At 72.1% G+C, this 106874-nt stretch carries 117 protein-coding genes, 1 tRNA gene and 1 other RNA gene (2 of these 119 running past the window's edge); 54 read left to right on the top strand and 65 right to left on the bottom strand.

Annotated features, from left to right (window positions below; all coding sequences use genetic code 11):
- The 3 genes from K3554_RS15460 to K3554_RS15450 form a co-directional block, all read right to left on the bottom strand.
- Nucleotides 1–558: the start of an 8-oxoguanine deaminase gene (locus tag K3554_RS15460; RefSeq protein WP_259941848.1), read on the bottom strand. 759 nt of this gene lie to the left of the window's left edge; the window shows 558 of its 1317 coding nt (coding positions 1–558); its start codon is at nt 556–558; its stop codon lies off the left edge, out of view.
- On the bottom strand, nt 551–1339 hold the full coding sequence (hisN, locus tag K3554_RS15455) for a histidinol-phosphatase (protein WP_259941846.1): 789 nt from the start codon (nt 1337–1339) through the stop codon (nt 551–553). Before hisN ends, K3554_RS15460 begins: the two co-directional genes overlap by 8 nt.
- A 108-nt stretch (nt 1340–1447) precedes the next feature.
- Complete coding sequence (locus K3554_RS15450) at nt 1448–1807, bottom strand: helix-turn-helix domain-containing protein (protein ID WP_259941845.1); 360 nt, start codon at nt 1805–1807, stop codon at nt 1448–1450.
- Between the two features lie 336 nt (nt 1808–2143).
- Between K3554_RS15450 and K3554_RS15445 the strand changes: the two genes are divergently transcribed.
- Complete coding sequence (locus K3554_RS15445; protein WP_259941844.1) at nt 2144–3103, top strand: NADPH:quinone oxidoreductase family protein; 960 nt, start codon at nt 2144–2146, stop codon at nt 3101–3103.
- Between the two features lie 141 nt (nt 3104–3244).
- Nucleotides 3245–4024 carry a Bax inhibitor-1/YccA family protein gene (locus K3554_RS15440; protein WP_259941842.1) on the top strand — a complete coding sequence of 260 codons (780 nt, stop codon included), beginning with the start codon at nt 3245–3247 and terminating at the stop codon, nt 4022–4024.
- A gap of 183 nt (nt 4025–4207) precedes the next feature.
- Here K3554_RS15440 and K3554_RS15435 read toward each other — a convergent pair whose 3' ends face one another.
- From K3554_RS15435 to K3554_RS15380, 12 genes are all read right to left on the bottom strand, one after another.
- Entirely contained in the window at nt 4208–4801 is a 594-nt protein-coding gene (locus K3554_RS15435; protein WP_259941840.1) for an alpha/beta hydrolase, read from the bottom strand.
- Nucleotides 4798–5712, bottom strand: a complete 915-nt coding sequence (locus K3554_RS15430) for a ring-cleaving dioxygenase (RefSeq protein ID WP_259941839.1) — start codon at nt 5710–5712, stop codon at nt 4798–4800. The genes K3554_RS15435 and K3554_RS15430 overlap by 4 nt, the downstream gene beginning before the upstream one ends.
- A 136-nt stretch (nt 5713–5848) precedes the next feature.
- Nucleotides 5849–6016, bottom strand: coding sequence for a 50S ribosomal protein L33 (gene rpmG / locus K3554_RS15425; RefSeq protein ID WP_259941837.1), 168 nt, complete (start codon nt 6014–6016; stop codon nt 5849–5851).
- A 97-nt stretch (nt 6017–6113) separates the two neighbouring features.
- Nucleotides 6114–6494 carry a PAS domain-containing protein gene (locus K3554_RS15420; RefSeq protein ID WP_259941835.1) on the bottom strand — a complete coding sequence of 127 codons (381 nt, stop codon included), beginning with the start codon at nt 6492–6494 and terminating at the stop codon, nt 6114–6116.
- 131 nt (nt 6495–6625) lie between these two features.
- Nucleotides 6626–6998: RNase P RNA component class A (rnpB, locus tag K3554_RS15415), an RNA gene on the bottom strand.
- An 11-nt stretch (nt 6999–7009) separates the two neighbouring features.
- Nucleotides 7010–7711, bottom strand: a complete 702-nt coding sequence (locus K3554_RS15410; protein ID WP_259941834.1) for an N-acetylmuramoyl-L-alanine amidase — start codon at nt 7709–7711, stop codon at nt 7010–7012.
- A 1-nt stretch (nt 7712) separates the two neighbouring features.
- Complete coding sequence (locus K3554_RS15405; protein WP_259941832.1) at nt 7713–8423, bottom strand: hypothetical protein; 711 nt, start codon at nt 8421–8423, stop codon at nt 7713–7715.
- A gap of 33 nt (nt 8424–8456) precedes the next feature.
- On the bottom strand, nt 8457–9941 hold the full coding sequence (gatA, locus tag K3554_RS15400; RefSeq protein WP_259941829.1) for an Asp-tRNA(Asn)/Glu-tRNA(Gln) amidotransferase subunit GatA: 1485 nt from the start codon (nt 9939–9941) through the stop codon (nt 8457–8459).
- Complete coding sequence (gene gatC, locus K3554_RS15395; RefSeq protein ID WP_259941827.1) at nt 9938–10225, bottom strand: Asp-tRNA(Asn)/Glu-tRNA(Gln) amidotransferase subunit GatC; 288 nt, start codon at nt 10223–10225, stop codon at nt 9938–9940. Before gatC ends, gatA begins: the two co-directional genes overlap by 4 nt.
- 266 nt (nt 10226–10491) lie before the next feature.
- Nucleotides 10492–10935: a MaoC family dehydratase gene (locus tag K3554_RS15390; protein ID WP_259941825.1), complete on the bottom strand. Its 444-nt coding sequence runs from the start codon at nt 10933–10935 to the stop codon at nt 10492–10494.
- Between the two features lie 101 nt (nt 10936–11036).
- Entirely contained in the window at nt 11037–11861 is an 825-nt protein-coding gene (locus K3554_RS15385) for an HAD family hydrolase (protein ID WP_259945990.1), read from the bottom strand.
- A gap of 44 nt (nt 11862–11905) precedes the next feature.
- Complete coding sequence (locus K3554_RS15380) at nt 11906–12826, bottom strand: manganese-dependent inorganic pyrophosphatase (protein WP_259941823.1); 921 nt, start codon at nt 12824–12826, stop codon at nt 11906–11908.
- Nucleotides 12827–12882: 56 nt separating this feature from the next.
- Between K3554_RS15380 and K3554_RS15375 the strand changes: the two genes are divergently transcribed.
- Together K3554_RS15375 and K3554_RS15370 are read left to right on the top strand one after the other, a co-directional pair.
- Entirely contained in the window at nt 12883–13581 is a 699-nt protein-coding gene (locus tag K3554_RS15375) for a DUF2161 domain-containing phosphodiesterase (protein ID WP_259941821.1), read from the top strand.
- Nucleotides 13582–13703: 122 nt separating this feature from the next.
- Nucleotides 13704–14543, top strand: a complete 840-nt coding sequence (locus K3554_RS15370) for a DMT family transporter (protein WP_259941819.1) — start codon at nt 13704–13706, stop codon at nt 14541–14543.
- On the opposite strand, the gene K3554_RS15365 is transcribed toward K3554_RS15370, so the two are convergent.
- Nucleotides 14513–14956: an NUDIX domain-containing protein gene (locus K3554_RS15365; protein WP_259941818.1), complete on the bottom strand. Its 444-nt coding sequence runs from the start codon at nt 14954–14956 to the stop codon at nt 14513–14515. The genes K3554_RS15370 and K3554_RS15365 overlap by 31 nt on opposite strands.
- A 45-nt stretch (nt 14957–15001) precedes the next feature.
- On the opposite strand from K3554_RS15365, the gene K3554_RS15360 reads away from it, so the two are divergent.
- On the top strand, nt 15002–15772 hold the full coding sequence (locus tag K3554_RS15360) for a triacylglycerol lipase (RefSeq protein WP_259941816.1): 771 nt from the start codon (nt 15002–15004) through the stop codon (nt 15770–15772).
- A 169-nt stretch (nt 15773–15941) separates the two neighbouring features.
- Here the strand turns inward: K3554_RS15360 and K3554_RS15355 are convergent, their stop codons facing one another.
- A complete protein-coding gene (locus K3554_RS15355) occupies nt 15942–17321 on the bottom strand; it encodes an FAD-binding oxidoreductase (protein ID WP_259941814.1) in 1380 nt (459 codons plus the stop codon).
- Nucleotides 17322–17410: 89 nt separating this feature from the next.
- On the opposite strand from K3554_RS15355, the gene K3554_RS15350 reads away from it, so the two are divergent.
- Nucleotides 17411–17487: transfer RNA gene (locus tag K3554_RS15350), tRNA-Met, on the top strand.
- On the opposite strand, the gene K3554_RS15345 is transcribed toward K3554_RS15350, so the two are convergent.
- From K3554_RS15345 to K3554_RS15300, 10 genes are all read right to left on the bottom strand, one after another.
- Nucleotides 17444–18178, bottom strand: a complete 735-nt coding sequence (locus K3554_RS15345) for a mechanosensitive ion channel family protein (protein WP_259945988.1) — start codon at nt 18176–18178, stop codon at nt 17444–17446. The two genes, K3554_RS15350 and K3554_RS15345, sit on opposite strands and share 44 nt — an antisense overlap.
- A 732-nt stretch (nt 18179–18910) precedes the next feature.
- The gene (locus tag K3554_RS15340) at nt 18911–20056 is read right to left on the bottom strand and encodes a glycosyltransferase (protein ID WP_259941812.1); all 1146 of its coding nucleotides are present in this window, start codon (nt 20054–20056) and stop codon (nt 18911–18913) included.
- Nucleotides 20053–21060, bottom strand: coding sequence for a glycosyltransferase family 2 protein (locus tag K3554_RS15335; protein ID WP_259941810.1), 1008 nt, complete (start codon nt 21058–21060; stop codon nt 20053–20055). The genes K3554_RS15340 and K3554_RS15335 overlap by 4 nt, the downstream gene beginning before the upstream one ends.
- Nucleotides 21057–22211, bottom strand: coding sequence for a hypothetical protein (locus K3554_RS16845; RefSeq protein WP_311200341.1), 1155 nt, complete (start codon nt 22209–22211; stop codon nt 21057–21059). Before K3554_RS16845 ends, K3554_RS15335 begins: the two co-directional genes overlap by 4 nt.
- Nucleotides 22208–24256, bottom strand: coding sequence for an HAD-IIB family hydrolase (locus tag K3554_RS15325; protein ID WP_259941809.1), 2049 nt, complete (start codon nt 24254–24256; stop codon nt 22208–22210). Before K3554_RS15325 ends, K3554_RS16845 begins: the two co-directional genes overlap by 4 nt.
- A gap of 216 nt (nt 24257–24472) precedes the next feature.
- Entirely contained in the window at nt 24473–25894 is a 1422-nt protein-coding gene (locus tag K3554_RS15320) for a trehalose-6-phosphate synthase (protein WP_259941807.1), read from the bottom strand.
- On the bottom strand, nt 25887–26660 hold the full coding sequence (otsB, locus tag K3554_RS15315) for a trehalose-phosphatase (RefSeq protein ID WP_259941806.1): 774 nt from the start codon (nt 26658–26660) through the stop codon (nt 25887–25889). Before otsB ends, K3554_RS15320 begins: the two co-directional genes overlap by 8 nt.
- 76 nt (nt 26661–26736) lie before the next feature.
- Nucleotides 26737–27594, bottom strand: a complete 858-nt coding sequence (locus K3554_RS15310) for a UTP--glucose-1-phosphate uridylyltransferase (protein WP_259941805.1) — start codon at nt 27592–27594, stop codon at nt 26737–26739.
- 151 nt (nt 27595–27745) lie between these two features.
- Nucleotides 27746–29227, bottom strand: coding sequence for a UdgX family uracil-DNA binding protein (locus K3554_RS15305; RefSeq protein WP_259941804.1), 1482 nt, complete (start codon nt 29225–29227; stop codon nt 27746–27748).
- 2 nt (nt 29228–29229) lie between these two features.
- Nucleotides 29230–30459, bottom strand: a complete 1230-nt coding sequence (locus K3554_RS15300; protein ID WP_259941802.1) for a putative DNA modification/repair radical SAM protein — start codon at nt 30457–30459, stop codon at nt 29230–29232.
- 352 nt (nt 30460–30811) lie between these two features.
- On the opposite strand from K3554_RS15300, the gene K3554_RS15295 reads away from it, so the two are divergent.
- The 3 genes from K3554_RS15295 to K3554_RS15285 are packed head-to-tail and all read left to right on the top strand — an operon-like array spanning nt 30812 to nt 33521.
- A complete protein-coding gene (locus tag K3554_RS15295; protein WP_259941800.1) occupies nt 30812–31624 on the top strand; it encodes a hypothetical protein in 813 nt (270 codons plus the stop codon).
- Nucleotides 31624–32034: a phage holin family protein gene (locus K3554_RS15290; RefSeq protein WP_259941798.1), complete on the top strand. Its 411-nt coding sequence runs from the start codon at nt 31624–31626 to the stop codon at nt 32032–32034. The genes K3554_RS15295 and K3554_RS15290 overlap by 1 nt, the downstream gene beginning before the upstream one ends.
- Nucleotides 32031–33521, top strand: a complete 1491-nt coding sequence (locus K3554_RS15285; RefSeq protein WP_259941796.1) for a DUF3618 domain-containing protein — start codon at nt 32031–32033, stop codon at nt 33519–33521. Before K3554_RS15290 ends, K3554_RS15285 begins: the two co-directional genes overlap by 4 nt.
- A 425-nt stretch (nt 33522–33946) precedes the next feature.
- Here K3554_RS15285 and K3554_RS15280 read toward each other — a convergent pair whose 3' ends face one another.
- Complete coding sequence (locus K3554_RS15280; protein ID WP_259941794.1) at nt 33947–34381, bottom strand: SRPBCC family protein; 435 nt, start codon at nt 34379–34381, stop codon at nt 33947–33949.
- 329 nt (nt 34382–34710) lie between these two features.
- Nucleotides 34711–35199, bottom strand: coding sequence for a DUF892 family protein (locus K3554_RS15275; RefSeq protein ID WP_259941792.1), 489 nt, complete (start codon nt 35197–35199; stop codon nt 34711–34713).
- 154 nt (nt 35200–35353) lie between these two features.
- Here K3554_RS15275 and K3554_RS15270 point away from each other — a divergent pair, with 154 nt between their 5' ends.
- Both K3554_RS15270 and K3554_RS15265 read left to right on the top strand, forming a co-directional pair.
- Nucleotides 35354–35794 carry a PA2169 family four-helix-bundle protein gene (locus tag K3554_RS15270; RefSeq protein ID WP_259941790.1) on the top strand — a complete coding sequence of 147 codons (441 nt, stop codon included), beginning with the start codon at nt 35354–35356 and terminating at the stop codon, nt 35792–35794.
- Between the two features lie 91 nt (nt 35795–35885).
- On the top strand, nt 35886–36965 hold the full coding sequence (locus K3554_RS15265) for an SDR family oxidoreductase (RefSeq protein WP_259941788.1): 1080 nt from the start codon (nt 35886–35888) through the stop codon (nt 36963–36965).
- A 37-nt stretch (nt 36966–37002) separates the two neighbouring features.
- Here the strand turns inward: K3554_RS15265 and K3554_RS15260 are convergent, their stop codons facing one another.
- Both K3554_RS15260 and K3554_RS15255 read right to left on the bottom strand, forming a co-directional pair.
- Complete coding sequence (locus tag K3554_RS15260) at nt 37003–38583, bottom strand: alpha-amylase family glycosyl hydrolase (protein WP_259941787.1); 1581 nt, start codon at nt 38581–38583, stop codon at nt 37003–37005.
- Between the two features lie 163 nt (nt 38584–38746).
- A complete protein-coding gene (locus K3554_RS15255) occupies nt 38747–39604 on the bottom strand; it encodes an SDR family oxidoreductase (RefSeq protein ID WP_259941784.1) in 858 nt (285 codons plus the stop codon).
- 174 nt (nt 39605–39778) lie between these two features.
- Here K3554_RS15255 and K3554_RS15250 point away from each other — a divergent pair, with 174 nt between their 5' ends.
- From K3554_RS15250 to K3554_RS15235, 4 genes are all read left to right on the top strand, one after another.
- A complete protein-coding gene (locus K3554_RS15250; protein ID WP_259941782.1) occupies nt 39779–40333 on the top strand; it encodes a hypothetical protein in 555 nt (184 codons plus the stop codon).
- Entirely contained in the window at nt 40326–42914 is a 2589-nt protein-coding gene (locus K3554_RS15245) for an HWE histidine kinase domain-containing protein (RefSeq protein ID WP_259941780.1), read from the top strand. The genes K3554_RS15250 and K3554_RS15245 overlap by 8 nt, the downstream gene beginning before the upstream one ends.
- A gap of 64 nt (nt 42915–42978) precedes the next feature.
- Nucleotides 42979–44391, top strand: a complete 1413-nt coding sequence (gene gndA / locus K3554_RS15240; protein ID WP_259941779.1) for an NADP-dependent phosphogluconate dehydrogenase — start codon at nt 42979–42981, stop codon at nt 44389–44391.
- The gene (locus K3554_RS15235; RefSeq protein WP_259941777.1) at nt 44388–44588 is read left to right on the top strand and encodes a hypothetical protein; all 201 of its coding nucleotides are present in this window, start codon (nt 44388–44390) and stop codon (nt 44586–44588) included. Before gndA ends, K3554_RS15235 begins: the two co-directional genes overlap by 4 nt.
- A gap of 136 nt (nt 44589–44724) precedes the next feature.
- Here the strand turns inward: K3554_RS15235 and K3554_RS15230 are convergent, their stop codons facing one another.
- The 8 genes from K3554_RS15230 to betI form a co-directional block, all read right to left on the bottom strand.
- Complete coding sequence (locus K3554_RS15230) at nt 44725–45168, bottom strand: DMT family transporter (protein WP_259941776.1); 444 nt, start codon at nt 45166–45168, stop codon at nt 44725–44727.
- 20 nt (nt 45169–45188) lie between these two features.
- Nucleotides 45189–45878 (bottom strand): alpha/beta fold hydrolase, encoded by a 690-nt coding sequence (locus K3554_RS15225; RefSeq protein ID WP_259941775.1) that lies wholly within the window; start codon nt 45876–45878, stop codon nt 45189–45191.
- Nucleotides 45875–46858: an ester cyclase gene (locus tag K3554_RS15220; RefSeq protein ID WP_259941773.1), complete on the bottom strand. Its 984-nt coding sequence runs from the start codon at nt 46856–46858 to the stop codon at nt 45875–45877. The genes K3554_RS15225 and K3554_RS15220 overlap by 4 nt, the downstream gene beginning before the upstream one ends.
- Nucleotides 46859–47070: 212 nt before the next feature.
- The gene (gene betA / locus K3554_RS15215) at nt 47071–48717 is read right to left on the bottom strand and encodes a choline dehydrogenase (RefSeq protein WP_259945984.1); all 1647 of its coding nucleotides are present in this window, start codon (nt 48715–48717) and stop codon (nt 47071–47073) included.
- Nucleotides 48718–48719: 2 nt separating this feature from the next.
- Complete coding sequence (locus K3554_RS15210) at nt 48720–48968, bottom strand: DUF6552 family protein (protein ID WP_259941772.1); 249 nt, start codon at nt 48966–48968, stop codon at nt 48720–48722.
- Nucleotides 48968–50425 carry a betaine-aldehyde dehydrogenase gene (gene betB, locus K3554_RS15205; RefSeq protein ID WP_259941770.1) on the bottom strand — a complete coding sequence of 486 codons (1458 nt, stop codon included), beginning with the start codon at nt 50423–50425 and terminating at the stop codon, nt 48968–48970. The genes K3554_RS15210 and betB overlap by 1 nt, the downstream gene beginning before the upstream one ends.
- Nucleotides 50426–50505: 80 nt before the next feature.
- Complete coding sequence (betC, locus tag K3554_RS15200) at nt 50506–52125, bottom strand: choline-sulfatase (protein WP_259945981.1); 1620 nt, start codon at nt 52123–52125, stop codon at nt 50506–50508.
- 14 nt (nt 52126–52139) lie between these two features.
- Nucleotides 52140–52694, bottom strand: coding sequence for a transcriptional regulator BetI (betI, locus tag K3554_RS15195; RefSeq protein WP_259941768.1), 555 nt, complete (start codon nt 52692–52694; stop codon nt 52140–52142).
- A 109-nt stretch (nt 52695–52803) separates the two neighbouring features.
- On the opposite strand from betI, the gene choX reads away from it, so the two are divergent.
- The 4 genes from choX (at nt 52804) to pncA (ending at nt 56357) form a co-directional block, all read left to right on the top strand.
- Nucleotides 52804–53736, top strand: a complete 933-nt coding sequence (gene choX, locus K3554_RS15190) for a choline ABC transporter substrate-binding protein (RefSeq protein WP_259941766.1) — start codon at nt 52804–52806, stop codon at nt 53734–53736.
- Between the two features lie 69 nt (nt 53737–53805).
- Nucleotides 53806–54642, top strand: a complete 837-nt coding sequence (gene choW, locus K3554_RS15185) for a choline ABC transporter permease subunit (protein ID WP_259941764.1) — start codon at nt 53806–53808, stop codon at nt 54640–54642.
- Nucleotides 54639–55685, top strand: a complete 1047-nt coding sequence (choV, locus tag K3554_RS15180) for a choline ABC transporter ATP-binding protein (protein ID WP_259941762.1) — start codon at nt 54639–54641, stop codon at nt 55683–55685. The genes choW and choV overlap by 4 nt, the downstream gene beginning before the upstream one ends.
- Nucleotides 55686–55760: 75 nt before the next feature.
- A complete protein-coding gene (pncA, locus tag K3554_RS15175) occupies nt 55761–56357 on the top strand; it encodes a bifunctional nicotinamidase/pyrazinamidase (protein ID WP_259941761.1) in 597 nt (198 codons plus the stop codon).
- Here pncA and K3554_RS15170 read toward each other — a convergent pair.
- Nucleotides 56354–56728 (bottom strand): hypothetical protein, encoded by a 375-nt coding sequence (locus tag K3554_RS15170; RefSeq protein WP_259941759.1) that lies wholly within the window; start codon nt 56726–56728, stop codon nt 56354–56356. The two genes, pncA and K3554_RS15170, sit on opposite strands and share 4 nt — an antisense overlap.
- A 131-nt stretch (nt 56729–56859) precedes the next feature.
- Between K3554_RS15170 and pncB the strand changes: the two genes are divergently transcribed.
- The gene (gene pncB, locus K3554_RS15165) at nt 56860–58149 is read left to right on the top strand and encodes a nicotinate phosphoribosyltransferase (RefSeq protein ID WP_259941757.1); all 1290 of its coding nucleotides are present in this window, start codon (nt 56860–56862) and stop codon (nt 58147–58149) included.
- Here the strand turns inward: pncB and K3554_RS15160 are convergent.
- The 7 genes from K3554_RS15160 to dapA form a co-directional block, all read right to left on the bottom strand.
- Nucleotides 58122–58745, bottom strand: a complete 624-nt coding sequence (locus tag K3554_RS15160) for a hypothetical protein (RefSeq protein ID WP_259941755.1) — start codon at nt 58743–58745, stop codon at nt 58122–58124. The two genes, pncB and K3554_RS15160, sit on opposite strands and share 28 nt — an antisense overlap.
- Complete coding sequence (locus K3554_RS15155) at nt 58726–59808, bottom strand: ParA family protein (RefSeq protein WP_259941753.1); 1083 nt, start codon at nt 59806–59808, stop codon at nt 58726–58728. Before K3554_RS15155 ends, K3554_RS15160 begins: the two co-directional genes overlap by 20 nt.
- A 560-nt stretch (nt 59809–60368) precedes the next feature.
- Nucleotides 60369–60968: a queuosine precursor transporter gene (locus tag K3554_RS15150; RefSeq protein WP_259941751.1), complete on the bottom strand. Its 600-nt coding sequence runs from the start codon at nt 60966–60968 to the stop codon at nt 60369–60371.
- Nucleotides 60969–61049: 81 nt separating this feature from the next.
- Nucleotides 61050–62231, bottom strand: coding sequence for an amino acid aminotransferase (locus K3554_RS15145; RefSeq protein WP_259941749.1), 1182 nt, complete (start codon nt 62229–62231; stop codon nt 61050–61052).
- Nucleotides 62228–63079, bottom strand: a complete 852-nt coding sequence (sseA, locus tag K3554_RS15140; RefSeq protein WP_259941747.1) for a 3-mercaptopyruvate sulfurtransferase — start codon at nt 63077–63079, stop codon at nt 62228–62230. The genes K3554_RS15145 and sseA overlap by 4 nt, the downstream gene beginning before the upstream one ends.
- A gap of 290 nt (nt 63080–63369) precedes the next feature.
- A complete protein-coding gene (gene smpB, locus K3554_RS15135; protein ID WP_259941746.1) occupies nt 63370–63855 on the bottom strand; it encodes an SsrA-binding protein SmpB in 486 nt (161 codons plus the stop codon).
- A 65-nt stretch (nt 63856–63920) separates the two neighbouring features.
- Nucleotides 63921–64793, bottom strand: a complete 873-nt coding sequence (dapA, locus tag K3554_RS15130; RefSeq protein WP_259941744.1) for a 4-hydroxy-tetrahydrodipicolinate synthase — start codon at nt 64791–64793, stop codon at nt 63921–63923.
- A gap of 236 nt (nt 64794–65029) precedes the next feature.
- Between dapA and K3554_RS15125 the strand changes: the two genes are divergently transcribed.
- Entirely contained in the window at nt 65030–67066 is a 2037-nt protein-coding gene (locus tag K3554_RS15125; protein WP_259941742.1) for a lytic transglycosylase domain-containing protein, read from the top strand.
- 36 nt (nt 67067–67102) lie between these two features.
- On the opposite strand, the gene K3554_RS15120 is transcribed toward K3554_RS15125, so the two are convergent.
- Both K3554_RS15120 and mnmD read right to left on the bottom strand, forming a co-directional pair.
- Nucleotides 67103–67939 carry a DMT family transporter gene (locus K3554_RS15120; protein WP_259945979.1) on the bottom strand — a complete coding sequence of 279 codons (837 nt, stop codon included), beginning with the start codon at nt 67937–67939 and terminating at the stop codon, nt 67103–67105.
- Nucleotides 67940–68007: 68 nt separating this feature from the next.
- Nucleotides 68008–68655, bottom strand: coding sequence for a tRNA (5-methylaminomethyl-2-thiouridine)(34)-methyltransferase MnmD (gene mnmD / locus K3554_RS15115; protein WP_259941740.1), 648 nt, complete (start codon nt 68653–68655; stop codon nt 68008–68010).
- A 67-nt stretch (nt 68656–68722) separates the two neighbouring features.
- Here mnmD and K3554_RS15110 point away from each other — a divergent pair, with 67 nt between their 5' ends.
- Complete coding sequence (locus K3554_RS15110; RefSeq protein ID WP_259941738.1) at nt 68723–69742, top strand: FAD-binding oxidoreductase; 1020 nt, start codon at nt 68723–68725, stop codon at nt 69740–69742.
- Between the two features lie 36 nt (nt 69743–69778).
- Here K3554_RS15110 and K3554_RS15105 read toward each other — a convergent pair whose 3' ends face one another.
- Nucleotides 69779–70552 (bottom strand): acyl dehydratase, encoded by a 774-nt coding sequence (locus K3554_RS15105; RefSeq protein WP_259941736.1) that lies wholly within the window; start codon nt 70550–70552, stop codon nt 69779–69781.
- A gap of 466 nt (nt 70553–71018) precedes the next feature.
- On the opposite strand from K3554_RS15105, the gene K3554_RS15100 reads away from it, so the two are divergent.
- The gene (locus tag K3554_RS15100) at nt 71019–72635 is read left to right on the top strand and encodes a thiamine pyrophosphate-binding protein (RefSeq protein ID WP_259941734.1); all 1617 of its coding nucleotides are present in this window, start codon (nt 71019–71021) and stop codon (nt 72633–72635) included.
- Here the strand turns inward: K3554_RS15100 and K3554_RS15095 are convergent.
- The 3 genes from K3554_RS15095 to K3554_RS15085 all read right to left on the bottom strand — a co-directional run bounded on the left by K3554_RS15095 (nt 72632) and on the right by K3554_RS15085 (nt 75899).
- Nucleotides 72632–73018 (bottom strand): META domain-containing protein, encoded by a 387-nt coding sequence (locus tag K3554_RS15095; RefSeq protein WP_259941733.1) that lies wholly within the window; start codon nt 73016–73018, stop codon nt 72632–72634. The genes K3554_RS15100 and K3554_RS15095 overlap by 4 nt on opposite strands.
- A complete protein-coding gene (locus K3554_RS15090) occupies nt 73015–73998 on the bottom strand; it encodes an NAD-dependent epimerase/dehydratase family protein (protein WP_259941731.1) in 984 nt (327 codons plus the stop codon). Before K3554_RS15090 ends, K3554_RS15095 begins: the two co-directional genes overlap by 4 nt.
- A 230-nt stretch (nt 73999–74228) precedes the next feature.
- Complete coding sequence (locus K3554_RS15085) at nt 74229–75899, bottom strand: acyl-CoA dehydrogenase family protein (RefSeq protein WP_259941729.1); 1671 nt, start codon at nt 75897–75899, stop codon at nt 74229–74231.
- 146 nt (nt 75900–76045) lie between these two features.
- Between K3554_RS15085 and K3554_RS15080 the strand changes: the two genes are divergently transcribed.
- Entirely contained in the window at nt 76046–76807 is a 762-nt protein-coding gene (locus K3554_RS15080; RefSeq protein ID WP_259941727.1) for a sulfite exporter TauE/SafE family protein, read from the top strand.
- 4 nt (nt 76808–76811) lie between these two features.
- Here K3554_RS15080 and K3554_RS15075 read toward each other — a convergent pair whose 3' ends face one another.
- Nucleotides 76812–77339, bottom strand: a complete 528-nt coding sequence (locus K3554_RS15075; protein WP_259941725.1) for a DUF3859 domain-containing protein — start codon at nt 77337–77339, stop codon at nt 76812–76814.
- Entirely contained in the window at nt 77324–78919 is a 1596-nt protein-coding gene (locus K3554_RS15070; protein ID WP_259945978.1) for a phosphoenolpyruvate carboxykinase, read from the bottom strand. Before K3554_RS15070 ends, K3554_RS15075 begins: the two co-directional genes overlap by 16 nt.
- A gap of 300 nt (nt 78920–79219) precedes the next feature.
- Between K3554_RS15070 and K3554_RS15065 the strand changes: the two genes are divergently transcribed.
- From K3554_RS15065 to K3554_RS15035, 7 genes are all read left to right on the top strand, one after another.
- Entirely contained in the window at nt 79220–79921 is a 702-nt protein-coding gene (locus K3554_RS15065; protein ID WP_259941723.1) for a response regulator transcription factor, read from the top strand.
- Between the two features lie 25 nt (nt 79922–79946).
- Nucleotides 79947–81644, top strand: a complete 1698-nt coding sequence (locus tag K3554_RS15060) for a sensor N-terminal transmembrane domain-containing protein (protein WP_409197323.1) — start codon at nt 79947–79949, stop codon at nt 81642–81644.
- Between the two features lie 487 nt (nt 81645–82131).
- Nucleotides 82132–82575 carry an HPr kinase/phosphorylase gene (locus K3554_RS15055; RefSeq protein WP_259941719.1) on the top strand — a complete coding sequence of 148 codons (444 nt, stop codon included), beginning with the start codon at nt 82132–82134 and terminating at the stop codon, nt 82573–82575.
- 109 nt (nt 82576–82684) lie between these two features.
- Nucleotides 82685–83581 (top strand): RNase adapter RapZ, encoded by an 897-nt coding sequence (gene rapZ / locus K3554_RS15050; protein WP_259941717.1) that lies wholly within the window; start codon nt 82685–82687, stop codon nt 83579–83581.
- Nucleotides 83578–83970, top strand: a complete 393-nt coding sequence (locus K3554_RS15045; RefSeq protein ID WP_259941715.1) for a PTS sugar transporter subunit IIA — start codon at nt 83578–83580, stop codon at nt 83968–83970. The genes rapZ and K3554_RS15045 overlap by 4 nt, the downstream gene beginning before the upstream one ends.
- Nucleotides 83971–83990: 20 nt before the next feature.
- On the top strand, nt 83991–84260 hold the full coding sequence (locus tag K3554_RS15040) for an HPr family phosphocarrier protein (RefSeq protein ID WP_259941713.1): 270 nt from the start codon (nt 83991–83993) through the stop codon (nt 84258–84260).
- A 29-nt stretch (nt 84261–84289) separates the two neighbouring features.
- The gene (locus K3554_RS15035) at nt 84290–85156 is read left to right on the top strand and encodes a lysophospholipid acyltransferase family protein (protein ID WP_259941712.1); all 867 of its coding nucleotides are present in this window, start codon (nt 84290–84292) and stop codon (nt 85154–85156) included.
- Here K3554_RS15035 and K3554_RS15030 read toward each other — a convergent pair.
- Nucleotides 85140–86018 (bottom strand): 3-hydroxybutyryl-CoA dehydrogenase, encoded by an 879-nt coding sequence (locus K3554_RS15030; RefSeq protein ID WP_259941709.1) that lies wholly within the window; start codon nt 86016–86018, stop codon nt 85140–85142. The two genes, K3554_RS15035 and K3554_RS15030, sit on opposite strands and share 17 nt — an antisense overlap.
- A 210-nt stretch (nt 86019–86228) precedes the next feature.
- Between K3554_RS15030 and K3554_RS15025 the strand changes: the two genes are divergently transcribed.
- Complete coding sequence (locus K3554_RS15025; protein ID WP_259941706.1) at nt 86229–87083, top strand: DUF6473 family protein; 855 nt, start codon at nt 86229–86231, stop codon at nt 87081–87083.
- A 70-nt stretch (nt 87084–87153) separates the two neighbouring features.
- On the opposite strand, the gene K3554_RS15020 is transcribed toward K3554_RS15025, so the two are convergent.
- The 7 genes from K3554_RS15020 to K3554_RS14990 all read right to left on the bottom strand — a co-directional run bounded on the left by K3554_RS15020 (nt 87154) and on the right by K3554_RS14990 (nt 92208).
- Nucleotides 87154–88080 carry an electron transfer flavoprotein subunit alpha/FixB family protein gene (locus tag K3554_RS15020; protein ID WP_259941702.1) on the bottom strand — a complete coding sequence of 309 codons (927 nt, stop codon included), beginning with the start codon at nt 88078–88080 and terminating at the stop codon, nt 87154–87156.
- Nucleotides 88080–88838 carry an electron transfer flavoprotein subunit beta/FixA family protein gene (locus K3554_RS15015; protein WP_259941699.1) on the bottom strand — a complete coding sequence of 253 codons (759 nt, stop codon included), beginning with the start codon at nt 88836–88838 and terminating at the stop codon, nt 88080–88082. The genes K3554_RS15020 and K3554_RS15015 overlap by 1 nt, the downstream gene beginning before the upstream one ends.
- 125 nt (nt 88839–88963) lie before the next feature.
- Nucleotides 88964–89782 (bottom strand): hypothetical protein, encoded by an 819-nt coding sequence (locus K3554_RS15010; protein WP_259941696.1) that lies wholly within the window; start codon nt 89780–89782, stop codon nt 88964–88966.
- A gap of 202 nt (nt 89783–89984) precedes the next feature.
- Nucleotides 89985–90557 carry a cob(I)yrinic acid a,c-diamide adenosyltransferase gene (locus K3554_RS15005; protein ID WP_259941693.1) on the bottom strand — a complete coding sequence of 191 codons (573 nt, stop codon included), beginning with the start codon at nt 90555–90557 and terminating at the stop codon, nt 89985–89987.
- 1 nt (nt 90558) lies between these two features.
- On the bottom strand, nt 90559–90768 hold the full coding sequence (locus K3554_RS15000) for a twin transmembrane helix small protein (protein WP_259941691.1): 210 nt from the start codon (nt 90766–90768) through the stop codon (nt 90559–90561).
- 8 nt (nt 90769–90776) lie between these two features.
- Nucleotides 90777–91595, bottom strand: a complete 819-nt coding sequence (locus K3554_RS14995) for an SDR family oxidoreductase (protein WP_259941689.1) — start codon at nt 91593–91595, stop codon at nt 90777–90779.
- Between the two features lie 73 nt (nt 91596–91668).
- Nucleotides 91669–92208 carry an SH3 domain-containing protein gene (locus K3554_RS14990; protein ID WP_259941686.1) on the bottom strand — a complete coding sequence of 180 codons (540 nt, stop codon included), beginning with the start codon at nt 92206–92208 and terminating at the stop codon, nt 91669–91671.
- A 149-nt stretch (nt 92209–92357) separates the two neighbouring features.
- Here K3554_RS14990 and K3554_RS14985 point away from each other — a divergent pair, with 149 nt between their 5' ends.
- The 7 genes from K3554_RS14985 to K3554_RS14955 all read left to right on the top strand — a co-directional run bounded on the left by K3554_RS14985 (nt 92358) and on the right by K3554_RS14955 (nt 99062).
- Nucleotides 92358–94709, top strand: a complete 2352-nt coding sequence (locus K3554_RS14985; protein ID WP_259941684.1) for a DNA topoisomerase IV subunit A — start codon at nt 92358–92360, stop codon at nt 94707–94709.
- A gap of 91 nt (nt 94710–94800) precedes the next feature.
- A complete protein-coding gene (gene tuf / locus K3554_RS14980) occupies nt 94801–95976 on the top strand; it encodes an elongation factor Tu (protein WP_259940969.1) in 1176 nt (391 codons plus the stop codon).
- Nucleotides 95977–96195: 219 nt separating this feature from the next.
- Nucleotides 96196–96786, top strand: coding sequence for a uracil-DNA glycosylase (locus K3554_RS14975; RefSeq protein ID WP_259941681.1), 591 nt, complete (start codon nt 96196–96198; stop codon nt 96784–96786).
- Nucleotides 96787–96965: 179 nt separating this feature from the next.
- Nucleotides 96966–97274: a 30S ribosomal protein S10 gene (rpsJ, locus tag K3554_RS14970; RefSeq protein ID WP_259941679.1), complete on the top strand. Its 309-nt coding sequence runs from the start codon at nt 96966–96968 to the stop codon at nt 97272–97274.
- A gap of 14 nt (nt 97275–97288) precedes the next feature.
- A complete protein-coding gene (gene rplC, locus K3554_RS14965) occupies nt 97289–98167 on the top strand; it encodes a 50S ribosomal protein L3 (protein ID WP_259941676.1) in 879 nt (292 codons plus the stop codon).
- Nucleotides 98164–98781, top strand: coding sequence for a 50S ribosomal protein L4 (gene rplD / locus K3554_RS14960; RefSeq protein WP_259941673.1), 618 nt, complete (start codon nt 98164–98166; stop codon nt 98779–98781). Before rplC ends, rplD begins: the two co-directional genes overlap by 4 nt.
- Nucleotides 98778–99062: a 50S ribosomal protein L23 gene (locus K3554_RS14955; protein WP_259941671.1), complete on the top strand. Its 285-nt coding sequence runs from the start codon at nt 98778–98780 to the stop codon at nt 99060–99062. Before rplD ends, K3554_RS14955 begins: the two co-directional genes overlap by 4 nt.
- A gap of 59 nt (nt 99063–99121) precedes the next feature.
- Here the strand turns inward: K3554_RS14955 and K3554_RS14950 are convergent, their stop codons facing one another.
- A complete protein-coding gene (locus K3554_RS14950; RefSeq protein ID WP_259941669.1) occupies nt 99122–99388 on the bottom strand; it encodes a Txe/YoeB family addiction module toxin in 267 nt (88 codons plus the stop codon).
- The gene (locus K3554_RS14945) at nt 99369–99638 is read right to left on the bottom strand and encodes a type II toxin-antitoxin system Phd/YefM family antitoxin (RefSeq protein ID WP_259941667.1); all 270 of its coding nucleotides are present in this window, start codon (nt 99636–99638) and stop codon (nt 99369–99371) included. The genes K3554_RS14950 and K3554_RS14945 overlap by 20 nt, the downstream gene beginning before the upstream one ends.
- Nucleotides 99639–99927: 289 nt before the next feature.
- Between K3554_RS14945 and rplB the strand changes: the two genes are divergently transcribed.
- The 15 genes from rplB to rplR all read left to right on the top strand — a co-directional run.
- Nucleotides 99928–100770 (top strand): 50S ribosomal protein L2, encoded by an 843-nt coding sequence (gene rplB / locus K3554_RS14940; RefSeq protein ID WP_259941665.1) that lies wholly within the window; start codon nt 99928–99930, stop codon nt 100768–100770.
- 2 nt (nt 100771–100772) lie between these two features.
- Nucleotides 100773–101051 carry a 30S ribosomal protein S19 gene (gene rpsS / locus K3554_RS14935; protein ID WP_259941662.1) on the top strand — a complete coding sequence of 93 codons (279 nt, stop codon included), beginning with the start codon at nt 100773–100775 and terminating at the stop codon, nt 101049–101051.
- Nucleotides 101052–101056: 5 nt separating this feature from the next.
- Nucleotides 101057–101437 carry a 50S ribosomal protein L22 gene (rplV, locus tag K3554_RS14930; RefSeq protein ID WP_259941659.1) on the top strand — a complete coding sequence of 127 codons (381 nt, stop codon included), beginning with the start codon at nt 101057–101059 and terminating at the stop codon, nt 101435–101437.
- A complete protein-coding gene (gene rpsC / locus K3554_RS14925; protein WP_259941657.1) occupies nt 101437–102174 on the top strand; it encodes a 30S ribosomal protein S3 in 738 nt (245 codons plus the stop codon). The genes rplV and rpsC overlap by 1 nt, the downstream gene beginning before the upstream one ends.
- A gap of 13 nt (nt 102175–102187) precedes the next feature.
- Nucleotides 102188–102613: a 50S ribosomal protein L16 gene (rplP, locus tag K3554_RS14920; RefSeq protein WP_259941655.1), complete on the top strand. Its 426-nt coding sequence runs from the start codon at nt 102188–102190 to the stop codon at nt 102611–102613.
- Nucleotides 102614–102709: 96 nt separating this feature from the next.
- A complete protein-coding gene (locus K3554_RS14915; RefSeq protein WP_259941653.1) occupies nt 102710–103327 on the top strand; it encodes a TIGR02466 family protein in 618 nt (205 codons plus the stop codon).
- Nucleotides 103328–103700: 373 nt separating this feature from the next.
- On the top strand, nt 103701–103907 hold the full coding sequence (gene rpmC, locus K3554_RS14910; protein WP_259941652.1) for a 50S ribosomal protein L29: 207 nt from the start codon (nt 103701–103703) through the stop codon (nt 103905–103907).
- Nucleotide 103908: 1 nt separating this feature from the next.
- Nucleotides 103909–104139, top strand: coding sequence for a 30S ribosomal protein S17 (rpsQ, locus tag K3554_RS14905; protein ID WP_259941651.1), 231 nt, complete (start codon nt 103909–103911; stop codon nt 104137–104139).
- A gap of 73 nt (nt 104140–104212) precedes the next feature.
- Nucleotides 104213–104581 (top strand): 50S ribosomal protein L14, encoded by a 369-nt coding sequence (rplN, locus tag K3554_RS14900; protein ID WP_007118848.1) that lies wholly within the window; start codon nt 104213–104215, stop codon nt 104579–104581.
- Complete coding sequence (gene rplX, locus K3554_RS14895) at nt 104581–104886, top strand: 50S ribosomal protein L24 (protein ID WP_259941649.1); 306 nt, start codon at nt 104581–104583, stop codon at nt 104884–104886. The genes rplN and rplX overlap by 1 nt, the downstream gene beginning before the upstream one ends.
- A complete protein-coding gene (gene rplE, locus K3554_RS14890; RefSeq protein WP_259941648.1) occupies nt 104886–105449 on the top strand; it encodes a 50S ribosomal protein L5 in 564 nt (187 codons plus the stop codon). The genes rplX and rplE overlap by 1 nt, the downstream gene beginning before the upstream one ends.
- 11 nt (nt 105450–105460) lie before the next feature.
- Complete coding sequence (rpsN, locus tag K3554_RS14885) at nt 105461–105766, top strand: 30S ribosomal protein S14 (protein WP_259941646.1); 306 nt, start codon at nt 105461–105463, stop codon at nt 105764–105766.
- A 12-nt stretch (nt 105767–105778) separates the two neighbouring features.
- On the top strand, nt 105779–106171 hold the full coding sequence (gene rpsH, locus K3554_RS14880; protein WP_259941644.1) for a 30S ribosomal protein S8: 393 nt from the start codon (nt 105779–105781) through the stop codon (nt 106169–106171).
- Nucleotides 106172–106181: 10 nt separating this feature from the next.
- Nucleotides 106182–106715: a 50S ribosomal protein L6 gene (rplF, locus tag K3554_RS14875; protein ID WP_259941642.1), complete on the top strand. Its 534-nt coding sequence runs from the start codon at nt 106182–106184 to the stop codon at nt 106713–106715.
- Nucleotides 106716–106726: 11 nt separating this feature from the next.
- A protein-coding gene (gene rplR, locus K3554_RS14870; protein WP_259941639.1) for a 50S ribosomal protein L18 crosses the window boundary here: on the top strand, nt 106727–106874 show its 5' end (the start). Its footprint extends 212 nt past the window's final position; only the first 148 of its 360 coding nucleotides appear in the window; its start codon is at nt 106727–106729; the stop codon falls past the right edge of the window.

Genomic DNA, 106874 nt, shown 5'->3' with positions numbered 1-106874 from the left:
CCCCTCCGCGGGGTCGTGGAACCGGTCCACCACGCGGATGCAGTCCTCGAGGATCGCCCCCTCGTCCTCCACGAGACTGTCGGGCGGCAGCCCCCCCGCCGAGCGCCCGATCGACATGGCGCCCCGCGTCGGGTGGAAGCGCAGGCCCACCTCGGCGGCGGCATGGATCGTGTCGTCCAGCGTCACGCCGTCCGGGTAGACGTAGTGGTGGTCCGACGACGTGGTGCAGCCCGACAGCGCCAACTCGGCCAGCCCGATCCGCACGGCGCAGGCCACGTGCTCGGGCCGCATCCGCGCCCAGACGGGGTAGAGCGCGTTCAGCCACCCGAACAGCGTTGCGTCCTGTCCCTCGGGCACGGCGCGCGTCAGCGTCTGGTAGAGGTGGTGGTGCGTGTTCACGAGGCCCGGCGTCACGAGGCAGCCCGCCGCCTCCAGCACCTCCGGCGCCTGCAGCCCGTCCCCGACGGCGGCAATCGCGCCGCCCCGCACCAGCACGTCCGCCCGCCGCGCGCCGTCCGGGGCGAGCACCGTGCCGCCCCGGATCAGCAGGTCAGCCACGAAGCAGCTCGAGGGCGGCGCGGTGCAGGGCCGGGGTGGCGGCGGCCACCGCCGTGCCGCCGTCCAGCGCCGGGCCGCCGCTCCAACTCGTCACGATGCCGCCCGCCGCCTCGACCACGGCGATGGGCGCGGCGATGTCGTAGGGTTGCAGCCCCGCCTCGACCACGAGGTCCACGTGCCCCGCCGCGAGCAGCGCGTAGGCGTAGCAGTCCAGCCCGTAGCGCACGAGGCGGCAGCGTTCGGCCACGCGCCGGAAGGCCGCGCCCTCGGCAGCGGTGCCGACCTCGGGGAAGGTGGTGAGGATCGTGGCGTCCTCGAGCCGCTCGGTGCCGCTCGCCCGCAGCGGCGTCTCGGCCCCGGCCCGCACCATGCGCGCGACGCCGCCCCCGCCCTCGAAGCGCTCGCCGGTCCAAGGCTGGTCGATCAGCCCCAAGAGCATGGCGTCCGCGTCGCGCAACCCCACCAGGACGCCCCAGGTGGGCGTGCCCGACACGAAGCCGCGGGTACCGTCGATCGGGTCGAGCACCCAGGTCAATCCGGACGTGCCCTTGGTCGCGGCCTCCTCCTCGCCCAGCACGGCGTCCTCGGGCCGGCGGCGGGACAGCACCGCGCGCATCGCGGCCTCGGCCTCGCGGTCGGCGATCGTCACGGGGTCGAAGTCCGCGCGCTTGCTCTCCACGGCCATGGGGCGGCGGAAGTGGCGCAGGGTGGCCGCGCGCGCGGCGTCGGCGGCCTCGTGGGCCACGGCGCGCAGGGTCTCGATGTCGGGGCGGGGTTCCATCGCGTCCGGCGTGGCACGCGGGGCGATGGCGGTCAACGGACCGCGGCGGGCGGCCGGGCGGACCGCGCCGCGGCCGGGCATGTGCCGGGCCATGGCGGGATCAGGCCGTCAGGCGGCGCTCTCGGAGAGGGCGCGCGCGAGGTCGTAGAGACGGCGGCGCTGGTTCTCGGGCATCGCGTAGTAGGCGCGGATCAGCTCCATCGCCTCCTTGTCCGACAGGAAGTCCTGGTCGGGCGTCTCGGCCCGCTCGCCGTCGATGCCCTCGAAGAAGTGCCCGATCGGCACCTCCAGCGTCTGGGCGATCTCCCAAAGGCGGGACGAGGAGACCCGGTTCATGCCGGTCTCGTACTTCTGGATCTGCTGGAACTTGATGCCGACCTTCTCGGCGAGCTGCTGCTGCGTCATGCCCACCATCCACCTGCGATGGCGGATGCGCTTGCCGACGTGAATGTCCACGGGATGCTTCATGTCCGACGCTCCTTTCGAGCGGTTGCGCCGCTCCAAGGGGAAAGAACGCCGCGGGGCGCGCATCGTTCACCCATAGCGGGAACGATCCGACAGCCGGAGCGTAGAGGCGGCGAGGCGGCCGGAGCAAGCACAGCGGCGGCCGGCGGGCGCAAACGTGCCTTCGCGCAAAGGGCGCCGCGCGGGCGCGCGCAGGCCCGAAGTCGCGCCGCCACGCGGTTTTCCCCTCTCGCGGAAGGCGTGTCAAGAAACGGCGAGCCGTTCGCCCCGCGCGATGGACAAGAATGCGCCGGGTCTGCATTCCGGGCCGCAAGGCCGGAAACCGGAGGATCGCTCCCCATGCGCGAATACGCCGTCGTCGAACTGGGGCGCCCCCCCGTGCTGCGCGAATCGCCCGATCCCCGCCCGGGACGGGGCGAGGTTCTGCTGCGGATCGAGGCCTGCGGCCTGAACTTCGCCGACACCCTGATGATCGCCGGCAATTACCAGGACACCCCCGAGCCGCCCTTCGTGCCCGGTCTCGAGGTCTGCGGCACCGTCGAGGCGCTGGGCGAGGGCGTGGACGCCCCCGCCGTCGGCACCCGCGTCGCGTGCTTCGCGGGGCAGGGGGGGCTGGCCGAGCGCGGCACCTTCCCGGCCGCGGCCTGCGTGGCCGTCCCCGAGGCGATGCCCTCCGAGATCGCCGCCGGCTTCACGGTCGCCTACTCCACCTCCCACGTCGCGCTGGAGTGGAAGGCCCGGCTGCAACCCGGCGAGCGGCTCGTCGTCCTCGGCGCGGCGGGCGGCGTCGGCCTCACGGCGGTGGAGCTGGGCGCGCGCATGGGCGCCGAGGTGGTCGCGGTCGCGCGCGGCGAGGCGAAGCTCGCGGTGGCGCGCGAGGCCGGCGCGCACCACGCGATCGACGCCGAGGCGCCCGACCTGCGCGAGCGCATCCGCGCCCTCGGCGGCGCCGACGTGGTCTACGACGCGGTGGGGGGCGAGGCGCACCGCGCCGCGTTTCGCGCCATGAATCCCGGCGGGCGCCTCCTGGCGATCGGCTTCGCGTCCGGCGACGTGCCGAGCGTGAAGCTCAACCACCTGCTGGTGAAGAACGTGGACGTGCTCGGCCTCTACTGGGGCGGCCTCCTGCGCTCGCACCCGCAGGTCGTCACCCGCAGCATCAAAGCGCTCTTCGCCATGTGGGAGGAGGGCGCGCTCAGCCCCCACGTCTCCCACGTGCTGCCCCTGGAGCGCGCGGACGAGGGGCTGGCGCTCCTGCGCGAGCGGCGTTCCACGGGCAAGGTCGTGATCACGCCCTGAGGGCGCGATCGTCGCGCGGGGGGAAACGCCCGTGCGAAAGGGGGGCGGGCCCGGCCTTCGGACCTTGAAAATCACGGCCCCGTTCCCGATATTCGGTGCAACGGGGCACCGCCCCACCCATCCCTACCCTGGAGGAGTTCCATGGCTCAATTCGACGCTCTCCGGTCCGGCGTCTCGGGCGCCCGCGCCGCCGAGATCGACCAGGGCCTGCGGGCCCACATGAACAAGGTCTACGGCACGATGTCCGTGGGCATGCTGATCACCTTTGCGGCGGCCTGGGCGATCTCGGGGCTCGCCGTGACCTCCGACCCGTCGCTGGCGGCCGGCCAGATCGGCCCCGACAGCTACCTGACGTCGCTCGGCGTCGCGCTCTACACCTCGCCGCTGAAATGGCTGGTGATGTTCGCGCCGTTGCTGTTCGTGTTCGGCTTCTCGGCCGGCTTGGGCCGCATGTCGGCGGCCACCGCGCAGATCGTGTTCTACACCTTCGCCGCGGTGATGGGCGTGTCGCTCTCGTCGATCTTCCTGGTCTTCACCGGCACCTCGATCGCCCAGACCTTCCTGGTCACCGCGATCGCCTTCGCCGGCCTGTCGCTCTACGGCTACACGACCAAAAAGGACCTGTCGGCGATGGGTACCTTCCTGATCATGGGCGTGATCGGCCTGATCGTGGCCTCGATCGTGAACATCTTCCTCGCCTCCTCGGCGCTGGCCTTCGCGATCTCGACCATCGGCGTGCTGATCTTCGCGGGCCTGACGGCCTACGACACCCAGCGCATCAAGACCGAGTACGTGGCCCACGCCGCCCACGGCGATGCCGAGTGGCTCGGCAAGGCCGCCATCATGGGCGCCCTCGCGCTCTACCTCGACTTCATCAACATGTTCATGTTCCTGCTCCAGTTCATGGGGAACCGGGAGTAGCCGACCGGACATGAGTGATCGGGCCGCCCCTCGGGGCGGCCCTTTTTCGTTTCACGGGAGCGGAGAACGCCCCGGCCCTGCGCCGGGGCCTCGACCCCCCGCTTGCGCTTCGCTCTGCAGCGTTGGCACAGGTGGCGGCCGGAGGCCCCGGCGCAAGGCCGGGGCGCGGGGCGCTCGGGAGGCCTACTCGGCCAGCAACGCCCGCGCCGCAGCCAGACCGTCCGGCATCGGCTGGTGCCCGGCCCCGGGATGCGCGACGAGGCGCACCGCCGCCCCCAGCCGCTCCAGCACCGCGGCGCTCTCCCGCGCCCGCGCGAGCGGGATGTGCGGGTCGCGCTCGTGGCATGTCACCAGCGCCGGGGCGCCCACGAGGTCGGTGCGGTAGTCGAACGCCTTGCCCCCGTATCCCCCGAGCGCCGCGTCCGGCCCGCCCGCATCCCCGGTGCCCACCAGCCCGCCCGAGAAGGCCACCACGCCGCCCGCGCCCCGGCGCGCCATGTACTCCAGCGCGAGGCAGGCGCCCTGGCTGAAGCCCAGCACGGCGACCTCCTCGCGGGGGAGGCCGAGGGAGTCCACCGCGTCCTCGACCGCCGCGATCCCGCGTTCCACCCACGGCTCCATCTCCGCCGAGGGCGCCAGGAACGAGGTCGGCCACCACGAATGCCCGTCCGCCTCGGGCGCGGCCACCGCCATGCCCTCGGCGCCGAGCAGGGGCACCAGCCCGCGCATGTCGGCCGCCGAGCCGCCGCGCCCGTGGAGCAGCACCAGCCCCCTCACGTGCGGATCTCCGGCAACACGGCCTCGATGCGGCTCCGGATCGGCTCGTACCGCTCGGGCAGCATCAGACGCTCGCCCAGGTGGTCCATGGGCTCGTCCACGGCGAAGCCCGGCGGGTCGGTGGCGATCTCGAACAGCACGCCGCCCGGCTCGCGGAAGTAGATGGCGTCGAAGTACTGCCGGTCGATCACCGGCGTCACGTCCATGCCCGCCGCCAGCAGCCGCTCGCGCCACTCGGCCTGCTCGGCCCCGTCGGCGGCGCGGAAGGCCACGTGGTGGATCGAGCCGCGCCCCTGCCGCCCCGCTCCGGCGCCGTCGCGGCGCAGGAGGTCCACCACGGCCCCCCGCGCCCCGCCGGGCGTGCGCAGGCGCAGGCGCTCGCCCCCGGCCTCGCGCGCGTGACCGGCATCCTCGTAGCCCATCACGTCCACGAGGAGGCGGCGCGTCGGCTCCGGGTCGCGCAGGAGGAGGGTCACGGAGTGGAAGCCGTCCTCGCCCACGCCGCCCGCGCCGGGGACAGTGGCCAGCTCCACCGGCGCGCCGTCGGGGTCGGTGACGGTCGCCACGCGGGCGCCGAAGCGCTCCTCGGGCTCCGACACGGCCGCGCCGCATCCCCGCAGGCCCTCCACCACGTCGTCCATCACCGCGTCCCCCACCGCGTAGGCGAAGGCCGAGGCCATGCCCGGACCCGCGCGCCCCGGCGCCGCGCCCGCGAAGGGGAACACCGTGAAGATCGAGCCGGGCTCGGCGGCGCGGTTGCCGTAGTAAAGGTGGTAGGTGCCGGGGTCGTCGAAGTTCACGGTACGCTTCACCAGCCGCTGGCCCAGCGCGCCGGCGTAGAAGTCGACGTGCGGCTGGGGCGGGCCGCTGATGGCGGTGACGTGGTGCAGGCCGGCGATGGCTCGGGTCATGGCGTGTCTCCTTTGCCCACCCACATCGGGGCGGGGGAGGCCGGCCGCCACCGCTCCGCGCGCACAAGCCCGGCGCGCGAATGCGAAAGGCCGCGCGGGTGCGCGGCCTTCGGACGGGATCGGGAAGGCGGGTGCCTTACTTGATCTTGCCTTCCTTGTACTCGACGTGCTTGCGCGCGACGGGGTCGTACTTCCGGGTGACCATCTTCTCGGTCATCGTGCGCGCGTTCTTCTTGGTCACGTAGAAGTGGCCGGTGCCGGCGCTCGAGTTCAGGCGGATCTTGATGGTGGTGGGCTTCGCCATGGGAAGTGCCTCGCGGATGGGGGGCGGCGCCCCTTGGGAAATTCAAGGCCCGCCGTGTAGCAGAGGCGCGGGCACTGTCAACGCCCCCCGCCGCGCGTCACGTCACGCTCAGCCGCGCCTCCACCAGCCCCGTGCCGAGCGGGCGCAGCACTATGCGGCACTGCCGCGCGGTCCCGGTGACGTAAGCGAGGTCGAGCGCCAGCTCCCGCTCCGCCCCGCCCCCCGCGTCGCGCAGGGCGCGGCTGACGTCTGCGCGCAGCTCGTGCGACCAGAAGGCCGCGAAGTGGAGACCGCGCAGGTCGTCCTCCGGGTCGAAGCCGAGCTGCTCCAGGAAGGCGGGGTTGAGCAGGCCGATCATGCCGTCGCCGCGCACCAGCGCCCGCGGCTCGTCCGCCTCGGCGGCGGCGCGGCGCGCCGGATCCGGCAGCACCACCCGCCAGCCCGGCAGCACACGGGTCCGCTCCACGGTGTGGGTCATCCGATCTCCTCTCGGGCTGCCCCCCCGTCCCACGGGGCGCCCTCGACCCATAGGTGCGCGATTCGTGCAAATGCGCAACAGGCCACCCTCCCCGCAAGGGCGTATCGCGGGTTCGCGCGGGTGCGGGGGAGGCGTGCGGGGGGCCTGTAAGCCGGATTCTGTGCCGGAGCCGAGGCCCCGGTGGCGACCATTCCTCTGGAGCGCGCGTCGCCGCGGCCCTCGAGCTGCCAACCCGGACCGCCGGGCGAAGCCCCCATCGCGGTCCCTATTTGGCATTGCTCCCGGTGGGGCTTGCCGTGCGGAGGACGTTGCCGCCCTCCCGGTGGGCTCTTGCCCCACCGTTTCACCCTTGCCGGGGGCGGACCCCCGGCGGTCTGTTCTCTGTGGCGCTTTCCGTCGGCTTCCCGGAGAACCGGTCGCCGCCCGGGCGTTACCCGGCACCGTCGCTTCGTGGAGTCCGGACTTTCCTCGGGGCTCGCGCCCCGCGGCCGCCCGGCCCCCCGCACGCCGCGGCGCTAGCCCGCCACCACCCGCAGGTCAACGGGCGCCGCGGTCTCCACGGGCCAGCGCGAGGCCAGCTCGCCCGCCACCGCCATGTCCTCGGCGTCCAGGGGGCCGAGGCCGCAGGGCCGCCAGCGCAGGCGGAACGTCTCGAGGAGCACCGCGTCGTCCACCTCCGCTGTATAGCCGAAGCGGCGCAGCGCGGCGCGGAAGGCCGGCCAGTTCGGCGCCCGCCACGCGCGGCCCTCGGGCCAGACGGCCAGGCCCCGCACCGCGAGGCGGCGCCAGTCGAAGCGGGGGCCCGGGTCCTGCTTGCGCCCCGGCGCGCTGTCGGAGTGGCCGATCACGGCCTCGGGCGGGATCGCGTGGCGCGCCATCACGTCCTCCAGCAGCCGCTCCAGCGCGTCCATCTGCCGGGCCGCGAAGGGGTGCGTGCCCGCGTTGCACAGCTCGATGCCGATCGAGAAGCTGTTCACGTCCGCGAACTCGCCCCAGCAGCCGATCCCGGCGTGCCAGGCGCGGCGGTCCTCGTCGACCATCTGCACGGTGCGCCCGTCCTCGCCCACGACGTAGTGGGCCGACAGCTGGGTCTCGGGGCGCTCGAAGTGGCGCAACACCGGGTCTATGCCCTGCATCGCCGTGTAGTGCACCACCACCAGCCGGGGCGTGCCGCCGAAGGTGCGCGGCCCGTGGTTGGGCGAGGGGATGTGCTCCACGTCAGCCCCCGCGCACGATGGCGCGGTAGCCGGCCGGGTCCCAGCCGCAGGCGTTGCCGTCGCCGTCCGGGTCGAGCCCGAGGCGGTCGCGCTCGGGGCCGCCGGCGCCGAGGAAGGCGGCCTGCGCCGCGTCGCCGTTCACGTAGCGCGCGCAGCGGCGCGCGGCGGCGTTGGCGCTCGCGAAGGGGCCGCGGCTCCAGCCCTGGTTGCCCACGGGGCGCGCGCCCCGCAGGGCGTAGGCGGCGACGTTGGGCGCGGTCGTCTCGGGGCGGGTCAGGTCGACGTCGGCCGCCGAGACCTCCATCTCGGCGCGGCGGGCGCGCAAGGCGGCCAGGCGGGCGGCGTCCTCCTCGATGGAGCGGGCGCCGGCCACGGCGCCGAAGTCCTGCTCGCGCGAGATGCCGGCGGCGCCGGTCGCACCGCTCGCGGGCGCGGCGGACGGCACGGGCAGCGGTGCGGGGGCGGCCACGGGGGCCGCGGACGCCACGTCGCGCTCCGGGGCGCCGAGGGCGGCGCGGGTGTCGGCGGCGAGGCGCGCGGCCTCGGCGTCCTCCTCGGCCACGGCGCGGGCGATCGGCCCCGAGGCGGGCGGCGGCACCGCGGTGACGGTCTCGGGGGGCGCGGCCCGGCGCGCGGACGCGCCGCTGTCGGGAATCGCGGGGGCGCAGGCGCCGGCCACGAGCGCGGCGGCGCAACACATCAGCAGTCTCATCAGCTCGGCCTCTGGCTCTTTATTGCCCCGAGCCTACCACCACCGTTCCGGCCGCGCCACGAATCCGGCGCGATCCTCCAGCGCCTGTGCCACATTCATCAACGCGCCCTCTTCCCAGGGCCGTCCGATCACCTGCAGCCCGAGCGGCAGCCCGGAGCCGTCCAGCCCCGCCGGCACCGAGATGCCCGGCAGCCCGGCGAGGTTCACCGTCACCGTGAACACGTCGTTGAGGTACATCGCGATCGGGTCGGCGTCCTCCATGGTGCCCAGCGGGAACGCCGCCGAGGGCGTGGCCGGGGTCAGGATCGCGTCGACGCCGTCCGCGAAGGCCTCCTCGAAGTCGCGTCGGATCAGCGTGCGGACCTTGCGGGCCCGGTTGTAGTAGGCGTCGTAGAACCCGGCCGAGAGCACGTAGGTTCCCACCATCACCCGCCGCTGCACCTCGTCGCCGAAGCCCTCGGCCCGCGTCTTCTCGTACATCTCGGTGATGCCGTCGCCCTGGGCGAGCGCCGCACGGCGGCCGTAGCGCACGCCGTCGTAGCGCGCGAGGTTACTGGATGCCTCCGCGGGCGCGATCACGTAGTAGGCGGGCAGGGCGTACCTGGTGTGGGGCAGAGAGATGTCGCGGGTCTCGGCGCCCGCGTCGCGCAGCATCTCGATGCCGCGGGTCCACAGCGCCTCGATCTCGCCCGGCATGCCGTCCATGCGGTACTCGCGCGGAATGCCGATGACCTGGCCCCGCACGTCGCCCGAGAGCATCGCCTCGAAGTCCGGCACCGCGCGGTCCGCGGAGGTGGAGTCCTTCGGGTCGTGCCCGGCCATGGCTCCCAGCATGATCGCCGCATCCCGCACCGTGCGCGTCATTGGCCCCGCCTGGTCAAGCGAGGAGGCGAATGCGACGATGCCCCAGCGGCTCACGCGCCCGTAGGTGGGCTTGAGGCCCACGATCCCGGTGAACGCCGCAGGCTGGCGGATCGAGCCGCCGGTGTCGGTGCCGAGCGCGGCGATGCAGGTGCGTGCCGCGACGGCCGCCGCCGAGCCGCCCGACGAGCCGCCGGGCGTGAGGGGGGCGTCGGATCCGTCCGCCCGCCACGGGTTCACCACGGGGCCGTAGACGGAGGTCTCGTTCGACGAGCCCATGGCGAACTCGTCCATGTTCAGCTTGCCCAGGGTGACGGCGCCGGCGCGCTGGAGGTGGTCCGTCACGGTGGACTCGTAGGGCGGCTCGAACCCCTCGAGGATGCGCGAGCCGGCCTGGCTGGCCACGCCCTCGGTGCAGAACAGGTCCTTTACGCCGATCGGTATGCCGCACATGGCGGGCGCGTCGCCGCGGCGCAGGCGCGCGTCGGCGGCCTCGGCCTGCCGGCGGGCGAGGTCCGGGGTGTGATGCACGAAGGCGTTGAGGGGCGCGGAGGCCTCGGCGGCCTCGATGTGCGCCTCCGCGAGCGCCTGCGCGGTGGTCTCGCCGCTGCGCAGCGCGTCGCGCGCGCCGGCGAGGGTCAGGTCGGTCAGGGTCATTCCACCACCTTCGGCACGGCGAAGAAGCCCTCGCGGGCGTCCGGGGCGTTGCGCAGCACGGCCTCCTGCTTCGACCCGTCGGTCACGACGTCCTCGCGGCGGCGCAGGCGCATGGGCGTCACCGAGGTCATCGGCTCCACGCCGTCCACGTCGACCTCGCCGAGCTGCTCGATGAAGCCGAGGATGGCATTGAACTCGCCGGCGAGCGCCGGCAGCCGGTCCTCGGGCACCGCGATGCGCGCGAGCTTCGCGACCTTGCGCGCGGTTTCCTCGTCGATGGACATGGGGCGGGCCTCCAGCAGATCGCGGCCCGTCTAGCGGGGGCGCGGGGCGGGTTCAACGGGAGGCGGGAGGCGATGACGACCCCGCCCCGGCCCTGCGCCGGGGCCTCCGGCGGAAGGAGAGGGAAGGCTGGGGCCCGCGCGCTATCCGTAAGGCAGCGCCGCGGCACCCCGAGGTCCCGGCTCAAGGCCGGGGCGACGTTGGGAGAGTAAAGATCGTCGGTGTTGAAGCGGCGCAAGTGGTGGGCCCGGATGCCCGCCCCGCCCCTTCAGTCGAACTTCCGCGACGGCGCCAGCACCACCGCCTCGCCGGCCAGCACCCGCTTGCCGCCGATCTCGCACCACGTCTCCATCGTGACGCGCCGCTTGCGCAGGTCCATGTCCGTCACGCGCACCACCGCCTCCACCATGTCGCCGGGGCGCACGGGGGCCAGGAACTTCAGCGTCTGGCCGAGGTACACCGTGCCGTGGCCCGGGAGCTGCTCGCCGATCACCGCCGAGATCAGGCCGGCGGTCAGCATCCCGTGGGCGATGCGGCCCTCGAAGATGGTGTCGCGGGCATATGCGTCGTCCAAATGCACCGGGTTGTGGTCGGTGGAGACCTCGGCGAACAGCTCGATGTCCCGGTCGGTCACGATCTTCGTGAGCGAGCGGGTCATCCCGATCTCGATGTCCTCGATGCAGATCGTTCCGCGCGGCGCGTTGTCGAGCATGGGGGCCTCCGGTGTCACCCGGACATGCTAGCGCGCGCGCCGCGACGCGGCAAGGGCTCGCGCAACATTCATGCGGCGGAGAGCCCGCAAAGGCAGCTTCGTTACCGAAGCGTGCCCATCGCGAAGCGCGGCTCCACCTGCTCGCGTGCCACCAGCGCGGCCAGCCGCTCGGGGTCCGGGTCGCCCCCCGGCACGGTCCCGGTTTCCTCGGCGGCCAGCCCGCCCGACAGGAACAGCATGTCGAGACCCTCGCCCATGGCGCCGCGCGCGTCCGTCAGCACGCCGTCGCCCACGCACAGGATCGCGTCGTCGCTCACGTCCGCGATCTGCGCGAGGCGCCGCCGGGCGAGGTCGTAGATCGGCGGGTGCGGCTTGCCGAAGTAGAGCGACTCGCCCCCCATCTCGGCATAGAGCTGGGCCACGGCGCCCGCACACCACTCGCGCACCTCGCCCCGGTCCACCACGATGTCGGGGTTGGCGCAGAGCAGCTTCAGCCCCCGCGTCTTCGCCGCCAAGAGCTGCGGCCGCAGCACGGCGAGGTCGGCGAGGGGGTCGAACGGGCCGGTGCAGGCGATGCCCTCGGCGGCGTTCAGCGAGACCAGCTCGATCGGCGCGGGATCGTCCAGGATGCGCGGCGGCTCGAAGAACGGCGCGTCATGGGGTGGGCCGAGGTGCCAGACCTTCGTGCCCACCGCGCCCCGGAACAGCGCCAGCCGCGCGGAGTCGCCCGACGTGGCGATGTCGTCCCAGGCGTCGCGGGCGACGCCGATGCGGCCCAGCTGCTCGGCCACGGAGTCGCGGGGCCGGGGCGCGTTGGTGACCAGGATCACCCGGCCGCCCCCCGCGCGATACGCCTGCAGCGCCTCGACGGCGCCGGGCAGGGGGCGCAGCCCGTCGTGGACGCAGCCCCACAGGTCCACGAACATCGCGTCGTAGGGGGCCGAGATCTCCGCCAAACTGCCGACGATCCTCACAGCTTGAGCGCCGGGATGATCTGCTTCTTGCGGCTCATGACGCCGGGCAGCACCACGCTGTCGCCGTCCACGGTGGCGCCGAACGAGGCCTCGGCCACGGCCTTCGTCAGCGTGTCGGGCACGAGGAGGGTGGCCTCCTCGCGCAGGATGTCGACCACGAACAGGAGCACGCCGGTCACGCCGTCCTCCTCGGCCACCTTGGGCATGGCGTCCATGATGGCCTGCTTGCGGTCGAGCACCACCTCGGGCGCGGTGGTCTCCAGCACCGAGACGCGGAACTTGGTGCCCTCGACCGCATACTCCTTGGAGTCCATCCGCAGGAGCTCCGCCTCCGAGAAGCGGCTCACGTCGGACTTCGCCTTGAACATTTCGGCGGCGAGGTCGGGGATCGAGACCCCGAGGCCGTCGGCCAGCCGCTCGGCCAGCGCGCGGTCGGTGTCGGTGGTGGTGGGCGAGCGGAACTCGAGGGTGTCCGACAGGATGCACGACAGCATCGCGCCGCGGATGTGCTCCGGGGCGCCGTCGACCGCTTCGTCGCCCATCAGCCCGGCCATCACCGTGGCGGTGCAGGCCAGCGGCTTGATGGTGATGTCGATGGGGCGCTTGGTCTCGATGCCGCCCGCCAGCTTGTGGTGGTCGATGATGGCGCAGACGTCGGCCTCGCCCAGCGACTTGGGCAGCTCGGCGGGGTTGTTCGTGTCCACGATCACGACGCGCTGGTCCGCCTCCACGTCGTCGATGATGCGCGGGCGGTCCAGCTTCCAGCGCTCCAGCACGAAGGCCGCCTCGGTGTTCGGCTCGCCCAAGAGCACCGCCTCGGCCTCCTCGCCTTGGGTCCCGAGGTACCAGGCCCAGGCGATCGGCGCGCCGGTGGAATCGGTGTCGGGGGCGCGGTGGCCGAATACGAGGGTGGTCATGGGGGGCGACTCCGTGGCAGGGCAAATTTCCGCTCCCCTAGTCCCCTGCCGACCGGATGTCACGCCCGCCCGAGACCGCGCTCTACCCCCCCGTCAAGGCGTTCCTGGAGGCGCAGGGCTACGCCGTGAAGGGCGAGATCGGCCCCGCCGACGTGGTGGCGGTGCGCGGGGACGAGCCGCCCGTGATCGTGGAGCTGAAGACGGGCTGGTCGCTCTCGCTGATCCAGCAGGGCGTGGCCCGGCAAGACGCGACGCCCCACGTCTACCTCGCCGTCCCCGCGCCCGAGGGCCGGCGCGGATACGCCGCGCTCAAGGCCAACCTGCGCCTCGCGCGGCGGCTGGGGCTGGGGGTGCTGACGGTGCGCGCCTCGAACGGGCTGGTCACCGTCCATTGCGACCCCGGCCCGTTCCGCCCCCGCCTTCTCCGGCGCCCGCGCGAGCGGCTCCTGCGCGAGTTCGCGGCCCGGCGGGGCGATCCTTCCGAAGGCGGCGCCACGCGGGCGGGGCTGGTCACGGCCTACCGGCAGGACTGCGAGGCCCTGGCCCGCCACCTCGCCGCCGGCCCCGCGAAGGGGGCGGCGGTGGCGAAGGCGACCGGGGTCGCGAAGGCCACGGCGATGATGCGGGACAATCATTATGGGTGGTTCGTGCGGGTGGAGGTGGGGGTCTACGCGCTGACCCCCGAGGGCGCGGCCGTGGCGATGGGGGAGGGGGGCTCTGCCCCCGGCCCTTCGGGCCTCCCCCGAGATATTTAGGGCCAGAGGAAGGGGGGATCCTCGTCTTCGTTTCCTAAATACCTCCGGGAGCGCGAGTGGCTGGCCCCTTGCAAACAACGGTCCAGCTTGCGCCCCGCCGCCGCCACGCCCAACAGACCCCCATGAGAACCCTCGCCCTCGCCGCCCTCGCCATGACCTTCATGGCCGGCAACTCGCTGCTGACCCGCGCCGGGGTGCTTGCCGGCACCGACCCGGTCGCCTTCGCCGCAATCCGCGTGGCCGCCGGCGCGGCTACCCTCGCGGTGCTGGCGCGCGGGCGGGTGCCGCTGGGCGGCGCGAAGCGGTGGGGCGCGGCCCTCGCGCTCGCGGTCTACCTCCTGGGCTTCTCCCTCGCCTACCGCAGCCTCGACGCCGGCCTCGGCGCGCTGATCCTCTTCGCCACCGTCCAGCTCGCGCTCCTCGCGGCGGGCCTCGCACGGGCCGAGGCCGTCTCGCCCCGGCGCCTCGCGGGCATGGCGCTCGCCCTCGGGGGCCTCGGCTGGCTGCTCTGGCCCTCGGCCGCGCCCCGCTTCGCCGCCCCCGACGCGGCGCTGATGGTGCTCGCCGGCCTCGGCTGGGCGGCCTACAGCGTCGCCGGCAAGTTCGAGCCGCGCCCGCTCCTCGGCAACGCCGGCAACTTCGCCGCCGCCGCCGCGCTCTTCGCGCTCCTCGCGCCGCTCTGGTGGGGGGCGGCGGTCACGCCCACCGGCCTCGCCCTCGCGCTGGTCTCCGGCGCGGTCACGTCCGGCGTCGGCTACGCGGTGCTCTACCGGGTGCTGCCGGGGCTCGGGCTGGCGGCGGCGGGCGTGGCGCAGCTCTCGGTGCCGGTGATCGCCATGGTCCTCGGGGCGCTCCTGCTGGCCGAGGTGCCGTCCGCGCGCAGCCTCCTCGCCGGCGCGCTCGTGCTCGCGGGGATCGCGCTGGCGACGGGTCAGGGCACGATCCGCTCCAGGGGGTCGTAGCGCAGCGGCGCGGCGTCGTCCCACGCCACGGCGGCCAGCGCGTCCGGCTTGTGGCGCACCCCCGCCAACTCCTCGCGCGCGACCCAGCGGCGGCGGGTCACGATCCCCTCGGGGTCGCGCCACGCCTCATTCAGCGCCCCGCGCCGCAGCCGGCAGCGGAAGAACACCTCCACCTGATGGAAGCCCCGCGCGGGGTCGTGGAACTCGTTCACGAGGCAGGGCGCGTCCACGCGCACCTCCAGCCCCGTCTCCTCCAGCACCTCGCGCCGGAGCGAGCCGGGCAGCCCCTCGTGCGGCTCGGCCCCGCCGCCGGGCAGGCACCACAGGTCGGAGCCGTGCGCAGGCCCGTAGGCGTTGACCATCAGCAGACGGCTCTGGTGCACGAGCACCGCGCGGACGGCGAGGCGGATCATCGCCGCCGACTAGCCGCACGGGGCGGCGGTGACTAGATGCAGGGGATGCGCGCGCTCCTCGCCCTCCTCATCGGTCTCGCCGCCCCGGCCGGGGCGCAGGAGAAGCCGTGCACCGTGCTGCTCCACGGCCTCGCCCGCTCCGACGCCTCGCTGCTGGTGCTGCAGGAGGCCCTGGAGATGGACGGCCGCCGGGTGGTGAACTCGGGCTACGACAGCGCCTCGGCGGGCGTCGAGAAGCTGGCCCGCCGCGCCGTGCCCGAGGCCATCGCCGCCTGCGGCGAGGCGGAGCGCATCGACTTCGTGACCCACTCCATGGGCGGCATCCTCCTGCGCGTCCATGCCCGCAACAACCCGATGCCGCCGGGCCGCACGGTGATGCTGGCCCCCCCGAACCACGGCTCGGAGCTGGTGGACCGCCTCGCCACGCTGCCGCCCTTCGACTGGATGAACGGCCCCGCCGGCGCGGAGCTGGGCACGGACGGCGTGACCACCAAGCTCGGCCCCGTGTGGGACGGCGTGGGCGTCGTCGCCGGCGACCGCTCGCTCTCGGCACTTTACTCGGCGCTGCTGCCGGGGCCCGATGACGGCAAGGTCACGGTGAAGTCCACGCGCGTCGCGGGCATGGCCGACCACGTGGTGCTGCCCGTGACCCACACGTTCATGATGAACGCCCCGGTGGTGATCGCGCAGGTGCTGGCGTTCCTGGAGACGGGGCGGTTCGTCGAGGGGCTCGACACGGCGGATGCGGTGGGCGGCGTGGTGGGCGAGGCGGTCGACGGCGCGCTGGGCGCGGTGGGGACGTTCTTCGCGGACTGAGGGGGCGGTGCGCTCCGCCACGCCCCGGCCTCGCGCCGGGGCCTCGGTCATCCACCTGCGCTTCGCTCCGATGCGTTAGCGCCTACGGCAGCCGGAGGCCCCGGACCAAGTCCGGGGTGCGTCGCGCCAAACCCCACCGGGCCCCGGATCGGGTCCGGGGCGGGCAAGGTCATTCCTCCGGAATGACCTTGCCCGGGTTCATCCGCCCCTCCGGGTCCAGCGCCCGCTTCACCGCACGCATCACGTCGAGCGCCACCGGGTCCTTGCGCCGCCGCATGGTCGAGAGCTTCGCCAGCCCCACCCCGTGCTCCGCCGAGATCGAGCCGCCGAGGCGCACCACCTCGTCCTCGACCATCTCGCGCAGGCCATCCAGATGCGCCTCGTCGTCCCGCGTGGGATACAGCGTCAGGTGCACGTTGCCGTCGCCCAGATGCGCCACCACGAGGTCCTCGGCGCCGGGGTCCATCTGGTCCAGCCGCGCGCGCATCTCCCCGAGGAACGCGCCCACGCGGTCGAGCGGCAGGGCCACGTCGCTGTCCACGATGGGCAGCCGCGTGAAGGTGATCTCTGCGGCGGCCTCGCGCATCTCCCAGATGCGCCGGCGCTGGGCCTCGGACTGGGCGACCACGGCGTCGAGCACCTCGCCCGCCTCCAGGGCCTCGCCCAACGCCGCCTCCAGCGCGTCGCCGAGGGGACGCGACAGGCCGCCCAGCTCGATCATCACCGCGTGGTCGGCCGCCTCCAGGGGGGGCTCCAGGTCGGGGCGGTGCGCGGCGAGCGCGCGGCGGTAGGAGCGGGGCATGTACTCGAACGCCTCTACGGCCCCGTCCGACGCCGCCTGGAGCCTGTGGAGGAGGCCGAGCGCGGCGTCGAGGCCCGACACGTTAGCGAGCGCCGTCGCGCGGTGGCGGGGCAGGGGCGCCAGCTTCAGCACCGCCGCGGTGATCAGCCCCAGCGTTCCTTCCGCCCCGATGAACAGGTCGCGCAGGTCCAGCCCCGAGTTGTCCTTGTGCAACTCGCTCATCAGGTCGAGCACGCGCCCGTCGGCCATCACCACCTCCAACCCCAGGCACAGCCCGCGCGTGGAGCCGTAGCGCACCACGTTCGAGCCGCCCGCGTTGGTGGCGAGGAACCCGCCCACCCGCGCCGAGCCGCGGGCGCCGAAGGTCAGCGGGAAGATCAGGCGTTCCGCCTCGGCGGCGTCGTGGAGGTCCGAAAGCACCACGCCCGCCTCGACCACGGCCACGCGGGAGTCCGCGCGGATCTCGCGGACGCGGTTCATGCGCTCGAGGGACACCATCAGCGCGCCTTCGTTGGCGGTGCCGCCCACCAGCCCGGTGTTGCCGCCCACGGGCACCACGGCGAGCCCGTGGCGCGCGGCGAGGCGCACGCAGTCCGCGACCTCGGCGGTGGAGGCGGGGCGCACCACGGCGAGGGGCGCGGCGCGCCACTTGCCGGTCCAGTCGCGGGCGAAGCGCGCCACGTCGGTGCCGGTGAGGACGTGGGCGGCGCCGAGAAGGGCGCGCAGGTCGTCGAGGGGATCGGTCATGGGCGAGTGGTGCCACGCCGCGGGGGCCGAGGAAAGCGGCGTGGCCGGGCTTGACGGCCCCCGCCCCCCGCCGTAACTGCCCGCCCGATGGCGCCGTAGCTCAGCTGGTTAGAGCGCTCGACTCATAATCGAGAGGTCGGTGGTTCAAGTCCACCCGGCGCCACCATCCCTCCCGTTCCCCATCCGCAGCCCGGCCGACCGCACCCGAGGATCCGCACCTCGCGCTGCGGCAGCGGGATGGTGATGCCCTCGGCCCGGAACGCCTTGAGCAGCGCCAGGAACACGGTGCCCCGCACGTTGGTCAGGCCCCGGTTCGGGTCGCTGATCCAGAACCGCAGCACGTACTCGATGGCCACCTCGCCGAAGGCCACGATGTGGCAGACGGGCGGGTGGTCGGCGAGCACCCGATCGCAGCTCAAGGCGGCGGCGACCGCCACCTCGCGCACCCGCTCGGCGTCGTCGCCGTAGGCGGTGCCGAACTCGATCTCGATGCGCACGAAGTGGTCGGAATGCGACCAGTTCACCACCTGCCCGGTGATGAGGTCCTCGTTGGGGATCAGGTACTCCTTGCCCGTGCGCGTGGTGATGGCGACGTAGCGCGCGGTGAGGGACTCGACCCAGCCGAAGGTGTCGCCGAGGCTGATCACGTCGCCGGGCTTGATCGACTTGTCGAGCAGGATGATGATCCCCGAGACGAGGTTCGAGACCACCTTCTGCAGCCCGAAGCCCACGCCGATGCCGATCGCGCCGGTCAGCACGGCCAGCCCCGTGAGGTCGAAGCCGGTGAGGTGGAGGCCCACCAGGAACGCTGCGCCGTAGAGCAGCACCTGCAGCACCTTGATCGACAGCACCTGCATCGACGGGCTGATGTCCGCGCTGCCCCGCACCCGCGCCCGCGCGAGGCCGATCACGAGGCGGGCGAAGGCGATGTAGACCGCGATCACCACCAGCGCCTGCACCACCGCCAGCGCGTTCAGCCGCGTGTCCCCGAGGTCGACCGCCAACCGCAGGAGGAACACGCGCACCGGGTTCACGAGGCGGAGGAAGTAGAGGATCACGTAGATCCAGAGCGCCCACTTCACGAGCCCGCGCAGGATGCGGTTGCCGACGAGGCGCGAGGCGATGCTGACCAGGAGCATCGCCGCCGCGATGGCGGCCACCCGCTCCACCACCACGGCGCCGAGGCTCGACCCCGAGAGGAGCTTGAGGACCTCGGCGAGGGCGAAGGCGTAGGCGACGAAGAACGCAAGGCCCGTGCGGCCCCGCAGGATGGCGAGCGCGGTGCGCCGCCAGCGGCTCGCGGGGCCGAGGGCCTCCATCCGCCGGTCGATGCGCGGCGCCGCCCAGCGGCGGACGAGGAGGGCCAGCACCGCGCCCGCCGCGAGGTAGGCCCACTGGATGCGCCGGCCCGGCAGGAACAGGCCGCGCAGCCGGAACTCGAACTGCAGGCGCAGGAAGTCGAGATGCTCGATCAGGGCCTGGTAGAGATCGCTCTCCATCCCCGATCGTCCCACGGGGGCGTCATTCCCCGCAAGCGCCCCGGCCCGGCGGGCGGCGGGCGGAAGGGGCGGCCGCGCCGCCCCCTCCCGTCACTCCGCGGCGATCGGCACCACGGCCGGGGCGACGTTCAGCTCGATCCGCGGGAAGTCGACCTCGGGCGCCTCGCGCTCCAGCCCGGCGATGCACTCGGCGTAGAGCGCCTCGTAGCGGTCCACCATCCGGTCCAGCGAGTAGCACGCCTCGACGCGCGCCCGCGGCACCGCGCGGTCGATGCGCGCGGCCTTCTTCATGGCGATGCCGAGGGCCGCCGGCTCGTTGGGCCGCGCGAAGCGGCCCGCGTCCGCGCCAACGATCTCGCGCACCGCGCCGTTGTCGATGGCCGCCACGGGCACGCCGCAGGCCATGGCCTCCACGGCCGCCAGGCCGAACGGCTCGTCCCAGAGCGGCGTGAACACGAAGACCGAGGCCCCGCCCACGGCGCGCGCGAGGGTCTTGGCGTCGACGTGGCCGTGGTAGCGGATCGTCTTCGACAGGTAGGGGCGGATCAGCGCGTTGAAGTACTGCTCGTCCTCGACCACGCCGAAGATGTCGAGCGGCATGTTCGCGAACTGGGCGGCCGTCACCGCGAAGTGCAGGCCCTTGTTGGGCAGGATGCGCCCGGCCCAGACCGCGCGGCCGTCGCCCTCGGGGCGGAACTCCCAGGCATCCAGGTCGATGCCGTTGTGGGCAACGTGGGCCGCCTCGGGCGCGCCCTCGGGCCACCACGAGCCGAGCTGCTTCTCGGAGGTCACCGCGAAGCGCGACCAAGGCGCGTCGGCCGAGTGCACGGCGCGGCGCAGCGCGTCGAAGGGCGGCACGTGCAGCGAGGTGAGCATGGGGACGCGGTGCTGGCGCGCGAGCCTCGGCGGGTAGCGGTGCACGGAGTTGTTGTGCACCACGTCGAAGTCGCCATCGAGCACGGTGCGCATGGCGCGCGAGAAGCCCGCGTCCACGTGGCGGTTCAGCGCCTCGGTGCCGTGGTGGTGATGCCACGGGAAGTCGCGGTCGTAGTGCACGGGCAGCACCGGCTCGATGCGGAAGCGCGGGTCGCTGTCGCCGCTGGCGAACAGCGTGACCTCATGGCCGCGCGCCTCCAGCGCGCGGCACAGGTGGAAGGAATGGGCCTCGAGGCCGCCCATGAAGGGCTCGGCGACGGGGTGGCGGACGTGGGAGACGACGGCGATGCGCATGCTCATTCCGCCGCCACCGGGGCCTGGCCCAGGAAGGCCCGCTGGGCCTGGCGCATCGCGCCCACCGCCTCGGCGTCGGCCAGCCTGCGGCCCGCGCGCCGCTCCTGGAGCTGGCGGATCACCCGCGTGGTGTTGGCGTAGGGCATGTGGCTCTGCTGGCGGCACAGGGCCTCGTCGGCGGCATTGGGGCGGCGCAGCACGATCACGTCCTCGGTGGGCCAGTGGCCGCGCTTCTCGATCAGGCCCATCAGCTCGAAGGCGTAGAGCCAGTGCTCCATGGTCCGGTAGCCCCACTTGTCGCGGAACCGCTCGGCGTTGGCGATCACGCTGTCCATGTGGTGGACGGGCGGCATCGCGTGGGGGTGGTACTGGTGGTACACCTTGGCGCCGCGCACCCAGGAGATCGGCAGGCCGACGTGGTCCAGCGTCTTGCCGAAGTCCGTGTCCTCGCCGCCGTAGCCCTGGTAGCGCTCGTCGAAGCCGCCGGAGCGGGCGAAGTCTTCGCGGTGAATGGCGAAGTTCAGCGACCAGAAGCAGCGGTAGTCGGTGCAGGGCGCGGTCTCGCCCTCGGGCGGGCCGGCGCGGTCCGAGTGCTTCTCGGCCACGGCGTCGAAGCCGCGGTAGGTCCAGCCGGGGGCGTTGGCGCCGCCGGGCAGGTACATGACCTCGCCCATGAAGCAGCCCGCGCCGGCGCGCGCCTGGCGGGCGTAGTCGGCCACGAGCGTGGGGGCGGGGATGCAGTCCACGTCCACGAAGGCCAGCACCTCGCCCCGGGCCTCGCGCGCCACGGCGTTGCGGGCGGCGGCGAGCGGCAGGGCATGGTCGCCGCCCACGCGGATCTGGCGGATGGGGAAGTCGGTCTCGGGCAGGTCGTAGAGGTCGTCCTGCATCACGCCGACGACCAGTTCCAAGGGGGCCTCGGTCTGGTTGCGAAGGCCGCGGACGACGTTGGCGAGGTGCTCGGCGCGGCCCGAGGCCAGGGTCAGCACGGAGGTGGCGGGGTGGGTCATGAGGGGTCTCCGGCGAGGGTCATGGGAGTGGATTCTTCGAGTCGTGTGGCGAGGCGGTGGAGCCAGCGGGCGGCGCCGCGGGCGGCGTCGGGGTCGACGCAGGCGCGCTGTCGTCCGGGGTCGTGGCGTCGGCGCGCCTCGGCGGCGGCGCGGCGCCAGCAGTCCGCGGAGGCGGGCAGGCCGGGCAGGGCATGGGCGAGGCCGGCCGCATCCAGCGCCTCGGCCTTGCGGACCTGCTCGTCGAAGTAGCGCCACTCGGGGACCGCGAGGTAGGGCACGCCCGCGGCCATCACCTGCTGCACGGTGGTGTTGCCGGTGGAGGCGACCACGAGGTCGGCCGCGGCGATCCAGTCGGCGGCGTTCTCGACCCAGCCGAGGTGCTGGAGGTTGGCCGGCTCGGTGGCGTGCCAGTCGCGGCGCACCTGTCCGATGGTAACCCAGCGGGCCTGCGGCGTGGCGCGGGCACCGACGCCGAGGGGCGCGGCCGCGAAGCCGTCGCCACCGCCGCCGGAGACGACGAGCACCAGCTCCTCGCCCTCCGCGACGCCGAGGCGGGCGCGGGCCGCGGCGCGGTCCGGCATGGCGCCATCGAGGCCGAGGCCGCCGGCGTAGTGGATCCGGTCCGCGTAGGCGTCCCACTCGGGCTGGGCCATGGCCTCGGCGCAGGGCGCGAGCAATCCGGCGGCACCGTCGTAGGCGGCCCGGTGGCCCGCGTCGCCGCGGGTGCCGTGCTGCAGGACGTGGACGTGGGGCACCGAGAAGAGGCGCGCCGCCTGGGCGACCTCGGCGGAGACGTCGACCACCATCAACGCAGGCCGCGCGTCGCGCCACCAGTCGGCCATGGCCGTCATGGCCTCGGTGATCGCGGGCCAGCCCACGGGGGCGCAGTGGGCGGTCTCGGGGTGGGGCAGGTGGTCGAGGGCGGCCTCGTCGCCGCGCGCCTCGAAGAGCGAGGGGATCGGCTGCACCACGGCATGAGCCGGCAGGCCCCGGAAGTGGTCGGGCCGGGCGCAGAAGATGCGCAAGGGGCGCGAGGCGGGCAAGGCGCGCGCGATCGCGGCGCAGCGCTCGGCGTGGCCCCGGCCCTGGTGGTGGACGAAGTAGCCGATGGGGCGCTGCGGGGGCTGCGCGGGTTCGAAGCGGACGTTCATCGGGCGCGCGCCTCCGTGCGGACGGGCGCGCGCGTCCGGGTGGGAGCGAGGCCGAGACGGGCCAGCCCCTCCAGCACGCCGGCGGCGTGGGCCGCGCGGGCGCGGATCGCGGTGGACTCGCGCAGGAGGCCGCCCAGCTCGGGCAGCGCGTTGCTGGGCAGGATCGCGGCGCCCGCGGCGCGCAGCATGTCGAGGTCGTTGCCGCTGTCGCCGGCGGCCACGCAGGCCTCAGCCCCGAGGCCCATCAGTCCGGCCACGTGGCGCATCGCGGCGGCCTTGCCGGCGCGCGCGGGCAGCACGTCGATCAGGCGCCCGTGGGAGTGGACCAGGCGGACCCGGAGGCCGGCGGCGAGGAGCACGCTGCGCAGACGCTCCGCCTCCGCGGCGTCGCCGAGGAAGGAGCGCTTGAACTCGCGCTGCTCCACGGCGGCCTGGGGACGGGCGCCCGCGGCATCCAGCGCGGCGGAGACAGCCTCGGCGTCCCAGCCCGGCGCGATCGAGGCGGCGAAGGCGCTGTCGGCCTCGGCGCGGCCGGCGGCGTCGGCGTACCAGATCTCGGAGCCCACGGAGGTGATCATGGCGTGGGGCTCGGGCAGCGCCCACTCGGCCAGCACGCGCCGCGCCTCGGTGACGGAGCGGCCCGTGGCGATCGCGAAGGGCGCGTGGCCCGCGCGCACCCAGTCCGCGAAGCGCAGCGCCGCGTCCCGGTCGCCGGTCAGCGTGCCGTCGATGTCGCAGACCACGAGGGCGCGCGCGCCGCGCTGGAGGCGCAGGGCGGGGGCGTCCATGCCTCGGGCGAGGCGGTCGTAGAGCGCGACCGAGCGCTCCGCGTAGGCGGTCCAGGTGTAGCGGCCCCGGTTCCGGCGCGCGGCCTCGGCGCGGCGGCGGCGCTCGGCGGGGTCGGTGACGAGGCGCAGGCAGGCGGCGCCGATGGCGGCCGCATCCGTGGGCTCCACGGCGATGCCGTGGCCGATCGTGGCGAGGATGTCGCGCGGGCCGCCGTGGCGGGTGGCGACCACCGGCAGGCCGGCCTGCGCGGCCTCGATCAGGGTCAGGCCGAAGGGCTCGTGCAGGGCGGGGTTCACGAAGGCGCCGCCGGAGCGCGCGGCGAGGCGGTAGAGCTGCGCGACCTCGGTGCCGTCGTGGGAGGGGGGCAGGGCGACGCGGCCCTCCAGTCCGTGCCGGGCGACCAGCGCGCGCAGTTCGGCGCGTACCGGCTCGCCGGAGCGGTCCGAGGCCTGCCCGGCGAGGATCGCGAGGTTGGCGCGGTCCGCGAGCCCGGGGGTCTCGGCGAAGGCGCGCAGGAGGGTGTGGAGGTTCTTCTTGGCCACGGGCCGCGCGATGGCGAGCAGCAGGGGGCGCGAGGGGTCGCGGAGGTGCGGGGCCAAGAGGGCCGCGGCGCGGTCGAGCCCGCGGCGGTCGCCCGGCAGGTGCACGCCCGGGTCGAGCCGGTGGGTGCGGCCCGCCGCGTTCATGCCGTAGGCCTCGATCTGTCCCTCGGCCTCGTCGCGCGAGGAGACCACGATGGCGTCGGCCCGCTCGATGGCCGCGCGCTCGCGCCGGATGCGGCGCATGAGGCCCGCATCGGCGCCGAGGCAGCCGCGCTTGTCGAGCCCGAGGCTGTGGGGGGTGTAGACGACCGGCACCCCCCAGCGCGCGCGAGCGGCCAGGGCCAGCGCGGCGGCGTCCGCGAAGTGGGCGTGGATCACATCGGGGCGGCCCTCGCGCTCCAGCAGCGCCAGGAAGGCGGCCTCCAGGGCGGGCAGCTCGGCCTCCAGCGCCTCCTTGGCGAGGTAGCCGCGGTTCGCGGTGGCGAGGCGCAGCACCGTGGTCTTGCGGTCCACGCGCTCCCGCGGGCGGGCGTGGGCGGGGTCGAGCGCGGGCTCCGCGAACAGGCGGGTCACGAGGGTGATGCGGTCGACGTCCGCGCGGGCGGCCTGCGCCGCGGCGGCGCCCAGCAGGTAGGCGATGTGCCCCCCGGTGTCCTCGGTCACGCCATAGGCGACAGGGGGGGCCTTCAGGCACCCGCCGAGTGCCATGTGCATGATATTCATGGAGGATCGTTCCCGTTCGTGTCGCAGGAAAAACCCCCCCCTCCCCCCCCGGTTCCGGAAGGGCAGGTGAATCTTTTCGCTTGAAGGGGACGCAGAGAGGCCTAGCGCGCCGGGGCCGGCGGCCCGCGCCGTGCCCTTGGACGCGCGGGCGCGGCGATGGTTCCGGATATTTCTGCAAGCGCGGCGTTGCGGCGCCGCGACGCGGCGTCAGATCGAGCGCATGATCTGATCGAGCGCGCGCGGCGCGCGGGCGAGGCGGGCGAGGAAGGCGTCGGTCCACCAGCCGATGGTCTCGGTGAACACGTTCTCGCGCAGCGCGGCATGGCGCTCGCGGCGCTCCTCCAGCGGCATCCTGAGGGCGCGGTCGATCGCCAGAGCGAAGGCGTGGTGGTCGAACGGGTTCACCATCAGCGCCTGCTGGAACTGCTCGGCGGCGCCCGCGAAGTGCGACAGCACCAGCACGCCCGGGTCCTCGTGGTCCTGCGCGGCCACGAACTCCTTGGCCACGAGGTTCATGCCGTCGGCGAGCGGCGTCACCAGGCACACGTCGGCGCGCCGGTAGAGTCCGGCGATCACGGTGCGGTCCACGTGGCGGTTCACGTAGCGCAGCGGCGTCCAGTCCAGCTCCGAGTGGCGGCCGTTGATGGCCCCCGCGGTCTGGTCGAGCTTCTCGCGGATGTCGCGGTAGGCGTCGACGTCGCCGCGCGAGGTGGGCGCGATCTGCAGGAAGGTGGGCTTTGGCGAGTCCGGGTCGCGGTGCTCGAGGTACTGCCCGAAGGCCTCGAAGCGGTCCACGAGGCCCTTGGAGTAGTCGAGCCGGTCCACGCCGAGCAGCAGCGGCGCGTTGCCCTGCAGCGTCAGGCGCGGCAGCGAGGCGTTCTGGGCGTCGCGCGCGAAGCTCTCGGCGTCGATGCCGATCGGGAACGCCAGCACCGAGAAGACGCGGCCCTCGCGCACCCAGGTGCCGTCGTTGAGGATCTGGCACTTGGGATCCTCGCGCAGCACCTCGCGCACGGAGCCCACGTCGCGGCGGGTCTGCACGCCGAACACGTCGTGGGCGGCGACCCAGGCGGGCAGCATCGCCACCTGCGGCAGGGCCATCACCTCGGAGGCGGTGGGGAAGGGGATGTGGAGGAACAGGCCGACGCGGTTGGCGACGCCCAGCGCGCGCAGCTCGTGGGCGACCATCAGGAAGTGGTAGTCCTGGATCCAGATCAGGTCGTCGGGCTCGGCGATCCGGGCGATCGCGCGGGCCACCCGGCGGTTCACCTGCACGTAGGCCTCGAAGTCGCGCTCGTAGATGCGCAGGAGGTCGGAGCGGTGGTGGAAGAGCGGCCAGAGCACGGCGTTCGAGTAGCCGAGGTAGTAGCGGTCGTGCTCCTCGTGGGTGATCGCGAAGGTGTGGCGCTCGTAGGCGCCGTCGCCGATCTTGGTGAGCTCGGAGCCGGCCTCGTCGGTCGGCTCGCCGGCGCCGATCCACAGGCCCCCGGTGCGGCGCAGGGCGTCGTCGATGGCGTGGACGAGCCCGCCCGCCGGCACGTCGTTGCCCTTGGGGATGCGGTTCGACACGACGATCAGGCGGCCGCGGGGCGAGTCCTCCTCGCGTTCGCTCGAACCTCCGTCAGCCAAGCCACCGCTCCAAGTGGTCGAGCAGCTGCGAGGGGCCCGCGAGCCGGTGCTCGGCCACGGTCTCGCACTGGCCGATCTTGATCGACACGCCGCCGCGCTCGCGCACGAGGCCGAGGGCCGGCTCGTCCGTCAGGTCGTCGCCGGCGTAGATGGGCACGTGGCGGTCGTCGCCGAGCAGGCGCTTGATGCCGGCGTCCTTGCCCACGCCCTCGGGCTTGATCTCGTAGGCCATCAGCGCGGGCTGGAGGCGGAAGCCCTCGGCGGCCTGGCTCAAGGCCTCCATGAAGTGCAGCGCCAGCGCGCCCAGCTCCTCGGCCTGGCGGTAGTGCAGCACCACGCCCGAGGGCTTGGGCTCGACCAGGAACTCGGGGCGCAGCGCGGCGAAGTCGGCCACCACGCGCTGGAGGCGCGAGACGGTCGCCTCGTCCCACTCCACGGCGCGGGAGCGGGTGCCGTCGATGCGCAGCTCCGCGCCGTGGGTGCCCACGATCGAGCCGCGGAATCCTGGCAGGAAATGCTCGAGCGACTCCACGCTGCGGCCCGACACGAGGGCGACGCGGCCGTCGAGCCGCTCCTGGGCGCGGTCGAGCAGGGCCTGCACGCGGTCCGGCACGTCCACGCCGTCGGGGCGGTCGGCGATCTCCACAAGCGAGCCGTCGAAGTCGAGCAGCAGCCATGCGTTCGAATGGTCGGGGAATCGGATGTCCGGTCGCTCCTGGCCGTCTGGGTGTTTCGGCATGAAGCCGGTCATCTCGTAGTACATCATCGCATCGCCCCCAGGATCGCGGTGGGCCGCCCCGCCTGCGCGGGCGCCCCGTCGTTCATATGGTGCGCGCCCGCGGTCATTCCGCCGCCACGGCCAGATGGCTCGAGGCGCGGGCGGACTGCACGGCGAGCGTCGCCTCGACCATGCCGTCCTTCGACCCGCAGTCGTAGCGGGTGCCCGAGAAGCGGAAGGCCCAGACGGAACTTACCATGTCGATCGCGTCTGTCAGTTGAATTTCGCCCCCGGCGCCGCGGCCCGTGGATTCCAGCGCCGCGAACACGTCCTGCGACAGCACGTAGCGTCCCACCGCGGCGAGGCGCGACGGCGCCGCGTCGGGCGTCGGCTTCTCGACGAATCCGCTCGCCGGGACCAGCGCGCCGCGGCCGTCGCGCTCGGGGTCGCAGCGGAAGATGCCGTAGCTCGACACCCGCTCGCGCGGGACCTCCTGCGCGGCCACGAGGCTGCGCATGGTGGCAGGGTCGAAGGCCGCGGCCATCTCGGCCAGCGCGGGCGTGCCGAGGATCAGGTCGTCGGGGAGGATCACTCCCACGGGGCCGTCGCCGAGGATGTGCTCGCGCCCGCACAGCACCGCGTGGCCGAGGCCCAAGGGCTCGGGCTGCATCGCGATCCGCAGTTCCACGCCCTCGGGCAGGCGCGAGGCGCGCACGGCCTCCAGCAGGTCATCCTTGCCCTTCGCCTCCAGCGACGCCTCAAGCGCGTCGGCGGGGCGGAAGTACTCCTCGATGGCAGGCTTGAGCGGGTGCGAGACCATCACGAGCCGCCGGGCGCCGGCGGCGATCGCCTCGTCCACGGCGAACTGCAGCAGCGGGGTGTCGTAGACGGGCAGGAGCTCCTTGGGAGTCACCTTCGTGGCGGGAAGCATGCGCGTCCCCATGCCAGCCACCGGAAAGATCACCGTGTCGAGTCCGCTCATTCGTCTATCCCCCGTCGCGCCGCGCCCGACAGTGGGCGCCATTCCCCGCACCAACCGGAACCACGTGGCCGGAGTTCCTTACCGTTAGCGCAAAATGGGCCGGTGCGGGGCGAAATTATTTCCTTGACACAACGGCTTGCGTGTTTCCGCTTCAGGCTGCCCGTTCTTCCAGCAGCTCGCGCACGCGGGCGAGGTCGGCGCGGAACTTCGCGGTCTCGGCCTCGCGCAGGTCCGCATCCGGCAGGCGCAGGAGGTAGGAGGGGTGCACCGTCACGAGCACGGGGCGGCCGTCCTTGGTCTGCTCCACCGCACCGCGGCGCTTGAGGATGCCCGCGCCCGATCCCGTGAGCGCATGGAGCGCGGTGGCGCCCATCGCCACGCAGAGCTGCGGGTCGACCTGCGCCAGCTCCTGCCGGAGCCACCAGTTGCAGGCCGAGACCTCGGAGGCGGCGGGCTTCTGGTGGATGCGCCGCTTGCCGCGCTGCACGAACTTGAAGTGCTTCACCGCGTTCGTGACGTAGTAGTCGGAGCGGTCGAGGCCTGCGGCCTCCGCCTGCTCGGTGAAGAGCTTGCCGGCAGGGCCGACGAAGGGGCGGCCGGCGATGTCCTCGCGGTCGCCCGGCTGCTCGCCCACGAACATCACGCGGGCCTCCGCGGGGCCCTCGCCGAACACCACCTGCGTGGCGTCCGCGTGGAGCGGGCAGCGGGTGCAGTCGTGGGCGGCCTCGGCCAGCTCGGCGAGCGACCGGGAGCCGCCGGGGGCGCCGCCGGCGGCGGCGAACAGGTCGTCGTGGGGATCGGGCATGGGGGGCGCCTCCTTCGCGGGCCGGGGCCGGGGCCGGGCGGGCGTCGGCGCGGCGTCCTTCATGGCGGCCACGCGGGCGCGGGCACCGGCGATCAGGTCGGGAATCGCGCGCGCCTCGGGAAGGTTCCGCCAGTACTTGCGCGGCATCTCGGCGCGCATCGCATCGGGCTTCAGCCGCGCGGGGTTGAAGATCGAGCCGTAGTAGGTGGTCCAGAGCTGCTCCAGCGGGTCCTCGGCGTCGGGGCGCAGGCCCACATGCGGCACGAGGCGGAGCTCGCCCCCCTCGAAGATCGTGAGCACCTCGGGCGTGGCGATGCGCCAGTCCATGTCGCCGAAGCGCGCGGCGAAGAAGGGCGCGCACTCCTCCTCGATGCGGTGGTCGGGCTCGAACCACGCGGCGAAGCGGCGGCGGGCGCCCTCCGCGGCGCCTTCGGGCGCGGGCACCTCGCGGAAGCGGACGAAGGCGTGCATCTTGTGCAGGTCGCGCCGGATCTCCTTGGCGATCGCCTCCGCACGCGCCACCTGCGGGTCGGCGCGGTTGCCTAGGAGGCCCGGCGTCTCCTGCAGGCGCACCAGAAGGGCGTAGGCCAGCGCCATGCCCTCGCCGGTGCGCTCGGGGACGAGGGTGCGGACCAGTTCGGCGAAGGCCTTCGGCACGCGCAAGGATCGCGACGGGGCGGGCAGGTCCTCGTCGAAGAGGGCGGGCGCGCCGTCGGTCTCCAGCCCCCAGTCCACGTTCGCGGGGTCGGCATGGGCGGCCGCGAGCCGCCGCGCCGTGTCGCGCCAGGCGGCAAGCGTGCCGATGCGGGGCAGGCGCGGCGCGTGCACGGCTAGAACAGCTCCATCTGCTCGGGCTTCACGAAACGGGCGCGCAGCGCGGCCTCGTCCAGGAGCCCCGCGGGGTGATGGTCCTTCGTGGTCACGAAGGGCCGCGCCGCCTTCACGCGCCCGCCCATGCGGCGGATGTCCTCGAGCCCGAGCGCCCCGGCGCGGCGGGCCTTGAGGATGCGGTCCACGATCTTGGTGCCGAAGCCGGGCACCCGCAGCAGCGTCTCGCGCGGGGCGCGGTTCACGTCGACCGGGAATGTGCCGCGGTTCTGCAGTGCCCAAGACAGCTTGGGGTCGATGTCGAGGTCGAGCATGCCCTTGCCGTCGCGGTTCACGATCTCGTCGAGGCCGAAGTCGTAGTACCGCAGGAGCCAGTCGGCCTGGTAGAGCCGGTGCTCGCGCAGGAGCGGCGGGTCCTTCAGGGGCAGCACCTCGGAGGCGTCGGGGATCGGCGAGAAGGCCGAGTAGTAGACGCGCTTGAGCCCGTAGGCGCCGTACATGCGGTTGGCCGAGCCGAGCACGTCGGCGTCGGTGGCGTCATCGGCCCCCACGATCATCTGGGTGGATTGGCCGGCGGGCGCGAACTTGCCCCGGCGACGGCCCGTGTGGGACGGCTCGTCGAAGTCCTCCTTCTGGAGGCGCACGCGGCCCATGGCCTTGCGGATCTCGCCGGCGTCCTTCTCGGGCGCCAGCGCCTTGATCGAGGCGTCCCGGGGCAGCTCGATGTTGATGGACAGGCGGTCGGCGCAGAGCCCGGCGCGCTCGATCAGGTCCGGCGAGGCGTCGGGGATGGTCTTGAGGTGCACGTAGCCGCGGAAGCCGCGCGCGCGCAGGCCTTCCACGATGCGGACCATCTCCTCCATCGTGTAGTCGGGCGAGCGGATGATGCCCGACGAGAGGAACAGCCCCTCGATGTAGTTGCGGCGGTAGAACTCCTCGGTGAGCCAGATCACCTCGTCCACGGTGAAGCGCGCGCGGCGCACGTTCGAGGAGCGCCGGTTGATGCAGTAGGCGCAGTCGAACTCGCAGAAATTGGTCATCAGGATCTTGAGCAGCGAGATGCACCGCCCGTCCGGGGCATAGGCGTGGCAGATGCCCGACCCCGTGGTCGAGCCCAGCCCGTCGCCCTTGCGCGAGTCGCGCTTCGAGCCGCCCGACGACGCGCAGCTGGCGTCGTACTTCGCCGCGTCCGAGAGGATCGCGAGCTTCTCCTGAATCGTCATCTTTGCCATGCGTTCGATATATGTTCCCGCGCGCGCGAGGCAACGGCGCGGGCACGGAATATCGGGGGAAAAGAGCGCCCTCGTCCGGGGCGGGGGCGATTCCGGGGGCTGTGGAACACGAATGCGCGAGGCGCGTTGGGTGCGCAGCGGAGAGGGGAGATCGCCCCGCCTCCGACACGCGAACACCGGCCCCGGAGAGACCCATGAATAGCATCTTCTACATCATCGGCGTCGTGGTCGTCGTGCTGGCCGTCATCAGCTTCGTCGCCTGACCGCCACCGCACCACCGCGCTCCGCCGGGGCGCGCGCACCGCACGCGCCGACCCCCATCCCGCATAGTCCGAACGAAGGAGGACACCCGATGTCCGACGACACCAACAAGCCCGGCGGCACCGCCGCCCCGCAGACCGGCCAGACCAAGCCCGTCGGCTCCACGGCCGCCACGCAGGGCTCCAGCGCCGACGTCTCGCGCAACAGCGCCGCGATGGCCGGAAGCTCGGGCGGCGAGAAGTCCGCGCAGGAGATGGCCCGCGAGACCGCCGAGGCCGCGAAGTCGCGTGCCGCCGAGGTCGCCGAGAATGCCCGCCGCGAGGCCGCCGCGATGGGCGGCAAGGCCCGCGACGCCGCCTACGCCAAGGCCGACGAGGCCAAGGGCCGCGCCGCCTCGGAACTCAGCGAGACAGCCGAGCACATCCGCAAGGCCGGCGCCGAGTTCGGCGATGACAGCTACGCCGCCCAGGCCGCCGACTACGTGGCCTCCTCGCTCGGCGACGTCTCGTCGGCGATCCGCGACCGCGACATCGGCACCATGATGCACGACGTCGAGGACTTCGCCCGCCGCAATCCGGCGATCTTCCTTGGCGCCGCCGCCGCGCTCGGCTTCGCCGCCGCGCGCGCGATCAAGGCGTCCGAGCGCTCGCGCCGCACCGACTACGCGGGCGGCACCGGCTACGGCGGCGCCTACGACGACGACCCCCGCATGGCGCGCCCGGTGCCCGGCACCGCGCACACGCCCTATGATGCGGGCACCGCGCGCCCCGGCGGCGTGGGCTCGGCCTCCTCCACCGTGGGCGGCACCACCGCGGCCGGCTCCACGGCGTCCACCGGCACCGTGCGCACCACCGGCCCCGCCGCGGGCTCCACGGGCGGCACCTCGGGCGGGGGGCGCATCTGATGGCCGATCCCCGCATCCATGAGCCGGAGCGCGACCGCAGCGCCTCGGGCCTCGTGAGCGAGGTGCTGGCCCATGTCAGCAACCTCGTCCGCAAGGAGTTCGACCTCGCCAAGACCGAGGTGAGCCAGAACCTCTCCCGCGCCGGCACCGCCGTGGGTCTGCTGGCCGGCGCGCTCGTCGCCGCGCTGGTGGCGCTCAACGTGCTGGCCGCCGCCCTGGTGGCGGCGCTGGCCGAGCTGGGCATCGACACCGGCTGGGCCGCGCTGATCGTGGGCGGCCTGCTCGCGCTCGCCGCGTTCCTGATGGCGTCGAAGGGCGTGAAGGACCTGAAGCTCTCGAGCATCGCGCCGACCCGCACCGCCAAGAACGTCCAGCGCGACGCCGAGACCGTGAAGGAGAGCATCCAATGAGCGACGATCGCACGCCCGAGGAGATCGAGCGCGAGATCGAGGAGGAGCGCCACGCGCTCGCCCGATCGCTCGAGGACCTCCAGGACCGCTTCTCGCCGGAGCGCATCCTCGACCAGGCCACCGGCTACGTCCGCGAGAACGGCTCGGAGTTCGCCGACCGCCTCGTGGTGCAGGTGAAGAACAACCCCATCGCCGCCACCATGGCGGGCGTGGGCATCGCCTGGCTGCTGGCCACCTCGAACCGGCCCCCGCAGCCGCGTCGGGTGCCGCCCGTGTACGACCGCAACGCCTCGACCCACGACCTGCGCTACGTGGGCGGGCCGAACGACGACGGCGGCCCCTCGGCCGCGCGTCCCTCGCTGGCCTACGACGACCGCGACTACCCGTCGGCGCCGGGCCGCCTGTCGCGCTCGCCCTATCCGGCGGGCTACGACGACCGCCTCGCACGGGCCTCGGGGGACCACGACGACGGCCCCTCGCTGTGGGAGCGCGCCAAGGACAAGGCGGGCGACCTGGCCGAGGGAGCACGCGACGCGCTGGGCTCCGTGGCCGGCTCGGCCCGCTCGGCCGGACGCGGCGCCTCGGACCGCGCCCACGGCGCCTACGACGCGACCCGTCACGGCGCGTCCGACGTCTGGGGCACCGCGCGCAGCGGCGTGTCGGGGGCCTACGACGGCGCCGCGACCGGCGTATCGGACGCCTACCACACCGCCGGGGACCGCGCCCGGCACGGAATCGACGAGGCCGGCAACAGCTGGTCCGACATGCAAGGCCAGGCGGCCGACCGCTGGGGGGCCGCGACCGCCGCGACCTCCGACCGCTGGCAGCAATGGCAAGGAGGAACGAGAGCCGCGATGACCGATATCCGCAACAGAACCCGTGACGCCCAGGGGCGCTTCCGCGTCCACTCCAGCGAGATGCGCGCGCGCATCGGCGAGGGCACCGAGCACATGAGCGCCGCCGCCCGCGAGCGGGTGATCCGCGCCCGCGCCGCCGCGGTGGACGCCCAGGCCGCCGCCGAGGCCCGCCTGCGCGAGGCCTCGCGCCAGGGCCGCCGCATGTACGACGACCAGCCCCTCGTGGGCGGGCTGATCGCCTTCGCGGTCGGCGCCATGGTCGGCGCGGCGCTGCCCCGCACGGAGTTCGAGGACGAGCACATCGGCGTCTACCGCGACCGCGCGATGGACGAGGCCGAGCGCGTCTTCAACGAGGAGGCCCACAAGCTCCGGGCCGTGGCCGATGCCGCCCTCGACGAGGCCCGCGACGTGGCCGACGAGAAGGCCGAGGGCGTGCGCTCCGCGCTGAAGGGCGCCAAGGACCAGACCCCGTCGGGCGACGAGGCGGTGCGGAAGGCCGAGAACGAGGCGAAGTCGGTGGCCCAGCGCGTGGCCGATGCCGCCCGCGAGGAGGCCGAGCGCCAGAACCTCGGTGGCACCGCCAAGGCCGAGGCCGACAAGGTCGACCCGAGCAAGCCCAAGCAGGGCTGACCCGGACCGGACGGCAAAGAGGGGCGCGGCCTGCGAGGGCCGCGCCCCTTTCGCGTGCGCGCAGGGCGATCCGCCGCGGGGCCGTCAGGCTTCCTGCGTCGGTGCGTGGGATCTCGGGAGGGCCGCGTGTGGCCCTGACGGGTGGAGAGACCGGCGCCGCGCTTGCCAGGCGGGCTGATCCCGGAGCGGGGGTGTGGGCCCCGCGCTCCGCATGTCCTCGGGGCGCGCGTAGCGCCCCTGGTGCCGGCAGGTCGGACAATGACCAGCCGTCTTCCGCGTCGTTCGAACGAGAGCGGTTGTCCGGGGGAGCGGTTAACGGGGGGTTTAGCGGGGTAGAGTTGAACCTCGGTGTATTCCTTCGAGCCGGCGCTGATGGAATGCGGACAACGCCGCAGTTCGTCGCGACTGTACGGGTTCGTATCCCGCTATGTGCCCAAGTGCGCCTTCAACCGTTCCAAGTCCGCCTGGACCAACGCGGCGTCATTTTCGAGCCGGTCGTCGTCCCATCCGACCTGCCGGAAGAGGGTGAAGCTCAAGATGCATGCGTCACCGTCGGGAACGACCCGCATTGGGTTGAAGAACTTCGCTCCATCGGGAAGGAGGCCCCAATGGTCGAGAACGCCCAAGCCATTGCGTGCGGCGAACTCGATTGCAGCCGGGCCGTCCTCGGTCTCGACGATACATCCGCCTTCGTCGACCGACACCGACTTGGCGAAGTTCGGCGCCCAGAAGCGGAGGTTCCGAGGGTCCGAGGCGAAATCGTAGACCCTTTCGGCCGTCGCCTGAATCTCGACGAGAACGATCCTACACCGGGATCCGGAACGTTCGGGAGTCGCGGGTGTCTGCTTCCACATGGCCATGCCCTTCCTATCGTCCCACACACTGCGCATGGGACTGCATAGTCTCGGGCCGCCACGGTCTTGACGGAAGGACCCGCGGATGCGGGGGCCGGGCCAACCTTCCCGACCTAACCTGTTTCAGACGCGGTCAGATTGCGTCCGCGCTGCCCGGGCCGTCAAGGAAAAGCGGTGCTCCAGCCCGCGGGGTCGCCCTCGGCGCAAGCCGCGCTCTCACGGTGAAGGAGTTGGCGCCGCTCCCGCTCCTCAAGCAGTCCGTACATGCGATGCTGCACAATCGAAGAGGGGCGGCCCCCGCGGGCCGCCCCTTCCGTCGTGCCGTGCCGGTGCCGTCAGGCGGCGGCGGCGTTGATCCCGCCCTTGGCGAGGTCGGTCATCTTCTCGTCGCCGTCGTAGGTGTTCGACAGGTGCTTATCGAGGAGTTCGGCGTCCTGCTCGAAGCCCAGGCGCTCGGCGAAGGCCTTCACGCAGCCGTAGCCGGCGATCGCGTAGTGGGCCATGCGCTGGTACTGGGTGATGATCATGGCGTCGCGCACGTCGTCGTCCGAGAAGCTCTCCTCGAGCGCGTGCTCGCGCGCTTCGGTCACCAGGCCTTCCATGCCCTTGCAGTGCTCGCCGTCGGGGTCGTGGCCGTGCTCGCGCACGAGGCCGGCCATCACGTCCATGCCCGCCGAGATGCCGTTGTGGCCCTTGTGCAGGCCCTCCTTGAGGTCCTTGTTCGTGGCCGCCTTCTCCAGCTCGACGGTCACGTCGCGCGACTGCTTGCAGGCCGAGTAGAGGTCTTTCAGCTGGTCGATGTAGAGGTCCTTGAGGCTGTCCATGTCTCTCTCCCGTGTGTGGTTCGTTCCCCGGCGCAACGCGGCGTCCCGGCCCGCCGTTCCGCCCGATCTTTTCCGCGAATCGGCACGGAACCCGCGCCCCCGGGGACGGCGTTGACCGGCCAGACAACCCGCCACCCCGAAAGGAAATTCCCCGATGACCGACCGTATCGACGCCCTGAAGACCCTGTTCACGCGCCTGATCGACAGCCGCGAGGGCTACCGCGACGCCGTGGACCACGTGGAGAGCGCCACCATCAAGGGCATCTTCACCGAGTTCATGCAGCGCCGCGACCGCGACGCCAGCGAGCTGCGCCAGTACCTCGTGCGCGAGGGCCACACGCTCGACGAGGACGGCTCGATCCTGGCCGCCGCCCACCGCACCTTCATGGACCTGAAGGACAAGGTGACGGGCTCCGAGGACGCGGCCACCCTCGGCGAGGTCGTGCGCGGCGAGAAGACGCTGCTGGAAGCTTACGAGACCGCGATCGAGGAGGCCGGCGGCACCTCGCCCGAGTACCAGTTCCTGGTCGAGCAGCACGCCTCGCTGAAGTCGGCGATCCAGCAGCTCGAGACCCGCAAGGACCTCGCCGCCTGATCCCGGGGCCCCGCGCGGGCCGCAGGGGGCGCCGCCTTGTCCGAGGCGGCGCCCCTTCTCGTTTCCCTAGGACAACCGACAGGAGATCGACATGAGCAGCAGGATCGCCGTGGTGGCGGGTGGATCGGCCGGCGTGGGCCGGGCCGTGGTGGACATGATGTGCGCGCGCGGCTGGCGCGTGGCCGTGCTCGCGCGCGGGCAGGAGCGGCTGGACGAGATCGAGGCGCTCTACGGCGATCAGGTCATGGGCCGCGCCTGCGACGTCTCGAAGGACGCCGAGGTGGCTGCCGCCGCCGACGCCGTGGTGGCCCGCTGGGGCGCGCCCGACGTGTGGGTCAACTGCGCCATGCTCACCTCCGTCTCGCCCTTCGAGGAGGTGGATGATGCCGAGTTCCGCGCCATCACCGACACCACCTATCTCGGCCAGGTGAACGGCACGCGCCACGCGCTGCGGGTCATGGAGCGGGGCAACATCGTGGCTGTGGGCTCGGGGCTGGGCTACCGCTCGATCCCGTTCCAGGCCGCCTACTGCGGCGCCAAGGCCGCGGTGATCGGCTTCATGCAGGCGGTGCGCTCGGAGCTGATCCGCGAGGGGCGCCCGATCACCGTGGGCATGGTGGAGCTGCCCGCGATCAACACGCCGCAGTTCGACTGGGCGCGCAACCGCCTCGACGTGAAGCCCCAGCCCGCGCCGCCGATCTTCCAGCCCGAGGTGGCCGCCGAGGGCGTGATGAAGGCCATCGACGACGGCTGCCGCGAGGTGCTGGTGGGCCGGTCCACGATGCAGCTCGTGTTCGCGAACATGATCTTCCCCGATCTCCTCGACCAGTTCCTCGCGAAGAAGGGCGTGGAGATGCAGCGCTCCGAGCAGCGGGACTGGGGGCGCGAGGACAACCTCGACGGCCCCGTGGCGATGCCGAGCCGCGCCCACGGCTCGTTCGACGACCGGGCCGAGGCGCGCGGCGTGGCCGTCGACGCGGACGCGGCGCGCAAGGCGCTGGCCTTCGGCGGCGCGGCGCTCCTCGTGGGCCTCGGCGCACTGGCGGGCCGGGCCTTCGCGCCCAGCCGCCGCCGTGCGCCGGAGGTGGCCGCGCAGGACCACGACCGCCCGTGGGGCTACGACCATCCGCCCGCGGGGCTGGAGGCGCCCGACGCCGCGGACCGCCTCTGAGGCCCGGGTCCGGGCGGCGCGCGCCGCCGCCCGGCCCCTACTCCGCCTCGCCCAGCCAGACCGCGCCGGTGCGGCCCGGCATGTGGGTGCCGTCGAACGGCGTCGAGGCGAGGTCCGGGGCCTTGCGGCACCGCGCGGATCCCTCGCCGAAGTTCAGCACCACCTCGGCGGTCTTGGTGCCCACGCTGCCCGGCGTCTCGTAGGAGAGCCGCATGACCTCGCCGTCGCGGCTCCAGTCGCGCAGGGCCATGTTGCCCATGTCGTGCTCGCGGCGGAACGCGAAGGCCCGGCGGTAGAAGCCGAGGTTGCTCCGCTCCGAGATCTCCTGCACCGCCACGGACTGCCCCTGCGGCCAGTCCATCGGCAGCCATGGCGTGCCGATCGTGAAGCCCCGCCCGGTGCCTTCGGCCCAGGGCATCGGCACGCGCGGCCCCTCGCGCCCCGGCCCGTCGGGCCAGTAGAGCAGATCGAGCGGGTCGGTCACGGCCTCGAAGGGCAGGTCGGGCTGCCGGAGGCCCAGCTCCTCGCCCTGATAGAGCAGCACCGGGCCGGGCGCGGTGGCGAGCACGAGGGCTAGGAAGCGCACGTCGCGCTCCGAGCCGTCGCCTGCCTTGGCCGCGTGGCGCGGCTGGTCGTGGGACGAGAGCCACCAGCCGAGGCGCTGGGGGTCGCAGGCGCGCTTCAGGATCGCCGCATAGGCCTCGGCCGAGGCGTCGTTCTCGGGGAAATCGGTCGTGTAGGCCGCCGAGAGCCGCCCCGGCGCGGACAGCCCGCAGGCCAGCTCGACCGACTTGTTGCCCGATGTGACCTCGCCGAGCAGGAACACGTCCTCGCCGGCCCAGTTGCGCAGCCGCTCCATGAAGGGCAGCCCGTCGCCGGGCAGGATGTCGTAGACATGGTCCTGGTAGGTGTAGGGCACGAAGGTCTCGCCCGAGACGGCCCGCTGCACCTCCGGCGTTGCGGGCGGGTTGTCGCGCTCCTCGGGGTCGAACAGGAACGAGGTCACGGCATCCAGCCGGAAGCCGTCCACGCCCCGGTCGAGCCAGAACCGCATGATCCGGCGCATCTGCTCCTGCACCCGCTCGCAGCGCAGGTTGAGCGAGGGCTGATGCTTCGTGAAGTTGTGGTGGTAGTACTGCCGCCGCCGGTGGTTCCAGGTCCAGGCGGGCGGGCCGAACTGCGACAGCCAGTTGTTGGGCGCGGTGCCGTCGGGCTTGGGGTCGCGCCAGACGTAGAAGTCCTCGTAATCGGGGTCGCGCATGAGCGAGCGCTGGAACCAGGGCGCGACCGTGGAGGTGTGGTTGAACACCTGGTCGATCAGCACCTTCAGCCCCAGCCCATGGGCCACCTCCACCAGCCGGTCGAAGTCGTCGAGCGTGCCGAGCGCCGGGTGCACGTCGATGTGGTCGGCGATGTCGTAGCCGCCGTCCGTGAAGGGCGAGGGGTAGAACGGCGAGATCCAGATCGCGTCGGCGCCGAGGTTGGCGACGTGTTCCAGATGCAGGCAGATGCCCTTGAGGTCGCCCGTGCCCGAGCCCGTCGAGTCGCGGAAGCTGCGGGGGTAGATCTGGTAGATAACGGGGGCCTTGGGCCAGACGCGGTGGGTGATGGGGGGCAAGACGGACTCCGGGTGCTCCGCGGGGAGGTATGGCGCGGCGGGCGGAAGTCACGCGGGAGGGGGCGCACCGCTGGAGCGTTGCGGCCGCGGCGGCTCGCGCCGCCGCGTTCGGGCCTCGGATCGGTCCACCGGACCGATCGATCCGGCTGACGCCGGACCGGCCCTACGCCCCCACGATCATCCCCCCGTTGGGGTGCAGCGTCTGGCCCGTGAAGTAGCTGCCGTCCGAGGAGGCGAGGAACAGGAACGCGGTCGCCACCTCCCAGGGCTGGCCCGCGCGGCCCATGGGGGCGCCCGAGCCGAAGTCCTCGACCATTTCGGGCGGCATGGAGCCGGGGATGAACGGGGTCCAGATCGGGCCGGGCGCCACCGCGTTCACGCGGATCTTCCGATCCAGGAGGTTCGAGGCCATGGAGCGCGTGAAGGCCAGCGTGGCGCCGCGCGTGGTGGAGTAGGTGATGAGGGAGTCGTTGCCCTTGAACGCGTTCACCGAGGTCGTGTTCACGATCCTGGCGCCCTCCTTCAGGTGGGGCAGGGCGGCCTGGGTCATCAGCATCGGGCCCATCACGTTGGAGCCGAGCATCTGGCGCAGCGTGTCCTCGCCCAGGGCGGCGAAGTCCTCGTCGATCCACTGCTGGGCCGCGTTGTTCACCAGCACGTCGATCCGGCCGAAGCGCTCCAGCGTCTCGCGGACCACCCGGTCACAGGTCTCGCGCAGCCCGAGGTCGCCGCGCACGAGCAGGCACTCGCCGCCCTCGTCCTCCTCGACGATGCGGCGCGTCTCCTCGGCGTCGCGGTCCTCCTCGAGGTAGCTCACCACTACCTTCGCACCCTCGCGGGCGAACAGGGCGCAGACAGCGCGGCCGATGCCGCTGTCGCCGCCCGTGACGACCGCGACCTCGCCCCGCAGCTTGCCTACGCCGGGGTGGCGGGGGGCGTAGTCGGGGGCCGGGTCCATCTCGTGCTCGCGGCCGGGCATGCGGTCCTGGGACTGGGCGGGGATCTCGGGGGCGTCGGTCATGGGGTGTCTCCTTCGGGTCCGGGGCCGCAACGGCGCGGGGCGGTGCGCGGTTCCCCGTGGGCAAGTGTCGGCACGGATTGAAAAGTTTGGAGTTCCGTCGCTCGGCGGGATATGCGAGACCGGACCGGAACCCTGCACCCACGGACCAGCGCCCTGACCGAACCCCATCCCATCGTGAGTCTGCGCGAGCGGCTCCGCCGCGACACACGCGCCGACCACGACCGCGTGGATGCGGCCTTCGGCGCGTTCGCGCTGGGCACGGCCCCGGGGCTGCGGGCCTTCCTGCAGGCCCAAGGGGCGGGCCTCGCCGCGCTGCGCGGGGCGGAAGGCGCCGGCGACGTGGCGGACGATCTCGACCGTGCGCTGGGCGCCATCGCCGCCGACCTCGCGGCGCTCGGCGGGCGCCTGCCGCCCGCCATTCCCTTCGCCGGCCCCGACCACGCCACCGCGCGGCGCTACCTCTGGCTCGGCTCGCGCCTCGGCGCGCGGGTGCTCGCGCGGAGCTGGGCGGCCAGCGCCGACCCGGCGGTCCGCGCCGCGGGCAGCTACATGGGCGCCGCCGCCGACCCCGCGCCGTGGCGTCGCTTCCTCGCCGACGCGGGCGCCCACCCCGCCGTGGGCCCCGAGGCCGACCGCGTCGTCGCCGCCACCCGGGCGTGGTTCGCGCTGTTCGAGGCCGCCGCCCTGCGCGAGACCGACGCCGCCGCGCCGGAGCGCCGCCATGCGTGACTCCGAGGCGGAACAAGCCGTCGACCTGAGCAACTGCGACCGCGAGGAGATCCACCTCGTGGAGCGGGTGCAGGGCTACGGCGCCCTCGTCACCGTGGACGCCGGGGGGCGGGTGCGCCGCCACTCCGCGAACCTCGCCGAGATGCTGGGCCTCGAGGCCGTGCCCGCGCCCGGAACGGCGCTCGCAGACGCGCTGGGCGCCGCGCAGGCCGCCGCGCTGACGGACCGCGCCGCATTGATCGGCCCCGACCTCGAGCAGGTCCGCGCCTCGGGGCTCGGCTTCCCGGCCGGCGCCTTCGACGCCGCGATCCACCGCGTCGGCCCCGAGACCGTGATCGAGCTGGAGCCCGCCGGCCCCACCGCCGAGGCCGACGACGTCACGCTGGTGCAGACGCTGATGAACGCCGTGCGCCGCCAGCCCACGATCCAGGCCGCCGCCGAGGAGGCCACCCGCACCGTGCGCCGCCTCACCGGGCACGATCGGGTGATGTGCTACCGCTTCGGCGAGGACGGCAGCGGCACGGTGGTCGCCGAGGACGCAGCGCCCGAGGTCGAGAGCTACCTGCACCTACGCTTCCCGGCCACCGACATCCCGGCCCAGGCCCGCGCGCTCTACCGCCGCAACGCCCTGCGCCAGATCGCCGACGTGGACGGCCCGACCCACCGCCTCGTGCCCGAGCCCGCGCGCCCCGACGGGCGCCTCGACATGTCGCTGTGCACCACGCGCGCGGTCTCGCCCGTGCACCTGGAGTACCTGCGCAACATGGGCGTGGTGGCCTCGATGTCGGTGTCGATCCTGCGCGACGGCGCGCTGTGGGGGCTGTTCGCCTGCCACAGCCACAAGCCGCACGCCCTCAGCCTCGGGCGCCGCGCCGCGGTGGAGCTGTTCGCCCAGCTCTTCGCCTACGAGATCAGCGTGAAGTCCATGCAGGTCGAGCGCGCCCACGACGGCGACGCCCGGCGCCTCCACGACGCGCTCGTGGCCCGCGTCAGCCGCGGCGGCGACATCGCCTCGGCGATCGACGTGGTGGCCGACGAGATCCGCCCCGTGATCGGCTTCGACGGCATCGCCGTGGTGTCGGACGACGCCGTCGCCACGATCGGCGTCGCCCCGGACGAGGAGGCCTGCCGCGCGATCGCCGCCCACGTGGCCGGGGCCGCCTCGCCCGGCAAGGTGTTCCATACCGCCACCCTGCAGGACGCCATGCCCGAGGCCGCGCACCTGAGCGAGCCGGTGGCCGGCGTGATGGCGCTGCCGATCAGCCTCGATCCGGGCAACTACATCCTGCTGCTGCGCGGAGAGGTAGCCCGCACCGTGGTCTGGGCCGGCAACCCCAACAAGCCGGTGCGCCCCACCTCGGACGGCCTGCGGCTGAGCCCGCGCAATTCCTTCGCGGCGTGGCACCAGACCGTGACCGGCCAGTCCGTGCCCTGGTCCGAGAGCGAGCGCGCCGCCGCCGAGGCCCTGCGCGCCACGCTCCTGGAGGTCGTGCTGCGCATGGCCGACGAGGCCGCCCGCGAGCGCGTCCGCTTCCAGGAGAAGCAGGGCATGCTGATCGGCGAGCTGAACCACCGGATGCGCAACATCCTCAACCTGATCCGCAGCCTCGCGCAGCAGACCCGCGGCGCGGCGGCCTCACTCGAGGAATACGCGCGCGAGTTCGACGGCCGCCTCGTGGCCCTGTCGCGCGCCCACGACCAGCTCATCGCCGGACGCGAGGGCGAGGGTGCCTCGCTCGTGCAGCTCCTCGCGTTGGAGATGCAGGCCTATGGCGGCGAGGCCGGGCGTCTCGTGATCGAGGGGCGCGACGTGATGCTGCCCGGCGAGACCTTCTCGACGCTGGCCCTCGTGATGCACGAGATGGTCACCAACAGCATGAAGCACGGCGCTCTGTCGCGCCCCGAGGGCCGCATCGCGGTGACGCTGCGCCACGGCCCCGAGGCCCTGCGCGTGGAATGGCGCGAGCAGGGCGGCCCGCCCGTGGCCGAGCCCACCCGCCGCGGCTTCGGCTCCACCATCGTGGAGCGCGCGATCCCCCACGAGCTTGGCGGGTCGGTGCAGGTCCGCTACGCCGCCGGCGGCCTGGAGGCCGACTTCGTGCTGCCCAACGGCCACCTCGCGCTCGACGAGCCCCTGCCGGGCGACGCCGCGGAGGCGGAGGCCCCCGCGGAGGCGAAGGCGCCCGAGCCCGACGACGCGCCGACCCGCGTCGCCGCCCCCCTTGCGCCCGCGGGCCCGGTGCTGCTGGTCGAGGACAACATGATCATCGCGCTCGACGCCGCCGACATGCTCGCGGGGCTGGGCTGCGGCGACGTGCGCTCCGCCGCCTCCGTGTCCGAGGCGCTGGCGCACGTGGACGCCGAGATGCCCGTCGCGGCCCTGCTCGACGTGAACCTCGGGCGCGGCGAGACCTCGCTCCCCGTGGCCGAGCGCCTGCGTGACGCGGGCGTGCCGTACGCCTTCACCACCGGCTACGCCGACGACGGGCAGGTGCTGCGCGAGCACCCCGGCGCGCCCGTTCTCGGCAAGCCCTTCACCGAGGCGGAGCTGGCGGCGGTGCTCGCCCGCCTGCTGGACTGACCGCCCTTTCCCCCGCGCCGCCCGCGCCGTAGCCTCGCCCCCGCATGGCAGGGGAGGCGCGCGCATGGCCGAGGCACGGATCGGGCTGGTGGGACTGGGCACCATGGGCGCCGCGCTCGCGCTCAACATCGCGGAGCGCGGCTTCCCGATCGCGGTCTGGAACCGCACCACCTCCGTCACCCACGAATTCGGCGACCGCGCCGACGAAGGCTGGCGCGACCGCGTCGTCCCCTGCGACACCCTCGAGGCGCTGGTCGCGCGCATCGAGCGGCCCCGCGCCATCATCCTCATGGTGCCCGCGGGCGCGCCCGTGGATGGGCAGATCGCCGCCCTTCGCCCCCTGCTGGACGAGGGCGACATCCTCGTGGACTGCGGCAACGCCAACTTCCACGATACCGTGCGGCGCATGGAGGACTCGGGCGGCCCGTTCCTCGGCGTCGGCGTGTCGGGCGGCGAGCAGGGCGCGCGCCACGGCCCCTCGATCATGGGCGGCGGCGCCCCCGAGCACTGGGCGCGGGTCGAGGACGTGATGACCGCCATCTCCGCCAAGCACGAGGGCGAGCCCTGCGCCGCGCTCCTCGGCCCCGGCGGGGCGGGGCACTTCGTGAAGATGGTGCACAACGGCATCGAGTATGCCGACATGCAGATGATCGCCGAGATCTACGGCCTCCTGCGCGACGGCGAGGGGCTAGGGCCGGACGCCATCGGAAGCGTGTTCGCCGAGTGGAACGAGGGGCCGCTCGCCTCCTATTTGATCGAGATCACCGCCACCGTGGCCCGCGCCCGGGACGTGTCCACGGACCGACCCCTCCTCGACGTGATCGTCGATGCCGCCGGGCAGAAGGGCACGGGCCGCTGGACCGCGATCGAGAGCCAGCACCTCCTCACCCCCGTGCCGGCCATCGAGGCCGCCGTGATGGCGCGCAACGTCTCCGCGCGCCGCGCGGAGCGGGCGGCGGGCGAGGCGCTGTTCGGGCGCGGGCCGCAGGCGGTGGCGATCGACCACGCCACGCTGGAGGGCGCGCTGATCGCCGGCAAGGTGCTGTGCTACGCCCAAGGATTCACCATGATCGCCGCCACGGGCGAGGCCATGGGCTGGGACGTGGACCTGCCCGAGGTGGCGCGCATCTGGCGCGAGGGCTGCATCATCCGCTCGGCGATGCTGGACGACATGGCCGCGGCCCTCTCCGCGCATCCGGGCGAGAACCTCATGCGCACGCCCTTCTTCGCGGACCTCCTCGGGCGCCACCACGGCGCGCTGCGCACCGTCGTCGCCCGCGCGGTGGAGGCCGGGCACCCGGTCCCGGCGCTGGCTTCCGGGGTCGCGTACTTCGACGCCATGCGCACCGCGCGGGGCACCGCGAACCTCGTGCAGGCCCAGCGCGACTTCTTCGGGCTGCACGGTTTCGTGCACGAGGACGGGCGCACCGACGTCCACGGCCCCTGGGCGCCCGAGCGCCCCGACCCGCACACGTGAGACGCTTCCTCGACCTGCGCCACCCGATGTTCCGCCCCCTCTGGGCGCGGGTGCTGGCGGTGGCGGTCGTCGGTGGATGGGCCGCGGTGGAGCTGCTCCGCGGCGCGCCGGTCTGGGCCGCGGTGTTCGCGGCGGCGGCAGGGTGGATGGCGTGGAGCCTGCTGATCCGGTGGGAGGGGGACGGGGGCGACGACTAGGCGCGCCCCGGCCTCGCGCCGGGGCCTCCGGGTTCGGTTCGCGCTTCGCTCCAGGGCAGGGCACCCCCGTGCAGCACCTCCGTCGTCCCGACCCCACGAGACCCCGGATCGGGTCCGGGGTGGCCCCGCGGGGCCTTCAGCCCCGCGGGGCCAACTGCGTCAACGCCAGCCCCGCCGCCATCAGCACAAGCCCCGCCACCCGCAGCCCCGACACCGGAACGGGCCGCGCCCCCAGCAGGCCGAGGAAGTCGATGGCGGACGCCGACACCAGTTGCCCCAGCAGCACGAAGAACACCGCGTTCCCGACCCCGAAGCGCGGCGCGATCCAGGTGATCGACAGCACGTAGAACGCCACCAGGAGCCCGGCCGCGAAGAGGTGCGGCGGCTGGCCCGGCACGCGCAGGAGCGCCTCGGGCGAAGTCAGCAGCATCGTCGCCACCGCCGCCGCCGCCGCCACCGCGAACAGCACGACGGCCGCCGCCGCCGGGCCGCCGATGTTGGCGCCGAGGCGGGCGTTCAGGGCGGCGAGCACGGGGATCCCGATGCCGGCCAGGAGCATGACGAGGGCGTGCTGGACCATGACGCGACGCTAGCCCAGCCTCAGGCCGCCAGCCAGCGCCGCATCGCCTCGGTGACAGCCTTGGGCCGCTCCAGCGTCGGCAGGTGGCCGGCGCCCTCGACCAGTTCCAGCACGGCTCCGGGGATCAGCGCGGTCATCTCGCGGTGCCGGTCGGGCGGGCACATGGCGTCCGCCTCGCCGCAGAGCACCAGCGCGGGGCAGCGCACGCCGCGCAGCACCTCGCGCCGATCCTCGCGCCGCTGGAGCGCGCGGGCCTGGCGCTCGAACACCGCCCCGCCGAGGGCCAGCGCCATCTCCCGGCACGTCTCCAGCACCGCCTCGGCGCCGGGGCCGGGCGCGACGTAAAGCGGCATCAGCTCCTCGCGCATCACCGCCTCTAGCGCGCCCGCCCGCACCCGCTCGATCTGCCGCTCGCGCCGCGCGGCCATCTTGGGGTGCTCGGCGCCGCAGAACGTATCCAGCAGGGCCAGCCGCGCGATCCGCTCCGGGGCCTGCGCGACCATCTCCATCGCCACGATGCCGCCCATCGACAGTCCCGCCAGCGCGAAGCGCTCCGGCGCCGCCTCCAGCACCGCGCGGGCCAGCGCGGGGATCGTGTCGTGCCCGTCGATGGGGAGCACCTGCGCCGGCCCCTCCAGCGCCGCCACCTGCGGCGCCCAGAGGCGGGCGTCGCACATCATTCCGGGCAGGAGGACGAGCGGCTCGCTCACCCGTCCACCGCCCCGGAATGCAGCAGGATCTGCTTCCAGATGCTGATCTCGTCGTAGACCGTGAACTCGCGGCGCAGGCCCCAGGGGCCGAACTCCGCGTGGCTGAAGCCCATCACGTGCACCTCGGCGCCCGAGGGCTCGCCGTAGGAGCCGCGCCCGTCGTGGGTGCCCGTCAGCGACCAGCGGATCGCGGCGCGGGGCGGGCGCTGGGGGTCGAGCCGGCCGATGCAGTGGTCGATCGTGAACTTCGCCGAGGGGAAGGCCGCGCGCAGGCCGATCCAGTGCCGCTCCGCGAAGCTCCAGCCCCAGCCGGCGCGGGCGCAAGGGACTTCCGTGCGGCAGGCGCGGTCGTAGCGGCGCTGGATCACCGACAGCTCGTCGCCGTTCATGATCCGATGCAGGATGTCGGCGTAGTCCTGCCCCACGGGATGGTCGTTGCCGCGCCCCCGGTAGGGGCCCTCGACGTCGTCGCGGGGGTGGAAGGGGCGGGGCGCCCGCTCGGGGCCGCCCTCGCGGGCGATCAGGTCGCGGGTGAAGGATTTCGGCTCCATGCCGAGCTGCACGACGATGCCGCCGTTGTCGCGGCACAGCCACTCGTCCTCGATGAAGTTGTCGCGCGCGGCGCAGTCCGCGATCGTGCGGATCTCGAAGCGCTTGCCGGTGGGCGGGCCGAACAGCCCGTGCCCGAGGTGCGTGCCGTGGGTCAGGATGCGGTGCGAGGACAGGCGGCCCCCCTCGTCGTCGCCGCACCAGATCACGTCCTCGGCCAGAAGCTCGCGGTCCGGGAACTCCACCAGCGTGGCGCGCGAGCCGTCGATCACGGCCTGCCGTCCGTAGACGATCCCGGAGGGGAAGCGCATGGGCAGGTTCTCTGCGTAGCACTCGTGGAGCGTGTTGAGGCCGCGCCCCTCCCAGATCTCGCGGGTGATGCCGATGATGTAGTCGGGAAAGTCCGCCCAGCGTTCCTGAAAGCCCTTCACGACGTCCTCCCCCGGTGATTCCGGGCGGAGGGTGCGCTTGTTTGCATACGTATGCAAGTGGGCGGGGAGGCGGAGAAAGGGGGGGCTTTGCCCCCATGCCCTGGCGGGCTTCCGGGGCTTCGCCCGTCCGCGGGCGGATCGGTCCACCGGACCGATCCCGGATTGCCCGCGGACCCCCAAGGTACTTGTGAAACGAAGACCGAGGGAGACGGCTACCGCTGCGCGACCCGCCAGCCGGGATGGATCCACGGCTCGGCGTTGCTGCGGGGAAGCGTGCGTCCCAGCAGGTGGTCCGAGACCTTCTCGCCCACCATGATCGAGGGGCCGTTGAGGTTGCCATTGGTGATGCGCGGGAAGATGGAGCTGTCGGCCACGCGCAAGGAATCCACGCCGATCACGCGGGCCTCGGGGTCCACCACCGCACCGGGATCGTCGGCGGCGCCCATGCGGCAGGTGCCGCAGGGATGGTAGGCGCTCTCGGCGTGCTCGCGGATGGCCTCGTCCAGCTCGGCGTCCGTGTGGACCGCGGCGCCGGGCTGGATCTCGTGGCGGCGGAAGGGGGCGAAGGCCTCCTGCGCGAAGATCTCGCGGGTGAGGCGGATGCAGCGCCGGAAGTCCCGCCAGTCCTGCTCGGTGCTCATGTAGTTGAACCGGATCACCGGCTTGGCATCCGCTTCCCCCGACCGCAGCGTGACCGACCCGCGCGAGGGCGAGCGCATCGGGCCGACATGCGCCTGGAACCCGTGGCCCTCGGCGGCGACCTTGCCGTCGTAGCGAACGGCGAGGGGCAGGAAGTGGTACTGGATGTCGGGATACTCGACGCCGGCCTCGGAGCGCACGAAGGCGCAGCTCTCGAAGTTGTTGGTCGCCCCCGGCCCGGTGCGGGTGAGGAGCCAGCGCGCGCCCACCCACGCCTTGCCCGGCAGGTTCCAGTAGCGGAACAGCGTTACGGGCTGCGAGGCGGCCATCTGCACGTACATCTCCAGGTGGTCCTGAAGGTTCGCGCCCACGCCGGGGCGGTCGGCGCGCACCTCGATCCCGTGCTCGGCGAGGTGCGCGCCGGGGCCGATGCCCGACAGCATCAGCAGCTTTGGCGAGTTGATCGCGGAGGCCGACAGCACCACCTCGGCCCGCGCCCGCACCACCCGCCCGTCGGCGAGCGCGACGCCCGTGGCGCGGCCCTCCTCGATCACCACGCGCGCCGCCAGCCCGTTCACCACGGCGCAGCGCTTGGTCTTCAGGGCGGGGCGCAGGTAGGCGTTGGCGGCCGACCAGCGGCGGCCCTTCCAGACGGTCTGCTCGAAGGCGCCGAAGCCCTCCTGCTGGCGGCCGTTGTAGTCGTCGGTGACCTCGTAGCCCGCCTCGCGCCCCGCCTCCACGAAGGCGTGGTAGAGGGGGTTCGCGCGCGTGCCCCGCGTGACGTGCAGCGGCCCGTCCGTGCCGCGCCAGGTCGGGTCGCCCCCGTGGCCGCCGTCGTGCCACGTCTCCATGCGCTTGAAGTAGGGGAGGACGTCGGCATAGCTCCACCCCCTCGCGCCGCTCTCGTCCCAGTGGTCGAAGTCGCGGGCATGGCCGCGCACGTAGACCATGCCGTTGATCGAGGACGATCCTCCCAGCACCTTGCCGCGGGGCGTCGCCAACCGGCGGCCGCCCAGGTGCGGCTCGGGCTCGCTCTCGTAGCCCCAGTCGTAGCGGGCCATGTTCATGGGGAAGCTCAAGGCCCCCGGCATCTGGATCAGCGGCCCCCAGTCGGTGCCGCCGTGCTCGATCACGAGCACGGAGCGGCCCGCCTCGGCGAGGCGGTAGGCGATGGCGCAGCCCGCGGAGCCCGCGCCCACGACGACGTAGTCGGCTTCCAGGGTCATGCGCTCAGGTATCCCGCCACGAGGGAGACGAAGGCGCCCACGTGCACCACCATGATCGCCCGGTCGCGCCACATGGCGCCCACCGCGAACCACAGCGCGATGCCGACCACGAAGGCGTAGATGTTCCAGGGCGTGACGCCCATGCCGGTGAGCGCGTAGCCCACCAGCTGCACGGCCGTCGCGACCCACTTCACCACGTCGACGGGCTTCAGGGGCGCGCGGCCCGGAGGGGGCAGGGCGGCCATCAGTACGCCGCCTCGACCGGTCCCATGCCGACGTAGACCGACTGGACCTCGGTGAAGTGGTCCAGCGCGGCCCGCGCGTTCTCGCGCCCGATGCCGGACGCGCGCGAGCCGCCGAAGGGCAGGCCGGCGGGGGTCAGGTTGTACTGGTTGATCCAGCAGCTCCCGGCGTGGAGCGCACCCACCACCCGGTGCGCGCGGGCGATGTCGCGGGTGAACACGCCCGCCGACAGGCCGAAGGGGGTGTCGTTGGCGCGCCGGATGGCTTCGGCCTCGTCTGCGAACGTCAGCACCGACATCACGGGGCCGAAGATCTCCTCGCGCACGCAGGCCATGTCGTCGGTGAGATCGGCCAGCACCGTGGGCGCGATCCAGAAGCCCTCGCGGTCCAGGCGCTCGCCGCCGGCGACGACGCGGGCGCCCTCGCGCTTCGCGGTCTCGAGGTGGTCCAGAACGATGCGCATCTGCGCCTCGGTGGTCATGGGGCCGAAGCTGGTCGCCTCGTCCAGCGGGTCGCCGATCACGGCGCCCTCCAGCCGCTCCGTAAGCCTAGCGAGGAAGCGCTCCGCGATGCCGTCCTGCAGGAACACCCGCGTGCCGTTCGAGCAGACCTGCCCCGAGGCGTAGAAGTTGGCGTTGATCGCGCCCGAGACCGCGTCCTCGAGGTCCGCGTCGTCGAACACGAGGAGGGGCGACTTGCCGCCCAGCTCCATGGTCACGTGCTTCATCTCGGCCGCCGCCGCCGCATAGACCTTGCGCCCCGTGGGCACCGAGCCGGTCAGCGAGACCTTCGCCACGCGCGGATCGGTGGTCAGCATCGCGCCCACGGCGCCCATGCCCTGCACCACGTTGAAGAGGCCCGCCGGAAGCCCCGCCTCCACGAGGATCTCGGCCACCTTCAGCGCCGACAGGGGCGTCGTCTCGGAGGGCTTGAAGACCATGGCGTTGCCCGTCGCGAGCGCCGGCGCGCCCTTCCAGCAGGCGATCTGCGTGGGGTAGTTCCATGCGCCGATGCCGACGCAGACGCCCAGGGGGCGACGCACCGTGTAGGCCCAGTCGCCGCCGAACTGCATCGTGGTGCCCGTCAGGTCGGCGGCCAGCCCGCCGAAGTACTCCAGGGCGTCGGCGCCCGAGGTGGCGTCGGCCACCAGCGTCTCCTGCAGCGGCTTGCCGGTGTCGAGCGTCTCGATCTCCGACAGCGCCCGGTTGCGCGTCCGCATGATGTCGGCGGCCCGGCGCAGGACGCGCCCCCGCGCGGTGGGGTCGGTCGCGGCCCACTCCGCTTGCGCGCGGGCGGCGGCGGCCAGCGCCCGCTCCACGATCGCGGGGGTCGCGGCATGGACGGTGGCGACGGTCTCGCCGGTGGCGGGGTAGATCACCGGGATCGCCTCGCCGGCGGTGTCCTCGACGTAGGCGCCGTCGACGAAGTGCGAGGCGGCGGGCTGTGCGTTGCGGGTCATCGGTCGCTCCGTTCTCGGGTCCGGCCAATTCCTCTGGCCAAAAATATCTCGGGGGTCCGGGGGCAGAGCCCCCGGCCGCGTCATTCGCCGCGGGGGAAGCGCTTGGCTTCCTCCAGCACGTTCAGGTCCATGTGGTTTCGCATGTACCGCTCCGAGGCGACGCGCAGGGGCTGGTAGTCCCACGGGTAGTAGCCGCCCCGGCGCAGGGCCTCGTAGACCACCCAGCGGCGGGCCTGGCTCTCGCGCACGGCCGCGTCGAAGCGGGCGAGGTCCCAGCGGCGGTCGGCCTCGACGCGCAGGGCGGCGAGGGCCGTGGCGGCGTCGGCCAATTCGGAGAGGTCAACCGGGTCGCGCGCGAAGGTCACCCCGTCCAGCCCGACGTCCTGCGGGCGCATCACGCCCTGCGCGTTCGCGACCTGCCCGTCGAAGCCGTCGGTCTCGGGGTCGAGCCGCAGCCCGCCGTCCGCCGCCCCGGCGAGGTCGCGCAGCTCGTGCGGGTCAGCCTCCAGATCGAAGAGCTGCTCGGGGTCGAGGGCGCAGCGGGTGTACTTCCAGCGGCCCGCGCGCAAGGCCACCAGCGGCGCGTAGCTGCCCTCGGCGGCGTACTCCATCGCCACCGGCCCGCGCTCCGCGCCCGCGGCCACGGGCAGGAGGCTGCGCCCTTCGGTCCACGGCTCGATCTCGGCGAGGTCCACGCCCGCCAGGTCGCAGAGCGTGGCGCAGACGTCGACGGTGCTGACGGGCGCGTCGACGCGCCCCGGCGCCACGCCCGGCGCGGCCAGCATCATCGGCACGCGGGCGGAGCCTTCCAGGAAGCTCATCTTGTACCACAGCCCCCGCTCGCCGAGCATGTCGCCGTGGTCGGACACGAACAGGACGGCCGCCTCCTGCCGGGTGTCGTCGAGGACGCGGAGGATCTCGCCGATTCGCTCGTCGACGTAGGAGACGTTGGCGAAGTAGGCGCGGCGCGAGCGGCGCACGTCCTCGGCGGAGACGGTGAAGTTCTCGCGGTCGTTGGCGTCGAGCAGGCGCCGGGAGTGGGGGTCGTGCGCCTCGTAGGGCATCTCGCCGACCTCCGGCTCCAGATGCGCGCAGTCCTCGTAGAGGTTCCAGAAGCGGCGGCGGGCGACGTAAGGGTCGTGGGGGTGGGTGAAGGAGACCGTAAGGCACCACGGACGGTCGTCCGCCCCGCGGGCGGCGTCGCGCAGCCAGGCTTTGGCGTGGTGGGCCACGTCGTCGTCGTACTCGAGCTGGTTGGTGATCTCGGCCACGCCGGCGCCGGTCACGCTCCCCATGTTGTGGTACCACCAGTCGATGCGCTCGCCGGGGCGGCGGTAGTCCGGGGTCCAGCCGAAGTCAGCGGGATAGATGTCGGTGGTCAGCCGCTCCTCCAGCCCGTGGAGCTGGTCGGGGCCCACGAAGTGCATCTTGCCCGACAGCGCGGTGCGCCAGCCGGCGCGGCGCAGGTGGTGCGCGTAGGTGGGGATGTCCGAGGCGAACTCGGCGGCGTTGTCGTAGACGCGGGTGCGGGACGGCAGCAGGCCCGACATGAACGACGCGCGCGCCGGGGCGCAGAGGGGCGACGCGGTGTAGGCGTTGGCAAAACGCGCGGACCGCTCTGCCAGCCGCCGGAGGTTGGGCGCGTGGAGCCAGTCGGCGGGGCCGTCCGGGAACAGCGTCCCGTTGAGCTGGTCCACCATGAGCACGAGGATGTTCACAGGTTCCTCCCGATCCAGTCGTTCACGAGCCGCTCCGGCTCCCGCAGCGGCCCGAGGGCGGCGCGCAGGTATACGCCGTCGATCAGGGCGGCGGCGCCCTCGGCCACGGTCTCGGCGTCCGCCGTCAGCGGGCGCAGGGCGTAGAGGAGGTTGGACCGCAGGCGCCGCTGGTAGATGAGGAGAAGCCGCCGCGTGGGCGCGTGGGTGCGGGCCTGCCCGTAGAAGTCCAGCCACGCCGCGATCCCCTCGTTCGAGAACGAGGCCGGCGCGAAGCACACCGCGACAATGGCGCGCAGCCGCGCCTCGGGGGTACGCGCGCCTCGCAGGGCCGTGCGCGCCTCGGCGCCGAAGACCCCGAGGATGTGGCGCATGGCGGCCAAGAGGATCTGCTCCTTGGAGCCGAAGTAGTGGTGCGCCAGCGCGCCCGAGACGCCCGCGCGGCGGGCGATCCGGGCCACGGTCACGCCAGCCGAGCCGCGCTCCGCGATCTCGCCGATCGCGGCCTCCACGAGGGCGGCGCGGCGCTGGGGTTCGACGCCCTTTCGCGGCATGGACTGTCCTCGTAGGGTTGCGGGCACGCTCCGGCGTGGGTTAGTCCACGCTTGATTGAGCCGTCAATCAATAACGCGGCCCCGAGCCGCGAGCAACCGGGAGACCACCATGATCCGCATCCTCTCCGCCGCCTCCGCGCTGGCCCTCGTCGCAGGCCTCGCCCATGCCGACGCCCACGCCGACTGCAAGGAGGTCGTGTTCTCGGACGTCGGCTGGACCGACATCACCGCCACCACGGCCACCACCTCCGCGATCCTCGACGCGCTGGGCTACGAGACCGACATCAAGATCCTCTCGGTGCCCGTCACCTACACCTCGATGGCCGCCGGCGACGTGGACGTGTTCCTCGGCAACTGGATGCCCACCATGGAGGCCGACATCGCCTCCTACCGCGAGGCCGGCACCGTGGACACGGTGCGCACCAACCTCGAGGGCGCCAAGTACACGCTGGCCGTGAACAAGGCCGCGATGGACCTCGGCATCGAGAGCTTCGAGGACATCGCGGAGCACGCCGACGCCCTCGACGAGACCATCTACGGCATCGAGCCGGGCAACGACGGCAACCGCCTGATCCAGTCGATGATCGACGAGGGCATGTTCGGGCTCGCGGAGTTCGAGGTGAAGGAATCGTCTGAGCAGGGCATGCTGGCCCAGGTCGACCGCCTGTCGAAGCGCGGCGAGCCGATCGTGTTCCTCGGCTGGGAGCCGCACCCGATGAACGCCAACTTCGACATGGGCTACCTCGAGGGCGGCGACGACGTGTTCGGACCGAACCTCGGCGGGGCGACAGTGGCCACCAACACCCGCGCCGGCTACGTCGAGGCGTGCCCGAACGTCGGCCAGCTCCTCCAGAACCTCGAGTTCTCCTTGGAGATGGAGAACGAGATCATGAGCGCCATCCTCGACGACGGCGAGGACCCCCGCGACGCCGCCGAGGCGTGGCTCAAAGCGAACGCAGACGTCCTCGACGCATGGCTAAACGGCGTGACCACCTTCGACGGCGGCGACGCCAAGGAAGCGGTGATGAGCGCGCTGCAGTAAGCGTCCGCTGACGAAAGGACGCCCCGGCCCCGCGCCGGGGCGTTCCGCTGACCCCGCGAAGGACTGCCCATGACCTGGCTCACCGACCACAAGCTCCCCGTCGGCGACTGGGCCGCCGCGGTCTTCGACTGGATGCAGGCCAACCTCGGCTTCGCCTTCGACGCGCTCGCCGCCTTCATGGAAGGGCTGATCGACGCCATCCTCTGGGTGCTCCAGACGCCGCCGCCCCTCCTGGTCATCGCGGTGTTCGTGGCGCTGACCTACGCGCTCCAGCGCTCGTGGAAGGTGGCGCTCTTCGTCGCCCTCGGGTTCCTCTTCATCCTCAACCAGGACTACTGGGAGGAGACCACCGAGAGCCTCACGCTGGTCCTGTCCGCTTGCGTGGTCTGCATGGCCATCGGCGTGCCCATCGGCATCGCCGCCGCGCACCGCCCGCGCCTCTACGCGTGGATGCGCCCGGTACTCGACCTGATGCAGACGCTGCCCACCTTCGTCTATCTGATCCCGGCCATCGTGTTCTTCGGCATCGGCATGGTGCCGGGCCTCATCGCCACCGTGATCTTCGTGCTGCCCGCGCCGATCCGCCTGACGCAGCTCGGCATCGCGTCCACGCCCACGGCCTTGCGCGAGGCAGCGCTCGCCTTCGGCGCCACGCCGCGCCAGACGCTGTGGAAGGTGGAGTTGCCCTACGCCCTGCCGCAGATCATGGCCGGGCTGAACCAGACCATCATGCTGTCGCTGTCGATGGTGGTGATCGCAGCCCTGGTCGGCGCCGACGGCCTCGGCGTGCCGGTGGTGCGCGCCCTCAACCAGGTGAATACGAGCTTAGGCTTCGAGAGCGGGTTCATCATCGTGGTCGTGGCCATCATGCTCGACCGGATCCTGCGGATGGAGCGCAAGCGATGACCGATCACGCCCGCGCCGCCGAACGCCCTGCCGCCGTCGAGTTCGACCGCGTCTCGATCGTCTTCGGCGACCGCCCCGACGCCGCGCTCCCCCTCATGGACGAAGGGAAGACCCGGGCCGAGGTGCAGGAGGCGACGGACCAGATCCTCGGCGTCCACGACTGCTCGCTGCGCGTGGCCGAGGGCGAGTTCGTGGTCCTGATGGGCCTGTCCGGTTCGGGCAAGTCCACGCTGCTGCGCGCCGTGAACGGCCTCAACCCTGTGGCGCGCGGCGAGGTACGGGTGCGGGAGGCGGACGGCACCATGACCTCCGTCACCCATGCCGCCCCCAAGGTGCTGCGCGACATCCGCCAGCATCGCGTCGCGATGGTGTTCCAGCAGTTCGGCCTGCTGCCCTGGCGCGACGTGCGCTCCAACGTCGGCCTGGGGCTGGAGCTGGCGGGGCAGAACGCCGAGGCGCGCCGCAAGGCCGTGGACGAGAAGCTGGAGCTTGTGGGCCTCGCCGACCGGGCCGACGCCCTCGTGGGCGAGTTGTCGGGCGGCATGCAGCAGCGCGTCGGGCTGGCGCGCGCCTTCGCCACCGAGGCGCCGATCCTCCTGATGGACGAGCCGTTCTCCGCGCTCGACCCGCTGATCCGCACCCGCCTCCAGGACGAGGTCTGCGAGCTGCAGCAGCGCCTGAAAAGGACGGTGATCTTCGTCAGCCACGACCTCGACGAGGCGTTCAAGCTCGGCGACCGCATCGCCATCATGGAAGGGGGCCGCATCGTGCAGTGCGGCACGCCCTCCGAGATCGTGACCGCCCCCGCCGACGCCTACGTGGCCGACTTCGTGGCTCACATGAACCCGCTCGGCGTGCTGCGCGCCCGCGACGTGATGGAGCCCGGGGCCGGGGGCACGGGCGAGCCGGTGCCCGCCGACATGGCGGTGCGCGAGGTGATGCCTCTGGCCGCCGCCCGCCCCGAGCCGATCCCGGTGGTGGAGGACGGGGCCGTGGTCGGCGCGGTCACCTCCGACTCGATCCTCCTGCGACTGGGGCGCTAGCGCCCCGGGGGGGCGTTGCGCCCGCCGCTCCGCGCGTTAATCCCGGGGGCGACCCGCATCCCGGAGGCGCATCCCATGACCCAGGCCCTGATCGTGATCGACGTGCAGCGCGGCTTCTGCCCCGGCGGCAACCTCGCGGTGCCCGGCGGCGACGAGGTGGTCGCCCCCGTCAACGCCCTCATGGCGCGGTTCGACCACGTGGTGCTTACCCAGGACTGGCATCCCGCCGGCCACTCCTCGTTCGCCTCGGCCCACCCGGGCCGCGCGCCCTACGAGGTGATCGAGATGCCCTACGGCCCCCAGGTGCTCTGGCCCGACCACTGCGTGCAGGGCACCCCGGACGCCGCCTTCCACCCGGGCCTCGACACGGACCGCGCCCGCGCCGTGATCCGCAAGGGGATGAACCCCGCGCTCGACAGCTACTCCGCCTTCTTCGAGAACGACCACGAGACCCCCACCGGCCTCGAGGGCTACCTGCGCACCCTGGGCGTCGCCCACGTCACGCTGGTCGGCCTCGCCCTCGACTTCTGCGTCGCCTGGTCGGCGCGGGACGCGGCGCGCCTTGGCTTCGGGGTCGAGGTGCGCGAGGAGCTCTGCCGCGCCATCGACCTCGACGGCAGCCTCGCAGCGGCGCGCGACGCCATGGCCGGCGACGGCGTGGTGCTGCGCTAGAGCGCCGCCTCCAGCGCCCCGGACCCCCGCGGCGCGGCGAAGACGGGCAGGTCGGGCCGCGCGCGGCAGGCCTCGACCAGCAGCCGGCCGAGGTCGAACCGCCCCGCGCCCACGGGCGGCATCGCGTCCAGCGTCGCCTCCAGCTCCGCCAGCACCGCCGCCCGGTGCGACTCGTCGGCCGGCGCGAACAGCCCCGGCGCCAGCGCCGAGCCCGACGGCCCGTCCCGGAACCCCGCCCGCCGCAGCCAGGCCCGCACCGCCTCGGGCGCCGCCGCGAAGGCGCGCGCCGTGTCGGCCGAGCGGAACCGCACCGCGATGGACGGCCCCAGCCGCCGGGGGCCGCGGGTCACGATGTCGAAGTCATAGCGCATGGGGGGTCTCCGTCCGATTCTCCCCCGGGTCTCGCCCGCCCCCGTGGCAGGATCGCGGCGCCGGCGGGGCGCCGAAAACCGCGTGGACACCCCCGTGCGCCCCGGCCACACTCCCCCCCGGAGGGCCGCCCATGGACATCGCCACCCGCGTCTGGAACCACAAGTGGAAGATCGACCCGATCGTCCGCTCGCTCATCGACACGGACTTCTACAAGCTGCTGATGTGCCAGTCGGTGCACCGCAACCACCCCGCCACGCGCGTCACCTTCTCGCTGATCAACCGCTCCACCCACGTCCCCCTGGCCCGGCTCATCGACGAGGGGGAGCTGCGCGAGCAGCTCGACCACATCCGCACCCTCTCCCTCACCCGCGGCGAGTCCACCTGGATGCGCGGCAACACCTTCTACGGCGTGCGCTCCATCTTCCGCCCCCAGTTCATGGACTGGCTCGAACAGCTCCGCCTCCCGCCCTACCACCTCGAGCGCGTGGGCGACCAATACGAGCTCGCCTTCGAGGGCGCCTGGCCCGAGGTCATGCTCTGGGAGATCCCCGCCCTCGCCGTGATCATGGAACTGCGCTCCCGCGCCGTGCTCCACGACATGGGCCGCTTCGAGATCCAGGTGCTGTATGCGCGCGCCATGACCCGCGTGTGGGAGAAGATCGAGCGCCTGCGCGCCCTCGACTCCTTGCGCATCGCCGACTTCGGCACCCGCCGCCGGCACAGCTTCCTGTGGCAGGACTGGTGCGTGCAGGCCATGCAGGAGGGCCTGGGCTCCCGCTTCATCGGCACCTCGAACTGCCGCATCGCCAAGGGCCGCGATCTCGAGGCCATCGGCACCAACGCCCACGAGCTGCCCATGGTCTACGCCGCCCTCGCCGATGGGGACGCCGCCCTGTCCCGCGCCCCCTACGACGTGCTCGCCGACTGGCACGAGGAGCACGAGGGCAACCTGCGCGTGATCCTGCCCGACACCTACGGCACGCAAGGGTTCCTCGACCGCGCCCCCGACTGGCTGGCCGGGTGGACCGGCATCCGCATCGACTCGGGCGATCCCGCGGCCGGCGCCGAGACCGCCATCGCCTGGTGGAAGGCGCGCGGCGAGGACCCCCGCACGAAGCTCGTGATCTTCTCCGACGGTCTCGACGAGGCGAAGATCGCCGAGCTCCACGCCCGCTTCGCGGGCCGCGTCCGCGTCAGCTTCGGCTGGGGGACGCTGCTGACCAACGACTTCCGCGGCCTGGTCGAGGACGACCGCCTCGCGCCCTTCTCGTTGGTCTGCAAGGCGGTCGCGGCGGAGGGGAGGCCCACGGTGAAGCTGTCGGACAACCCGCGCAAGGCGATGGGGCCCGAGGCGGAGGTGGAGCGGTACAAGCGGGTGTTCGGGGTGGGGGATCAGGTGGAGCGGGAGGTGGTGGTTTGAGATACAAGTTTCTCAATCGTAGCTACAAGGCTTTTTATCAGTTGAATATTCGCCTGCGCATCGTTCTTCGATACCGATAGCCTGCGTCCCAAAGCGAGATCATAATCCATTGAGTGAACGATTAAATCTCTCCTCGCCATTATCTCAAGAACTTTTCTTCGTAGATCGGCAGCATCCACGTTCAGCTCGCCTGCGATACGTTGCCACTTGTGCTTCTCCTCCCAAACATAAGATAATCCATCTGCAATATCGTCGGGTTTTTGGAACGTTCTATAGCGGACAATTTCTCCAAGCGCCGAGCGAATCGACTGAACGCGAGATGCGGGAGATGCTGTAGGAAGCGCCATCGCAACCGATAAAGAGACTGACTCATTTCGCAACTTTTTGGTGGTCGGAGCGTCGCTAAATAAGGACTCTACGCCCTTCTCCAAAATCAGGTCAGTAATGTAGGAGTCGACTGACGACGCGATGCATACCCAAGCAAACCTTAACGCAAAGTCCGCGCTGTAAGCGCCACCCGATAAATACTCATACATCGTAACAGCCTCTTCGGCATCACGGATATGCTCGTCAAACCTAGTCTTCGCTGTCGTCATCTTGCGATATCAATAGAAACTTGTTGGCAATACAATTGAAAATGAATTCGAACTCAGCTATGTTCGACTTTGCATCTCTCAGGGAGTTTCCCCCAAGTCTTTCTGCTCGGAGGTTGCTATCGGTAAGGCAGAATACCGGCTTAGTATACTTGTAGCTATATTGAATCAAGGATTGAAAGTCCGGAATCCGCGCAAGCGCATAAAGCGCTTTGCTATCGGGACTTAGTTCCTCCTTTCCTATTTCGAAGGCCCGTTCATATTTTTCGCGAGAATAAAGCATCCCGGCAGAGTCCAGGGCTGGCGCAAATCTACTGTAGATCTCGCTGTCAATCATCCGCATGCGCTCGTCAAACTTCGCACCGGCTTTCGATGCGTGTTTGTTGAACCGCGCGTTAACGTTTCCGATGAATCTAATTGTTCCCTTTGGTAGTAGAAAATCTGCTCCTAGGTATTTGTCTAGATTGTTTTCTTTCCAATTATTCCATCGGATCACGACGTCCCTTAGGGTATCGACAGCCATAAGGGAAAACGGATCCGGATTGGTGGGAACTATGAAAGATTTGCATGATGAAAACAGGTTCTGATTGATCGCTCCCAAGCCAGGATTTAAGTCGACTAGGGTAATGTCTATTCTGTGTCGCCTCTCTATCCGGCCAATAAGGGCGCTAAGAGCGCCAGGTAAACTACGCAGTACGGAAAGCGAGCCGTAGGTTTCCTGTGCAAGGCTTAGTTGACCTTCTAAGGTTGATAGCTCTGGATGACCGGGTAAAATAAAGAGCTTGTCATTTCCGAGGGCATTTGGGCAGTCAAAGCCTTCAAGGTTTGACGACCGACCCTCGAATGCGTCAGCAACACCGTCTCTGATGTTCCGACTTCTGGTCTCATCGGTAACGTAATGGTTTTCGAAGGCTTCCGTTCCCATGCTCAGCGCGGTTAGGTTAACCTGTGAATCCCCATCGACTAGCAGAACTCGTTTACCTTTCTGCGTAAGCTTCCATGCTAAATGGTACGCTAACACAGTTTTACCAACGCCCCCTTTATGGTTGAAAATTGCAGTTCTCATACGTTTCCCTCGCTTGGTTTAGGTCGGCCAACTATAGCGTACTAATGCAGGGTTCGCGTAGGCCAGCCAAAATCGGCAAATCTCTTGTAGTCAGTCCACGCCGTCCGTCTACTCTCCATCCATACGTCCGGTGCACGCCGGGTGCACGCCGGGTGTACGGGGGGTGTACGGCAGCTTTCCGCCCGAACCCACCGAACGGTCCCCTTCCGTTCCGCCCGCGCCGCTCTCGAATCGCCCGCCTCCGGGCACATCCGCCACACCCCATTTCCGGGGAGGCGCGCCCGGATCGGTCCCCGCCCGGCGGGGCCTCCTCCACACCCGACCATCCAGAACGAGAGAAGGCCGCTCCACGGCGTGGAGCGGCCTTCCGAAAGTCCGGAGGTGGGGTCGGTTAGAGAGACCTCACCCGTGGTGTACGTTGCCTGAGGGCTGCCTCAGACGCGGAGCTCCACGGCTGTCCCGACGCACTTCTCCAATCCCTTTCTAGACACTGGATCACCTCCTTTCTGATGGTTTCGATGCCCCGAAGTTGGCACGGATTTGGTATGGGTCAACCCCCCTCACACTACGGATAGCGTCTTTCTGCGCGTCAGCAGGCGGAACGGCACCAGAGCGAGCAGCGCGATGCCCAGCTTCACCGCCCAGTCCGCCAGCGCCATGCCCACCCAGAGCGGCCCCACGGCCGTGGGCTCCGCGGCCCAGGAGACGTCATTGCCCGGCTCGAGGAAGGCCAGGAACCCGGCGAAGGCCACCGTGAAGAAGATCGCCGTGTCGACCACGGAGCCCACCAGCGAGGACACCAGCGGCGCCTTCCACCACGGGGCCGCCGCCAGCCTGCGGAACACGGCGAGGTCCACGCTCTGAGCGGCCAGGAACGCCAGCCCCGAGCCCACCGCGATGCGCCACGTCACCAGCGGCCCGAACTCCCCTTGGATCTGCGTGCCTATGGCCGAGCACAGCAGACCCACCGCGAAGCCCGCCAGCACCACCTTGCGGGCCGCCGCGGGCCCGTGGAGCCGGTTGGTGACGTCCGTCACGAGGAAGGCGAGGGGATACGTGAACGCCCCCCAGGTCAACCAGCCGTCTGCGACGAGGAACTGCACCCCGACGTTGGACAGGACGACGATGGCGGCCATCGCGGCCACGGAGAGGAGAGGCATGGGGGCACCCGTTTTGACATGGTGGTCGGAGACATGGCCCGCGAGGGGCGGCCGTCCCCTACGCCCCCCGGCCGCGCGCGTCTAGACCCCCGCCGCCACGATCGCTTCGGCCAGCCGCGGCACCGTGGTCGCGTTGAGCCCCGCGATGTTCATGCGGCTGTCGCCCACCATGTACACCCCGTGCTCGCGCCGCATGGTCTCCACCTGCTCCGGGGTCGCGCCCAGGAGCGAGAACATGCCCCGGTGCTCGGCCAGGAAGCCGAAGCGGTCCGAGCCGATGCGGTCCCGCAGCTCGCGCGCGAGCTGCTCGCGCAGGCCGAGCATGGAGCCCCGCACCTCCTCCAGCTCGCCCGCCCAGTCGGCCCGGAGCGCGTCGTCGCCGAGGATCGTCTGCACCACCCGCGCCCCGTGGTCGGGCGGGAACGAGTAGTTGAGGCGGTTGAGGGAGGCGAGCGCGCCCTGCGTGACCTTGGCGTTCGCGGACAGCGCGATCAGCAGCCCGGTGCGCTCGCGGTAGATGCCGAAGTTCTTGGAGCACGACACGGCGATCAGTGCCTCGGGCACCCGGTCCACCAGGAGGCGCAGGCCGGCGGCATCCGCATCCAGCCCGTCGCCGAAGCCCTGGTAGGCGATGTCCACGAAGGCCACCGCGCCGCGCTCGGCGATCAGCTCGGCCACCGCGCGCCACTGGTCGAGCGCGAGGTTCGCGCCCGTGGGGTTGTGGCAGCACCCGTGCAGCACCACGGCGTCGCCGGCCACGACCTCGCCGAGGCTCTCCATCATGCCCGCGAAGTCCACGGCACCCGTGTCCGCGTCGAAGTAGCGGTAGCTGCGGCGCTTCAGCCCGACGTGGTCGACGATGGCGGGGTGGTTGGGCCAGGTCGGGTCCGACAGCCATACGGTGCAGTCGGGGCGGGCGAGGCGCATCAGCTCCATGCCCTGACGCACGGCACCGGTGCCGCCGGGGGTGGCGACCATCGACAGGCGCTCGCGGGGGGCGCGCCCGCCCAGCACCAGGCCCGAAAGGGCCTCGCCGAAGGCCGGGTCGCCCGCGAGACCGGTGTAGACCTTGGTGGTCTGCTCCTCGACGATGCGCCGCTCGGCCGCCTTCACGGCGCGCATCACGGGCGTGTTGCCGGAGGCGTCCTTGTAGACGCCCACGCCGAGGTCGATCTTGTTCTCGCGCGGATCCTCGCGGAACGCGGCCATCAGGGCGAGGATGCTGTCGGGCTTGCCGGGGCGCAGGGCGTCGAAGGTGGTCATGGGCCGGTCTCCACGGAGAGGTCTGGGTACATGCCCCACTCGGCCCAGGAGCCGTCGTAGAGCGCGTGGTCGGGATGGCCGAGGCGGGCGAGGGCGAGGTTCAGGATCGCCGCCGTCACGCCCGAGCCGCAGGAGGTGATGACGGGGCGCGCGAGGTCCACGCCCGCGGCGGCGAAGGCGGCGCGCAGGCCGGCCTCGTCCTTCATGGTGCCATCGGGGCGGAACAGCTCCGCGAAGGGCAGGTTGAGGGCGCCCGGCACGTGGCCGGCGCGCAGGCCCGGCCGCGGCTCGGGTGCCTCGCCGCGGAAGCGCGCGGCTGCGCGGGCGTCCACGATCTGGGCCGTGCCGAGCTTGGCGGCGCGGGCGACCTCGGTGACGTCGCGCATGGCTGCGGGGTCGCGGCGGGCGATCATGTGGCGGTCGCGGATCGCGGGCGGCTCGGACGAGAGGGGGCGGCCCTCGGCGCGCCACTTCGCCAGCCCGCCGTCGAGCACGGCCGCGCGCTGGCCGAACATCCGCAGGAGCCACCAGAGGCGCGGGGCCGAGAAGAGGCCGCCATCCCAGCCGTCGTAGACCACGATCGTGTGCCCGTCGCCCACGCCGAGGCGGCGCATGCGCGACAGGAACTTCTCGGTGGGCGGCGCCATGTGGGGTAGGGCGGAGCGGGCGTCGCTGACGTCGTCGAGGGCGACGAAGCGCGCGCCGGGGATGTGGGCGGCCTCGTACTCGGCGCGCGGGTCGCGGGCGGGGTCGAGGTACCACGAGGCGTCGATCACCCGCAGGTCGGGCGAGGGCAGCCGCGCGGCGAGCCACGCGGTGGAGACGAGGGTGGCGGGATCGTCGGTCACGGGCGGGCCTCCTTCGATGGCCGCCATAGCGCGAAGGGGGGCGAGGGGCGAGGAGGATCGGTCCAGTGGACCGATCCCGCCCCGAGCGCGGACGCCCCAGCGTCCGCGTCCAGCGGTGGGCGGGGGGCCTTTCGCATCGCCGCCCACCCCGCGGCGCCCCGGCCCTGCGCCGGGGCCTGTGGGTGGGGAACCTGCCGAGATCGCGGAGCGGTGCGCTTGTGGAGGGCAGAGGCCCCGGCTCGAGGCCGGGGCGGGGCGGGGCTGGGTGAACGTGAGGGGCGCATCCCCCCTCAGCTATGCTCCTTCAGCAGCCGCGCCTTCTGGCGCTGCCAGTCGCGCTTGGCGGCCGTCTCGCGCTTGTCGGCGACCTTCTTGCCCTTGCCGGTGCCCACCTTCAGCTTCACGATCCCGCGGTGGTTGAAGTACATCACCAGCGGCACGACGGTGTAGCCCTCGCGCTTGGTGGCGTTCCACAGGCGGGCGATCTCGCGGTTGCGGGCCAGCAGCTTGCGGCGGCGGCGCTCCTCGTGGCCCCAGGTGACCGCGGGCGCGTAGGTGGCGATGTGGGCGTTCACGAGCCACAGCTCGCCGTCCTTCACCTCGCAGTAGCTCTCGGCGATGTTGGCGCCCCCGCCCTCGCGCAGGGACTTCACCTCGGAGCCCTGCAGCATCACGCCCACCTCGAGGTCGTCCTCGATGGCGTACTCGTAGCGGGCGCGCCGGTTCTCGGCGACGATCTTGTAGTTGCGCTCTTCGGCGGTCTTGGTCTTGGCCATGGCCCCCACCTAGGCGGGGGCGGGGCCGCTGTCCACGGGAGCACCGCGGTCCACGGGCGCGCCGGTCAGTCCAGGAGGCCGGCGTGGCGCAGGGCGTCCGCGATGCGCTCGCGCGTGGCACTCGAGGCGGGGAGGAGCGGCAGGCGCACGTCCGGCTCGCAGCGGCCCAAGAGGGCGAGCGCGGTCTTGGCGCCGGTCACGCCGGGCTCCGCGAAGATGGCGCGGTGCAGGGGCATCAGCCGGTCCTGGATCCGCAAGGCTTCCGCGTAGTCGCCCCGCAGCGTCGCCTCCTGCATCTGCGCCAGCAGCCCCGGCGCCGCGTTGGCGGTGACCGAGATGCAGCCCACGCCGCCCTGCGCGTTGAACCCGTGCGCCGTGGCGTCCTCGCCGGACAGTTGCACGAAGTCCGCACCGCAGGAGGTGCGCTGGGCGCTCACGCGCGCGAGGTCGCCGGTCGCGTCCTTCACGCCGACGATGGCGGGGAGCTTGGAGAGCTCCCCCATGGTCTCGGGCGTCATGTCGACGACCGACCGGCCGGGGATGTTGTAGATGACGATCGGCAGCCCGACCTCGGCCAGCGCCGTGAAGTGGGCGACGAGGCCCGCTTGCGTGGGCTTGTTGTAGTAGGGCGTCACCACCAGCGCGCCGGCGGCGCCGACGCGCTTGGCGTGCTCCACGAAGCGCAGCGCCTCCACGGTGTTGTTGGAGCCCGCGCCCGCGATCACCGGAACCCGTCCGGCGGCCCGCTCCACCACCGCCTCGACCACGGCCTCGTGCTCGGCGTGGGTGAGCGTAGGGCTCTCGCCCGTGGTGCCGACGGGCACCAGTCCGTGCGAGCCTTCGGCGATCTGCCAGTCCACCAGCGCGCCCAGCGCCTCGAAGTCCACGGCGCCGCCCCGGAAGGGCGTGACGAGCGCGGGCATGGAGCCTTTGAACATGGGGGCGATCCTTCTGTGCGGGCCATGCCCCCTTACGCGCGGCGCGCGGGGCGGGGCAAGACGCGGGCCGCGCGCCGCAGCTCCTGCGCGGGGGCCGGGGGGCGGGGGAGGCGTGGCGGAACGCCGCCGAGTTTCTAGAGAATCTATTCACGGGTTGAGGCATTTGCGCTACACCCCGTTCCATGGCGCAAGGACGGCGACACGTCCGGCCGGGGACATCGAGGTGAGGGACAGACATGGCAATCCGACTTCTGCGCGCGGTTTGCGCCGCGGCGCTCCTGGGCGCTCCGGCGCCCGCATTCGCGACCGTCGACGGTGAGTTCCGGCTCGGGCTCGAGCACCTTCGCCAGGGCCGCGTGGACGCCGCTCGCGCCGCGATGTCGCGCACCGAGGACGCGGTGCTGCGCGACGTGATCCTGTGGCACCTGGTGCGCGACCGCGCCGCCGGCTGGCACGAGGCCACCGACTTCCTCCGCCGCAATCCCGACTGGCCGGCCCGCACCACGCTGCGCCGCCAGACCGAGCGCTCCATGCCCTCCGCCCTGCCGCCCGCCGAGGTGGTCGCCTTCTTCGAGGGCGAGCCGCCGGTCTCGCCCGAGGGCGTCCTGCGCCTCGCCGTGGCGCTGCGCGCGCTGGGCCGCGGGCCCGAGGCCGAGGCCCTCGCCGTGGAGCACTGGCTCACGGAGCCCATGCGCGCCGCCGCGCATTCCGGCTTCCTGTCGCTGTTCGGCGAGGCGCTCGCCCCCTTCCACGCCGCGCGCCTCGACGCGCTGCTGTGGTCCGAGGACTTCCAGAGCGCCGGCCGCATGCTCTCCCTCGTGCCCGCCGCCGAACGCAAGCTCGCCGAGGCGCGCATCGCGCTTCACGAGAACCGCCCCGGCGTGGACGCGACCATCGCCGCCGTGCCCGAGGCGCTGCAGGATCATCCTGGCCTCGCCTACGAGCGCTTCGCCTGGCGCCTGCGCAAGGGCCGCCGCGAGGGCGAGGGCGGCGCGCTGGAGATCCTGTTCCAGTTCGACGAGAGCGCCGACTCGCTCGGCCACCCCGCCGCCTGGGGCAAGCACCGCGAGCGCCTCGCACGCGGGCTGATGCAGGACGGCTTCGCCGAGGAGGGCTACCGCGTCGCGGCCCGCAACCACCTGCCCGACGGCGACCGCAACGTCGGCGGCATCGAGTGGCTCGCCGGCTACATGGCGCTGCGCCACCGCGGCGAGCCCGAGGTCGCCGCCGCGCACTTCGACCGCTTCGACGCGAACGTCGCTTCGCCCATCTCCAAGGGCCGTGCCGGCTACTGGCAGGGCCGCGCCTGGGAGGCCGCGGGCGACGCCGAGAAGGCCCGCGCCGCCTACGCCAAGGGGGCCGAGTACCAGACCAGCTTCTACGGCCAGCTCGCCGCCGAACGCGCGGACCTGCCCGCCGACCCGCTGCTCGCGGGCGCCGAGCAGTTCCCGCCCGTCGCCGAGACCTCGCTGAAGGACAGCACCGTGCTGCCGGCGGCGAAGCTCCTGGCCGAGGCCGGCTACCGCAACCTCGCGGAGCGTTTCGTGGTGGACCTCGCCGATGCCCTTCCCCGCCAGGAGATCGGCACCGCCATCGACGAGATCCTCTCGTGGGACGAGCCGCACCTGGCCCTGAAGATGGCCAAGCAGGCGGCGAGCCGGGGCTACGAGCTGCACCGCGGCTACTACCCCGTCACCGCCCTCGCGCAGATGGACAGCCCCGTTGCCCCGGAGCTGGCCCTGTCGATCGCCCGCCGGGAATCCGAGTTCGACCCCATCGTCGTCTCCCACGCCGGCGCGCGCGGGCTGATGCAGCTGATGCCCGGCACCGCCAAGGAGATGGCCGGCATGGTGGGCGTCTCCTACGAGCAGTGGCGCCTGACCGACGATCCGCTCTACAACGCCAAGCTCGGCACCGCCTACCTGGGCGAGCTGGAGGCCGAGTTCGGCGCCTCGCCGGTGCTGGTGCCGGCGGCCTACAACGCCGGGCCGTCGCGCGCGCGCCGCTGGTCGGGGCAGTTCGGCGATCCCTCGGACCCGGCGGTCGACATCGTGGACTGGATCGAGGACGTGCCGTTCGGCGAGACCCGCAACTACATCATGCGCGTCTCCGAGAGCCTGCTGCCCTACCGCGCCCAGCTCACCGGCGAGGCCGGCGAGGTGCGCCTGACGGACTGGCTCAAGAACGGCTACGGCGAGTTCCGCGCAGGCGCGATCAAGGCCACCCGCGGCGATGCCGCCGAAGACGCCGCCCCGGCCACCGCGGCCGAGTAGGCCGCCGCATCCGGTCGCCGCGCGAAGGGCCGTCCCTCAGGGGGCGGCCTTCTTGCTTGCCCGCGCCAGCGTGAAGAGGCCCGCCGCGATCACCAGGGCCGCGCCCCACAGGACGTTGGCGCGGATCGCCTCGCCGAACACCGTGATGCCGATCAGCGAGGCGAAGACCAGCTGCAGGTAGGCGAAGGGCTGCACCACGCTGGCCTCGGCGGCGGCGTAGGTGCGGATCAAGAGCCAGTGCCCCGCGACCCCGGTCACGCAGAGCACCGCCATCCAGCCCCAGTCCGGGCCGCTCATGGGCTCCCAGAACCAGATGCCGGCGGCGGTCATCGCCGCGGCCCCCACGGTGCCGGTCCAGAAGAACGACACCTCGGTGGGGTCGGTGCGCGAGGCGAGGCGGGTCAGCAGGTTGTAGAGCGCGAACAGCGCCGCCGAGGCCAGCGGCACCAGCACCAGCGGCGAGAACACCCCCGCGCCGGGCGCCAGGATGACGAGGACGCCCGCGAAGCCCGCCGCCACCGCCGTCCAGCGGCGCCATCCCACCCGCTCGCCGAGGAGCGGGCCGCTGAACACCGTCACGAGCAGCGGATAGACCGCGAACACCGCGTGGCTCTCGACGAGGCCCAGCAGCGTGAAGGCGGCGATCATCACGCAGACCTCGGCGGCCAGCAGCAGCCCCCGGACCGCCTGGAGCACGGGGCGCCGGGGCCGCGCGGCGCGGCGCAACCCGCCGGGCTGGCGCGCGGCGAGCGCGACCACGAAGGCGGCGAAGAACCAGTATCGGATCATCACCACCATCAGCACGTTGTACTCGCCCGCCAAGTGCCGAGAGATGCCGTCCTGCGCGGCGAACACGGCCGTGGTGGCGACCATCAGCGCGATGCCAAGGCGGTCGTTCGAGGCGGCGGGCTGAAAGGCCGCGGCCGTGAGGGCGGGACGGCTCACGGCATGCGCCCCGCGGTCATGTGGCGTTTGTTCGCGTATCCCGGGCGGCGCTCGACGTGGAAACCCGCCGCCTCCAGCGCCCGGCGCACGTGGCCGGCGGCGGTGTAGGTGGCGAAGGTGCCCCCCGGAGCGGTGTGACGCGCGACCTCGGCCATCAGCGCATCCTCCCAAAGCTCCGGGTTCCGGGCCGGTGCGAAGCCGTCGAGGAACCACGCGTCGGCCCGTCCCTCCCATGCGGGAAGGGTCTCGCGCGCGTCGCCGAACACGAGGCGGAGGTCGACGCTTCCGAGCGCGATCCGCTCCGAGGGCCATGCGTCGAGCAGGGGCGCCGCATCGAGCGCGTGAAAGGCGGCGAGGGCGCGGGCCATGTCGGCGCGCGCCATGGGGTGCAGCTCGAACGACGTCATCGCGATCGCCGGCCCGTCCCACGCGGCGGCCAGCACCAGCGCGTTCAGCCCCGTGCCGAACCCCAGCTCGGCCACCCGGAAGCCGGGGCGGAGGCGCGCGGGCAGGTCGTTGCCGCCGAGGAACACGTGCGCCGTCTCCTCGGCCCCGCCGCGCAGGGAGTAGTAGGGGTCGTCGAAGCGCGTGGCGACGGGCACGCCGTCGCGCCACGCGATCTCGGGTTCCTGCGCGTCGATCATCGGGCTACCTCCGCGGCGAGCCATGGAGCGGAGGGCGGCGCTTGGCAACGCGGGGCGCGGGATTGCGATGGAGGTGACGGTGCGCGGCGCCGGGGTGGCCGGACTGTCGGCGGCCTTCGCCTGCGCCCGGCGCGGAGCAAAGGTGCGCGTGGTCGACCCGCGCGGCGTGGGCGCGGGCGCCTCGGGCGGCGTGGTGGGCGCCCTGGCCCCGCATGTCCCTGAGAACTGGAACCCGAAGAAGGCGTTCCAGCTCGAGAGCCTGCTGATGTCCGCGGACTGGTGGGCCGCCGTCGCCGAGATCGGGGGCGGCGACCCCGGCTATGCGCGCGACGGACGGCTCCAGCCCGTGCCCGACGAGGCCGCGCGCGAGCGGGCCGAGGAGCGGGCGCGCGGGGCCGAGGCGCTCTGGCAGGGGCGCGCGACGTGGCGCGTCGAGACTTCGCCGGAGGGCTGGGGGCCGGGCACGGCGCTGGCGATCCGCGACTCCCTCAGCGGCCGGTTGCATCCCGAACGGGCGTGCCATGCGCTGGCCGATGCCATCCGCGCGCTGGGCGGCGAGGTGGTGCCCGAGGGCGAGGACCGCGGCGCGGTGATCCACGCCACCGGCTGGCGGGGGCTGGAGGCGTTGCGGAACGAGGCGGGCCGGCCGGCGGGTGCGGGCATCAAGGGGCAGGCGGCGGTGCTGGGGCTCGACCGGCGGGGCCTGCCGCAGCTCTTCGCGGACGGGCTGCACGTGGTGCCCCATGCGGACGGCACGGTGGCGGTGGGATCGACGTCGGAGCGCGCGTTCGACGGCGAGGCGACCACGGACGCGGCTCTCGACGACGTAGTGACGCGAGCGAGAGCGGCGGTGCCCGCGCTGCGGGACGCCCCGGTGCTGCGCCGCTGGGCCGGGGTGCGCCCCCGCGCGCGCAGCCGGGCGCCGATGCTGGGGGCCTGGCCGGGCCGCGCGGGGCACTTCGTGCACAACGGTGGCTTCAAGATCGGCTTCGGCGTGGCGCCGCTGTGTGCCGAGCTTCTGGCCGACCTTGTGCTGGAGGGCCGCGACGCGATCCCGGAGGGCTTCCGCGTCAAGGCGAGCCTCTGACGGTTACGGTAACGCCTCGCTAACGCTCGACTAGGGTCAGGTCGCCTCGCCCTCCATGCACAGCCGCCCGTCCGGCCCGCGTATCCAGAAGCGCGCTCTGTCCCGCATCACCTCGCCCCGCTCGCCCGCGAGCAGGGGCGCCGTGGCGCGGTAGCGGAAAGCGGCGACGTCGCCCGCGGCATGGATCAGCGCCTCGGCCAGCAGGGGGCCGTGCACCACCACGCCGCCGTGGCCCTCGACCTCGCGCGCGTAGGCGGCGTCGTAGTGGATGCGGTGGCCGTTGAAGGTGAGGGCCGAGAAGCGCAGCAAGGTGACGGGATCGGTCGGGACCGCGCCCAGCACCTCACCCTCGGGGGCCTCGGGTGGTGGTGGCGTGGCATCGCCCGGCGCGGGGTCGGGGCGATACACGAGGTCCTGCCGCTCCTCGACGCACAGACGGCCTCCTTGGGTGATCCAGTGCTCCAGCCGCAGGAGCGCGAACGGCCCCGTGCGCCCCGCCTTGCGCTCCAGCGAGAGCACCCGCGTCGCCTTCTCGGCCGGCTCGCCCGTCCGCAGGGGCGCAAACCAGCGCAGGGCCCCGCCGGCCCACATGCGGCGCGGGAACCCCGTCTCGGGGATCGGCGCGATGCCGGGGCGGGGGTGGCCGTCGCGGCCCAGGGCCTCGGGCGGATGCGCCTCCCAGAAGTGGGCGTGGTGCCAGAAGCGGGGCAGGGCGGCGCCGGGCGCGGGGCGCCCGAGCGTAGCGGCCATGGCGGCGGCCCGCGCGGGGTCCATGCGGTCCTCGACGACGTGGGGGGCGGAGGCATCCATGCCGCGAGGCAACAGGAGGTGCGGGTGAAAGTCGATGCCCACGATCACCTCGTGCCGACGGTCCGCGACCTGGATGGGGAGCCCGGTCGAGATTGGGTGACCCGGGAAGGGCTGGACACGCCCCGGATCCGATCCGGGGCCTTCGGGTGCCATTGGCACTCCGCTTCGCAATGGTGGTGCAGGTGATGGGCGGGGGGCCCGGCGCGAGGCCGGGGTGTTGCGGGGATTCACGGGCATCCGCCGTCCTCGACGGGGCGAACGCCGGGCGCGCGGTTCGAAGAAAGCAGGCCACGCCCCGGACCTGATCCGGGGCCTCGGGTTGCCGTGAGCGCTTCGCTCCGGAGCGGCAGCATCAGCGGCCGACGGAGGCCCCGGCGCGGGGCCAGGGCGTGGCGCGTCGCCGCCCCGCTGGACAGCCCCCACGCCTTCCCCCATCCCTCGACCGGGCAAACACGGAGGCACCCCCATGCGCCACGGCGGACGAATCCTCGCGGACCAGCTCCGCATCCAGGGCGTGGAGCGGGTGTTCTCCGTCCCGGGCGAGAGCTTCCTCGCCGCCCTCGACGGGCTCCACGGCGTGGGCATCCCCAACGTGGTCTGCCGGCAGGAGGGGGGCGCGACGATGATGGCGGATGCCACCGCGCGGCTCACGGGGCGGCCCGGGGTCGCCTTCGTCACGCGCGGGCCGGGCGCGACCAACGCGAGCGCGGGCCTGCACATCGCGCAGCAGGACTCGATCCCGCTCGTACTCTTCGTGGGCCAGATCGCCCGCGGGCACCGAGACCGCGAGGCCTTCCAGGAGGTCGATTATCGCGCCTTCCTCGGCCCCCTCGTGAAGTGGGCCGCCGAGATCGACGACACCCGCCGCATCCCCGAATACGTCGCGCGCGCCTTCTCGGTCGCCCGATCCGGGCGCCCCGGCCCGGTGGTGCTGGCGCTGCCCGAGGACATGCTGTCGGCCGAGGCCGACGTGCCCGACCGCCCCGCCGTCTCGGTGCCCGTGCCGGCCGTCCCCGACCTCTCGGAACTGGTCGAGCGGCTGCGGAAGGCCAAACGCCCGGTCGTGGTCGCGGGCGGGCCGGGCTGGACGGCGGAGGCCTCGGCGGCGCTCCAGGCTTGGGCCGAGCGCCACGGCCTGCCCGTGGCCGTCAGCTTCCGGCGGCAGGACGCGATCGACAACCGCTCGACTGCTTACGCCGGCGACCTCAACGTCGGCCCGAACCCCAAGCTCGCCGCGCGGCTTGCGGCGGCGGACGTGGTGCTGGCCCTCGGCACCCGGCTCGGGGACTGCGCGACCTTCGGCTACGAGACGCTGGACCCCGCAGCCCTCGACGCGGCGCTGATCCACGTTCACGCCGACCCGGACGAACTGAACCGCGTCTGGCCCACCGCGCTGCCAATCCTCGCCCGCGGGCCGGACGCGGCCCTCGCCCTCGCCGCGCGGAACGACGCGCCCATGGGCCACGACCCGCTCCCCGCGCGCGCCGACTACGACGCCTGGCGCACGCCGCGCGAGACGCCCGGCGCGGTGAAGCTGGAGCAGGTGATCCGCCACCTCGACGAGACGCTGCCCGAGGACGCCATCGTGGCGAACGGGGCGGGCAACTACGCGGCCTTCCTCCACCGCTACTACGGCTGGAAGGGCGCGGGCACGCAGCTCGCCCCCACCTCCGGCTCCATGGGCTACGGCCTGCCGGCGGCCATCGCCGCCTCGATCCACGACCCCGGACGGACGGTGGTCTGCATGGCCGGCGACGGTTGCCTGCAGATGACCGTGAACGAGATGTCGACGGCGGTGCAGCACGGCGCCACACCCATCGTCGTCGTCTGCGACAACGGCCGCTACGGCACGATCCGCATGCATCAGGAGCGGCACTACCCCAGCCGCGTCTCGGGCACCGACCTCGCGAACCCCGACTTCGCGGCGCTCGCCCGCGCCTATGGCGGCGAGGGCTGGACGGTGCGCGACCAGTCCGAGTTCGCGCCTGCGCTGGAGGCGGCGCGCGCCTGCGGCAAGCTGGCGGTGATCCACCTGCACCTCGACCCGCGGATGCTCAGCCCCGGCGCCGACCTGCCGGACTAGGGGTCGGTGCGGCGGAACACCAGCTCGCCGTCGGGGCCGCCCGAGAGGATCAGGACGCGGTCCGACGCCTCGGCCAGGGTCGCCCGCTCCAACGCGCCGAAGTAGCGCGTCTCGACGGCCAGCAGCGGGCAGGCGCGGCGGGTGGCGGCGACGGGGCCGAGCTCGATCCACGGATAGGGGGCGGTCTGCTCGGCTCGGAAGGCGTTGCAGGGGCCTTCGCCCACCGCCTCGCCCTCGGCCGGGAAGCGGATCGTGGCGCCCGGGGGGACCGGGTCGCCGCCGATGCTTTCCAGGGCCCAGACGGCCTCGCGGTCGCTGTAGCCCGAGATGGTCTCGTCGGGCCCGCAGGCGGCGACGACGAGGAGCACGGCGAGCACCCTCACATCAGCGCGCGGACCGCGGCGCGCACGGCCTCCTCGGGGGCGCGGTAGTCGAGGCCGAGCACGCGGTGCGCCTTGTCGCCCGAAAGCGGCTCGTCGCGGCCCAGCACGGGCACCGCGTCGCGCAGCACGGGGTCGAAGAGGGCGAGGCCCTTCACCAGAACCGCCGGCGCGGTGCGCGTGGGGATGCGGCGGCCCGGGGCCTCCTCGCGGGCGATCCGGGCGATGTCGGCGATCCACAGGGCGTCGGCGCTCAGCACGAAGCGCTCGCCCGCGGAGGCGGGGTCCTCGAGCGCTGCAAGGTGGGCGGCGGCCACGTCGCGCACGTCCACCACGTCGAGCTTGATGGGCGGCACCATCGGGTCCTTGCCGCCGAGCAGCCGCTCGATGAGCTGCAGCGAGGCGCCCCGCTCCTCGGCCATGGGCGGGCCGAGCACGAAGGCGGGGTTGAGCACGGTGAGCGCGAGGCCGTGCACGCCGGCGAGGCTCCATGCGAGGCGCTCGGCCTCCAGCTTGGAGCGCACGTAGGCGTTGGCGGCGGGGTGCGCGGGGTCGGTCCAGTCGCGCTCGTCGCGGGGACGGCCTTCGGGGCGGGGGCCGTGGATCACGGCGGCCACGGAGGAGGTCAGGACGACGCGGGCGACGCCGGCGTCCCGTGCCGCCTCCAGCGCGCGGCGGGTGCCGTCGACGGCAGGGCGCACGAGGACGTCCGGGTCGGCGGGGTCGGTGGCGAGCGGGAAGGGCGAGGCGGTGTGGACCACGGCGTCCACGCCGGTCGCGGCCTCGCGCCAGCCCGCGTCGTTCCCGAGGTCGAGGCGCACCAGCTCCAGCCGGTCGCCGGCGCCCGCGAAGAGCGCGCGCACCGCCTGCGCCGCACCTTCGGAGCGGACCGATCCGCGCACCCGGTGGCCGGCGTCGAGCAGCGCGCGGGCGGTGCGGCGTGCGACGAATCCGGAGATGCCGGTGAGAAGGACATGGGCCATGGGGCACCTCCCGGCGCGGACCGTGGGGGATGGGCGGGGTGGGGGCAAGGGGGGCGCCGGCGGCGGTGGCGGGGCCTTGCCGGGGTGGGGGTGGTCGGTCTGAGGGACAAGCCCCGGCTTTGCGCCGGGGCCTCCGCCTACCGTTGGCGCACCGCTCCGCGGCGGCAGCGCTGCCCTCGGCGTAGGCCCCGGCTCACGGCCGGCGCGTGCGGGTCGTCGTCCGTAGTCGGCTACGCAAGCAACCGACGCGCGATGACTTGCGCCTGAATCTCCGCTGCACCCTCGAAGATGTTCAGGATCCGGGCATCGCACAGAATCCGGCTGATCTTGTACTCCAGCGCGAAGCCGTTGCCGCCGTGGATCTGGAGCGCGTTGTCGGCCGCGGCCCATGCCACGCGGGCGCCGAGCAGCTTGGCCATGCCCGCCTCCAGGTCGCAGCGGTGGCCCTCGTCCTTGCGGCGGGCGGAGTGGTAGGTGAGCTGGCGCGTCACCATGATCTCGACCGCCATCATCGCCAGCTTGTCGGCCACGCGCGGGAAGGCGACGAGCGGCTTGCCGAACTGCTGGCGCGACTCGGCGTAGGCCAGCCCCTCGTCGAGCGCCGACTGGGCCACGCCGATGGCGCGGGCCGCGGTCTGGATGCGCGCCGACTCGAAGGTCTGCATGAGCTGCTTGAAGCCCTGGCCCTCGACCTCGCCGAGGAGGTTGGCGCCGGTGACGGGAAAGTCGTCGAAGTTGACCGTGTACTCCTTCATGCCCCGGTAGCCGAGCACCTCGATCTCGCCGCCCGAGAGCCCTTCGTCGGGGAAGGGGGCGGCGTCGGTCCCGGGGGTCTTGTCGGCCAGGAACATCGACAGGCCGCGCCAGTCGTCGGTACCCTCGACAGTGCGGGCCAGCACGGTCATCACGTGGGTGCGCGCGGCGTGGGTGATCCAGGTCTTGTTCCCCGTGATCCGCCAGTCGTCGCCGTCGGGGACCGCCTTCGTGCGCAAGCTCCCGAGGTCGGAGCCGGTGTTGGGCTCGGTGAACACGGCCGTGGGCAGCACCTCGCCGCTGGCCAACTTCGGCAACCAGTGGGCCTTCTGCGCTTCGGTGCCGCCCGCGAGCACCAGCTCGGCGGCGATTTCGGAGCGGGTGCCCAAGGAGCCGACGCCGATGTACCCGCGCGACAGCTCCTCGGAGACGACGCACATGGCGGCCTTGGGCATGCCGAGGCCGCCGTGCTCCTCGGGAATCGTCAGGCCGAACACGCCCAGCTCGGCCATCTCCTCGACGATCTCCATGGGGATCAGCTCGTCGCGCAGGTGCCAACCATGGGCGTGGGGGGCGACGCGGTCCGCCGCCCAGCGGCGGAACTGGTCGCGGATCATCTCCAGCTCCTCGTCCAGGCCGGTGGCGCCGAAGGTGGCGTTCGCGGTGGATTCGCGCAGGAGCGCCACGAGGCGGGCGCGGGCGGCGGGGGTGTTGCCGCCTGCGATCAGCGCATCCACGGCCGCTCCGCGGGGGCCTTCGATGCCGAGCGCCTCCGGGCGGGCGATCTCGCCTTGGCTCATGGGCAGGCCACCGCGGAGCTGTGCGAGGTACTCTCCGAAGGCGACCTGATGGATCAGCGCCTCGGCCTCGCCGAAGGCGCCCTCGGCCTCCAACCGCTCGGCCCAGGCCTGCATCTGCGCGAGCGCCTCGGCGTATGTGGCGATCCAGGCGAGGGCGTGGGCGGCGGTCTGCTCGCGCTCGAGGAGCGCCGCATCGACCGCGCCGTCCGGGGCGACGCGGGCCCGCACGGCGGCGGCGGCAGCGTCGCGCATCGTGCCAGCGGCGGCGGCGGCCTCGCGCGTGGTGTCGAGCAGGTCGCCCAGCGGGGTGGGGGCGAGGTCGGGGGTCATCTGGCCATCATGGGGCATCGGTCGGCTCCTGTCTCGCGGCCCCTCGGGGCGGCATCTCGCAGTTGCAGCGAAACATAGTTGCGGATGCCGCGGGTGCAAGCGGTGTTTCCTGTCCCGCCGCCCCCCCACTGGTGCGGCGCGGCGACACGGCGTAGGCCGGCGGCATGGACGCCCTTTCCCCGCTCGACTGGACCCTCGCCCTCGGGATCGCCCTCTTCGCCGGGGTGGTGAAGGGCATGGTGGGATTCGCATTGCCGCTGGTCCTGATCTCGGGCCTGTCGAGCTTCCTCGACCCGAAGCTGGCGCTGGCGGGCATCCTCGTGCCGGTGCTGGTGACGAACGGGTGGCAGACCTTCCGCACCGGGCTGGCCCCGGCCACGGAGGCGGCGCGGCTGCACTGGCGCTACCTCCTCATGGTGATCGTTGCGATCTTCGCCACGGCGCAGCTCGCGGCCAACCTCGGGCGCGAGACCTTCTTCCTCGTGCTCGGTATCCCCGTGGTGGCGCTGGCGCTGGTGCAACTTGCAGGGCTGCGGCTCCACGTGCCGCCGGGGCGGCGACGCGCGGCGGAGTGGGGCGTGGGCCTGGTCTCGGGCGTGCTGGGCGGGCTCGCGGGCACCTGGGGGCCGACGACGGTGCTGTTCCTGCTGGCGATCGACACGCCCAAGGTGCGGCAGATGGTGGTGCAGGGGGTGATCTACGGCGCGGGGTCGGTGGTGCTGGTGCTGGCGCACCTGCGCTCGGGGGTCCTGAACGCCGAGACGGCGCCGTTCTCGGCCGCGCTGCTCGCCCCGGCGCTCCTGGGCATGTGGGCGGGGTTCCGGCTGCAGGACCGCATGGACGCGTCGCTGTTCCGCCGGGCCACGCTGGTGCTGCTGGTGGTGGCGGGCGCGAACCTCGTGCGCAAGGGGCTCGCCGGTCTCTGACCGCTCAGGCGTTCAGCATCTCCAGGCACGCCGCGTCGACGCGGGCATTCGCGAAGCGGTCGCCCACGGTGAAGGGCACCTCAACCACGCGCTCGCCCTCGACCTCTATGCTGAAGGTCCAGGGGCCGGGCACCATCTCGTAGGGGTAGTCGAAGGTGAAGAGGTTGAGCGAGCGCTCGCCCCCCGCGGCGACCTGCGTCCAGCTCTCGCGGGTCACGCCCTCGGGTCCGGTCGGCGGGTGCTCCACCACGATCAGCAGCTCGGTCTCGGGCTCGCCCGCCTCCACCTCCACCCGCAGGCCGAAGCCGAGATGCTGCATGGCGGGGACCACGCGGTCGGGCAGGTCGAACTCTACCCCGGCCGAGAGGATGTCGACCGTGCCGGTCTGGGTGTCCGGCGCGGGGCGTTGCCCGGACGCCTCGCGCAGGGCGGGGCAGACGATGCCCGCCTCCACCAGCCGTACCCGGGCCTGCGCCGCCCCGAAGGGCAGGGCGCAGGCGAGCAGCAGCAGGGGGATCAGCCGAGGGCGCATGCCTTCACGTCGTCGTCGATGTGCCGGGCGTATTGCTGGAAGTTCCGCGCGAACATCTCGACCAGCTTCGCCGCCTGGGCGTCGTAGGCCTCCTTGTCGGTCCAGGTCCGGCGCGGGTCGAGCAGCACGTCGGCCACGCCCTCGGCGGAGCAGGGCACCTCGAAGCCGAAGTTCGGGTCGGTGCGGAAGCGCCCCTTCGCCAGCGAGCCGTTCAGGGCGGCGGTCAGCAGGGCGCGCGTGGCCTTGATCGGCATCCGGCTCCCGGTGCCGTAGGCGCCACCGGTCCAGCCGGTGTTCACCAGCCAGCAGTCCGAGCCGTGGCGCGCGATCTTGTCGCGCAGGAGGTTCCCGTAGACTTCGGGGCGGCGCGGCATGAAGGGCGCGCCGAAGCAGGTCGAGAAGGTCGGCTGCGGCTCGGTCACGCCGCGCTCGGTGCCCGCCACCTTGGAGGTGAACCCGGAGAGGAAGTGGTACATCGCCTGCGCCGGCGTCAGCCGCGCGATGGGGGGCAAGACGCCGTAGGCGTCGCAGGTGAGCATCACCACGTTGCGCGGGTGCCCGCCCAGGGCGGTCTCCGAGGCGTTCGAGATGTAGTCCAGCGGGTAGGCGCAGCGGGTGTTGGCGGTGATCGAGTCGTCCTCGAAGTCGAGCTCCAGCGTCTCGGGGTCGAACACCATGTTCTCGATCACGGTGCCGAACTTCGTGGTGGTGTCGTAGATCTCCGGCTCGGCGTCGCGGGAGAGGTTGATGGTCTTGGCGTAGCAGCCGCCCTCGAAGTTGAAGATGCCGCGCTCCGACCAGCCGTGCTCGTCGTCGCCGATCAGCACCCGGCCCGGGTCGGCCGAGAGCGTGGTCTTGCCGGTGCCCGACAGGCCGAAGAACACGGCCGCGTCCGTGGGCTTGCCGACTGCGTGGTTGGCCGAGCAGTGCATCGGCATCACGCCGCGCTCGGGCAGGATGTAGTTCAGCAGCGTGAACACCGACTTCTTGTTCTCGCCCGCGTACTCGGTGCCGCAGATCAGGATCTCGCGCGCCTCGAGGTTCAGGCAGATGGCCACCTCGGAGCGCACGCCGTGGCGCGCGGGGTCGGCCTTGAACGAGGGGCAGTTCACGATCGTGTACTCGGGCACGAAGGTGGCCAGCTCGGAGGCATCCGGGCGGCGCAGCATGTGGCGGATGAACAGCGAGTGCCACGCCAGCTCGGTCACCACGCGCACGTCGAGGCGGTGGGCCGGATCGGCGCCGCCGTAGAGGTCCTGTACGAAGAAGTCGCGGCCCCGCATGTGCGCGAGCATGTCGGCGCGCAGGGCGGCGAAGCCCTCGGGGGTCTGCGCGGCGTTGTTCTCCCACCAGATGGCGTCCTCGACGCCGGGGGTGCGCACCACGTGCTTGTCCTTGGGCGAGCGGCCCGTGAACGTGCCCGTTGAGACGTAGAGCGAGCCGCCGAGCCCGAGCGTGCCCTCGCCGCGTTCCAGCGCGGCCTGCACGATGGCGGGCTCGAGGAGGTTGTAGTGCACCTCGCCGAGGCCGGCGAAGCCCTGGGTCTCGAGCGTGTGGTCGGGATTGACGCGCTGGGTCATGGCGGGGTCCTCGCTCGGGGTCACGGCACGGCGGCGCCGGGCGCGGATTTCGTGCCCCGCGCAATGAATTAGCATCCCGCCGCCCTGCGGCATACCGATGGTTAGCGCAACCACCCGGCGCGGTGGCGCAAACATGCCCGGCGGCGAACCGGGCCGCGACTTAACCCGGCCTTAATGGCAGTCTCGCCACAGTCGACTCCGCCGCTGGGGTGATTCGCGATTATGGTTGCTTCCCGCGAGGGGAAGGCGGAAGTTGGGAAAAAAATAAGACGGCAGTAACAGGCAACGAGGACCACCAGCATGTCGAGGATCGCACTCGTCGACGACGACAGGAATATCCTGACGTCCGTTTCCATGACTCTTGAGGCCGAGGGCTTCGAGGTCGAGACCTACAACGACGGGCAGTCCGCCCTGGACGCGTTCAGCCGGCGGCTGCCGGATCTGGGCGTGTTCGACATCAAGATGCCCCGCATGGACGGCATGGACCTGCTGCAGCGCCTGCGCCAGAAGTCCTCCGTCCCGGTGATCTTCCTCACTTCCAAGGACGACGAGATCGACGAGGTGCTCGGCCTGCGCATGGGCGCCGACGACTACGTCCGCAAGCCCTTCTCGCAGCGTCTCCTGGTGGAGCGGATCCGCGCCATCCTGCGCCGCCAGGACGCCATCGCGTCGGACGAGGGCGAGACGCCCGAGGACACGCAGGTGATGATCCGCGGCGAACTGTCCATGGACCCGCTGCGCCACGCGGTGAAGTGGAAGGGGCGCGACGTGACCCTGACCGTGACCGAGTTCCTGCTGCTCCAGGCTCTGGCCCAGCGGCCCGGCTTCGTGAAGTCGCGCGACCAGCTGATGGACGTGGCCTACGACGATCAGGTCTACGTGGACGACCGGACCATCGACAGCCACATCAAGCGCCTGCGCAAGAAGATGCGCTCCGTCGATCCCGAGTTCTCGGCCATCGAGACGCTCTACGGCATCGGCTACCGCTACAACGAAGTCTGATCGGGAGGGCAGGGGGATGGCCTCCGTGACCGACTTGGAGGCGCCCGACCGGCGCTCCGCCGACGCCGGCGCGACCGGCTGGCGCAAGCGCGCCGCCGACGTCGTGCTCGGCGAGGACTGGGAGAGCCCGGAAGGCACCGAGGAGGAGCTGAGCGCGGCGCGCCGCCGCCGCGGCCTCATCTCGCTCGACCGTTCGCCCCTCGCCCGCAAGATCATCCTCTTCAACCTGCTCGCGATCCTCATGCTTGTCGCGGGCGTGCTGTTCCTGAACCCGTCGCGCGACAGCCTCGCCTCGCAGCGCGAGCGCGGGCTGGTGACCGAGGCGCGCCTCGTCGCCCGCATCCTCGAGACGACGATGCCCGCCGCCGAGGGCGTGCAGGCCGCGCTCGACGCCGTCGCGCTGCCCCCGTCGGTCGAGGTTCGCGTCTTCGACCCCGCCGGCCGCCCGATCGCCGGCGCGCGCGGCACCGCCGACATGGCCCCCGTGCGCGGCCTCGCCCCCGTGGCCGAGCGCTCCACCGTTCTCACGAGCCTCCTGAACGGCGTGTGGGAGCGGGCCGCGGGCCTGCTGTCGGGCGACGCGCCCGAGCGGCCCTCGAACGCCGCCGTGGCCCGCGACATCGTGCTCGGCGCCCGCCCCGGCGAGACGCTCGTGCGCCGCCACGAGGGCGAGGCAGGTCAGGCCTTCACCGTGGTCGCGCCCCTGGGCGACGGCACCATCGGCACCATCGCCGTGACGACCTCGGGCGGGGTGATCGACAGCTTGGTACGCGCCGAGCGCGAGCAGCTGCTCCAGATGTTCGTGATCGCGCTCATGGTCTCGATCGGCCTCAGCCTCCTGCTGGCGTCCACCATCGCCAACCCGCTCTCGGACCTCGCCGCGGCCGCCGAGTTGGGCCGCGACAAGAACGCCCGCAAGATGTCGCCCCAGCGGGTGCGCATCCCCGACCTCACGGCCCGCCCCGACGAGATCGGCCGCCTGTCCGGCGCCCTGCGCGGCATGGTCGCAGCCCTTTACGACCGCATCGACGCCAACGAGCAGTTCGCCGCGGACGTGGCCCACGAGATCAAGAACCCCCTCGCCAGCTTGCGCTCTGCCGTGGGCACCATGCGCCTCGCCAAGACCGACGAGCAGCGCGGCCGCCTCCTGGAGGTGATCGAGCACGACGTGCGGCGCCTCGACCGGCTGGTCTCCGACATCTCCAACGCGTCACGCCTCGACTCGGAGCTCGTGAAGGAGGAGGAGGAGCCGTTCGACCTGGTGAAGATGCTGCGCAACCTCACCGTCTACCACGCCGGCGAGGCCGAGGCGGACGAGATCGAGTTCATCACCGACCTGCCGCGCGAGCCCATCACCATCATGGGGCTCGAGGGTCGTCTGGCGCAGGTCTTCGTGAACCTCATCACCAACGCGCTCAGCTTCTGCGAGGAGGGCGACGCCGTGCGCGTCTGGATGCGCCGCCGCGACAACCGCGTGCTCGTGGTCGTCGAGGACACCGGCCCCGGCATTCCCGAAGCGGCGCTGACCAAGGTCTTCAACCGCTTCTACTCCGAGCGCCCCGTCCAGCAGTTCGGCAACCACTCCGGCCTCGGGCTGGCGATCTCGAAGCAGATCATCGAGGCCCATGGCGGCGTGATCTGGGCCGAGAACATCCGCCCCACCGACGCCGACGTCACCTCCGACCCGCTCGGCGCCCGCTTCGTGGTCGGCCTGCCGGTCTGATTTTGGGGCACGGGCGGTCCGTGCCTGTCCTCCTGGTCCTTCGATGCGTGCTCCCGGGGGCGGGTCGACGGACTCGTTTCACTCCTCCCGCTTCGTCCGCGCAGGACGGAAGGCGCTGTGCCGCAACGCTCCTGCGGTCCGCTGCATCGCGGTTCCCTATCCAGCGGTTCTCGCGAGGCGAGATCCCTTACCCTGAACGGTTCATCTCTCCCATGAAATCGTGGCGGCCGGCTTTGGTCGCAGCGCCCGAACGCAGCACGCGGAGCATCGCATCCGTCCGGGTTCCGCGTAGTTGCGCGCGCTGGCAGCGGCATCGGTTAAGCGCACCGCCGAAGGGTGCCGGAACGTGCTGGGCGGACCTGCGACCTGCCGCTGGCGCGAGAGTCGCGTGTGGCCGGGCAGGGGACATGCGCGACCGCCCGCGCGCCCGGCGCACCGACCAAAGCCGTGGATGCGTCGCGGCAACCTGCTCCCCCGATCCCGTCCTATGACCCTCCCCCGCTTCCACGCCGTCGACCCCGACACCCTCTCGGTCCACGCCACAGCCGTCGTCGTGGATGGCGCCGCCCTGCTGCTCTGCGGGCCCTCGGGGTCCGGCAAGAGCGGGCTCGCCGCGCAGATGATCGCGGGCGGCGCCGGGTTGATCGCCGACGACCTCTGCCTCGTCCGCCGCGGCGTGCCTCCCGTGGTGGCCGCGCCGCCGGATGCCCCCGCGGCGATGGAACTGCGCGGCCTCGGCCTCGTGCCCGTGCCGCTCCACCCCGCCGCGCCGCTCGCTGCCGTGCTGGTGCTGGCGCCGTCTCCCGCGCGCCTGCCGGAGCCGGAGACGATCCCCGTGCTCGGCCGCGACGTCTTGCTGCTGCGCCATCCCTACCGCTTCGACGCCGCTGCCAAGATGCTGATCTGGATGGCCGCGCATCGTCCCGGGTGACCGCGGCGCATCGGTTCCGCGCGATCCGATCACGAACCCGCGCGGGGCCTTATTCACGCCGATCTTTCGTCATATCTGGCGGTACGAACCCCCGCGACCCGGAGACCCCATGCCGTCCGAGCACGACTCCACGGACCTGATCCTCGTGACCGGCCCTTCGGGCGCCGGGCGCACCACCGCGATCCACGCGCTGGAGGATGTGGGTTTCGAGGCGATCGACAACCTGCCGCTCTCGCTGATCGGCGCGCTGCTGGCGAGCGACGAGGGCCGGCGCCCGCTCGCGCTCGGGCTCGACGTGCGCAACCGGGACTTCAGCATCGACGCCGCGCAGGCGCTGGTGGAGCGGCTGCGCTCGGATCCCGACCGGATCGTGCGCCTGCTCTACCTCGACTGCGCGCCCGACACGCTGGTGTCCCGCTTCTCCGAGACGCGCCGCCGTCACCCCCTCGCGCCCGACGAGGACGTCGAGACCGGCGTGGCGCGCGAGCGCGACCTTCTGATCCCGCTCCTGGAGCAGGCCGACATCGTGATCGACACCACCGCGCTGACGATCCACGAGCTGAAGGCGGAGCTGCAGTCCACGCTGGCGCACGGGCACACCCGGCGGCTGGCGCTCTCGCTCCAGTCGTTCAGCTACAAGCGCGGCATGCCGCGGGGGCTCGACATGGCGTTCGACGTGCGCTTCCTGCGCAACCCCCACTGGGTGCCCGAGCTGCGGGGCCTGACGGGGCGCGACGCCCCCGTCGCCGAGCACGTGGCCGGCGACGAGCGCTTCGCCGGCTTCTTCCGCCGGGTGGAGGACCTGATCCTCTCGCTCCTGCCCGCCTACCGCGACGAGGGGCGCGCGCATCTCGCCATCGGTTTCGGCTGTACCGGCGGGCGCCACCGCTCCGTTGCCGTAACGGAAAGACTGGCGGCCCGTCTTGCGGAAGCGGGGTGGCGGGTATCTACTCGTCACAGGGAGCTGGACCGCCGTGGACGCGGACCGGCGCGAGGACTGCAATGATCGGGATCGTGATCGTCGCTCACGGGGGCTTGGCCGAGGAATACCGCCGGGCGATCGAGCACGTCATGGGACCGCAGGAGGGGCTGCGCGCGGTGGCGGTCGGGGCCTTCGACGACCGCTCCGCCAAGCAGCTCGAGATCTGCGATGCGGCCGATGCGGTGGACACGGGCGACGGCGTGGTGGTGGTGACCGACATGTTCGGCGGCTCGCCCTCGAACCTCAGCCTGCCGGCCTGCGTGCCGCGCGACCGCGTCATCTTCTACGGCGCGAACCTGCCCAGCCTCATCAAGCTCGCCCGCTCCCGCGCGAAGCCCGTCTCGGAGGCCGTGGCCTTGGCCAAGGCCGCGGGCACGCGCTACATGGACGTCGCGCACGGGCCTGCCGCCTGACACGCGCTGACGGGGGCGGCATGCCGAGCGAGATCATGAAGATCGTGAACGAGAAGGGCCTCCATGCGCGGGCCTCGGCCCGGTTCGTGGAGACCGTGGAGCGCTTCGACGCCCACGCCACGGTGCTGCGCGACGGCATGGAGGCGGCGGGCGATTCGATCATGGGGCTGCTGATGCTGGCCGCCGCCCGGGGCACCACGATCGAGGTGGAGACCGGCGGCTCGGAGGCGGAGGCGCTGATGGCGGCCCTGCGGGAGCTGGTGGCCGACCGGTTCGGCGAGGGCATGTGAGCCGCCTCGCACCGCCCCGGGGGCCGGCGATGCCGGCGGCCGACGCGGACCGGCCGACCCTCGGCACCCCCGGCTACCGTCCCTACGACCGCGCGGCCCTCAGCTACGCCGCCACCTTCGACGACCCCCTGCGCGCGGGCGCGATCCGGGCCGTGGAGTGGATGACCGGCAAGCGGCGCCTTCTCGCGCTGATCCGCCGCTTCGAGCGCGAGGGGGTGGAGCGCGGGCAGGCCTTCTGGTCCCACGCGCTGCGCGTCATGGGCATCGAGCTGCGGGTCGACGAGGCCGCGCTCGCGCATATTCCCGCGAGCGGCCCCGTGGTGGTGGTGGCGAACCATCCCCACGGGCTGGTGGACGGGATGGTGCTGGCCGCGCTGATCGGGCGTCGGCGCGAGGACTACCGCATCCTCACCCGCAGCCTGCTCTGCGACGTGCCCGAGATCGAGCGCTTCGTGATCCCGGTGCCGTTCCCCCACGCCCCGGACGCCCATGCCCGCATGATGGCGATGCGCGCGCGGGCGGCCTACCAGCTGCGCCGCGGCGGGGTGGTGGCGCTGTTCCCTGCCGGTGCGGTGGCCGCGGCGCGGACGTGGCGGGGCGAGGCGGTCGAGGCGCCCTGGACGGCGTTCACCGCCAAGCTCGTACGCGAGGGCGGGGCGACGGTGGTGCCGGTGCGCTTCAGTGGGTGCAACAGCCGGGCCTACCAGGTGGCGGGGCTCGTCTCGCCGGTGCTGCGCCAGGGGCTGCTGCTGCACGAGGTGGTGCATGCGCTGAACCGCCCGCAGGCGCCCGTGATCGGCGCGCCGATCCCGCCCGAGGCCTGGGCGCCCGAGGCCGCGAACGCCACGCGCTTCGCGGCCTGGCTGCGCGCGCGGTGCCTCAGCGCGTCGGCGTAGGGTCGCCCTCGCCGCGGTAGTCGTAGAAGCCGCGCCGGGTCTTGCGGCCCAGCCAGCCGGCCTCGACGTACTTCACCAGGAGCGGGCAGGGGCGGTATTTGGTGTCCGCCAGCCCGTCGTGCAGCACGTTCATGATGGCAAGGCAGGTGTCGAGCCCGATGAAGTCCGCCAGCTCCAGCGGCCCCATGGGATGGTTCGCGCCGAGCCGCAGCGAGGTGTCGATCGAGGTCACGGTGCCGACGCCCTCGTAGAGCGTGTACACCGCCTCGTTGATCATCGGCATCAGGATGCGGTTGACGATGAAGGCCGGGAAGTCCTCGGCGGTGGCGGCCTGCTTGCCGAGGCGGTCCACAACGCCCTTGCAGGCCGTGAAGGTGGCATCGTCCGTGGCAATGCCGCGGATCAGCTCCACGAGCTGCATGACCGGCACGGGGTTCATGAAGTGGAAGCCCATGAACCGCTCGGGCCGGTCGGTGCGGCTGGCGAGGCGCGTGATCGAGATCGACGAGGTGTTCGAGGTGAGGATCGTGTGCGGCTGCAGGTGCGGCACCAGATCCTCGAAGATCGCCTGCTTGATGGTCTCGCGCTCGGTCGCCGCCTCGATCACGAGGTCGGTGCGCCCGAGGTCCGAGAGCGTCATGGTGGTGGCGATGCGGCCCAGCGCGGCGTCGCGGTCCGCGGCCACGACCTTGCCGCGCTCCACCGCCCGGTCGAGGTTGCGCCGGATGAGCGCGAGGCTGCCGTCGAGGGCCTCCTGGCCCACGTCGGTCATCAGCACGTCGTAGCCTGCCAGCGCGCAGACATGGGCGATCCCGCCGCCCATCTGCCCCGCGCCCACGATGCCGATCCGCTCGATCTCCATGCCTGTCCCCCTCCGGTGCGGACGGGACCATAGCAGCGGGCGGGGGGGTCGCAAGCGGAGGCGCGGGGGCGGAGGCGCGCGTTCCGCCGTAGCGCAATCGTGCAAAGCCGGCGACCATGCTGCACTGCATTCGTGCAAATCCACCCTTTGAGGAATGGGTAAGACTTGCGCGCGATGAGGGAGGCGAGCCACCGAATCGCGAGGATCGCCATGACCTTCCATGCCCGCCGGATCGACGGAGACGCCCTTCCCTGGAGCCTTCCCGGGGGCAAGCTCGCGTTCCGCGGCCCCGCGGTCGACCCGGAGGGGCCCTTCGTGGCGGTTCTCGGCGCCTCCGAGGTCGCCGGGCGTCACGTGGCCGAGCCGTTCACCCACTCGCTGAGCCACGCGCTGGCGATGCCGGTGGCGAACCTCGGGGTGCAGAATGGCGGCGCCGACGTGATCCTGCGCGAGCGCGAGGGCATCCTCGCCATGGCCGCACGGGCCGAAGTGACGGTGCTGCAGACCCTGGGCCTCCACAACCTCACCAACCGCTTCTACCGCGTGCACCCGCGCCGCAACGACCGGTTCCTGCGCCCCTCGAAGCTCATGCGCGAGACGTTCGGCCGGGCCGACTTCAGCGACTTCGTGTTTACGCGCCACATGACGGCGGCGCTGCGCGGACACGGCGCGTTTCCCTACGCGCAGCTCGTGGCCGAGCTGCAGGCCGCCTGGGTCGCGCGCATGCAGGAGATCGTGATCCGCATTCCGAACCGCATCGTGCTGCTGCACATCGAGGGCACGCGCGGCGCCGCGCAGGGGGACGACCCGCTGCGGGTCACGGATGCCATGATCGAGGCGGTGATGCGGGGCTGCGACGCGGAGGTGCGCTGCGACGTACGGGAGATGTACGACGACGTGCACCTCGAAGAGATGCAGTTCGCTCCCGAGGAACGCGAGAGCGCCCGCCACGCGCTGCCGCCCGTCGCCCACGACCTCGTGGCCGAGCGGCTGGTGCGCGCCGTGGGGCCGCTGCTGCGCGGGTGCCCGGCCCCGGCGCGCTCCGCCCGCCGGCACGACGCATGACCCCCTCAAACGTGCGAAGGGCCCGCCTCCCCATGGGGACGCGGGCCCTTCGCCGTTCCGGACGGGCCGGTCAGAGCTTCTCGGTCAGCTCCGGCACGGCGGTGAAGAGGTCGGCCACGAGGCCGTAGTCGGCCACCTGGAAGATCGGCGCCTCCTCGTCCTTGTTGATGGCCACGATGACCTTCGAGTCCTTCATGCCCGCGAGGTGCTGGATCGCGCCCGAGATGCCGACCGCGATGTAGAGGTCGGGAGCGACCACCTTGCCGGTCTGTCCCACCTGCCAGTCGTTCGGCGCATAGCCCGAGTCCACCGCGGCGCGCGACGCGCCCACGGCGGCGCCCAGCTTGTCGGCCAGCTTCTCGATCATCGCGAAGTCCTCCTCGGAGCCGATGCCGCGGCCCCCGGAGACGACGATGCCCGCCGAGGTCAGCTCGGGGCGGTCGCTCTCGGCGACCTTGTCCTCGACCCATTCCGACAGCGCGGGGTTCTCGGCCGCGGAGACGGTCTCGACCGGAACCGAGCCGCCTTCGCCGGCCGCGTCGAAGGTCGAGGTGCGGATCGTCATCACCTTCACCGCGTCCGCCGACTTCACGGTCTGGATCGCGTTGCCCGCGTAGATCGGGCGCTCGAAGGTGTCGGCGTCGACGATCGCGGTGACGTCCGACATCACCATCACGTCCAGGAGGGCCGCGACGCGGGGCATCACGTTCTTGGCGTCCGTGGTGGAGGGCGCGAGGATGTGGCCGTAGTCGCCCGCCAGCGAGGCGATCAGCGCGGCCGTCGGCTCGGCCAGGCGGTGGCCCAGCGAGGCGTCCTCGGCGACCAGCACCTTCGAGACGCCGTCGAGCTTTGCGGCAGCCTCGCCGGCGGCCTGCGCCGAGGCGCCGGCGCAGAGCACCGTGACGTCGCCGAGCTGCTTGGCAGCGGTCAGCGCCTTGGCGGTCGCGTCCGCCTGCAGCTCGCCGTTCGTGACTTCCGCGATCAGAAGAACCGCCATCAGACCGCCCCCGCTTCCTTGAGTTTCGCCACCAACTCGTCGACCGAGGCCACCATCTCGCCGGCCTTGCGCGTCTCGGGCTCCGAGGTCTTCACGATCTCCAGCCGCGGCGCGACGTCGACGCCGTAGTCGGCCGCCGTCTTCTCATCGAGGGGCTTCTTCTTGGCCTTCATGATGTTGGGCAGGGAGGCGTAGCGCGGCTCGTTGAGGCGCAGGTCCACAGTGACGATGGCGGGCATCTTCACCTTGATGGTCTGCAGGCCGCCGTCCACCTCGCGGGTCACCGAGGCGTGGTCGCCCTCGATCTCCAGCTTCGAGGCGAAGGTGGCCTGGCTCCAGCCCAGGAGGGCGGAGAGCATCTGGCCAGTCGCGTTCATGTCGTTGTCGATGGCCTGCTTGCCGGCCAGCACGAGCCCCGGCTGCTCCTCGTCGATCACGGCCTTGAGGATCTTGGCCACCGCGAGGGGCTCGATGTCCTGGTGCACGTCCTCGGAGGCGATCACGAGGATCGCACGGTCGGCGCCCATCGCGAGGGCGGTCCGCAGCGTCTCCTGGTTCTGCTTCACGCCGATCGAGACGGCGATCACCTCCTCGGCGGCGCCCTTCTCCTTCAGGCGAATGGCCTCCTCGACGGCGATCTCGTCGAAGGGGTTCATGGACATCTTCACGTTGGCGAGGTCCACGCCCGATCCGTCCGCCTTCACGCGGACCTTCACGTTGTAGTCGATCACCCGCTTCACGGGTACCAGCACCTTCATGTCGCAGTCTCCTCCGTCTGTCGCGCGACGGATACCGGAGGCACCCGAGGCGCGACAGGCGAAAAACGACGCAGGGGCGGGCGATGACGCAATGTCCTTACGTGCGCGTCACGCGGCTGGGAGGCTTAGGCAGCGATGCCGTGACGCGACGCGAGGCGATCGAGGATGGTGCCCTTCGGCGGCACGCCGTCGTGGTAGGTCGCCAGCCGGTCGCGCACCCGGCGCCCGTAGAAGTGGATCGACTGGGTAGCGGGCGTGCAGGCCTGCCAGGTCAGGCGGGCGCGGCGGAAGTAGCGGCCGCGCTCGCTGTAGTGCACTGGGTAGAGCACCTCGGAGGGCAGGGCGTAGCGGATCTCCTTCGACTGGCGGAGCTCCCAGGTCAGCGCCTGCGGCCCCAGCGCCCCCCACGGCATCTCGGAGGCGGTCATGGGGTCGCCGTCGCGCTTCCGGCGAAGGGCCTGGGCGAGGATGCGCGGCGGCAGCCAGGGCAGCACCGCCTCGGGGTCCGCGGCCCAGGCGTTCAGCTCGCGCAGGGCAGGGCTGTCCGCGGGCATCGCCAGCACGCCGCTGGCCACCGTCTTGCGCTCGGCATCGTCCCAGGAGAACAGGTAGCCGTCCACGGGCCGGAACGGGCGCAGGCAGTAGGCGTCGGTGTCGGACCAGATCACCCCCGGGCGCCGGCGCAGCAGGCGGTAGCGGAAGACGTCCGAGAACAGGGCCGGGCTGTCGGTCCGCTCGTGGGTCGGGATCTCGTCGGGGCAGGCCATGATCTCGCGCGCGTCGCGCGCCTCCACGCCGTCCGGCAGGCCGTCCACGGGCTCGTAGCTGTACATCGTCAGGGGGTGGCCGACGTCGAGGAAGGACTGGATGCACAGGCGCTCGACGAACGAGAGCGGCGCGTTCGTCCAGAACATGGCCACGGGGGCGAGGGGTTGGTCGGGCATGGCGACGTCTCCGATGGAAGGCGCCGTGGGCGCCCGCGTTCGGTCGGAGAGTGGCGATGCCGCATGGCGGCGGTTCGGCGCGCGCGGGCCCGCGCGGCGGAGCTTCCGTGTCGGGTTCGAGATCAATTCGACTAGAATGGGGCGCGTCGTTTCCCGTGCCGGGTCGCGTCGCCGCGCCGTGGCGGCCCCGCCGCCGCCCGCCTCAGCGGTTCGCCCCCGGAACCCACAACACGTCGGCGCGGCCGTCGTCGTTGGCGATGCGCGAGGCGACGAAGAACCAGTCCGAAAGGCGGTTGAGGTAGCGCACGGCGGCCTCGGTGACCTCCTCCTCGGCCGCCAGCGCAACGGCGAGGCGCTCGGCGCGGCGCGAGACGGTACGGCACAGGTGCAGGTGCGCGGCCAGCGCCGAGCCGCCCGGCAGCACGAAGGAGCGCAGCGGCTCGAGCGCGTCGTTCATCGCGTCGATCTCGCGCTCGAGCCGGTCGACCTGCTCGGCGGTCATGCGCAGGGGCGCGTACTCGGCGGCGCCGTCCTGCGAGGGGGCGGGGCGACACATGTCGGCGCCGAGGTCGAAGAGGTCGTTCTGGATGCGGGCGAGGGCCGCGTCCATGTCGCCCTCGGCGTGGAGGCGGGCCATGCCCACGGCGGCGTTGGTCTCATCGGCGGTCCCATACGTCTCCACGCGCAGCGCGGTCTTGGAGACGCGGGAGCCGTCGCCGAGCGCCGTGGTGCCGCCGTCGCCGGTGCGGGTGTAGATCTTGCTCAGGACGACCATGTCAGGAGCCCGACCCGGCGCGCAGCCACACGAAGCCGAGCAGCAGGAGCACGGCCACGAACTGCGCGATCACGCGCCAGCGCATCAGCTTGTTGGCGTACTTTCGGTTGAAGTCGCCGCCCTTGGCGAAGCCGCCGATGCCGGTCAGCAGGATCAGCAGCACGACGAGGCAGGCGCCCGCCACCACGAGGAAAAGGGGATCGTCGGCCATGGATGTCCTCAGTTTCGGGCGAACACCGCGTCGAGGGCGCGGGTCGGAAGGATGCGTCGGAGTGCGCCGCCGAGATGGGTGGGCACCGTGACGTAGTATCTGGGGCGCGGGCGGGCGGCCTCAACCGCGTGGACCAGCTTTGCGGTCACCGCCTCCGGCCCCAGCTCGAAGCGATCCGTGCCGGTCTGCTCGAAGCGCCGGATCTGGGCGCGGTAGTCCTCGCGCCGCGCCGAGGCCTCCCAGTCGATCCAGCGCTCGAACTGGAGACGCGCGTTCGCGCGGAAGCGCGAGGTGATGGGGCCCGGTTCGATCAGCACCACGTGGATGCCGGTGCCGCGCATCTCGAGGCGCAGCGTGTCGGTCAGGCCCTCGAGCGCGAACTTGGTCGCGTTGTAGGCGCCGCGCCACGGCATGGCGGCGAAGCCGAGCACGGAGGAGTTCTGCACGATCCGCCCGTGGCCCTGCGCCCGCATCACCGGGATCACGCGGCGGGCGAGGTCGTGCCAGCCGAAGAAGTTGGCCTCGAAGATCGCGCGCAGGGCGTCGGTGGGCAGATCCTCCACGAGGCCCGGGATCGCGTAGGCGCCGTTGTTGAACAGCGCATCCAGCCGGCCCCCGGTCGCCGCCAGCACCTCCGCCAATCCGGTCTCGATGGTGTCAGGCGCCTCGTAGTCGATGCGCGGGCTCTCCAGCCCCTCGGCGCGCAGGCGTTCGCAGTCGGCCTCGCGGCGGCAAGCGGCGAACACGCGCCAGCCGCGGGCCTTCATGGCGTGCGCGGCGTGGTGGCCGATGCCCGAGGAGCAGCCGGTGATGAGGATGGTCCGCATGGGGGTCTCCGCGCACGCGAAGGGCGCCCGCAGGCGCCCCCGTCATGTCGTGTCGTGATCGGTTCGCGGCGGCTTACGCCGGCTCGAGGAAGCGAGCGGCCATGTAGCCGGTGGCGCCCGTCGCCACGTCGCGCAGCTCGACCCAGCCGTTCACCGGATCGCCGATCTGCTCGACCAGCGTGCCGCGCACGAGGCTGTCGACCACGCCGTTGCCCGTGGAGGGGCCCAAGCGCAGGTTCACGCGGCTGCCCGAGACCTTCATCAGGCCCTCGACGCCGTCCACCGACGCGGTCGTCACGGCGACCGGGGTCGCGGCCGGCTCGACCAGCGACACGCGCTTGGGCTCGCCGATCAGTGCGGGCTGCGAGAAGGTGTCGGCCGGGGCGGGCGCGGCGGCGGCGATCAGGGCGGCGGCGGGCGCCGCGGCGGCGTCGCGCGTGACCTGCGCACGGCTCGACGCGTTGGTCTCCAGCACGACGGGGCCGTCCGGGGCCGCGTTCTCGGCGAGGATCACGGGGGCGGGCGCACGCTCCTCCGCGAGCTGATCGGGGTCGCCCCAGATCACGAATCCGGCGTAAAGCGCCGCGGCGAGCGTGAAGGTCAATCGAAACATGTCTCGTCCCCAGAATGCAGCTTGGCTGTGCTGCTCTACCAACGCGGGCAACCCGGCAGTTGGTTCCCCGCGAAAACAATCGTCCGCCTACTATACGCTCTTTCTTCCACGTTCTTGCTGCAAACGCTTCCCCCCTCTAAGTCCGCGCGATGACCAATCCGAAAGACACCGGCCCGAAGGGCACCGGCGGCCCGCACGCCGTCGTCTCCGAGCCGCTGGCGCAGGCCATCGGCGAGCGCTACCTGACCTACGCGCTTTCCACGATCATGCACCGCGCGCTGCCCGACGCGCGCGACGGGCTGAAGCCCGTGCACCGGCGCATCCTGTTCGCGATGCGCGAGCTGCGGCTCTCGTCCACCGGGGGCTTCCGCAAGTCGGCCAAGATCTCGGGCGACGTGATGGGCAACTACCATCCCCACGGGGATGCCGCGATCTACGACGCCATGGCGCGCCTCGCCCAGGACTTCGCGGTGCGCTACCCGCTGGTGGACGGGCAGGGCAACTTCGGCAACGTCGACGGCGACAACCCGGCCGCCTCGCGCTACACCGAGGCGCGCATGACCGCGGCCGCCGAGGCGCTGCTGGCGGGGCTGGAAGCGGACGCCGTGGACTGGCGCGACAACTACGACGGCACCCTGCAGGAGCCGGTGGTGCTGCCGGCGGCCTTCCCGAACCTCCTGGCCAACGGCGCGGCGGGCATCGCCGTGGGCATGGCTACCAACATCCCGCCCCACAACATGGACGAGCTGATCGAGGGCTGCCTGCGCCTGATCAAGTCGCCGAACGTCTCGGACGAGGTGCTGGCGGGGCTGATCCCCGGCCCCGACTTCCCCACCGGGGGCGTGATGGTCGAGCCGCCCGCCTCGATCCTCGAATCCTACCGGACGGGGCGCGGCGCCTTCCGCCTGCGCTGCCGCTGGGAGGTCGAGGACCTGGGCAAGGGCCAGTGGCAGATCGTGGTCACCGAGATCCCCTACCAGGTCGCCAAGGGCAAGCTGATCGAGAAGCTGGCCGACCTGATCCAGACCAAGCGGGTGCCCATCCTGGCGGACGTGCGCGACGAGAGCGCCGACGACATCCGCATCGTGCTCGAGCCGCGCGCCCGCACGGTGGTGCCCGAGACGCTGATGGCGACGCTGTTCCGCCTCTCGGACCTCGAGACGCGGTTCTCGCTGAACATGAACGTGCTGATCGACGGCGTGACGCCCAAGGTCTGCAGCTTGCGCGAGGTGCTGCGCGCCTTCCTCGATCACCGCCGCGAGGTGCTGCTGCGCCGCTCGCGCCACCGCATGGCCAAGATCGACCATCGGCTGGAGGTGCTGGAGGGGTTCATCGTGGCCTACCTGAACCTCGACCGGGTGATCGACATCATCCGCTACGACGACGCGCCCAAGGCTGCGCTGATGCACGAGGACTGGGGCGCGCCGCGCCCGCGCGCCACCTCAGAGGCCGACTACCGCTCGCCGCTGCCCACGGAGCGCGATCCCGACCTCTCGGCGGTGCAGGCCGAGGCGATCCTCGACATGCGCCTGCGCGCCCTGCGCCGGCTGGAGGAGCTGGCCCTCCTGAAGGAGCGCGACGCGCTGATGGAGGAGCGGGCCGGGCTGGAGGACCTGCTGGAGAACGAGGGCGTCCAGTGGAAGGCGATCTCGGCCGAGCTGCGCGAGGTGCGCAAGCGCTTCGGCAAGGGCACGCCGCTGGGCGCGCGCCGCACCACCATCGAGGAGGCCGCCGCCGTCGAGGAGGTGCCGCTCGAGGCCATGATCGACCGCGAGCCGATCACGGTGGTGCTCTCGCGCATGGGCTGGGTGCGGGCGCTGACGGGGCACAAGGCCTTGGACCGGGAGCTGAAGTTCAAGGACGGCGACGGCCCCCACCTCGCGTTCCACGCCGAGACCACGGACCGGCTGGTCGTCTGGGCCTCGAACGGGCGCGCCTACACGGTACCGGCCTCGAACCTGCCCGGCGGGCGCGGCATGGGCGAGCCGCTGCGCCTGATGGCCGACATGCCGCAGGAGGCCGAGATCGTGGCGATGTTCGTCCACGTTCCGGGGCGGCGCCTCGTGGTCGCCTCCACCGCCGGCGACGGCTTCGTGGTGCCCGAGGACGAGTTGATCGCCTCGAAGCGCGCGGGCAAGCAGGTGCTCAACCTGCGCGGCGATGTGCGGGCCATGGTTCCCGTGGAAGCGCGGGGCGACCACGTCGCCTGCGTCGGCGAGAACCGCAAGATGCTGCTGTTCCCGCTCGCCGAGCTGCCTGAGATGCCGCGCGGCAAGGGGGTGCGGATGCAGCGCTTCCGCGACGGCGGGCTGTCGGACTTGGCCGTGATCGCGCTGGAGGAGGGGCTCAAGTGGCTCGACCCCGCGGGGCGCACCCGCCACCAGACCGACCTCTCGGACTGGGTAGGCACGCGCGGGCAGGCGGGACGCATGGCGCCGCGCGGCTTTCCGCGGGACAACCGCTTCGCGCCGCCGCCCGCGGCCGCCGAGCCGGCGGGCTGACGGTCTTGCGCTCGCTCCCCCCGGTGGGTAGGAGGCGCGCGATATTCAACACGGGGCCCTGCGGGGCCCCAATCGCAGAATGGGGCCCGGCATGGCGAAGGCGAAGTTCGAACGGACCAAACCGCACGTGAACATTGGCACGATCGGCCACGTGGACCACGGCAAGACGACGCTGACGGCGGCGATCACGAAGTACTTCGGCGACTTCCGGGCCTACGATCAGATCGACGGCGCGCCCGAGGAGAAGGCGCGCGGCATCACGATCTCGACCGCGCACGTGGAGTACGAGACCGACAAGCGCCACTACGCGCACGTCGACTGCCCCGGCCACGCCGACTACGTGAAGAACATGATCACGGGCGCCGCGCAGATGGACGGCGCGATCCTGGTGGTGAACGCGGCCGACGGCCCGATGCCGCAGACGCGCGAGCACATCCTGCTGGGGCGCCAGGTCGGCATCCCGACCATGGTCGTCTACATGAACAAGGTGGACCAGGTCGACGACGAGGAGCTGCTCGAGCTCGTCGAGATGGAGATCCGCGAGCTGCTGTCGTCCTACGACTACCCCGGCGACGACATTCCGATCGTGAAGGGCTCGGCCCTGGCCGCGATGGAGGGCCGCGACGAGGCGATCGGCGAGAACTCGATCCGCGCGCTGATGGAGGCCGTGGACGAGTGGATCCCGACGCCCGAGCGCGCCGTGGACCAGCCGTTCCTGATGCCGATCGAGGACGTGTTCTCGATCTCGGGCCGCGGCACGGTGGTGACGGGGCGCGTCGAGCGCGGCGTGATCAACGTGGGCGATAGCATCGAGATCGTGGGCATCCGCGACACCAAGACCACGACCTGCACGGGCGTGGAGATGTTCCGCAAGCTGCTCGACCGCGGCGAGGCGGGCGACAACATCGGGGCGCTGCTGCGCGGCATCGACCGCGAGGGCGTGGAGCGCGGGCAGGTCCTGTGCAAGCCCGGCTCGGTGAAGCCGCACACGAAGTTCGAGGCCGAGGCCTACATCCTGACGAAGGAGGAGGGCGGCCGCCACACGCCGTTCTTCGCGAACTACCGTCCGCAGTTCTACTTCCGCACCACGGACGTGACGGGCACGGTGGAGCTTCCCTCGGGCACCGAGATGGTGATGCCGGGCGACAACCTGAAGTTCAACGTCGAGCTGATCGCGCCGATCGCCATGGAGCAGGGCCTGCGCTTCGCCATCCGCGAGGGCGGCCGCACCGTCGGCGCCGGCGTGGTGTCGAAGATCGTGGAATAGGGCGACTTCGCGAAGCGAAGTCTGCCCACCCCGGCAGTGCAAGGCCCCCGCACGGGGGCCTTGCCACGTGAGGTGGACGCGGGCGAGGCGGCAGGGGGGTGCGCAAGCACCCTCCCGAGAGCCACCCGGTCGCCGCCAGGCACAACGAAGGGCCGTCCCGAAAGGGGCGGCCCTTTCAGCATTCGTGACCGCGTAGCAGACGCACCCTACCTCTCCGGAATGCCCAGTCCCCCCAACCTCGCCGATCCCGCCGAGGCCGAGCGCCGCCGCACACTTCTCGGCCTGTCCCATGCAGCCCCCCTGGCGCGGCACGCGGAGAAGCTGCGGCGCGAGGGGCTGCCCGGCGATGCGGTGCCCGACTTCGACCCGCTCGACGGAGGCACCGGCGCGCGCCTCCTCCTGCTGATGGAGAAGCCCGGTCCCGGCGCCGCGCGCACCGGCTTCGTGTCGCAGGACAACCCCGATCCCACCGCCGCGGCCGTCCGGCGCTTCCTCGGCGAGGCCGGGATCGCCCGCGCCGACGTGGCGATCTGGAACACGGTCCCGTTCTGGAACGGCACCATCCGCTTCACCGCGGCGGAGCGCGCACGCGGGCTGGCCGCGCTGCCCGCCACGCTCGCCCTCCTGCCTCGGCTCCGGGTCACGGTGATGGTGGGGCGGCAGGCCGAGCGCGCACGCGGGATGCTCGAGGGGCGGGGGCTGCACCTCGCCACGTCCGCCCATCCGAGCGGACAGGTCCGGGCCGCGCGCCCCGCGCTCTGGGCGGCGATCCCCGCGATCTGGGCCGAGGCCGCGCGAAGTCTGCGCTGAGCCCTTGCGCGCCCCGTCCGCGCGGTCTAAGGGCGCCCATCCACGGACGGGGCCGCCCAGCGGCCCCCGTTTTCCGTCAGGGTCCGACGAGGGCGCCGGATGAGCCGCCGCCCTCCTCTCGACTCGAACGACGGCCCTGGCGCCCCATCGGCGCGCGGCCGTCCTGTCAGGCGACACCCATGAAAAGCCAGAACATCCGCATCCGGCTCAAGGCGTTCGACTACCGCGTGCTCGATAGCAGCACGCAGGAGATCGTGAGCACCGCCAAGCGCACCGGAGCCCAGGTCCGCGGGCCGATCCCGCTGCCCAACAAGATCGAGCGCTTCACCGTGCTGCGCGGCCCGCACATCGACAAGAAGAGCCGCGACCAGTGGGAGATCCGCACCCACAAGCGCCTGCTCGACATCGTCGACCCCACGCCCCAGACGGTGGACGCGCTGATGAAGCTCGACCTCGCCGCCGGCGTGGACGTCGAGATCAAGGTCTGAGGGGAGGTCGCACCATGCTTCGTTCCGGAGTGATCGCGAAGAAGGTCGGCATGACCCGCCTCTTCCAGGAAGACGGGCGCCAGATCCCCGTCACCGTCCTGCAACTCGACGCCCTCCAGGTCGTCGGCCAGCGCAGCGACGACAAGCACGGCTACACCGCCGTGCAGCTCGGCGCCGGCACCGCGAAGGCCAAGCGCACGTCGAAGGCGATGCGCGGCGTGTTCTCGGCTGCCAGCGTGGAGCCCAAGCGCAAGGTCGTGGAGTTCCGCGTCGACGCGGATGCCATGATCCCGGTGGGCGAGGAGATCATCGCCGACCACTACTTCGAGGGCCAGTACGTCGACGTCACCGGCACCTCGATCGGCAAGGGCTTCCAGGGCGCCATGAAGCGCTGGAACTTCGGCGGCCTGCGCGCATCGCACGGCGTGTCGATCAGCCACCGCTCCCACGGCTCCACCGGCCAGTGCCAGGACCCCGGCAAGGTGTTCAAGGGCAAGAAGATGGCCGGCCACATGGGTGCCGCGCGGGTGACCACGCAGAACCTGCAGGTGGTCCGCACGGACACCGACCGCGGGCTCATCATGGTCAAGGGCGCCGTTCCCGGCTCCAAGGGCGGCTGGGTCACGGTGAAGGACGCCGTGAAGAAGCCGTTCCCCGAGAGCGCCATCGTGCCCGCCGCCCTGATGTCGGCGAAGCGCGAGGCCGCCAAGGCCGCCGAGGAGGCCGCCGCGGCCGCCGAGGCCGAGGCCCGGGCCGCCGAGGAGGCGCGTCTGGCCGAGGAGGCCGCCGCGCAGGAGGCCGCGCTGAAGGAAGCCCAGGCGGAGATCGCCGAGGAGAAGGCGGACACCGACAACTCCGACGCCACCCCCGAGAAGAAGGAAGGTGACGCATGAAACTCGACGTCATCACTCTGGACGGCGCCAGCGCCGGCTCGATCGAGCTGGCGGACGAGGTGTTCGGCCACGAGCCCCGCACCGACATCCTGCACCGCGTGGTGCGCTGGCAGCGCAACAACGCGCAGGCCGGCACCCACAAGGTCAAGACGCGCTCCGAGGTTAGCTACTCGACCAAGAAGATCGTCCGCCAGAAGGGGTCGGGCGGCGCCCGCCACGGCTCGCGCAAGGCGCCGATCTTCCGCAAGGGCGGCGTCTACAAGGGCCCCACGCCCCGCTCCCACGGGCACGAGCTGCCCAAGAAGGTGCGGCGCATGGGCCTGATGCACGCGCTGTCCGCCAAGGCCCGCGAGGGCCGGCTGGTCGTGATCGAGAACACGGCCGCCGAGGGCAAGACCTCGGCGCTGGCCCGCCAGGTCCGCGACCTCGGCTGGAAGCGCGCGCTCATCATCGACGGCGCGCAGGTGGACGAGAACTTCGCCCAGGCGGCGCGCAACCTCGACAACCTGGACGTGCTGCCCAGCCAGGGCGCGAACGTCTACGACATCCTCAAGCGCGAGACCCTCGTGCTGACCAAGGCGGGTGTCGAAGCTCTGGAGGCCCGGCTGAAATGAACACCTACGACGTGATCCGAAAGCCGATCATCACCGAGAAGGCGACGCTGGCGTCCGAGCAGAACGCCGTGGTCTTCGAGGTGGCGATCGACGCCAACAAGCCGACCATCAAGGCGGCCGTCGAGGAGCTGTTCGGCGTGAAGGTGCGGGCGGTGAACACCGCCATCACCAAGGGCAAGCGCAAGCGCTTCCGCGGCCGCCCCGGCCAGCGCAAGGACGTGAAGAAGGCCTACGTGACCCTCGAGGAGGGCAACACGATCGACGTGACCACGGGGCTGTAAGCCTGCGGCACGTCGGAAGGTCAGGGGGCCCCGCCGGGATCGGCGGGGCCCCTTCGCGTTCAGTAGTGGTAGCGGAGCTGGGCGATCTCCAGCGCCCGGGCGTCGCCCTCGCCGGCGACGCGGTAGACCATGCGGTGCTCGCGGGTGATGCGGCGCGACCACCAGCCCGAGAGGTCGCCGCGCAGCGGCTCGGGCTTGCCGATGCCGTCGAACGGCGTCCGGCGCGCCTCGCGAATCAGATCGTTGATGCGCCGCAGGAGCTTCGGGTCGGTGCGGTGCCAGTGGAGGTAGTCCTCCCAGGCACCGTCAGCGAAGAGCAGTTTCACCGTCGATCAGCTCCCGCTCCGCGCCGCCCCCGGCATCGAGCTGCCCCACGGCCGCGCGCAGACGCGCCGCGTTCGCGGGCGAGGACAGGAGGTGGAGCGTGGTCTGGATGGCGTCCCACTCCTCCTTGCCGACCACCACCACGGCCTCGCGGCCTGCGCGGGTGACGACCGTCTCGGTGCGGTCGGTGATGGCACGGTCCATGACGGCCTTCAGGTGCTTGCGGGCGTCGGTGTAGCTGACGATGTCCATGGGGCGTCCTCGGAAAGGGCGATGCGCGTCGGTACAGAAACATGTACGCTTCCGCGACGCACGCGGCAAGGGGCGGGCAGGCGCGGGTCCACGCGGTCCGATAGCGGCTCACCCACCCTTGACCCCGTCCCGTCCCCCCACTACACGCCCCCATCCGCAAGGCCCCGGACCCGTCCGGGGCCTTGCCGTTGTGCTTCCCTCCGGGGCGGCGCGACCCGAGCCGGGGACCTGCGGGGCCCTATACCGATGGCGCCATGGGCGCTGATGCAAGCAGACGGAAGACAGCCAAATGGCACTCAAGTCGTACAAGCCGACGACGCCGGGCCAGCGCGGGCTGGTGCTGATCGACCGTTCGGAGCTGTTCAAGGGCCGCCCGGTCAAGTCCCTCACCGAGGGACTGACCAAGAAGGCGGGCCGCAACAACACCGGACGGATCACGATGCGCCGCCGCGGCGGGGGGGCGAAGCGCCTCTACCGGATCGTCGATTTCAAGCGCGCCAAGCGCGACGTGACCGGCGCGGTGATGCGGATCGAGTACGATCCCAACCGCACCGCCTTCATCGCCCTTGTGAAGTACACCGACGGCGAGCAGGCCTACATCCTCGCGCCCCAGCGGCTCGGGATCGGCGACCAGGTGATCGCCTCGGCCCGCGCCGACATCAAGCCGGGCAACGCCATGCCGTTCTCGGGCATGCCGATCGGCACGATCGTCCACAACGTCGAGCTCAAGCCCGGCAAGGGCGGCCAGATCGCGCGTGCGGCGGGCACCTACGCCCAGTTCGTGGGCCGCGACGGCGGCTACGCGCAGCTGCGCCTGTCGTCGGGCGAGCTCCGCCTCGTGCGTCAGGAATGCATGGCGACCGTGGGCGCGGTGTCGAACCCCGACAACTCGAACCAGAACCTCGGCAAGGCGGGCCGCGTCCGCCACATGGGCAAGCGGCCCAGCGTCCGGGGCGTGGTGATGAACCCGATCGACCACCCGCACGGCGGCGGCGAAGGCCGCACCTCCGGTGGCCGTCATCCGGTCACCCCGTGGGGCAAGCCGACCAAGGGCGCGCGGACCCGCAACAAGAACAAGGCGTCGTCGAAGCTGATCGTCCGCTCGCGCCACGCCAAGCGCAAGGGGCGCTGATCATGACTCGTTCCGTCTGGAAGGGCCCGTTCGTCGACGCCCACGTCCTCAAGAAAGCCGAGAAGGCCCGCGAGTCGGGCCGCTCGGACGTGATCAAGATCTGGTCGCGCCGCTCCACCATCCTGCCGCAGTTCGTCGGACTGACCTTTGGCGTCTACAACGGTCGCAAGCACGTGCCCGTGAACGTCTCCGAGGACATGATCGGCCAGAAGTTCGGCGAGTACTCCCCGACGCGCACCTACTACGGTCACGCCGCGGACAAGAAAGCCAAGAGGAAGTAATCGCCATGGGCAAGGACAAGAATCCCCGCCGCGTGGCGGACAACGAGGCGATGGCCAAGCTGCGCATGCTCAAGACGAGCCCGCAGAAGCTGAACCTCGTGGCCGGCATGATCCGCGGCAAGAAGGTGGAGAAGGCGATCGCCGACCTCACCTTCTCGAAGAAGCGCATCGCGGACGACGTCCGCAAGTGTCTCCAGTCGGCGGTCGCCAACGCCGAGAACAACCACAACCTCGACGTGGACGAGCTGATCGTCGCCGAGGCCTGGGTGGGCAAGAACCTCACCCTCAAGCGGGGCCGCCCCCGCGCCCGCGGCCGCTTCGGCCGCATCGTCAAGCCGTTCGCGGAGCTGACGATCACCGTCCGTCAGGTCGAGGAGCAGGCATAATGGGTAACAAGGTCAACCCGATCGGCATGCGGCTCCAGGTCAACCGGACCTGGGACAGCCGCTGGTACGCCGACACCAAGAACTACGGCGACATGCTCCTCGAGGATCTGCGCATCCGCCAGTTCATCGAGAAGGAGTGCAAGCAGGCCGGCATCTCCCGCGTGATCATCGAGCGCCCCCACAAGAAGTGCCGCGTGACGATCCACACGGCGCGTCCGGGCGTGATCATCGGCAAGAAGGGCGCGGACATCGAGACGCTCCGCAAGAAGCTCGCCGCGCTGACCGACTCCGAACTGCACCTCAACATCGTCGAGGTCCGCAAGCCCGAGCTGGACGCCGCCCTGGTGGGCGAGAGCATCGCCCAGCAGCTCGAGCGCCGCGTCTCGTTCCGCCGCGCCATGAAGCGGTCGGTGCAGAACGCCATGCGCATGGGCGCGCTCGGCATCCGGGTGAACCTCGCGGGCCGTCTCGGCGGCGCCGAGATCGCGCGGACCGAGTGGTACCGCGAGGGCCGCGTGCCCCTGCATACCCTGCGGGCGGACATCGACTACGCGGGCATCGAGGCGACGACGCCCTACGGCATCATCGGGATCAAGGTCTGGATCTTCAAAGGCGAGATCATGGAGCACGATCCCAGCGCGCGCGACCGCAAGGCGCAGGAACTTCAGGACGGCCCGGCCCCGCGCGGTGCCGGCGGCCGCCGCGACGATCGCCCCCGCGGCGACCGGCGCCGGTAGGGAGGACAGATAGATGCTGCAACCCAAACGGACCAAGTTCCGCAAGCAGTTCAAGGGCCGCATCAGCGGCGAGGCCAAGGGTGGCGCGACGCTCAACTTCGGCACCTACGGCCTGAAGGCCGTGGAGCCGGAGCGGGTCACCGCGCGCCAGATCGAGGCCGCCCGCCGGGCCATGACGCGTCACATGAAGCGTCAGGGCCGGGTCTGGATCCGGATCTTCCCGGACGTGCCCGTGACCTCCAAGCCCACCGAAGTGCGGATGGGTAAGGGTAAAGGCTCGGTCGACTACTGGGCCTGCCGGGTGAAGCCGGGCCGGGTGATGTTCGAGATCGACGGTGTCTCCGACGCCGTGGCCCGCGAGGCCCTGCGCCTCGCCGCCATGAAGCTGCCGATCAAGACGCGCACGGTCCAGCGCGAGGACTGGCACCAGACGGCCTGAGCCGACTGGCACGAGACACAGGGGGGCGCCTTCGGGCGCCCCCTTCGCGTTTCCGCCCCGCTTGCCGGCATGCGGCGCAGGCGGGTAGGGGAGCGCATGACCCTCACACGCCTCTTCGCCACGCCCCTCTACCACGCCCGCCTGAGCGACTTTGGGTCGCCCGTCGACCCGGCCGAGCTGGAGGCGTCCTGCCTCTCAATCGCCGAGGACGACGAGGCCGGGCAGGCTTGGTGCGAGGAGAATGCCTTTCCGGGCTACACCTCCTACGCCTCGCTGACCGACCTCGGCTGGCGCTTTCCCATCTTCGCGCAGGTGGTGGAGTCGCTCGACGCCCACGCCGCCGCCTTCGCGCGCGCCCTGCATTGGGACCTGGGCGAGAAGCCCCTGCGGCTCGAGGACATCTGGATCAACGTGCTGCCCGAGGGCGGCTCGCATTCGGGGCACCTGCATCCGCACGCGGTGATCTCGGGCACCACCTACGTCGCCATGCCCGAGGGGGCGAGCGCGATCCGGTTCGAGGATCCGCGGCTGCCGATGATGATGGCGGCGCCGGTGCGGACCAAGGACGCGCCCGAGGACCTGCGCGCGTTCCACTACGCGCGGCCCGCGGTGGGCGACGTGCTCCTTTGGGAGTCGTGGCTGCGCCACGAGGTGCCCCTGAACCAGTCCGAGGAGGAGCGCGTCAGCGTCTCCTTCAACTACGCCTGGGGGTAAGAGGGCGGGGGTGCCGCCCCCGAGCCCCGCGGGGGGCCGGAGGCGGCGTTCGCCACGCCGCGGGGTGGTGCGGCGAAGCGAACATGAGCCGGCACGGGCGCGACGGCACGCACGGAGCCGGATCCGAGGCTGGCCGCCGCTTCGCAAATCCGCGCCGGGCTGTAAACCGCAAGGTGTGCTTCCCCGGGGAAGCGGTCGCCCTGCGGCTGAGTGGCCGACAGCGCCGCGGCACGCGGGCGCACTGCGGACGCCGCTTGCGAGAAAGCGCTTGCCGCGGGGGCGCCACTCGGGTAGGCGGCGCGCTCATCCAACTCCACCGGGCCAAGGGTGACCCCGACAGGGGCCTTCCGGTGATGTCGAGAGGAACAGGGCGATGGACGCCACGGAACTGCGGGGCAAGACCCCGGACGAGCTGCGCACGCAGCTCACGGCGCTGAAGAAGGAGGCCTTCAACCTCCGCTTCCAGCAGGCCACGAACCAGATCGAGAACACCGCGCGCATGCGCACCGTGCGCCGCGACGTGGCGCGCGTGATGACGATCCTCAACGAGAAGGCGCGCGGCGCCGAGACGGAGGCCTGAGATGCCCAAGCGTATCCTCACCGGCGTCGTGACCTCCGACGCCAACGCCCAGACGATCACCGTGTCGGTGGAGCGCCGTTTCAAGCACCCGCTGCTGCACAAGACGGTCCGCAAGTCCAAGAAGTACCGGGCCCACGACGAGACGAACCAGTTCAAGGTCGGCGACCAGGTCCGCATCCAGGAATGCGCGCCGAAGTCCAAGACCAAGCGCTGGGAGGCGATCGCCGAGTAACGGCGCCGCCCACTTAATTCGAAACCCTGGGGGCACCGGCTCGCATCGCCGCCCCAAAGGTCGGGAGAAACCAATGATCCAGATGCAGACCAACCTGGATGTTGCTGACAACAGCGGCGCTCGCCGCGTTCAGTGCATCAAGGTGCTGGGCGGATCCAAGCGGAAGTACGCCTCCGTGGGCGACATCATCGTGGTGTCGGTCAAGGAGGCCATTCCGCGTGGCCGCGTGAAGAAGGGCGACGTGCGCAAGGCCGTGGTCGTGCGCACCGCCAAGGAGGTCCGCCGCGACGACGGCACGGCCATCCGCTTCGACCGCAACGCCGCCGTGATCCTCAACAACAACAACGAGCCGGTCGGCACCCGCATCTTCGGGCCCGTCGTCCGCGAGCTGCGCGCGAAGAACTTCATGAAGATCATCTCGCTCGCGCCGGAGGTGCTGTGATGGCTGCGAAGCTCCGCAAGGGCGACACGGTGGTCGTGCTCGCCGGCAAGGACCGGACCAAGACCGGCGAGATCGTCTCGGTCGACCCGAAGGCGGGCAAGGCCGTGGTGGACGGGGTCAACATGGCCATCCGCCACACCCGCCAGAGTCAGGCGTCGCAGGGCGGCCGCATCCCCAAGGCGATGCCGATCGACCTGTCGAACCTCGCGCTCGTCGACGCCAACGGCAAGGCCACCCGCGTCGGCTTCCGCGATGAGGACGGCAAGAAGGTGCGCTACGCCAAGACCACGGGGGACGCGATCTGATGCTCGACCAAGCCGAATACACCCCGCGCCTGAAGGCCGACTACCGGGACCGCGTGAAGCCGGCCCTGATGGAGGAGTTCGGGTACAAGAACGCGATGCAGGTGCCGCGTCTCGAGAAGATCGTGCTGAACATCGGCGCGGGCTCCGAGGCCGTGCGCGACAGCAAGAAGGCCAAGTCGGCCCAGGACGACCTGTCCACGATCGCCGGCCAGCGCGCCGTGATCACGAAGGCCAAGAAGTCGATCGCCGGCTTCCGGGTCCGCGAGGGCATGCCGCTGGGCACGAAGGTCACGCTGCGCGGCGACCGCATGTACGAGTTCCTCGACCGTCTCGTGACGATCGCCCTGCCGCGCGTGCGCGACTTCCGGGGCGTCAGCCCCAAGGGCTTCGACGGCCGCGGCAACTACAACATGGGCCTCAAGGAGCACATCGTGTTCCCGGAGATCAACTTCGACAAGGTCGACGAGGTCTGGGGCATGGACATCGCGTTCGTGACGACCGCGGGCACCGACGACGAGGCCCGCGCGCTGCTCAAGCACTTCAACCTTCCGTTCCAAGCCTGAGGATCAGAGAGATGGCAAAAGAATCCATGATCCAGCGTCAGCGGAAGCGCGAGAAGCTGGTCGCCCAATATGCCGACAAGCGCGCTTCGCTGAAGGCGATCGCCGACGATGAGTCCCGCCCGATGGAGGAGCGCTTCAAGGCCCGCCTCAAGCTGGCCGAGCTGCCCCGCAACTCGAGCGCGACCCGCCTCAACAACCGCTGCCAGCTGACGGGGCGCCCCCGCGGCTACTACCGCAAGCTGAAGCTCAGCCGCATCATGCTGCGCGAACTGGCCTCGAAGGGTCAGATCCCGGGCATGGTCAAGTCGAGCTGGTAGGGAGGACACACGATGAATGATCCCATCGGCGACATGCTGACCCGCATCCGCAACTCCTCGATGCGCGGCAAGTCCACGGTCCGCACGCCGGCCTCCAAGCTCCGCGCCTGGGTGCTCGACGTGATGCAGGCCGAAGGCTACATCCGCGGCTACGAGCACACCACCGACCGCAACGGTCACCCGGAGCTCGAGATCTCGCTCAAGTACTACGAGGGCGCGCCCGTGATCCGCGAGCTCAAGCGCATCTCGAAGCCCGGCCGCCGCGTCTACATGAGCGCGAAGGACGTGCCGTCGGTCCGCCAGGGCCTCGGCGTCTCCATCGTCTCGACCCCCCGCGGCGTCATGTCCGACAGCAACGCACGCTCCGCCAACGTCGGCGGAGAGGTGCTCTGCACCGTGTTCTGAGGAGGGCCACATGTCTCGTATCGGCAAGAAGCCCGTCGACCTGCCCTCCGGCGTGGAGGCCTCGGTCAGCGGCCAGACGGTCAGCGTGAAGGGCCCCAAGGGCACCCGCACGTTCACGGCCACCGACGACGTGGCGGTGGTGGTGGCGGACGGCTCCGTCACCATCGAGCCCCGCGGCAAGTCGAAGCGCGCGCGCCAGCAGTGGGGCATGAGCCGCACGCAGGTCGCGAACCTCGTCCAGGGCGTGACGACCGGCTTCAAGAAGGAGCTGGAGATCCAGGGCGTGGGCTACCGCGCGCAGGTCCAGGGCAACACCCTGAAGCTGGCGCTCGGCTACTCCCACGACGTGGAGTACGCGATCCCCGAGGGCATCACGATCACGGCGGCCAAGCCCACCGAGATCGCGGTCGAGGGCATCGACCAGCAGCGCGTCGGCCAGGTCGCCGCGGAGATCCGCAAGTGGCGGGCGCCGGAGCCCTACAAGGGCAAGGGCATCCGCTACAAGGGCGAGTACATCTTCCGCAAGGAAGGCAAGAAGAAGTAAGGACCGGACACATGGCACTCACCAAGCGAGAGCTGTTCCAGAAGCGCCGCATGCGCGTCCGGAGCAAGCTGCAGAAGCTGGCCGCCGGGCGTCCGCGCCTGTCGGTCCACCGCTCGAACAAGAACATCTCGGCCCAGCTCATCGACGACCGCGAGGGGC

This window comes from Jannaschia sp. W003, assembly GCF_025144335.1.
In the GTDB taxonomy this organism is placed as follows: domain Bacteria; phylum Pseudomonadota; class Alphaproteobacteria; order Rhodobacterales; family Rhodobacteraceae; genus Jannaschia.
This window is presented reverse-complemented; position numbering and strand designations above follow the sequence as displayed.

What these genes read in the sequence shown, in the direction of transcription:
- hisN (WP_259941846.1), bottom strand. Translation starts at nt 1,339, where the DNA reads ATGGAACCCCGCCCCGACATCGAGACCCTGCGCGCCGTGGCCCACGAG.
- K3554_RS15450 (WP_259941845.1), bottom strand. Translation starts at nt 1,807, where the DNA reads ATGAAGCATCCCGTGGACATTCACGTCGGCAAGCGCATCCGCCATCGC.
- K3554_RS15445 (WP_259941844.1), top strand. Translation starts at nt 2,144, where the DNA reads ATGCGCGAATACGCCGTCGTCGAACTGGGGCGCCCCCCCGTGCTGCGC.
- K3554_RS15440 (WP_259941842.1), top strand. Translation starts at nt 3,245, where the DNA reads ATGGCTCAATTCGACGCTCTCCGGTCCGGCGTCTCGGGCGCCCGCGCC.
- K3554_RS15430 (WP_259941839.1), bottom strand. Translation starts at nt 5,712, where the DNA reads ATGACCCGAGCCATCGCCGGCCTGCACCACGTCACCGCCATCAGCGGC.
- rpmG (WP_259941837.1), bottom strand. Translation starts at nt 6,016, where the DNA reads ATGGCGAAGCCCACCACCATCAAGATCCGCCTGAACTCGAGCGCCGGC.
- K3554_RS15420 (WP_259941835.1), bottom strand. Translation starts at nt 6,494, where the DNA reads ATGACCCACACCGTGGAGCGGACCCGTGTGCTGCCGGGCTGGCGGGTG.
- K3554_RS15405 (WP_259941832.1), bottom strand. Translation starts at nt 8,423, where the DNA reads ATGAGACTGCTGATGTGTTGCGCCGCCGCGCTCGTGGCCGGCGCCTGC.
- gatA (WP_259941829.1), bottom strand. Translation starts at nt 9,941, where the DNA reads ATGACCCTGACCGACCTGACCCTCGCCGGCGCGCGCGACGCGCTGCGC.
- gatC (WP_259941827.1), bottom strand. Translation starts at nt 10,225, where the DNA reads ATGTCCATCGACGAGGAAACCGCGCGCAAGGTCGCGAAGCTCGCGCGC.
- K3554_RS15390 (WP_259941825.1), bottom strand. Translation starts at nt 10,935, where the DNA reads ATGCTCGACAACGCGCCGCGCGGAACGATCTGCATCGAGGACATCGAG.
- K3554_RS15385 (WP_259945990.1), bottom strand. Translation starts at nt 11,861, where the DNA reads ATGTTCGTGGACCTGTGGGGCTGCGTCCACGACGGGCTGCGCCCCCTG.
- K3554_RS15380 (WP_259941823.1), bottom strand. Translation starts at nt 12,826, where the DNA reads ATGACCACCCTCGTATTCGGCCACCGCGCCCCCGACACCGATTCCACC.
- K3554_RS15375 (WP_259941821.1), top strand. Translation starts at nt 12,883, where the DNA reads ATGTCACGCCCGCCCGAGACCGCGCTCTACCCCCCCGTCAAGGCGTTC.
- K3554_RS15370 (WP_259941819.1), top strand. Translation starts at nt 13,704, where the DNA reads ATGAGAACCCTCGCCCTCGCCGCCCTCGCCATGACCTTCATGGCCGGC.
- K3554_RS15365 (WP_259941818.1), bottom strand. Translation starts at nt 14,956, where the DNA reads ATGATCCGCCTCGCCGTCCGCGCGGTGCTCGTGCACCAGAGCCGTCTG.
- K3554_RS15360 (WP_259941816.1), top strand. Translation starts at nt 15,002, where the DNA reads ATGCGCGCGCTCCTCGCCCTCCTCATCGGTCTCGCCGCCCCGGCCGGG.
- K3554_RS15355 (WP_259941814.1), bottom strand. Translation starts at nt 17,321, where the DNA reads ATGACCGATCCCCTCGACGACCTGCGCGCCCTTCTCGGCGCCGCCCAC.
- K3554_RS15345 (WP_259945988.1), bottom strand. Translation starts at nt 18,178, where the DNA reads ATGCAGGTGCTGTCGATCAAGGTGCTGCAGGTGCTGCTCTACGGCGCA.
- K3554_RS15340 (WP_259941812.1), bottom strand. Translation starts at nt 20,056, where the DNA reads ATGAGCATGCGCATCGCCGTCGTCTCCCACGTCCGCCACCCCGTCGCC.
- K3554_RS15335 (WP_259941810.1), bottom strand. Translation starts at nt 21,060, where the DNA reads ATGACCCACCCCGCCACCTCCGTGCTGACCCTGGCCTCGGGCCGCGCC.
- K3554_RS16845 (WP_311200341.1), bottom strand. Translation starts at nt 22,211, where the DNA reads ATGAACGTCCGCTTCGAACCCGCGCAGCCCCCGCAGCGCCCCATCGGC.
- K3554_RS15325 (WP_259941809.1), bottom strand. Translation starts at nt 24,256, where the DNA reads ATGCACATGGCACTCGGCGGGTGCCTGAAGGCCCCCCCTGTCGCCTAT.
- otsB (WP_259941806.1), bottom strand. Translation starts at nt 26,660, where the DNA reads ATGATGTACTACGAGATGACCGGCTTCATGCCGAAACACCCAGACGGC.
- K3554_RS15310 (WP_259941805.1), bottom strand. Translation starts at nt 27,594, where the DNA reads ATGAGCGGACTCGACACGGTGATCTTTCCGGTGGCTGGCATGGGGACG.
- K3554_RS15300 (WP_259941802.1), bottom strand. Translation starts at nt 30,459, where the DNA reads ATGGCAAAGATGACGATTCAGGAGAAGCTCGCGATCCTCTCGGACGCG.
- K3554_RS15295 (WP_259941800.1), top strand. Translation starts at nt 30,812, where the DNA reads ATGTCCGACGACACCAACAAGCCCGGCGGCACCGCCGCCCCGCAGACC.
- K3554_RS15290 (WP_259941798.1), top strand. Translation starts at nt 31,624, where the DNA reads ATGGCCGATCCCCGCATCCATGAGCCGGAGCGCGACCGCAGCGCCTCG.
- K3554_RS15285 (WP_259941796.1), top strand. Translation starts at nt 32,031, where the DNA reads ATGAGCGACGATCGCACGCCCGAGGAGATCGAGCGCGAGATCGAGGAG.
- K3554_RS15280 (WP_259941794.1), bottom strand. Translation starts at nt 34,381, where the DNA reads ATGGCCATGTGGAAGCAGACACCCGCGACTCCCGAACGTTCCGGATCC.
- K3554_RS15275 (WP_259941792.1), bottom strand. Translation starts at nt 35,199, where the DNA reads ATGGACAGCCTCAAGGACCTCTACATCGACCAGCTGAAAGACCTCTAC.
- K3554_RS15270 (WP_259941790.1), top strand. Translation starts at nt 35,354, where the DNA reads ATGACCGACCGTATCGACGCCCTGAAGACCCTGTTCACGCGCCTGATC.
- K3554_RS15265 (WP_259941788.1), top strand. Translation starts at nt 35,886, where the DNA reads ATGAGCAGCAGGATCGCCGTGGTGGCGGGTGGATCGGCCGGCGTGGGC.
- K3554_RS15255 (WP_259941784.1), bottom strand. Translation starts at nt 39,604, where the DNA reads ATGACCGACGCCCCCGAGATCCCCGCCCAGTCCCAGGACCGCATGCCC.
- K3554_RS15245 (WP_259941780.1), top strand. Translation starts at nt 40,326, where the DNA reads ATGCGTGACTCCGAGGCGGAACAAGCCGTCGACCTGAGCAACTGCGAC.
- gndA (WP_259941779.1), top strand. Translation starts at nt 42,979, where the DNA reads ATGGCCGAGGCACGGATCGGGCTGGTGGGACTGGGCACCATGGGCGCC.
- K3554_RS15230 (WP_259941776.1), bottom strand. Translation starts at nt 45,168, where the DNA reads ATGGTCCAGCACGCCCTCGTCATGCTCCTGGCCGGCATCGGGATCCCC.
- K3554_RS15210 (WP_259941772.1), bottom strand. Translation starts at nt 48,968, where the DNA reads ATGGCCGCCCTGCCCCCTCCGGGCCGCGCGCCCCTGAAGCCCGTCGAC.
- betB (WP_259941770.1), bottom strand. Translation starts at nt 50,425, where the DNA reads ATGACCCGCAACGCACAGCCCGCCGCCTCGCACTTCGTCGACGGCGCC.
- betC (WP_259945981.1), bottom strand. Translation starts at nt 52,125, where the DNA reads ATGGTGGACCAGCTCAACGGGACGCTGTTCCCGGACGGCCCCGCCGAC.
- betI (WP_259941768.1), bottom strand. Translation starts at nt 52,694, where the DNA reads ATGCCGCGAAAGGGCGTCGAACCCCAGCGCCGCGCCGCCCTCGTGGAG.
- choX (WP_259941766.1), top strand. Translation starts at nt 52,804, where the DNA reads ATGATCCGCATCCTCTCCGCCGCCTCCGCGCTGGCCCTCGTCGCAGGC.
- choW (WP_259941764.1), top strand. Translation starts at nt 53,806, where the DNA reads ATGACCTGGCTCACCGACCACAAGCTCCCCGTCGGCGACTGGGCCGCC.
- choV (WP_259941762.1), top strand. Translation starts at nt 54,639, where the DNA reads ATGACCGATCACGCCCGCGCCGCCGAACGCCCTGCCGCCGTCGAGTTC.
- pncA (WP_259941761.1), top strand. Translation starts at nt 55,761, where the DNA reads ATGACCCAGGCCCTGATCGTGATCGACGTGCAGCGCGGCTTCTGCCCC.
- K3554_RS15170 (WP_259941759.1), bottom strand. Translation starts at nt 56,728, where the DNA reads ATGCGCTATGACTTCGACATCGTGACCCGCGGCCCCCGGCGGCTGGGG.
- pncB (WP_259941757.1), top strand. Translation starts at nt 56,860, where the DNA reads ATGGACATCGCCACCCGCGTCTGGAACCACAAGTGGAAGATCGACCCG.
- K3554_RS15160 (WP_259941755.1), bottom strand. Translation starts at nt 58,745, where the DNA reads ATGACGACAGCGAAGACTAGGTTTGACGAGCATATCCGTGATGCCGAA.
- K3554_RS15155 (WP_259941753.1), bottom strand. Translation starts at nt 59,808, where the DNA reads ATGAGAACTGCAATTTTCAACCATAAAGGGGGCGTTGGTAAAACTGTG.
- K3554_RS15150 (WP_259941751.1), bottom strand. Translation starts at nt 60,968, where the DNA reads ATGCCTCTCCTCTCCGTGGCCGCGATGGCCGCCATCGTCGTCCTGTCC.
- K3554_RS15145 (WP_259941749.1), bottom strand. Translation starts at nt 62,231, where the DNA reads ATGACCACCTTCGACGCCCTGCGCCCCGGCAAGCCCGACAGCATCCTC.
- smpB (WP_259941746.1), bottom strand. Translation starts at nt 63,855, where the DNA reads ATGGCCAAGACCAAGACCGCCGAAGAGCGCAACTACAAGATCGTCGCC.
- dapA (WP_259941744.1), bottom strand. Translation starts at nt 64,793, where the DNA reads ATGTTCAAAGGCTCCATGCCCGCGCTCGTCACGCCCTTCCGGGGCGGC.
- K3554_RS15125 (WP_259941742.1), top strand. Translation starts at nt 65,030, where the DNA reads ATGGCAATCCGACTTCTGCGCGCGGTTTGCGCCGCGGCGCTCCTGGGC.
- K3554_RS15120 (WP_259945979.1), bottom strand. Translation starts at nt 67,939, where the DNA reads ATGGTCGCCACCACGGCCGTGTTCGCCGCGCAGGACGGCATCTCTCGG.
- mnmD (WP_259941740.1), bottom strand. Translation starts at nt 68,655, where the DNA reads ATGATCGACGCGCAGGAACCCGAGATCGCGTGGCGCGACGGCGTGCCC.
- K3554_RS15110 (WP_259941738.1), top strand. Translation starts at nt 68,723, where the DNA reads ATGGAGGTGACGGTGCGCGGCGCCGGGGTGGCCGGACTGTCGGCGGCC.
- K3554_RS15105 (WP_259941736.1), bottom strand. Translation starts at nt 70,552, where the DNA reads ATGGATGCCTCCGCCCCCCACGTCGTCGAGGACCGCATGGACCCCGCG.
- K3554_RS15100 (WP_259941734.1), top strand. Translation starts at nt 71,019, where the DNA reads ATGCGCCACGGCGGACGAATCCTCGCGGACCAGCTCCGCATCCAGGGC.
- K3554_RS15090 (WP_259941731.1), bottom strand. Translation starts at nt 73,998, where the DNA reads ATGGCCCATGTCCTTCTCACCGGCATCTCCGGATTCGTCGCACGCCGC.
- K3554_RS15085 (WP_259941729.1), bottom strand. Translation starts at nt 75,899, where the DNA reads ATGCCCCATGATGGCCAGATGACCCCCGACCTCGCCCCCACCCCGCTG.
- K3554_RS15080 (WP_259941727.1), top strand. Translation starts at nt 76,046, where the DNA reads ATGGACGCCCTTTCCCCGCTCGACTGGACCCTCGCCCTCGGGATCGCC.
- K3554_RS15075 (WP_259941725.1), bottom strand. Translation starts at nt 77,339, where the DNA reads ATGCGCCCTCGGCTGATCCCCCTGCTGCTGCTCGCCTGCGCCCTGCCC.
- K3554_RS15070 (WP_259945978.1), bottom strand. Translation starts at nt 78,919, where the DNA reads ATGACCCAGCGCGTCAATCCCGACCACACGCTCGAGACCCAGGGCTTC.
- K3554_RS15065 (WP_259941723.1), top strand. Translation starts at nt 79,220, where the DNA reads ATGTCGAGGATCGCACTCGTCGACGACGACAGGAATATCCTGACGTCC.
- K3554_RS15055 (WP_259941719.1), top strand. Translation starts at nt 82,132, where the DNA reads ATGACCCTCCCCCGCTTCCACGCCGTCGACCCCGACACCCTCTCGGTC.
- rapZ (WP_259941717.1), top strand. Translation starts at nt 82,685, where the DNA reads ATGCCGTCCGAGCACGACTCCACGGACCTGATCCTCGTGACCGGCCCT.
- K3554_RS15045 (WP_259941715.1), top strand. Translation starts at nt 83,578, where the DNA reads ATGATCGGGATCGTGATCGTCGCTCACGGGGGCTTGGCCGAGGAATAC.
- K3554_RS15040 (WP_259941713.1), top strand. Translation starts at nt 83,991, where the DNA reads ATGCCGAGCGAGATCATGAAGATCGTGAACGAGAAGGGCCTCCATGCG.
- K3554_RS15035 (WP_259941712.1), top strand. Translation starts at nt 84,290, where the DNA reads ATGCCGGCGGCCGACGCGGACCGGCCGACCCTCGGCACCCCCGGCTAC.
- K3554_RS15030 (WP_259941709.1), bottom strand. Translation starts at nt 86,018, where the DNA reads ATGGAGATCGAGCGGATCGGCATCGTGGGCGCGGGGCAGATGGGCGGC.
- K3554_RS15025 (WP_259941706.1), top strand. Translation starts at nt 86,229, where the DNA reads ATGACCTTCCATGCCCGCCGGATCGACGGAGACGCCCTTCCCTGGAGC.
- K3554_RS15020 (WP_259941702.1), bottom strand. Translation starts at nt 88,080, where the DNA reads ATGGCGGTTCTTCTGATCGCGGAAGTCACGAACGGCGAGCTGCAGGCG.
- K3554_RS15015 (WP_259941699.1), bottom strand. Translation starts at nt 88,838, where the DNA reads ATGAAGGTGCTGGTACCCGTGAAGCGGGTGATCGACTACAACGTGAAG.
- K3554_RS15010 (WP_259941696.1), bottom strand. Translation starts at nt 89,782, where the DNA reads ATGCCCGACCAACCCCTCGCCCCCGTGGCCATGTTCTGGACGAACGCG.
- K3554_RS15005 (WP_259941693.1), bottom strand. Translation starts at nt 90,557, where the DNA reads ATGGTCGTCCTGAGCAAGATCTACACCCGCACCGGCGACGGCGGCACC.
- K3554_RS15000 (WP_259941691.1), bottom strand. Translation starts at nt 90,768, where the DNA reads ATGGCCGACGATCCCCTTTTCCTCGTGGTGGCGGGCGCCTGCCTCGTC.
- K3554_RS14995 (WP_259941689.1), bottom strand. Translation starts at nt 91,595, where the DNA reads ATGCGGACCATCCTCATCACCGGCTGCTCCTCGGGCATCGGCCACCAC.
- K3554_RS14990 (WP_259941686.1), bottom strand. Translation starts at nt 92,208, where the DNA reads ATGTTTCGATTGACCTTCACGCTCGCCGCGGCGCTTTACGCCGGATTC.
- K3554_RS14985 (WP_259941684.1), top strand. Translation starts at nt 92,358, where the DNA reads ATGACCAATCCGAAAGACACCGGCCCGAAGGGCACCGGCGGCCCGCAC.
- tuf (WP_259940969.1), top strand. Translation starts at nt 94,801, where the DNA reads ATGGCGAAGGCGAAGTTCGAACGGACCAAACCGCACGTGAACATTGGC.
- K3554_RS14975 (WP_259941681.1), top strand. Translation starts at nt 96,196, where the DNA reads ATGCCCAGTCCCCCCAACCTCGCCGATCCCGCCGAGGCCGAGCGCCGC.
- rpsJ (WP_259941679.1), top strand. Translation starts at nt 96,966, where the DNA reads ATGAAAAGCCAGAACATCCGCATCCGGCTCAAGGCGTTCGACTACCGC.
- rplC (WP_259941676.1), top strand. Translation starts at nt 97,289, where the DNA reads ATGCTTCGTTCCGGAGTGATCGCGAAGAAGGTCGGCATGACCCGCCTC.
- rplD (WP_259941673.1), top strand. Translation starts at nt 98,164, where the DNA reads ATGAAACTCGACGTCATCACTCTGGACGGCGCCAGCGCCGGCTCGATC.
- K3554_RS14955 (WP_259941671.1), top strand. Translation starts at nt 98,778, where the DNA reads ATGAACACCTACGACGTGATCCGAAAGCCGATCATCACCGAGAAGGCG.
- K3554_RS14945 (WP_259941667.1), bottom strand. Translation starts at nt 99,638, where the DNA reads ATGGACATCGTCAGCTACACCGACGCCCGCAAGCACCTGAAGGCCGTC.
- rplB (WP_259941665.1), top strand. Translation starts at nt 99,928, where the DNA reads ATGGCACTCAAGTCGTACAAGCCGACGACGCCGGGCCAGCGCGGGCTG.
- rpsS (WP_259941662.1), top strand. Translation starts at nt 100,773, where the DNA reads ATGACTCGTTCCGTCTGGAAGGGCCCGTTCGTCGACGCCCACGTCCTC.
- rplV (WP_259941659.1), top strand. Translation starts at nt 101,057, where the DNA reads ATGGGCAAGGACAAGAATCCCCGCCGCGTGGCGGACAACGAGGCGATG.
- rpsC (WP_259941657.1), top strand. Translation starts at nt 101,437, where the DNA reads ATGGGTAACAAGGTCAACCCGATCGGCATGCGGCTCCAGGTCAACCGG.
- rplP (WP_259941655.1), top strand. Translation starts at nt 102,188, where the DNA reads ATGCTGCAACCCAAACGGACCAAGTTCCGCAAGCAGTTCAAGGGCCGC.
- K3554_RS14915 (WP_259941653.1), top strand. Translation starts at nt 102,710, where the DNA reads ATGACCCTCACACGCCTCTTCGCCACGCCCCTCTACCACGCCCGCCTG.
- rpmC (WP_259941652.1), top strand. Translation starts at nt 103,701, where the DNA reads ATGGACGCCACGGAACTGCGGGGCAAGACCCCGGACGAGCTGCGCACG.
- rpsQ (WP_259941651.1), top strand. Translation starts at nt 103,909, where the DNA reads ATGCCCAAGCGTATCCTCACCGGCGTCGTGACCTCCGACGCCAACGCC.
- rplN (WP_007118848.1), top strand. Translation starts at nt 104,213, where the DNA reads ATGATCCAGATGCAGACCAACCTGGATGTTGCTGACAACAGCGGCGCT.
- rplX (WP_259941649.1), top strand. Translation starts at nt 104,581, where the DNA reads ATGGCTGCGAAGCTCCGCAAGGGCGACACGGTGGTCGTGCTCGCCGGC.
- rplE (WP_259941648.1), top strand. Translation starts at nt 104,886, where the DNA reads ATGCTCGACCAAGCCGAATACACCCCGCGCCTGAAGGCCGACTACCGG.
- rpsN (WP_259941646.1), top strand. Translation starts at nt 105,461, where the DNA reads ATGGCAAAAGAATCCATGATCCAGCGTCAGCGGAAGCGCGAGAAGCTG.
- rpsH (WP_259941644.1), top strand. Translation starts at nt 105,779, where the DNA reads ATGAATGATCCCATCGGCGACATGCTGACCCGCATCCGCAACTCCTCG.
- rplF (WP_259941642.1), top strand. Translation starts at nt 106,182, where the DNA reads ATGTCTCGTATCGGCAAGAAGCCCGTCGACCTGCCCTCCGGCGTGGAG.